This window comes from Pseudaminobacter soli (ex Li et al. 2025), from assembly GCF_029892515.1.
Lineage (GTDB): Bacteria > Pseudomonadota > Alphaproteobacteria > Rhizobiales > Rhizobiaceae > Pseudaminobacter > Pseudaminobacter soli_A.
This window is the reverse complement of the sequence record NZ_JARXVF010000001.1, coordinates 1976847-2088178: the sequence shown is the minus strand read 5'-3', so window position 1 is coordinate 2088178 and position 111332 is coordinate 1976847. Positions and strand designations below refer to the sequence as shown.

Annotated in this window: 113 protein-coding genes and 1 tRNA gene (2 of these 114 cut by a window edge); 69 read left to right on the top strand and 45 right to left on the bottom strand. The window is 63.9% G+C overall.

What is annotated here, in order from left to right:
- Together M2281_RS09985 and M2281_RS09980 are read right to left on the bottom strand one after the other, a co-directional pair.
- Window positions 1–598 carry the 5' portion of an ABC transporter permease gene (locus tag M2281_RS09985; protein WP_280820903.1) on the bottom strand. It extends 1952 nt beyond the left edge of the window, so the window shows 598 of its 2550 coding nt (coding positions 1–598); the start codon lies at window positions 596–598; its stop codon lies beyond the left edge, outside the window.
- 11 nt (window positions 599–609) lie between these two features.
- Window positions 610–1308 carry an ABC transporter ATP-binding protein gene (locus M2281_RS09980; RefSeq protein WP_280820902.1) on the bottom strand — a complete coding sequence of 233 codons (699 nt, stop codon included), beginning with the start codon at window positions 1306–1308 and terminating at the stop codon, window positions 610–612.
- Between the two features lie 61 nt (window positions 1309–1369).
- Between M2281_RS09980 and M2281_RS09975 the strand changes: the two genes are divergently transcribed.
- On the top strand, window positions 1370–2011 hold the full coding sequence (locus M2281_RS09975) for an arylesterase (RefSeq protein WP_280820901.1): 642 nt from the start codon (window positions 1370–1372) through the stop codon (window positions 2009–2011).
- A 115-nt stretch (window positions 2012–2126) separates the two neighbouring features.
- Window positions 2127–2723, top strand: a complete 597-nt coding sequence (gene thpR / locus M2281_RS09970; RefSeq protein WP_280820900.1) for an RNA 2',3'-cyclic phosphodiesterase — start codon at window positions 2127–2129, stop codon at window positions 2721–2723.
- On the opposite strand, the gene M2281_RS09965 is transcribed toward thpR, so the two are convergent.
- Complete coding sequence (locus M2281_RS09965; RefSeq protein ID WP_280820899.1) at window positions 2627–3145, bottom strand: low molecular weight protein-tyrosine-phosphatase; 519 nt, start codon at window positions 3143–3145, stop codon at window positions 2627–2629. The two genes, thpR and M2281_RS09965, sit on opposite strands and share 97 nt — an antisense overlap.
- A gap of 52 nt (window positions 3146–3197) precedes the next feature.
- Here M2281_RS09965 and M2281_RS09960 point away from each other — a divergent pair, with 52 nt between their 5' ends.
- From M2281_RS09960 to M2281_RS09940, 5 genes are all read left to right on the top strand, one after another.
- On the top strand, window positions 3198–3494 hold the full coding sequence (locus tag M2281_RS09960) for a 4a-hydroxytetrahydrobiopterin dehydratase (protein ID WP_280820898.1): 297 nt from the start codon (window positions 3198–3200) through the stop codon (window positions 3492–3494).
- Between the two features lie 55 nt (window positions 3495–3549).
- Window positions 3550–3903 (top strand): YkvA family protein, encoded by a 354-nt coding sequence (locus M2281_RS09955; protein ID WP_280820897.1) that lies wholly within the window; start codon window positions 3550–3552, stop codon window positions 3901–3903.
- A gap of 298 nt (window positions 3904–4201) precedes the next feature.
- A complete protein-coding gene (locus M2281_RS09950) occupies window positions 4202–4705 on the top strand; it encodes an invasion associated locus B family protein (protein WP_280820896.1) in 504 nt (167 codons plus the stop codon).
- Window positions 4706–4977: 272 nt separating this feature from the next.
- Window positions 4978–6210, top strand: a complete 1233-nt coding sequence (gene rlmN / locus M2281_RS09945; RefSeq protein ID WP_280820895.1) for a 23S rRNA (adenine(2503)-C(2))-methyltransferase RlmN — start codon at window positions 4978–4980, stop codon at window positions 6208–6210.
- Window positions 6207–6698: a hypothetical protein gene (locus M2281_RS09940; RefSeq protein ID WP_280820894.1), complete on the top strand. Its 492-nt coding sequence runs from the start codon at window positions 6207–6209 to the stop codon at window positions 6696–6698. The genes rlmN and M2281_RS09940 overlap by 4 nt, the downstream gene beginning before the upstream one ends.
- A 3-nt stretch (window positions 6699–6701) precedes the next feature.
- On the opposite strand, the gene M2281_RS09935 is transcribed toward M2281_RS09940, so the two are convergent.
- Window positions 6702–7343 (bottom strand): LysE family translocator, encoded by a 642-nt coding sequence (locus tag M2281_RS09935; RefSeq protein WP_280820893.1) that lies wholly within the window; start codon window positions 7341–7343, stop codon window positions 6702–6704.
- 168 nt (window positions 7344–7511) lie between these two features.
- Here M2281_RS09935 and M2281_RS09930 point away from each other — a divergent pair, with 168 nt between their 5' ends.
- Window positions 7512–8732: an argininosuccinate synthase gene (locus tag M2281_RS09930; RefSeq protein WP_280820892.1), complete on the top strand. Its 1221-nt coding sequence runs from the start codon at window positions 7512–7514 to the stop codon at window positions 8730–8732.
- 101 nt (window positions 8733–8833) lie between these two features.
- Here the strand turns inward: M2281_RS09930 and M2281_RS09925 are convergent, their stop codons facing one another.
- Complete coding sequence (locus M2281_RS09925; protein ID WP_280820891.1) at window positions 8834–9652, bottom strand: lytic murein transglycosylase; 819 nt, start codon at window positions 9650–9652, stop codon at window positions 8834–8836.
- A 1060-nt stretch (window positions 9653–10712) separates the two neighbouring features.
- On the opposite strand from M2281_RS09925, the gene M2281_RS09920 reads away from it, so the two are divergent.
- On the top strand, window positions 10713–11384 hold the full coding sequence (locus M2281_RS09920) for a TetR/AcrR family transcriptional regulator (RefSeq protein WP_280820890.1): 672 nt from the start codon (window positions 10713–10715) through the stop codon (window positions 11382–11384).
- A 280-nt stretch (window positions 11385–11664) separates the two neighbouring features.
- Entirely contained in the window at window positions 11665–11916 is a 252-nt protein-coding gene (locus M2281_RS09915; protein ID WP_280820889.1) for a hypothetical protein, read from the top strand.
- 94 nt (window positions 11917–12010) lie between these two features.
- On the opposite strand, the gene M2281_RS09910 is transcribed toward M2281_RS09915, so the two are convergent.
- On the bottom strand, window positions 12011–14512 hold the full coding sequence (locus tag M2281_RS09910) for a putative bifunctional diguanylate cyclase/phosphodiesterase (protein WP_280820888.1): 2502 nt from the start codon (window positions 14510–14512) through the stop codon (window positions 12011–12013).
- Between the two features lie 353 nt (window positions 14513–14865).
- On the opposite strand from M2281_RS09910, the gene M2281_RS09905 reads away from it, so the two are divergent.
- Entirely contained in the window at window positions 14866–15774 is a 909-nt protein-coding gene (locus M2281_RS09905; protein WP_280820887.1) for a bestrophin family protein, read from the top strand.
- Here M2281_RS09905 and M2281_RS09900 read toward each other — a convergent pair.
- Genes M2281_RS09900 through M2281_RS09890 form a run of 3 tightly spaced genes read right to left on the bottom strand, consistent with a single transcriptional unit; the run spans window position 15765 to window position 18063 of the window.
- Window positions 15765–16979 carry a cyanate transporter gene (locus M2281_RS09900; RefSeq protein ID WP_280820886.1) on the bottom strand — a complete coding sequence of 405 codons (1215 nt, stop codon included), beginning with the start codon at window positions 16977–16979 and terminating at the stop codon, window positions 15765–15767. The genes M2281_RS09905 and M2281_RS09900 overlap by 10 nt on opposite strands.
- A 5-nt stretch (window positions 16980–16984) precedes the next feature.
- On the bottom strand, window positions 16985–17458 hold the full coding sequence (locus M2281_RS09895; RefSeq protein ID WP_280820885.1) for a nucleoside deaminase: 474 nt from the start codon (window positions 17456–17458) through the stop codon (window positions 16985–16987).
- Window positions 17459–17469: 11 nt separating this feature from the next.
- Complete coding sequence (locus M2281_RS09890; RefSeq protein ID WP_280820884.1) at window positions 17470–18063, bottom strand: ankyrin repeat domain-containing protein; 594 nt, start codon at window positions 18061–18063, stop codon at window positions 17470–17472.
- A 268-nt stretch (window positions 18064–18331) separates the two neighbouring features.
- On the opposite strand from M2281_RS09890, the gene M2281_RS09885 reads away from it, so the two are divergent.
- Window positions 18332–19210 (top strand): LysR family transcriptional regulator, encoded by an 879-nt coding sequence (locus tag M2281_RS09885; RefSeq protein WP_280820883.1) that lies wholly within the window; start codon window positions 18332–18334, stop codon window positions 19208–19210.
- 85 nt (window positions 19211–19295) lie between these two features.
- Here the strand turns inward: M2281_RS09885 and M2281_RS09880 are convergent.
- Window positions 19296–19370 (bottom strand) — tRNA-Gly (locus tag M2281_RS09880).
- Between the two features lie 225 nt (window positions 19371–19595).
- Between M2281_RS09880 and M2281_RS09875 the strand changes: the two genes are divergently transcribed.
- The 4 genes from M2281_RS09875 to M2281_RS09860 all read left to right on the top strand — a co-directional run bounded on the left by M2281_RS09875 (window position 19596) and on the right by M2281_RS09860 (window position 22232).
- Window positions 19596–20093, top strand: a complete 498-nt coding sequence (locus M2281_RS09875; protein WP_280820882.1) for a prolyl-tRNA synthetase associated domain-containing protein — start codon at window positions 19596–19598, stop codon at window positions 20091–20093.
- Between the two features lie 90 nt (window positions 20094–20183).
- A complete protein-coding gene (gene trxA, locus M2281_RS09870) occupies window positions 20184–21155 on the top strand; it encodes a thioredoxin (protein ID WP_280820881.1) in 972 nt (323 codons plus the stop codon).
- 149 nt (window positions 21156–21304) lie between these two features.
- On the top strand, window positions 21305–21976 hold the full coding sequence (locus M2281_RS09865; RefSeq protein ID WP_280820880.1) for an LON peptidase substrate-binding domain-containing protein: 672 nt from the start codon (window positions 21305–21307) through the stop codon (window positions 21974–21976).
- A gap of 13 nt (window positions 21977–21989) precedes the next feature.
- Window positions 21990–22232: a Trm112 family protein gene (locus M2281_RS09860; RefSeq protein WP_280820879.1), complete on the top strand. Its 243-nt coding sequence runs from the start codon at window positions 21990–21992 to the stop codon at window positions 22230–22232.
- Between the two features lie 79 nt (window positions 22233–22311).
- Here the strand turns inward: M2281_RS09860 and M2281_RS09855 are convergent, their stop codons facing one another.
- From M2281_RS09855 to M2281_RS09845, 3 genes are read right to left on the bottom strand one after another with little or no spacing between them, the layout of a single operon-like run.
- Window positions 22312–25698, bottom strand: coding sequence for an error-prone DNA polymerase (locus M2281_RS09855; RefSeq protein ID WP_280820878.1), 3387 nt, complete (start codon window positions 25696–25698; stop codon window positions 22312–22314).
- A complete protein-coding gene (locus M2281_RS09850) occupies window positions 25695–27173 on the bottom strand; it encodes a DNA polymerase Y family protein (RefSeq protein ID WP_280821172.1) in 1479 nt (492 codons plus the stop codon). The genes M2281_RS09855 and M2281_RS09850 overlap by 4 nt, the downstream gene beginning before the upstream one ends.
- Window positions 27085–28086, bottom strand: a complete 1002-nt coding sequence (locus tag M2281_RS09845; RefSeq protein ID WP_280820877.1) for an ImuA family protein — start codon at window positions 28084–28086, stop codon at window positions 27085–27087. Before M2281_RS09845 ends, M2281_RS09850 begins: the two co-directional genes overlap by 89 nt.
- A 211-nt stretch (window positions 28087–28297) precedes the next feature.
- On the opposite strand from M2281_RS09845, the gene M2281_RS09840 reads away from it, so the two are divergent.
- Window positions 28298–28726 carry a metallopeptidase family protein gene (locus tag M2281_RS09840; RefSeq protein WP_280820876.1) on the top strand — a complete coding sequence of 143 codons (429 nt, stop codon included), beginning with the start codon at window positions 28298–28300 and terminating at the stop codon, window positions 28724–28726.
- A gap of 61 nt (window positions 28727–28787) precedes the next feature.
- Here M2281_RS09840 and M2281_RS09835 read toward each other — a convergent pair whose 3' ends face one another.
- A complete protein-coding gene (locus M2281_RS09835; protein ID WP_280820875.1) occupies window positions 28788–28994 on the bottom strand; it encodes a DUF1737 domain-containing protein in 207 nt (68 codons plus the stop codon).
- A 113-nt stretch (window positions 28995–29107) separates the two neighbouring features.
- The gene (locus M2281_RS09830; protein WP_280821171.1) at window positions 29108–29989 is read right to left on the bottom strand and encodes an HpcH/HpaI aldolase/citrate lyase family protein; all 882 of its coding nucleotides are present in this window, start codon (window positions 29987–29989) and stop codon (window positions 29108–29110) included.
- Window positions 29990–30086: 97 nt separating this feature from the next.
- On the opposite strand from M2281_RS09830, the gene M2281_RS09825 reads away from it, so the two are divergent.
- On the top strand, window positions 30087–31256 hold the full coding sequence (locus M2281_RS09825) for an NAD(P)/FAD-dependent oxidoreductase (protein WP_280820874.1): 1170 nt from the start codon (window positions 30087–30089) through the stop codon (window positions 31254–31256).
- Here M2281_RS09825 and M2281_RS09820 read toward each other — a convergent pair.
- On the bottom strand, window positions 31243–31989 hold the full coding sequence (locus tag M2281_RS09820) for a DUF72 domain-containing protein (protein WP_280820873.1): 747 nt from the start codon (window positions 31987–31989) through the stop codon (window positions 31243–31245). The genes M2281_RS09825 and M2281_RS09820 overlap by 14 nt on opposite strands.
- Before the next feature lie 142 nt (window positions 31990–32131).
- Between M2281_RS09820 and leuD the strand changes: the two genes are divergently transcribed.
- The 3 genes from leuD (at window position 32132) to M2281_RS09805 (ending at window position 34183) form a co-directional block, all read left to right on the top strand.
- Window positions 32132–32737, top strand: a complete 606-nt coding sequence (gene leuD / locus M2281_RS09815; RefSeq protein ID WP_280820872.1) for a 3-isopropylmalate dehydratase small subunit — start codon at window positions 32132–32134, stop codon at window positions 32735–32737.
- A gap of 224 nt (window positions 32738–32961) precedes the next feature.
- Window positions 32962–33786 carry a hypothetical protein gene (locus M2281_RS09810; protein WP_280820871.1) on the top strand — a complete coding sequence of 275 codons (825 nt, stop codon included), beginning with the start codon at window positions 32962–32964 and terminating at the stop codon, window positions 33784–33786.
- A 16-nt stretch (window positions 33787–33802) separates the two neighbouring features.
- Complete coding sequence (locus tag M2281_RS09805; RefSeq protein WP_280820870.1) at window positions 33803–34183, top strand: RidA family protein; 381 nt, start codon at window positions 33803–33805, stop codon at window positions 34181–34183.
- A gap of 108 nt (window positions 34184–34291) precedes the next feature.
- On the opposite strand, the gene M2281_RS09800 is transcribed toward M2281_RS09805, so the two are convergent.
- Genes M2281_RS09800 through M2281_RS09790 form a run of 3 tightly spaced genes read right to left on the bottom strand, consistent with a single transcriptional unit; the run spans window position 34292 to window position 36247 of the window.
- On the bottom strand, window positions 34292–35149 hold the full coding sequence (locus tag M2281_RS09800) for a sigma-70 family RNA polymerase sigma factor (protein ID WP_280820869.1): 858 nt from the start codon (window positions 35147–35149) through the stop codon (window positions 34292–34294).
- Complete coding sequence (locus M2281_RS09795; protein WP_280820868.1) at window positions 35146–35931, bottom strand: SDR family oxidoreductase; 786 nt, start codon at window positions 35929–35931, stop codon at window positions 35146–35148. The genes M2281_RS09800 and M2281_RS09795 overlap by 4 nt, the downstream gene beginning before the upstream one ends.
- A 10-nt stretch (window positions 35932–35941) precedes the next feature.
- Window positions 35942–36247, bottom strand: coding sequence for a putative quinol monooxygenase (locus tag M2281_RS09790; protein ID WP_280820867.1), 306 nt, complete (start codon window positions 36245–36247; stop codon window positions 35942–35944).
- 308 nt (window positions 36248–36555) lie between these two features.
- Here M2281_RS09790 and leuB point away from each other — a divergent pair, with 308 nt between their 5' ends.
- From leuB to M2281_RS09755, 7 genes are all read left to right on the top strand, one after another.
- Window positions 36556–37668: a 3-isopropylmalate dehydrogenase gene (gene leuB, locus M2281_RS09785; protein ID WP_280820866.1), complete on the top strand. Its 1113-nt coding sequence runs from the start codon at window positions 36556–36558 to the stop codon at window positions 37666–37668.
- Window position 37669: 1 nt separating this feature from the next.
- Complete coding sequence (locus tag M2281_RS09780; RefSeq protein ID WP_280820865.1) at window positions 37670–38164, top strand: GNAT family N-acetyltransferase; 495 nt, start codon at window positions 37670–37672, stop codon at window positions 38162–38164.
- Between the two features lie 323 nt (window positions 38165–38487).
- On the top strand, window positions 38488–39522 hold the full coding sequence (locus M2281_RS09775; RefSeq protein WP_280820864.1) for an aspartate-semialdehyde dehydrogenase: 1035 nt from the start codon (window positions 38488–38490) through the stop codon (window positions 39520–39522).
- Between the two features lie 399 nt (window positions 39523–39921).
- A complete protein-coding gene (ffh, locus tag M2281_RS09770) occupies window positions 39922–41502 on the top strand; it encodes a signal recognition particle protein (protein ID WP_280820863.1) in 1581 nt (526 codons plus the stop codon).
- A gap of 8 nt (window positions 41503–41510) precedes the next feature.
- Window positions 41511–41852, top strand: coding sequence for a chorismate mutase (locus M2281_RS09765; RefSeq protein ID WP_280820862.1), 342 nt, complete (start codon window positions 41511–41513; stop codon window positions 41850–41852).
- Window positions 41853–41878: 26 nt separating this feature from the next.
- On the top strand, window positions 41879–42259 hold the full coding sequence (gene rpsP / locus M2281_RS09760; RefSeq protein WP_280820861.1) for a 30S ribosomal protein S16: 381 nt from the start codon (window positions 41879–41881) through the stop codon (window positions 42257–42259).
- A gap of 138 nt (window positions 42260–42397) precedes the next feature.
- Window positions 42398–44020, top strand: a complete 1623-nt coding sequence (locus M2281_RS09755; RefSeq protein ID WP_280820860.1) for an ABC-F family ATP-binding cassette domain-containing protein — start codon at window positions 42398–42400, stop codon at window positions 44018–44020.
- A 59-nt stretch (window positions 44021–44079) separates the two neighbouring features.
- On the opposite strand, the gene M2281_RS09750 is transcribed toward M2281_RS09755, so the two are convergent.
- From M2281_RS09750 to M2281_RS09735, 4 genes are read right to left on the bottom strand one after another with little or no spacing between them, the layout of a single operon-like run.
- Window positions 44080–44925, bottom strand: coding sequence for a metal ABC transporter permease (locus M2281_RS09750; protein ID WP_280820859.1), 846 nt, complete (start codon window positions 44923–44925; stop codon window positions 44080–44082).
- Window positions 44922–45779 carry a metal ABC transporter permease gene (locus tag M2281_RS09745; RefSeq protein ID WP_425537689.1) on the bottom strand — a complete coding sequence of 286 codons (858 nt, stop codon included), beginning with the start codon at window positions 45777–45779 and terminating at the stop codon, window positions 44922–44924. The genes M2281_RS09750 and M2281_RS09745 overlap by 4 nt, the downstream gene beginning before the upstream one ends.
- Window positions 45779–46678: a manganese/iron ABC transporter ATP-binding protein gene (locus M2281_RS09740; protein WP_280820857.1), complete on the bottom strand. Its 900-nt coding sequence runs from the start codon at window positions 46676–46678 to the stop codon at window positions 45779–45781. The genes M2281_RS09745 and M2281_RS09740 overlap by 1 nt, the downstream gene beginning before the upstream one ends.
- Window positions 46675–47583, bottom strand: a complete 909-nt coding sequence (locus M2281_RS09735; protein ID WP_280820856.1) for a metal ABC transporter substrate-binding protein — start codon at window positions 47581–47583, stop codon at window positions 46675–46677. Before M2281_RS09735 ends, M2281_RS09740 begins: the two co-directional genes overlap by 4 nt.
- 253 nt (window positions 47584–47836) lie before the next feature.
- On the opposite strand from M2281_RS09735, the gene irrA reads away from it, so the two are divergent.
- Window positions 47837–48316, top strand: coding sequence for an iron response transcriptional regulator IrrA (irrA, locus tag M2281_RS09730; RefSeq protein ID WP_280820855.1), 480 nt, complete (start codon window positions 47837–47839; stop codon window positions 48314–48316).
- Between the two features lie 23 nt (window positions 48317–48339).
- Here the strand turns inward: irrA and M2281_RS09725 are convergent, their stop codons facing one another.
- Window positions 48340–48579 carry a DUF3329 domain-containing protein gene (locus tag M2281_RS09725; RefSeq protein ID WP_280820854.1) on the bottom strand — a complete coding sequence of 80 codons (240 nt, stop codon included), beginning with the start codon at window positions 48577–48579 and terminating at the stop codon, window positions 48340–48342.
- A 188-nt stretch (window positions 48580–48767) separates the two neighbouring features.
- Between M2281_RS09725 and guaD the strand changes: the two genes are divergently transcribed.
- Complete coding sequence (gene guaD / locus M2281_RS09720) at window positions 48768–50129, top strand: guanine deaminase (RefSeq protein ID WP_280820853.1); 1362 nt, start codon at window positions 48768–48770, stop codon at window positions 50127–50129.
- Window positions 50130–50150: 21 nt separating this feature from the next.
- Here the strand turns inward: guaD and M2281_RS09715 are convergent, their stop codons facing one another.
- Complete coding sequence (locus M2281_RS09715; RefSeq protein ID WP_280820852.1) at window positions 50151–51047, bottom strand: DMT family transporter; 897 nt, start codon at window positions 51045–51047, stop codon at window positions 50151–50153.
- A gap of 103 nt (window positions 51048–51150) precedes the next feature.
- Here M2281_RS09715 and M2281_RS09710 point away from each other — a divergent pair, with 103 nt between their 5' ends.
- The 7 genes from M2281_RS09710 (at window position 51151) to holA (ending at window position 58413) form a co-directional block, all read left to right on the top strand.
- Window positions 51151–52056 carry a LysR family transcriptional regulator gene (locus tag M2281_RS09710; protein WP_280821170.1) on the top strand — a complete coding sequence of 302 codons (906 nt, stop codon included), beginning with the start codon at window positions 51151–51153 and terminating at the stop codon, window positions 52054–52056.
- Between the two features lie 217 nt (window positions 52057–52273).
- Entirely contained in the window at window positions 52274–53884 is a 1611-nt protein-coding gene (locus M2281_RS09705; RefSeq protein ID WP_280820851.1) for an ABC transporter substrate-binding protein, read from the top strand.
- 41 nt (window positions 53885–53925) lie between these two features.
- The gene (locus tag M2281_RS09700; RefSeq protein WP_280820850.1) at window positions 53926–54912 is read left to right on the top strand and encodes an ABC transporter permease; all 987 of its coding nucleotides are present in this window, start codon (window positions 53926–53928) and stop codon (window positions 54910–54912) included.
- Window positions 54909–55739, top strand: coding sequence for an ABC transporter permease (locus M2281_RS09695; RefSeq protein WP_280820849.1), 831 nt, complete (start codon window positions 54909–54911; stop codon window positions 55737–55739). The genes M2281_RS09700 and M2281_RS09695 overlap by 4 nt, the downstream gene beginning before the upstream one ends.
- Entirely contained in the window at window positions 55736–56527 is a 792-nt protein-coding gene (locus tag M2281_RS09690) for an ABC transporter ATP-binding protein (protein WP_280820848.1), read from the top strand. Before M2281_RS09695 ends, M2281_RS09690 begins: the two co-directional genes overlap by 4 nt.
- Window positions 56524–57303: an ATP-binding cassette domain-containing protein gene (locus M2281_RS09685; protein ID WP_280820847.1), complete on the top strand. Its 780-nt coding sequence runs from the start codon at window positions 56524–56526 to the stop codon at window positions 57301–57303. Before M2281_RS09690 ends, M2281_RS09685 begins: the two co-directional genes overlap by 4 nt.
- A gap of 60 nt (window positions 57304–57363) precedes the next feature.
- Complete coding sequence (gene holA / locus M2281_RS09680; protein ID WP_280820846.1) at window positions 57364–58413, top strand: DNA polymerase III subunit delta; 1050 nt, start codon at window positions 57364–57366, stop codon at window positions 58411–58413.
- Between the two features lie 154 nt (window positions 58414–58567).
- On the opposite strand, the gene M2281_RS09675 is transcribed toward holA, so the two are convergent.
- The 5 genes from M2281_RS09675 to mnmE form a co-directional block, all read right to left on the bottom strand.
- Window positions 58568–59443: a ParB/RepB/Spo0J family partition protein gene (locus M2281_RS09675; protein WP_280820845.1), complete on the bottom strand. Its 876-nt coding sequence runs from the start codon at window positions 59441–59443 to the stop codon at window positions 58568–58570.
- Between the two features lie 29 nt (window positions 59444–59472).
- Window positions 59473–60270, bottom strand: coding sequence for a ParA family protein (locus M2281_RS09670; RefSeq protein ID WP_280820844.1), 798 nt, complete (start codon window positions 60268–60270; stop codon window positions 59473–59475).
- Between the two features lie 40 nt (window positions 60271–60310).
- The gene (gene rsmG / locus M2281_RS09665; RefSeq protein WP_280820843.1) at window positions 60311–60943 is read right to left on the bottom strand and encodes a 16S rRNA (guanine(527)-N(7))-methyltransferase RsmG; all 633 of its coding nucleotides are present in this window, start codon (window positions 60941–60943) and stop codon (window positions 60311–60313) included.
- Entirely contained in the window at window positions 60940–62817 is a 1878-nt protein-coding gene (gene mnmG / locus M2281_RS09660) for a tRNA uridine-5-carboxymethylaminomethyl(34) synthesis enzyme MnmG (RefSeq protein WP_280820842.1), read from the bottom strand. Before mnmG ends, rsmG begins: the two co-directional genes overlap by 4 nt.
- Window positions 62818–62997: 180 nt before the next feature.
- The gene (mnmE, locus tag M2281_RS09655) at window positions 62998–64323 is read right to left on the bottom strand and encodes a tRNA uridine-5-carboxymethylaminomethyl(34) synthesis GTPase MnmE (RefSeq protein ID WP_280820841.1); all 1326 of its coding nucleotides are present in this window, start codon (window positions 64321–64323) and stop codon (window positions 62998–63000) included.
- 61 nt (window positions 64324–64384) lie between these two features.
- Between mnmE and M2281_RS09650 the strand changes: the two genes are divergently transcribed.
- Complete coding sequence (locus M2281_RS09650) at window positions 64385–66403, top strand: thioredoxin domain-containing protein (protein WP_280820840.1); 2019 nt, start codon at window positions 64385–64387, stop codon at window positions 66401–66403.
- A gap of 48 nt (window positions 66404–66451) precedes the next feature.
- Here M2281_RS09650 and rho read toward each other — a convergent pair whose 3' ends face one another.
- The 3 genes from rho to hemE form a co-directional block, all read right to left on the bottom strand.
- Window positions 66452–67717 (bottom strand): transcription termination factor Rho, encoded by a 1266-nt coding sequence (gene rho / locus M2281_RS09645; protein WP_280820839.1) that lies wholly within the window; start codon window positions 67715–67717, stop codon window positions 66452–66454.
- Between the two features lie 199 nt (window positions 67718–67916).
- Complete coding sequence (hemJ, locus tag M2281_RS09640) at window positions 67917–68459, bottom strand: protoporphyrinogen oxidase HemJ (protein WP_280820838.1); 543 nt, start codon at window positions 68457–68459, stop codon at window positions 67917–67919.
- The gene (gene hemE / locus M2281_RS09635) at window positions 68456–69490 is read right to left on the bottom strand and encodes a uroporphyrinogen decarboxylase (protein WP_280820837.1); all 1035 of its coding nucleotides are present in this window, start codon (window positions 69488–69490) and stop codon (window positions 68456–68458) included. Before hemE ends, hemJ begins: the two co-directional genes overlap by 4 nt.
- 400 nt (window positions 69491–69890) lie before the next feature.
- Between hemE and M2281_RS09630 the strand changes: the two genes are divergently transcribed.
- The 5 genes from M2281_RS09630 to dnaQ all read left to right on the top strand — a co-directional run bounded on the left by M2281_RS09630 (window position 69891) and on the right by dnaQ (window position 73768).
- Window positions 69891–70712 (top strand): pyruvate, water dikinase regulatory protein, encoded by an 822-nt coding sequence (locus M2281_RS09630; RefSeq protein WP_280820836.1) that lies wholly within the window; start codon window positions 69891–69893, stop codon window positions 70710–70712.
- 128 nt (window positions 70713–70840) lie between these two features.
- Window positions 70841–71437, top strand: a complete 597-nt coding sequence (locus M2281_RS09625; protein ID WP_280820835.1) for a Maf-like protein — start codon at window positions 70841–70843, stop codon at window positions 71435–71437.
- A complete protein-coding gene (locus M2281_RS09620) occupies window positions 71430–72272 on the top strand; it encodes a shikimate dehydrogenase (protein WP_280820834.1) in 843 nt (280 codons plus the stop codon). Before M2281_RS09625 ends, M2281_RS09620 begins: the two co-directional genes overlap by 8 nt.
- Window positions 72269–72859 carry a dephospho-CoA kinase gene (gene coaE, locus M2281_RS09615; RefSeq protein ID WP_280820833.1) on the top strand — a complete coding sequence of 197 codons (591 nt, stop codon included), beginning with the start codon at window positions 72269–72271 and terminating at the stop codon, window positions 72857–72859. Before M2281_RS09620 ends, coaE begins: the two co-directional genes overlap by 4 nt.
- A 162-nt stretch (window positions 72860–73021) precedes the next feature.
- Window positions 73022–73768, top strand: coding sequence for a DNA polymerase III subunit epsilon (dnaQ, locus tag M2281_RS09610; protein WP_280820832.1), 747 nt, complete (start codon window positions 73022–73024; stop codon window positions 73766–73768).
- A gap of 101 nt (window positions 73769–73869) precedes the next feature.
- Here the strand turns inward: dnaQ and secB are convergent, their stop codons facing one another.
- Together secB and M2281_RS09600 are read right to left on the bottom strand one after the other, a co-directional pair.
- A complete protein-coding gene (secB, locus tag M2281_RS09605; protein ID WP_280820831.1) occupies window positions 73870–74370 on the bottom strand; it encodes a protein-export chaperone SecB in 501 nt (166 codons plus the stop codon).
- Window positions 74371–74484: 114 nt separating this feature from the next.
- The gene (locus M2281_RS09600) at window positions 74485–74982 is read right to left on the bottom strand and encodes an FxsA family protein (protein ID WP_280820830.1); all 498 of its coding nucleotides are present in this window, start codon (window positions 74980–74982) and stop codon (window positions 74485–74487) included.
- A gap of 197 nt (window positions 74983–75179) precedes the next feature.
- Between M2281_RS09600 and M2281_RS09595 the strand changes: the two genes are divergently transcribed.
- From M2281_RS09595 to M2281_RS09580, 4 genes are read left to right on the top strand one after another with little or no spacing between them, the layout of a single operon-like run.
- Entirely contained in the window at window positions 75180–75881 is a 702-nt protein-coding gene (locus M2281_RS09595; protein ID WP_280820829.1) for a Tim44/TimA family putative adaptor protein, read from the top strand.
- Between the two features lie 21 nt (window positions 75882–75902).
- Window positions 75903–77000 carry a murein transglycosylase A gene (mltA, locus tag M2281_RS09590; protein WP_280821169.1) on the top strand — a complete coding sequence of 366 codons (1098 nt, stop codon included), beginning with the start codon at window positions 75903–75905 and terminating at the stop codon, window positions 76998–77000.
- Window positions 76997–77539 (top strand): Smr/MutS family protein, encoded by a 543-nt coding sequence (locus M2281_RS09585; RefSeq protein WP_280820828.1) that lies wholly within the window; start codon window positions 76997–76999, stop codon window positions 77537–77539. Before mltA ends, M2281_RS09585 begins: the two co-directional genes overlap by 4 nt.
- Window positions 77536–77904, top strand: coding sequence for a helix-turn-helix domain-containing protein (locus M2281_RS09580; RefSeq protein WP_280820827.1), 369 nt, complete (start codon window positions 77536–77538; stop codon window positions 77902–77904). Before M2281_RS09585 ends, M2281_RS09580 begins: the two co-directional genes overlap by 4 nt.
- A 20-nt stretch (window positions 77905–77924) precedes the next feature.
- On the opposite strand, the gene M2281_RS09575 is transcribed toward M2281_RS09580, so the two are convergent.
- The 5 genes from M2281_RS09575 to hslV all read right to left on the bottom strand — a co-directional run bounded on the left by M2281_RS09575 (window position 77925) and on the right by hslV (window position 81975).
- Window positions 77925–78884, bottom strand: coding sequence for a DUF1402 family protein (locus tag M2281_RS09575; RefSeq protein WP_280820826.1), 960 nt, complete (start codon window positions 78882–78884; stop codon window positions 77925–77927).
- 117 nt (window positions 78885–79001) lie between these two features.
- On the bottom strand, window positions 79002–80312 hold the full coding sequence (gene hslU, locus M2281_RS09570; protein ID WP_280820825.1) for an ATP-dependent protease ATPase subunit HslU: 1311 nt from the start codon (window positions 80310–80312) through the stop codon (window positions 79002–79004).
- A 4-nt stretch (window positions 80313–80316) separates the two neighbouring features.
- Complete coding sequence (locus M2281_RS09565; protein WP_280820824.1) at window positions 80317–80919, bottom strand: DUF2585 domain-containing protein; 603 nt, start codon at window positions 80917–80919, stop codon at window positions 80317–80319.
- A complete protein-coding gene (locus M2281_RS09560; protein ID WP_280820822.1) occupies window positions 80916–81425 on the bottom strand; it encodes a GNAT family N-acetyltransferase in 510 nt (169 codons plus the stop codon). The genes M2281_RS09565 and M2281_RS09560 overlap by 4 nt, the downstream gene beginning before the upstream one ends.
- A 1-nt stretch (window position 81426) precedes the next feature.
- Entirely contained in the window at window positions 81427–81975 is a 549-nt protein-coding gene (hslV, locus tag M2281_RS09555; RefSeq protein ID WP_280820821.1) for an ATP-dependent protease subunit HslV, read from the bottom strand.
- A gap of 194 nt (window positions 81976–82169) precedes the next feature.
- Here hslV and hisB point away from each other — a divergent pair, with 194 nt between their 5' ends.
- The 9 genes from hisB to M2281_RS09510 all read left to right on the top strand — a co-directional run bounded on the left by hisB (window position 82170) and on the right by M2281_RS09510 (window position 88508).
- Window positions 82170–82769, top strand: coding sequence for an imidazoleglycerol-phosphate dehydratase HisB (gene hisB, locus M2281_RS09550; protein ID WP_425537688.1), 600 nt, complete (start codon window positions 82170–82172; stop codon window positions 82767–82769).
- 5 nt (window positions 82770–82774) lie between these two features.
- The gene (locus tag M2281_RS09545; protein WP_280820819.1) at window positions 82775–83266 is read left to right on the top strand and encodes a DUF2628 domain-containing protein; all 492 of its coding nucleotides are present in this window, start codon (window positions 82775–82777) and stop codon (window positions 83264–83266) included.
- Window positions 83267–83268: 2 nt separating this feature from the next.
- Window positions 83269–83919 carry an imidazole glycerol phosphate synthase subunit HisH gene (gene hisH / locus M2281_RS09540; protein WP_280820818.1) on the top strand — a complete coding sequence of 217 codons (651 nt, stop codon included), beginning with the start codon at window positions 83269–83271 and terminating at the stop codon, window positions 83917–83919.
- Window positions 83916–84206, top strand: a complete 291-nt coding sequence (locus tag M2281_RS09535) for a DUF1330 domain-containing protein (protein ID WP_280820817.1) — start codon at window positions 83916–83918, stop codon at window positions 84204–84206. Before hisH ends, M2281_RS09535 begins: the two co-directional genes overlap by 4 nt.
- Before the next feature lie 4 nt (window positions 84207–84210).
- On the top strand, window positions 84211–84975 hold the full coding sequence (gene hisA, locus M2281_RS09530; RefSeq protein WP_280820816.1) for a 1-(5-phosphoribosyl)-5-[(5-phosphoribosylamino)methylideneamino]imidazole-4-carboxamide isomerase: 765 nt from the start codon (window positions 84211–84213) through the stop codon (window positions 84973–84975).
- Window positions 84976–85078: 103 nt separating this feature from the next.
- Entirely contained in the window at window positions 85079–85864 is a 786-nt protein-coding gene (hisF, locus tag M2281_RS09525) for an imidazole glycerol phosphate synthase subunit HisF (protein WP_280820815.1), read from the top strand.
- Window positions 85865–85893: 29 nt separating this feature from the next.
- Window positions 85894–86217, top strand: coding sequence for a phosphoribosyl-ATP diphosphatase (locus M2281_RS09520; protein WP_280820814.1), 324 nt, complete (start codon window positions 85894–85896; stop codon window positions 86215–86217).
- Between the two features lie 16 nt (window positions 86218–86233).
- On the top strand, window positions 86234–87193 hold the full coding sequence (gene coaA, locus M2281_RS09515; protein ID WP_280820813.1) for a type I pantothenate kinase: 960 nt from the start codon (window positions 86234–86236) through the stop codon (window positions 87191–87193).
- 241 nt (window positions 87194–87434) lie between these two features.
- The gene (locus M2281_RS09510) at window positions 87435–88508 is read left to right on the top strand and encodes a glycosyltransferase family 87 protein (protein WP_280820812.1); all 1074 of its coding nucleotides are present in this window, start codon (window positions 87435–87437) and stop codon (window positions 88506–88508) included.
- On the opposite strand, the gene M2281_RS09505 is transcribed toward M2281_RS09510, so the two are convergent.
- The 3 genes from M2281_RS09505 to M2281_RS09495 all read right to left on the bottom strand — a co-directional run bounded on the left by M2281_RS09505 (window position 88471) and on the right by M2281_RS09495 (window position 91377).
- Complete coding sequence (locus tag M2281_RS09505) at window positions 88471–89088, bottom strand: alpha-ketoglutarate-dependent dioxygenase AlkB family protein (protein ID WP_280820811.1); 618 nt, start codon at window positions 89086–89088, stop codon at window positions 88471–88473. The two genes, M2281_RS09510 and M2281_RS09505, sit on opposite strands and share 38 nt — an antisense overlap.
- Before the next feature lie 159 nt (window positions 89089–89247).
- Window positions 89248–89685 carry an alternative ribosome rescue aminoacyl-tRNA hydrolase ArfB gene (gene arfB / locus M2281_RS09500; RefSeq protein ID WP_280820810.1) on the bottom strand — a complete coding sequence of 146 codons (438 nt, stop codon included), beginning with the start codon at window positions 89683–89685 and terminating at the stop codon, window positions 89248–89250.
- Between the two features lie 81 nt (window positions 89686–89766).
- Window positions 89767–91377: a phosphoenolpyruvate carboxykinase gene (locus M2281_RS09495; protein ID WP_280820809.1), complete on the bottom strand. Its 1611-nt coding sequence runs from the start codon at window positions 91375–91377 to the stop codon at window positions 89767–89769.
- 369 nt (window positions 91378–91746) lie between these two features.
- Here M2281_RS09495 and M2281_RS09490 point away from each other — a divergent pair, with 369 nt between their 5' ends.
- The 13 genes from M2281_RS09490 to M2281_RS09430 all read left to right on the top strand — a co-directional run bounded on the left by M2281_RS09490 (window position 91747) and on the right by M2281_RS09430 (window position 109643).
- Complete coding sequence (locus M2281_RS09490) at window positions 91747–92448, top strand: response regulator transcription factor (protein ID WP_280820808.1); 702 nt, start codon at window positions 91747–91749, stop codon at window positions 92446–92448.
- Between the two features lie 69 nt (window positions 92449–92517).
- Window positions 92518–94302 (top strand): sensor histidine kinase, encoded by a 1785-nt coding sequence (locus tag M2281_RS09485; protein WP_280820807.1) that lies wholly within the window; start codon window positions 92518–92520, stop codon window positions 94300–94302.
- 5 nt (window positions 94303–94307) lie between these two features.
- A complete protein-coding gene (locus M2281_RS09480) occupies window positions 94308–94763 on the top strand; it encodes an HPr kinase/phosphorylase (RefSeq protein WP_280820806.1) in 456 nt (151 codons plus the stop codon).
- A gap of 160 nt (window positions 94764–94923) precedes the next feature.
- The gene (locus tag M2281_RS09475; protein WP_280820805.1) at window positions 94924–95325 is read left to right on the top strand and encodes a PTS sugar transporter subunit IIA; all 402 of its coding nucleotides are present in this window, start codon (window positions 94924–94926) and stop codon (window positions 95323–95325) included.
- Window positions 95322–95615, top strand: a complete 294-nt coding sequence (locus M2281_RS09470) for an HPr family phosphocarrier protein (protein WP_280820804.1) — start codon at window positions 95322–95324, stop codon at window positions 95613–95615. The genes M2281_RS09475 and M2281_RS09470 overlap by 4 nt, the downstream gene beginning before the upstream one ends.
- Before the next feature lie 139 nt (window positions 95616–95754).
- Window positions 95755–97155: an adenosylhomocysteinase gene (gene ahcY, locus M2281_RS09465; protein ID WP_280820803.1), complete on the top strand. Its 1401-nt coding sequence runs from the start codon at window positions 95755–95757 to the stop codon at window positions 97153–97155.
- A 205-nt stretch (window positions 97156–97360) separates the two neighbouring features.
- Window positions 97361–99925 carry a sensor histidine kinase gene (locus tag M2281_RS09460; RefSeq protein ID WP_280820802.1) on the top strand — a complete coding sequence of 855 codons (2565 nt, stop codon included), beginning with the start codon at window positions 97361–97363 and terminating at the stop codon, window positions 99923–99925.
- Between the two features lie 8 nt (window positions 99926–99933).
- Window positions 99934–101445, top strand: a complete 1512-nt coding sequence (gene tsaE, locus M2281_RS09455) for a tRNA (adenosine(37)-N6)-threonylcarbamoyltransferase complex ATPase subunit type 1 TsaE (RefSeq protein ID WP_280820800.1) — start codon at window positions 99934–99936, stop codon at window positions 101443–101445.
- A gap of 8 nt (window positions 101446–101453) precedes the next feature.
- A complete protein-coding gene (locus M2281_RS09450) occupies window positions 101454–102176 on the top strand; it encodes a nucleotidyltransferase family protein (protein WP_280820799.1) in 723 nt (240 codons plus the stop codon).
- Window positions 102173–105304 (top strand): double-strand break repair protein AddB, encoded by a 3132-nt coding sequence (gene addB / locus M2281_RS09445; RefSeq protein ID WP_280820798.1) that lies wholly within the window; start codon window positions 102173–102175, stop codon window positions 105302–105304. The genes M2281_RS09450 and addB overlap by 4 nt, the downstream gene beginning before the upstream one ends.
- Window positions 105301–108831, top strand: coding sequence for a double-strand break repair helicase AddA (gene addA, locus M2281_RS09440; protein WP_280820797.1), 3531 nt, complete (start codon window positions 105301–105303; stop codon window positions 108829–108831). Before addB ends, addA begins: the two co-directional genes overlap by 4 nt.
- Window positions 108832–108906: 75 nt before the next feature.
- Window positions 108907–109227 carry a thioredoxin gene (trxA, locus tag M2281_RS09435; protein ID WP_280820796.1) on the top strand — a complete coding sequence of 107 codons (321 nt, stop codon included), beginning with the start codon at window positions 108907–108909 and terminating at the stop codon, window positions 109225–109227.
- 134 nt (window positions 109228–109361) lie between these two features.
- The gene (locus tag M2281_RS09430) at window positions 109362–109643 is read left to right on the top strand and encodes a cupin domain-containing protein (protein ID WP_280820795.1); all 282 of its coding nucleotides are present in this window, start codon (window positions 109362–109364) and stop codon (window positions 109641–109643) included.
- 147 nt (window positions 109644–109790) lie between these two features.
- On the opposite strand, the gene M2281_RS09425 is transcribed toward M2281_RS09430, so the two are convergent.
- The gene (locus M2281_RS09425) at window positions 109791–111122 is read right to left on the bottom strand and encodes a bifunctional folylpolyglutamate synthase/dihydrofolate synthase (RefSeq protein WP_280821167.1); all 1332 of its coding nucleotides are present in this window, start codon (window positions 111120–111122) and stop codon (window positions 109791–109793) included.
- A 65-nt stretch (window positions 111123–111187) separates the two neighbouring features.
- A protein-coding gene (gene accD, locus M2281_RS09420) for an acetyl-CoA carboxylase, carboxyltransferase subunit beta (RefSeq protein WP_280820794.1) crosses the window boundary here: on the bottom strand, window positions 111188–111332 show its end. 773 nt of this gene lie beyond the right edge of the window; 145 of the gene's 918 nt are visible here — the last part of the coding sequence; the start codon falls outside the window, past its right edge; its stop codon occupies window positions 111188–111190.

The following is a 111332-nucleotide window of genomic DNA, read 5'->3' as shown; positions in this document are numbered from 1 at the left end:
GACCGGCATTGGACACCATGAGGCGCGGCGCAAACCCAAAGCCCTCAGAAATGGCATCCGGCTCGGTGACGATCTTTGCCCGCAACTCGAAGGTGGCTTTGCCCAACTTGACCCGATCGCCAATCTTCAACCCAAGGCGTTCGAACAGCAGGTCGGCCGCAGCCGCTCCAAAAACGCCGGCCTTTTCGCCGAACAACTCCTCGCGCGGCAATGCCGGCTCCGTCACAAGCCCGCCGAACAGCGGGTAGGCGGCGTCAACCGCCTTGACCTCGGCCAGCGACTGGTCGGAACCGTCCTCAAGCCGCACCATCGAGCGCATGTTCGAGCTTTCGGACAGCGTTCCAAGGCTTTTCAGAAAGGCAAGTTCATCGGGGTTTGCTTCGCGCTGGTTGAGCTGGAAGCGCACATCGCCTCCGAGCAGAACCTGGCCCTGATTGGCGACGCCGGTGGTGATCGAACGCGCCACGGAATTGACGCCGCCGATGGCCGCTACGCCGAGCGTGATGCAGGTGAGGAAGATCAGGAAGCCGCGCAAGCCTCCGCGCATTTCGCGCAGCGAGAAGCGGACGGCGAGCTTGAGCGTCTGGGAAAAGGGCATGAGCGGCCGCCTCACGCCGAAACGGCAGCAAGCGACGGCTCGGTCTCGATCCGGCCAGAGCGCATCGCAACCTGGCGCGTGCAGCGGGCGGCAAGTGCCGGATCATGCGTGACCAGAACGAGCGTCATGTCGCGCTCCTTCGCCTTGGCGAAGAGCAGGTCGGCAATCTGCCGCCCCGTGGCCTGGTCGAGATTGCCCGTCGGCTCGTCGGCGATCAGGATGCGCGGCTCCGGCGCCAGCGCGCGGGCGATCGCCACGCGCTGCTGCTCGCCGCCCGACAATTCGCCCGGATAGTGCGTCACCCGGTCGGCGAGACCGACGGCGGCAAGCTCGCGCTCGGCAACCTTGAAGGCGTCGCGGTGGCCAGCGAGTTCGAGCGGCACCGCGACATTTTCCAGCGCGGTCATGTTGGGAATGAGGTGGAAGGATTGGAAGACGATGCCGACATTGCGGCCGCGAAACGCCGCGATCTGGTCTTCGGTCTTGCCGTTCAGCAGTTCGCCGGCAATCCGCACCGTTCCAGCATCGACCCCTTCGAGCCCCGCCAGAACCATCAGCAGGGTCGATTTTCCCGAGCCGGACGGCCCGACGATGCCGGTCGCCTCACCCGCCGTCACCGAAAGGCTGACCCCCTTCAGCACATGTACGGCGGAAGCGCCGTGGCCCAGCGTCAGGGATACATCCTTCAGGTCGATGACGGCTTCTGTCACGGCGTTGCGGTCCTATATGAGAGGGAATAGGCAGAATTTTTCGTCATATGGGTTTTGCGTCATGGCATTCAAACATTTGATTTCAGCGCTTTTTGCCGCATTTTTCTCGCTTTTTATGCTTGCCCCGGCAAATGCCGATCCCTTTCGCATCGTCGGTTTCGGCGACAGCCTGATGGCGGGGTTCGGCCTCGATGCAGGCCAGAGCTTCCCTGAAAAGCTTGAGGCTGCGCTACGCAAGAATGGTCACGATGTCGTGATCTCGAATGCGGGCGTGTCTGGCGATACCACGAGCGGTGGCCTGGCGCGCCTCGACTGGTCGGTCCCCGACGGCACGCAGCTGGTGATCCTCGAACTCGGCGCCAACGACATGCTGCGCGGCGTGTCGCCGGAGATCGCGGAGAAGAACCTCGACGCCATGATCGCCAAGCTGAAAGCGCGCAACATTCCTGTGCTGATTGCAGGCATGCTTGCCGCACCCAATCTCGGCGACGGCTACGCCAAGGCCTTCGACGCAATCTATCCGACGCTGGCCAAGAAGTACGATGCGCCGCTCTATCCGTTCTTCCTCGATGGCGTGGCGGCCGACAAGACCGCGCTGCTGGACGACGGTATGCACCCCAATGCCACCGGCGTGGACCGCATGGTCGAGCGCATGCTGCCGCTTGTTGAGAAGACGATCGCCGCCAAGCAGAACAATTCCTAGTGAGAGTCTGAAAATCGTCATTAACGCATGTTGAGTGGAAAGGGCGAATTACGGCTTGCCCCTGCGGGTGATCGGTGATTCGCTAGGACCAAGAATTCGATTCGGGGAGGCAGCGATGCCACGATTGTTCACCGCCCTCGAAATTCCACGCGACGCAGCGCTTTCTCTTTCATTGCTGCGCGGAGGTCTCCCGGGAGCTCGTTGGATCGATGTCGAAAACTATCACCTGACCCTGCGCTTCATCGGTGACATCGAAAACCACCTTGCCGACGAGATAGCCGGCGCGCTCGACCGCGTGCGGCGCCCGGCCTTCCATCTCGAACTCTCCGGCGTCGGCGCCTTCGGCTCCAAGAAGCCGCATGCGGTGTGGGCCGGTGTCGCGCCATCGCCCGACCTGCTGGCACTCCAGGCCGAGATCGAGCGCATCTGCCAGCGCCTTGGCGTTCCGGCCGATCCGCGCAAATTCTCGCCGCATGTCACGCTGGCGCGGCTGCGCAATCCCAGTCCGCACGATGTGGCAAAGTACCTGTCGGCGCATGGCGGCTTCTCGGCCGTGCCGTTCAAGGTCGGCCGCTTCGTGCTGATGTCCTCGCGCGACTCCGTCGGCGGCGGCCCCTACGTCATCGAGGAGGCCTGGCCGCTCTCGGGCACCTCTGCGCGCTCGAACAATTTGTCCGCCAGCGCTTCGGACGCGTTGCGGACCATACGATAGACATCGGCGAATCCCTCGGGCCCGCCATAATAGGGGTCGGGGACATCCGCACGCCTTCCGGTGGCGTATTCCAGGAATAGGTGGATCTTTTGCCGCGCCTCCGCTGGCGCGATGCGAAGCAGATCGTCGACATTGGAGCGATCCATGCCGAGGATGAGATCGAAGCGGTCAAAGTCCTCGGCCACCACCTTGCGCGCCCGCTGGCCCGAAATATCCATGCCGTGATGCGCAGCAATGGCGATCGAGCGCGGATCGGGCGAGGAGCCTGCGTGCCATCCGCCGGTGCCGGCTGAATCGAGCAGGACGGCGCTTTCCACTCCTCGCTCGGTGCAGACTGCCCGGAACACGCCCTCCGCCAGCGGCGAACGGCAGATATTGCCGAGGCAGACGAAGAGAACGGACGTTTCGGGCTTTGCGGGCATGATCGGGACGCTATGATCGAGACAACCCAAGCCCGATAGCACGGATGCGCGCATGACGAGACAGAAACTTGACCCGGCCGCGGTCGCAGAGGCGCTCGCCGCGCTCGACGGCTGGACGCTCGACCGCAACGGCACCGCGATTTCGAAGAAGTTCGTCTTCAGCGATTTCAGCGAAGCCTTCGCCTTCATGACGCGCACGGCGATGGCCGCCGAAACGCTGGACCATCACCCGGAATGGTCGAATGTCTTCAAGACGGTCGACGTGACGCTGACCACCCACGCCACGGGCGGCCTCAGCCGCCTCGACTTCGAGCTTGCCGGCCGGATGGACGGCTTCGCCCGTCCCTGAAATCTTGCGCCCGGCCCTCGATCTTCCCACATGTCGCCGCGACAGGAGAGACCAAATGGCCAAGGCCGGAGATTTCGAAAGCCATGATTTTGCGCGCGACGAAAAGAAGGTGCGCGACAAATTCTGGCGCACCGCAAAGCGTGCGGCGAGCCACATTCCCTTCATGGAGGAAGTGGTCGCCGGCTATTATTGCGCCATGGACAAGCAGACGCCGCTGAAGGCGAAAGGCATATTGCTGGCCGCACTCGCCTATTTCGTCATGCCCTTCGATGCCATTCCGGACGTCTTCCTCGGCATCGGCTTCACCGACGACATCGCGGTGCTGGCGGCCGCTCTGGCCGCCGTCCGCGGTAACATTACGCCGGCTCATCGGGAAGCCGCCAGGGAAGCGTTGGCCGGCCTTCAATGAGTGCTGCCGCAGGGTCGGCAAAGATCGCCCCGTCCGCGCCGCTACGTTAGTTGGCACGGACATTGCAAGCTTGTGCAAACAGTCAAATTCTTGCCGTTTTCCTGCCGTTCAACCTCATCAGGGACGGTGCTTTCCCCTATTTCAGGGGTCTGCGAATAGCGGCGATACCATGGCGAAAATGAACCTCTTTCAGATCCATTCACGCTTTGGTAACCCAGATTAAATCAAAATGAACCAACCGGGCAGCGCGAATCTGCCCGCTCCCCGCATACTGCAAGGAACAGGGAACCTAAAAACAATGCGCCCATTCATTGCTCTCGCTTCGAGCCTGTTTCTGGTTTCCAGCGCCGCCCCCTCGCTCGCCCAGTCGGCCACCAAGATCGGCCAGCACAATGCATGGGGCACCTATAGCTATCAGGCCAATACCGGCAAGGTTTGCTACGTTCTGACGGTTCCGACCGACAAGCAGCCGGCAACGCTCGACCACGGCGACATCTTCTTCTTCGTCAGCCAGCGTCCCGGGCAGTCGGTTTCGTATGAGCCGCAGTTCATCGCCTCCTACGACCTGCAGGCAAACTCGAAGGTAACGGTCACCGTCGGCGACAAGAGCTTCGCCATGTTCACGCGCGGCAAGTCGGCCTGGGTGGAAAACGCCGCCGAGGAGCCGCTGCTGATCGCGGCCATGAAGACCGGCGCCGACATGAAGATTTCGGCCAAGTCCGGCCGCGGCAACCCGACCAGCTACACCTTCTCGCTGAAGGGTATTTCGGCGGCGCTCCAGTCGATCGCGGCCTGCAAGTAATCGCAAGCTTTCCGGGTTCTTCGAAGGCCGGATCAGCCGATCCGGCCTTTTTCGTTTCAGGCAGGCTGCGCGGCGACCTCGTGACATTGTCGTGGTTGCCGGTCATTTCGAGGGTGACAATCGGCGCCGAAGTACCGCAAAACGCTTGCGCACTTGGAATGGCATTCCGACAACACCATCTCACAGACCGTGACGCGGGCGCCAAGTCGTGATATGTGCGCCTTTCGGACCGCTTGAAGGCGGCTGCCCAAAACTCCAGAAATTCCGATACCATGGCCTTTTCGCTCGATCTCACTGCCGACAGCACACGCAACGCATTGCGCCCCAGCACCGCGCCGGAGAAGCCCTCGCTGATCGGCCTGACGCGCGCTGAAATGGCCGAAGCACTTGTCGCCACCGGCGTCGTGCCGGAAAGACAGGCCAAGATGCGCGTGCAGCAGCTCTGGCACTGGCTCTATGTGCGCGGCGTGTCCGACTTCGCGCATATGTTCAACATCTCCAAGGATTTGCGCGCCGCTCTCGCTGAGCACTTTGCGATTTCGCGGCCTGAAATCGTCGAGGAGCAGATTTCCAACGACGGCACGCGCAAGTGGCTGTTCCGCTTCCCGCCGCGCGGTGCCGGTCGTCCGGTGGAGATCGAGACCGTCTACATTCCCGAGGAAGGCCGGGGCACGCTGTGCATCTCGTCCCAGGTCGGCTGCACGCTGACCTGCTCCTTCTGCCACACCGGCACGCAGAAGCTGGTGCGCAACCTCACCGCCGAGGAAATCCTCGCCCAGCTTCTTTCCGCGCGTGACCGCCTGGGCGACTTCCCCGACCGCGACACGCCGGCCGGCGCCATCGTGCCGAGCGAAGGGCGCAAGGTGTCCAACATCGTCATGATGGGCATGGGCGAGCCGCTCTACAATTTCGATGCCGTCAAGAAGGCGCTGCTGATCGCCTCCGACGGCGACGGTCTTGCACTGTCGAAGCGCCGCATCACGCTCTCCACCTCCGGCGTCGTGCCGGAGATCTATCGTACCGGCGAGGAAATCGGCGTCATGCTGGCGATCTCGCTGCACGCCACCAATGACGACCTGCGCGACCTGCTCGTGCCGATCAACAAGAAGTTCCCGCTCAAGGAACTGATGAAGGCCTGCCGGGAATATCCGGGCCTGTCCAATGCGCGCCGCATCACCTTCGAATATGTGATGCTGAAGGACGTCAACGACAGTCTCGAAGACGCCAAGGCTCTGGTTCAGCTGCTGAAGGGCATTCCCGCCAAGATCAACCTGATCCCGTTCAACCCGTGGCCGGGCTCGAACTACCAGTGCTCGGACTGGGAGCAGATCGAAAAATTCGCCGACTACATCAATGCGGCCGGCTACGCCTCGCCGATCCGCACCCCGCGCGGCCGCGACATTCTGGCCGCCTGCGGCCAGCTGAAGTCGGAGTCTGAGCGCCTGAAGAAGTCCGAGCGCCTGGCGCTCGAGGCCATGATGATCGCGGGGCACGGCGAAGCGTGAGCAAGGTGCTGGCCCTCATCTTCCGGCTGGCGATCATCCTTCTGGGCTATATCGGCGCGTCGCTTGCCGCGAGCGCCTTCATCAACGTCCTGGCGCTCGGCGCTCTGGGGGCCGAGCCGAGCGATCCGGTCGCCACCGCTTCGCTGGTCTTCACCATTCCCTTCACGGCGCTGTTCGTCGCCTATTACGCGTTCTTCCCGGCCATAGTGGCGATCTTCATCACCGAATTTCTCGGCAAGCGCGACTGGCTCACCCATGCGCTGAGCGGCGGCGCCGCAGCCCTTGTGGTGGTCGGGGCGCTGCTCGCAAACGGCAATTTCTGGCTGGGCCGCTTCGAAGCAAACGACTTCGAGGCCTACTGGCCGCCATTCGAGGAGCCGCGCACGTCTCTGCTGCTCCTTGGCGCCGGGCTGATCGGCGGCATCGTCTACTGGCTGATCGCCGGCCGCTCAGCCGGGAACTGGCAGCAGGACGTACAGCTGCCGTAGGTGTTAGCGCGCCTGCGCCGTGATGATCCTCAGCGCGAAGGCGGAAAAGACGCCGGCGAACAGATAGTCGACAATGCGCGTCACGCGCGGGCTCTTCTTGAGCAGGGCCGCGAATTTGTCGGCTGCGATCACCATGGGCGCAGTGAGCGGCAGCGACAGCGGGATGAACAGCATGCCCAGGAAGAACAGCTTGCCCGGCGCGTGCGGATCATTCGCCGAGACGAACTGCGGCAGGAAAGTCATGAAAAACAGGATGATCTTCGGGTTGAGCAGGTTGATGCCCAGGCCAGTCGCCCAGTTCTGGAACAGCGTGCGCGGCGCGCGCTTGACCGTCTCGGGCGAGAAGGCGGAGCCGTTGCGGATCGCGTTCCAGGCCAGCCACACCAGATAGCCGGCACCGCCGACCTTGAGCGCCATGAAGGCCTGCGGCGAGGCTACGATCAGCGCCGACAGGCCGAGCGCCACCAGCGAGGTGTGGATGACGATGCCGGTGAAGGCGCCGAACATGCAGGCAAAGCCGGCGACGCGTCCCTCCGCAAGCGCGCGCCCGACAAACAGCGTCATGTCCGGTCCGGGCGTAATTGCGATGATAAAGGTGGCGACTGCGAATTGCAGGACGACGGCGACTTCCGGGACGAAGGACATTTTCTTGCAGGCTCGGCTGAGGATAGCGCAAAATAGTTGAAAGCCTCCGGCCGTACCAGCACTAAAGCAGGCGCGGACAAGCTTGCCCGCATCGCGGTTCCTGCATAAAAGTGCCGCCGGAAGCGCGGTGCCGCAAGGGCGGCACAGGCAAAGGGAACCGGATCGACTATGTCCAAGTGGAAAGACGTGAAAAAGGTCGTGCTCGCCTATTCCGGCGGTCTCGACACCTCCATCATCCTGAAGTGGCTGCAGACTGAGCTGGGCGCGGAGGTCGTGACCTTCACCGCCGACCTCGGCCAGGGCGAGGAGCTCGAGCCGGCTCGCAAGAAGGCCGAGATGCTCGGCATCAAGGAGATCTTCATCGAGGACGTGCGCGAGGAATTCGTGCGCGATTTCGTCTTCCCGATGTTCCGCGCCAACGCGGTCTATGAAGGCGTCTACCTGCTCGGCACCTCGATCGCACGTCCGCTGATCTCCAAGCATCTCATCGAGATCGCGAAGAAGACCGGCGCCGACGCCATCGCCCATGGCGCCACCGGCAAGGGCAACGACCAGGTACGCTTCGAGCTTTCGGCCTATGCGCTGAACCCCGACATCAAGATCATCGCGCCGTGGCGCGACTGGTCGTTCAAGAGCCGCACGCATCTGCTCGAATTCGCCGAACAGCACCAGATTCCGGTGGCCAAGGACAAGAAGGGCGAGGCGCCGTTCTCCGTCGACGCCAACCTGCTGCACTCCTCCTCCGAGGGCAAGGTGCTGGAAGACCCGGCACAGGAAGCGCCGGAATATGTGCACATGCGCACCATTTCGCCCGAGGCAGCCCCCGACAAGGCGACCATCATCAAGATCGGCTTTGAAAAGGGCGACGCCGTGTCGATCAATGGCGAGCGTCTTTCGCCTGCGACGCTGCTCGCCAAGCTCAACGAGTACGGCCGCGACAATGGCATCGGCCGCCTCGACCTGGTGGAAAACCGCTTCGTCGGCATGAAGAGCCGCGGCGTCTACGAAACGCCGGGCGGCACGATCCTGCTGGCCGCGCACCGCGCCATCGAGTCGATCACGCTCGACCGCGGCGCAGCCCACCTCAAGGACGAGCTGATGCCGCGCTATGCCGAGCTCATCTACTACGGCTTCTGGTTCTCGCCGGAGCGCGAGATGCTGCAGGCGGCGATCGACCTCAGCCAGAAGAACGTCGAGGGCGAAGTGACGCTTAAGCTCTACAAGGGCAATGTCATGGTCATCGGCCGCGAGAGCGCAAAGTCGCTCTACTCGGACAAGCTGGTCACCTTCGAGGACGACCAGGGCGCCTACGACCAGAAGGACGCCGCAGGCTTCATCAAGCTCAACGCGCTGCGCCTGCGCACGCTGGCGGCCCGCGACCGCCGCTAAATTTCACAAGCGGCCCAAAGAAAAACCCGGCGGAAACGCCGGGTTTTTTGTTGCCCACCGAATGCATGCCCGGGGGCATGCATGGCGGAAAAATCGTTCGATCAGTGCGCGATCTGGGTGGCGAAGCGCGACAGCGCCTGCTGGTAGATCGTGGCGCGGTTCCATTCGTTCCAGATGCGGTAGTTGGGCTCGCCGGGGCCGTAGCCGCCGCCGGCCTGCCAGCCGTGGCCCTTGAGGAAGTTCGCCGTCGAAGCGAGCACGTCACCCGTGGAGTGGATCAGGTCGCGGCGGCCGTCGCCGTCGAAGTCGACCGCATATTGCAGGTACTTGGACGGCAGGAACTGGGTCTGGCCGAGTTCGCCGAAGCCGGCGCCCTTCATCTGGCTGGCCGAAATGTAGCCCTTCTGGGCAATCTCGAGTGCCGAGTCGAGCTCGTTGGTGAAATAGGCCGAACGGCGGCAGTCATAGGCCAGCGTCGCCAGCGGCTGGAACACGCTCTTGTTGCCGGAATTGGCACCGAAGCCGGTTTCCATGCCCCAGATAGCCAGCAGGACCTCGGGCTGCACGCCATAGCGCTGCTCGATCTTGGAGAACATGCCGGCATTGGCCTTCCAGAGCGACTTGGCGCGCTTGACGTAGGAGGCAGGCGCGCGGCGCGCCATGAACTCATCCAGAGTGCCCTTGAAGGCGCCGTGCTGGTTGCGGTCGATGTGGATCACGCCCGTGTCGTACTTGACCCCGGCCAGCGGCGAGGTGTCGATGCCGCGCGCCTTGGCTTCCGCCTTGTAGCTTTCCACCCACCTCGCGAAACCGCTGGCATCGTTGCCGCACTGTGGCGCCGCATAGGCGCTGCCGGCGGTCAGACCGAGCATGGCGAGAGCGGCGGCCGCAAAAATGTTTCCTTTGGCAATAAGTGCCATGCTTTTCTCCTCGTTACCTAAATCATAACGCCAATCGCCAGCGGGACGCTTGGCTTATCATGGTTAAGATGTAGTTTACGTTCATCTATTCGGTGTGTGGGGGCCAAATTCCCTACGATCAAGGGCATAATGTGGCAAGTCAGGTTTTTACCTGCTGCGATCGACCAAAGGGCGGTTTGCCTCCTTCATGAGACGAGGGTAGGGCGCCGGCGCGTTTTATCCCGCCCTCGTGGTTCGAGGCTCCGTTCCGCTTCGCTGCACTGCGCACCTCACCATGAGGGCTTCTGTCTGCGCCCACCTCTTGAGTTGAGCGTATCGCCGCGCCAACCTTCCTCATCCTGAGGTGCTCGCCCGCAGGGCGAGCCTCGAAGGACGCACCTATTCGGTGCCACGCCCGGTTTTCACCGTCTGGCCATTTCAAAGAACCTGGGAAGACGGGCGGTCGGGAAACGCGCTCATCTAGTAATTTATCTGCGGTCTCCACGACCGCCCGTTCGATGAGCTTGCCCCGCTCAGTCGCCTCCACATTCGCGCCGCCAGCCGCCGCAAAGGCCCGGACTTGGGGGTTCATCACCCAGCAGCGCCACCGTTAGCGCCACCAGCCCGGACATCGTCGCCCTCCACGCTCATCCGGTTCATGACCCGTGTTCCCGCTGAGGCCGATGCCACGGATTATGCGGGAGGCGGGAAAGTGGGGGAGAAAATGGGCTGCGGTTTTCTCTCGGGGCGAATGATTCCAATTGGTTAGTGCCGAAATTGTGGTGAATTCATCCACAACGGGTTGCGCTTGCGTGCGGCTGTCCGCGTCGCGGCGGCAGTTTTGGTCAACCGGCATGGATCCTCGGGTCCTGCGCACTTCGCTGCGCTCGTGCTCCGGCCCGAGGATGACGAAGTGGGGCGGGCCGACACACCGAGGATGACGAAGGTGGAGCGGTCGGGGGCCTGCTTCGGCTCTGCATTGCGAGCCCGGACTGTCTCCGTCGACGGCCGGTCGACGAATGCCTGGTGCACCCGGCACGTTCTTGCTGGCTCATCGCACGGCATATAGGATGCCGCGACCATGACACAGCCCACCACCGCCCAAAGCCGCCGGGAGCGCCACAAGGCCGAGTTGCGCGCCGAACTTCTTCGCGCGGCCCATGAGCTCATCAAGGAAGAGGGCTATGAGGGCCTGACGATCCGCAATCTCGCCAAGCGGGTCGGCTATGCGCCGATGTCGGTCTATTCCTATTTCGCCGACAAGCACGCCATTCTCCTGGCGCTGGCGGAAGACGCCTTCGCGACGCTGGCGTGGCGCATGGAGCAGGATGTGCCGGCCGAGCCGCTGGCTGCGCTGCGCAAGATCATGGACGAATATGCCATCTTCGCGCTGGAGAACCCCAACGAATACCGCACCGTCTTCATGACCTTCATGACCCGCGACCCCGCGGAGTTCTGTGAGCGGAGCGTGACCGGGATCGAGGAACTCGAGGGCAGGAACCCGGCCCTGCGCGTCCTGCTGAAGCGCGTGCAGGCCTGCATCGACGCCGGCATCTTCAAGGGCGATGCCCATGCCATCTCCACCCTTTTGTGGAGCTGCAGTCACGGCGCCATTTCCCTGCAGATCACCCGTCCCTTCTACCCGTTCGGCGAGCCCGGGAAATTTCTCAAGACAGCGATGGAAGTGACGCTGGCCGGACTGAGGGCGCAACAACAGGTCGAGGCTCTGGTGGCTCCAGAAGAGCGCCGCTAGAGTTTTTTTTCAGGTAGTTCTCCAGGGCGAAACGGCTTTTCCTCGAACGACCATCGCGCTCTAAGCCTTTGTTTTAGAAGCCACGCACGAGGCTTCGGCCCGCCCTGCGTTTCGGTCGGCGGGCACGGCGCGTAAGCCGACGCACTTCCTCGCAAAGCCCTTCCCGTTCAACGAATCGTGAGAAACGACGCTTCCGTACGCGTACGAACTTTACTTGCACCAGCGCGATCATATTCGTATATGTACGTGGTAATATACACGTACGGAATGGAGAATGATCATGAGAAAGACCCTCATCGGCCTCGCTGCCCTTCTGGCCCTGTCGGGAAGCGCCCTTGCCGGCGATTTTGACAACTCGCTGCACCATCCGAAGTCGGCCACAGCTCCGCAGCTGGATTATTCCTCGACTGCGTCGGTCAAGACAAATGCCCCTGAAAAGCAGCGCACGCAGGCGCCGGCGCCGGTTTCCTCGCGCCACACCTATGGCGACAGCGCCAATGGCGTCGTGCTGCCGATGGGCAACGCCCGCTAAGAACTCCTCCCAGGACTAGCTCAGGCAAAAAGGGCGGCGGAGTTTTTGCTCCGCCGCCCATTTTCGTTTCCAAGGATTTTTTGGGTCACCCTACTCAGGCGACCTGGCTCGGGGGCTCGAAAAAGGCATCGATGATGTCGCTGACCTTGGCGCTTGCGACCGGAGGGCTGAACAGAAAGCCCTGCAGCTCGCCGCAATTTTCCTGCCGCAGCGCATTGAGCTGCTCCATCGTCTCGACGCCTTCGGCCGTCGTGTCGATGCCCAGGCTGGTGCCGAGGCCGATGATGGCGCGAACGATGGCGAGCGATTCGGGGCTGCCGCCGATCTCTCGGATGAAGGATCGGTCGATCTTTAGCCGGCTGAATGGGAAGCGGCGCAGGTAGCTCATGCTCGAATAGCCGGTGCCGAAATCGTCGAGCGCAATGCGCGCGCCGAGGTCGCGGATGCGGCGCAGGATCGCGAGATTTGCCTCGGAGTCGGCGAGCAGAACCGATTCGGTGACCTCGATTTCCAGCCGCGTCGGCGTCAGCCGCGAGCGGGCCAGCGCCTCGCCGATATTGGCGACCAGATCGCCGCGGCGGAACTGTACCGGCGAGACATTGACGGCCACGACCAGCCGCTCCGGCCAGCTTGCCGCCTGCCGGCAGGCTTCCGCGACCACCCAGCGGCCGAGCTCGTGGATCATGCCGGTTTCCTCGGCAAGCGGTATGAAGGCGGCGGGCGAAATCATGCCGCGCTTGGGGCTGTTCCAGCGCAGCAGCGCCTCGAAGCCGCGCAACTGGCCGGACTGGACGCCGAAGATCGGCTGGAAATGCAGCTCGAACTCCTTTTCGATGTCGGCGCCGCGCAGCTCCATTTCCAGGGCACGCCGTTCGCGCACCTGGCTGTCCATTTCGGGCTCGAAGAAGCGGAGCTGGCCCTTGCTGCTGTTCTTGGCGCGATAGAGCGCGAGGTCCGCGCATTTGAGCAGGTTTTCGGTGCCGGACGCATCATTGGGCGACAGTGCGGCGCCCACGCTTGCCGTGACCGAAACCTCGACGCCGTCGATGTTGCGGATCTTGGCGATGTCGCCGATCAGCCGCGAGGCGAGGCGGTCGATCACCGGACGCGACGCGGCGCCGGGCAGCAGCACGGCAAACTCGTCGCCGCCGAGACGAGCGACGATATCGGAGCGGCGCAGGATTTTCTGCAGGCGCGTGGTGACCTCGATCAGCAGCGCATCGCCAGCCGCGTGGCCGAGCGTGTCGTTGACGACCTTGAAGTCGTCGAGGTCTATGAGCAGCACCGCGAACGGATTGCCCTGGCCCGCCGCCCGCTCGAGCTCCCGCGTGAACAGGGTGCGGTTGGCGACGCCCGTCAGCGGGTCGTGCAGGGCGAGATAGGTGACATGTTCCTCGGCGCGCTTGCGCTCGGTCACGTCGACGATGGTCGAGAGCGTGGCGGGTGCGTCGTCGACCACGATGTCGCGCGTATATTCGACGACGTCGAGCACCCGGCCGTCGGCCGCCACATGGCGGCAGCTCGCTTCGCCCGAGGGCTGCCGCGTGACTTCCGCATCCATGCGCAGCCCAGCGAGGCCGCGGGCGAAGAAGGCCTCGCGGTCGAAGCCGTAGAGGCGCAGCGCAGCCTCGTTGACGTTGAGGAAATTCTCGCCGCTGGCGTCGCGCACATACATCGGCACCGGGTTCTCGTCGAACAGCGACCGGAACAGCGTCTCGCGCGCCTTCAGCTCGCCGATGTCGGTGAGCGTGACGGCCAGGATGTCGTCGGCGACCGCGACGCCCACCTGCAGCGACACGCGCCGGTCGTCGATGCCGTATTCGAGCTCGAAGGTCGTGGTGCGCCGGCTCTGCGCGGCCTCGCGGAAATGCGCCAGCGACAGGCCGGGCCGGGCCAGCGCCTCGGACAGGAGCGTGAACTGCAGCTGTTCGGCGCGCGAGCCCAGATGCTGGGCGGCAGCGTCGTTGATGCTGAGGATTGAGAAATCGCGGACGGCGCCGTTTCGCTCGATGGCGCTGAGCGCGATGATGCCCTCATGCGTGGCGTTGATGAGCAGGCGCGCCAGGTTGAGCTGGCTGCGGCGCGGCCGCAGGAAGAGCAGGAAGTAGTCGCCCGCCCAGCGGCAGGCGAGCGGCAGCGCCACCGTCTCGACGGTGGAGACCATGCCGTCGACCAGCGCCCGGCTCAGCACCATGGCAGGGCTGGCGGCCTCGCTGCCGGCCTCCAGCGCCTCGCTTATGGCGATAGCATGCACGGCGGGCAGGGAGGTCGTGGTGCGGCCGATGCAGGTCGTGCCGACGATCGTCTCGAAGCGAGGCCCGGCGCGCAGAATGGTGGGCTGGCCGCCCTCCAGGCGTCGCACCACGGCCAGCTCGTCGGCGAAGCGGCCGATGCTGCCGAGCGCGATTTCCTCGTATTGAGGCAGGCCCCCGGCTGCGGGGCGCATCGACTGCCAGCGGCGGAGGATGAGCCTGACGTCGTCGAATTCGGTTTCTATCCGGAAGGGGTCCCGTTCGTTGCCATCGCCTTCGGGCACGAGGCTGGCGCTTTCAGGTGCGCGGTCGTCGACATGTAGCAGCCGCGGTCTCATCGGCATGGGAACTCCAGGATCTGTCATTTCCGAACCGACCTGGCACAGGAGCAGGATCGCCGTCGCAATGATGCGCCGGACAACTGCCGCTGTCGAAGATCGGATGGATTTGCATACCGGGCGCGGCCGGTCCAGAAGCGCGGCATCATGCCTCCGCGCCGGATCCTGCGCGGGCTGTCCGAAGGTATCCTAGGAAGGGCTACTTACCATTCGATTAAGCGCGATGTCACACTTGCGTCATAGTGCGAAATACAAGACCCATGACGACGCGCGCCGTCGCAGATCGTGCTGTTCCGCGACGTCAGGATCGCCATGATGCGATTGCAGGCCCGAGGCCGTGAGAGGGGGAGTCAAAACAAATGATCGTTCGTCCGCGCCCGGGGCTCCTAAAACTGTTCTTCGTCATGCGCGGCTCGATCGTGCCGCGCATCATGCCGCAGATCATCGGTTTCGGCATCTATGCCGGCGTGGTGGTCGGCGTGGTCAAGGCGCTAGGGCTCGATTTCGGCAATTACGGTCTGGCGCCCTTCGGCCTGCTGGGCGTGACGCTGTCGCTCTATCTCGGCTTCCGCAACAACGCCGCCTATGACCGCTGGTGGGAGGCGCGCAAGCTTTGGGGGCAGCTGGTCTATGACATGCGCAACCTGTCGCGCGCGGCGCTGGCACTGGTGCCGGCCGATAGCGGCCAGGCCCGGCCGCTTCTGATGGAGGCGCTGGCCTTCTGCCATCTGCTGCGCGGCCAGCTGCGCAATGTCGACGCGACGGCCGAGGCAAGAACCTTCATCGGCGCCGAGGCCGACGCGCTTGCCGGCGTCACCAACAAGCCTGATACCATGGTGCGGCGCATGGGCCGGCGTATCGGCGCGCTAAAAACCTCGGGCGCGATCGAGGCGATGGACTATCGCATCCTCGACGAGCGGCTCGCCTCGCTTGCCGCGTTGGAGGCAGGCTGCGAGCGCATCGCCGGCACGCCGCTGCCCTTCGCCTATACGCTTTTGCTGCAGCGCTCGGCCTATATCTTCTGCCTGCTCTTGCCCTTCGGCCTCGCATTCTCGGCCGGCTGGGCAACGCCGCTGTTCACGGCGCTGATCGCCTATTCCTTCTTCGGCCTCGACGCGCTGTCGGAAGAGCTGGAAGACCCGTTCGGCACGCAGGCCAACGACCTGGCGCTCGACGCGCTCTGCCGCGTCTGCGAGATTTCGGTCTTCGAGGCGCTTGGCGAGGCCGCCCCGAAGATGACCGCGCCGGAACGTTTTTACTATTCGTAAGCAAGCTGGCGGCCAGCCGCCGGTATGTTCATGGCACGCGCATAGCCATGCGGCGCAAAGCGCAGCGCCAGCACCGCGACCAGCAAGGCGCAGCCGAGATGCATGAGCCATCCCGCAGCAAAGCTGCCGGTCAGGCCCTGCAGAACCGCAACGATCCAGGGCGGAATGGCGGCAATGAGAAAGCCGCCGCCCTGCATCAGCGCCGACAGCGCGCCGGCATTGGCAGCGTCCTCGATATGGTCGAGCGCCACCACCATGGATAGGGCAAAGCAGCCGCCCAGGCCTGCCCCGACAAGGGCCGCCGATACGGCTGGCGCGGCCTCGGGCCAAAGCGCAAGGCTTGCGAAGCCGGCCACCTGCATGGAGAGCGTGAGCCAGATCCAGGGGCGGCGATCCTTCGACCGCGCGGCAAGCACGGGAATGGACAGCGCCGCGATCGCCTGGCAGGTGGCCATGGTTGCCAGGAGGCTGCCGCTCGCGGAGGTCGACCAGCCGAGCGTCTGATAGTAGGGCGCAAGCCAGGCGATGACGGATGAATAGCCGCCATTGACCAGGCCGAAGCAGGCCATCAGTAGCCAGGTGCGCGGCCGGCTGAGAAGCACGGCTAGGGGCAAAGCTCCCGCCGGCTGAGACCTGTTCCGCGGCAGCGCAAATGCTGCGAGCACGGCGGCGAGGATCGCCGGCACCGCGAGCCAGGCAAGGCCCATATGCCAGTTTCCGGCCGCGTTGGCGACGATGGGCGAGAGCTGCGCCCCGAGCGCCCCGCCGCCCATGAGCATCGACGAATAGAGCCCCATGACGACCGCCACGCGCCCTGGAAAATGTTCCTTGATGATGCCCGGGAAGACGGCCTGCACGATGGCGACGCCCAGCCCGCACAGGGCGGCCGTTCCGATCAAGGCGACGCCGTTCGACGTGAACAGTCGCAGGGCGCAGCCCAGCGCAAGGACGACGAGCGCCCCGATGACGGCCCGTCGCGCGCCGACAAAGCGCTGCAACAGCGGGCCGGCAAAGGCGCAGATCCCCATCAGCAGCATCGGCACCATGGTGAAGAGCGACATGCTCTGGTAGTCGAGCCCGGTCGCCTCTTTGATGCTCGCGGCAAGCGGGCCGATGGCGGCGAGAAACGGTCTCAAATTGAGGCCGACCATCGCCACGACCGCGAGAAGCAGCAGACGGGAAGGGGTGACACGTTCAGTCCGCATGCCGCCTATGCCCGCTTGGCCTGTCTCTTCTGCCACTCGTCATAGAGATCGGGGCCGGGTTCCGGGCGGACCGGCACATAGCTGATCTTCATCGACTGTTCGGAAAAGGGTTTTGCCAGATCGGCATAGATGGCCGCCGTCGAAAGGCCGTAGGGCGCGCCATCGTCGTTGGAATAGGCGTAATATACTTCGCCGACGCCGGCGAGGCGCATCGCGGCCATGCACATGGGGCAGGGGTGGCCGCTGGCATAGACGGCAGCGCCTTCCAGATTCGGCGAGCCGAGTTTTTGGCTTGCCGCCCGAACCGCCATCATCTCTGCGTGCGCGGTGGGATCGTTGGTGCCGACGATCTCGTTGACGCCCGTTGCGACGACCTCGCCATTCCTGACGAGGACCGCTCCGAAGGGCCGGCCACCGCTTTCGAGATTGGTGCGCGCAAGCTCGATCGCCTGGCACAGATAGCGTTCGGTATTGCTCATTGTCGCCTCCTTCAGTGCGCTCCGGCCGCAACCAGGATCTGCTCGATCCTGGAATAGCCGCGGCTGCGGGCATGCTGGAGCGGCCTGACGCCCTCGCGGTCGGCAAGGTTCACATCCGCCTTTGCATCCACCAGCAGCTGGACGATCTGCTGATGCCTTTCCCCGCCATCGCTCAGGATGATCGCCTCCAGAAGGGCGGTCCAGCCAAGCTTGTTGACGTGATCGACATTCACGCCGGCCTCGATCAGCGTGCGGACGGTTTCGACATGGCCGCGCTCGGAGGCGGGGATGAGGGCGATGCCGCCGTAGCGGTTAGTGCTCTTGAGGTCGGCGCCGTGCTCGAGCGTCAGCTTGAGGATTTCGAGATGGCCACGCGCGCCGGCATAAAGATAGGGGCTGTCGATGATGTTGTCCTTGGCGTTGACGTCGGCGCCCGCTTCGATTAGCGCCCGGGCGGCATCGATCCTGTTGCCGTGGGTGGCAACCAGAAGCGCGGTGCGGCCTTCGGCGTCGCGCGCATCGAGTGCCACGCCTTCGGAGAGAAGCTGCTTGATGGTTGCTACGTCATCTTTGGCGGCCGCAGCATGTAGTCGGGTGTCAGTCATGTCTTGTCCAGATGCAACGATGGGCGACAACGCCAGTGTGAATATCAGGAACGCGAGGATCGCCGTAGGTCTCAGCATTTTTGGGTCCGCAAATCACTCGGCACGGCGTAGCGCCTGCTGATTCGGCTCGCCCTCGACCTTGCATGTCGGCCCGGGCCTAGGCGGCCGGCTTTCATTCCGAAGCATCCGGAGAATAGGCGCGATCGCCTTCATCTGGAAATTAAATGTTCTGATAAATATCAGTGCGAATGTGAATGATGCGCCGTCGATGTCAGCTTATAATGACGCCATGCTCGATCCACGCCTTCTGCGCTCTTTCGTGGCCATTGCCGACACCGGAAGCTTCACCCAGGCCGCCGAACGGCTCAACATGACGCAATCGACCATCAGCCAGCAGCTGGGCCGGCTGGAGGAAGCGGTTGGCCGCGAGCTCATCGACCGCGCCGCGCGGCCGGTTCAGGCCACGGCTTCGGGCGAGCGGCTGCTGGGCTACGCCCGCCGGATCCTGAGCCTGCAGCACGAAGCGGAGACCATGCTTGCCGACCCGGCCGGCACGGCATCCATCCGCATCGGCGTTCCGGAAGATATCGTCAGCGGCGCGATGGCAAAGGTCTTTGCCGGCTTTTCGAAGCGGCACCGGGAAATCCGGCTGGATGTCGTGGCGGGGCTGAGTCGCGATCTGACGAAGCGGTACCGCGCCGGCGAGTTCGATATCGTCATCGTCAAGGAACCTGCCGCGAGCTCCGACTTTCGCGCGACATTCCCCGAAGCAATGGGCTGGTTCGAGAGCGCCGACCGGATCGAGGATTGGCCCGACCCCATGCCGCTGGTCGCCTTCCCGCCGGGCGGGCTTTATCGCGACGCGATGTTCGAGCGCATAGAGCGCGAACGCCGCCGCTGGTATATCGCCTTCTCCGGCAGCAGCCTGCACAACGTGTTGGTCGCCGTCGAAGCGGGGCTTGGGCTGTCGCTTCTGCCCATAGGCACGACGGCCGGCCGCCGTGTCCGGCAATACGCGCCCTTCAGCACGGAGCCTTCGATGGTGGTGTCGATCTATTCCTGGGAGAACAGCGGGCCGGTGGCAGCCCTGGTCGAGGACATGAGCGCCGTGCTGGCCGAAAGATGCTTTGACCCAAACCAAGGGTGATCACAGCTTGCCGATTCGACCGCTGGAAAAGCAAAAGGCCGCCCGAAGGCGGCCTTTTTGTTTGCTTAGTTTCCCGAAGGAAAACTGGAGCGGGTGAAGCGATTCGAACGCTCGACCCCAACCTTGGCAAGGTTGTGCTCTACCCCTGAGCTACACCCGCTCGCCGGTCTGTCTCGACCGAAGCGACGCCTATATGGCCGAAGCGGGGGAGGATTGCAACAGGGAAAATTGCGGTTTTTGAAACTTATATGAACCGGCCCGGCAAACCCTTTATGGACGCTGGGTCAGCTTCCGCACAATTACAAATGCGGCTGGGGGATTGTCTCGCGCGCCGCCTTGGCCAATAACCGGCCGATACCGAAAACCAGCCCGGAAACGCCGATTCATGCCCAAATCACCCGACGAACTTTTCGCTTTTCTCGATTCGCTGGGAATCACCGTGACGACGAAAACGCACCCGCCGCTGTTCACGGTTGCCGATTCGCAAGGCCTGCGTGGCGAGATCACTGGCGGCCACACCAAGAATCTGTTCCTCAAGGACAAGAAGGACAATTTCTTCCTGGTGACGGTGGACGAGGAGGCCGAGGTCGACCTCAAGCAGATCCACCACCTGATCGGGGCATCGAGCCGCGTCTCCTTCGGCAAGCCGGAGGCGCTGATGGAGCTTCTGGGCGTGGTGCCCGGATCGGTGACCGTGTTCGGCCTCATCAACGATACAGAAAAGCGCGTGAAGCTGGTGCTCGACGCCCCGCTGATGGAAAACGAGATCGTCAATGCGCATCCGCTGAGCAATGAGGCGACGACTTCGATCGCCAGCGGCGATCTCCTGACGTTCGTGAAGGCGACTGGACACGAGCCGCTCGTCTTGAAAGTCTCGGCATGATCGCCACATGGATGACGAAACTGGGCTTGGCCGGTAGTCCCGGCAGCAAATAGGTTGGAACGCGCCGCTGCGGCGGCCGGAAGGGCAGTTATGAGCAACAATTCATTCGGCGGTGCCGGCAACTCCTATACGACCAATGTGACCTATGGCGGGGCGCAGCCGCAGGGCGAAGGCGCAGCCGCCGGCGCGGACGCATCCGTCATCAAGGATACGACCACGGCGAGCTTTGCGGCCGACGTTCTGCAGGAATCGCGACACCAGCCTGTTCTGGTCGACTTCTGGGCGCCATGGTGCGGCCCTTGCAAGCAGCTGGCACCGGCGCTGGAAAAGGCGGTCCAGGCGTCCAACGGCAAGGTCAAGCTGGTCAAGATGAACATCGACGATCACCCCGCGGTGGCCGGCCAGCTCGGCATCCAGTCCATCCCTGCCGTCATCGCCTTCAAGGACGGCCAGCCGGTGGACGGTTTCATGGGCGCCGTTCCTGAAAGCCAGATCCGCGAATTCATCGACCGCGTCGGCGGCAAGGGCGGTGGCCCGCGCATCGAGGAAGCGCTTGCCGCTGCAGCAGAAGCGCGCGCGGCCGGCGATGCCCAGACCGCGGCCGGCATTTTCGACGCGGTGCTGCAGCAGGCGCCCGACAATCTCGACGCCCTGGGCGGCCTGGCCGAAGTGCTTTTCGAGGCGGGCGACACCGCCGGCGCCGAAGAAGTGCTGGCGCGTGCGCCGGCCGACAAGGCCGACGCGCCGGCATTGGCCGGGGTGCGCGCCAAGCTCGCCCTCGCCGCCCAGGCCGCCTCGCTCGGCAATCCGGCGGAGCTAGAGGCACGGCTGGCTGCCAACCCGAACGACCATCAGGCCCGCTACGATCTTGCCATGATCCAGAGTGCGCTTGGCAATCACGCAGAGGCCGCCGACAATCTCTTGGCGATCGTGAAAGCGGATCGCAGCTGGAACGACGACGGCGCTCGTGCCAAGCTGTTGCAGCTGTTCGAGGCCTGGGGCATGACTGACGAGGTGACGCTGGCGAGCCGGCGCAAGCTGTCGTCGCTGCTGTTTTCCTGATCGCCCGACGGCGGCGAAGAGCGCCGGTCGCCCTTGCAGTGGTCGACCGACGCTCCAGATGACTAGGCAATGTCCGGGGGCGCCCGGCAGCGGGAAACGGAATGTTTCAAGCTGATCGGGGCGCTTCAGGGCAGAGCGGGGAGGAGAAATTGCAGGCGGGAAACGCGTATTACCGTTTCGGCAAGGACATCCCGGCGACGATACCAGTGTTTCCACTGGTCGGCGCGCTTCTGCTGCCGGGTGGGCGCATGCCGCTCAACATTTTCGAGCCGCGCTACATACAGATGGTCGACGAGACGATCGGCGGCTCACGGCTGATCGGCGTCGTCCAGCCCGCGCTCGACGGCTCGCTGCGCGAGGACGGCGAGCCCGAACTTTCGGGTATCGGCTGCATCGGGCGCATAACCTCCTTTGCCGAGACCGGCGACGGCCGCTACCTGATTTCGCTGCAAGGCGTCTGCCGGTTCCGCATCGCGCAGGAACTGACGGTGAAATCGCCCTATCGCCAGTGCCGCATCATGCCCTTCGCGACGGACCTTTCCGACGACCCGACCGGCGAGGACGTCAACCGGCTGGCGCTTCTGAAGGCGTTTCGTGCTTATCTCGAGGCCAACGAGCTGCAGGCCGACTGGGACAGCGTCAGCCGCGCCGACAACGCCATGTTGGTCAATGCGCTGTCGATGATGGCGCCCTATGGGGCGGCCGAGAAGCAGGCGCTGCTGGAGGCGCCGGACCTGAAAACCCGCGCCGACACGCTGATCGCCATCACCGAAATGGTGCTGGCGCGCGAAAACGACGATTTCGGCTCCGGCCTGCAATGAGGGACGAGCGGCGATGAGACAGGAAAAGCCCGCGCCCGCCGTGGACGTCAAGATGCTGGAGCTCCTGGTCTGCCCGCTGACCAAGGGAACGCTGGTGTGGGACGAGGCGCGGCAGGAGCTGGTGTCGCGGTTGGCAAAGCTCGCCTATCCGGTTCGCGACGGCATTCCCGTCATGCTGCCGTCCGAAGCGCGCACGCTCGACCCGACCGACGAACCCCGGCGGTCCACCGGGCTGCAGGCGGGCGGGCGCCGCTGACAAGCGCCCGCTGCGGCATCGACCCTGCCGAACCCGACGATTCCGGCGCTTCTTTCCCGCGATGGCGCCTGCCAGCGCCCTACTGAAAATTGCGCCCCTTGGGCATGACTTCATGCGTCTCGCGGGAGAGGGCCTCGTAATCGCGCGCGGCAATTGGCGAGGCGTTCGGGGGCTGCCTTCCCGGAAGCTGGGAATTGGGGCGCACGGCCGCAATTTGCGCTTCCTCGGAAAGCGCGGCCAGCCAGCCCGACAGGTCCTCAATCTTGTCGGCGACGATGTGGATCACTCCGGATTCCGACTGCAGCTTACCGCTGACGCGGATGAAGCGCGCGCCCATGATGACGGGGCGGAAATGGTCGAACACCCTTGACCAGACGATGACGTTAGCAATGGCCTTCTCGTCCTCGAGGGTCAGGAAGATGGCCTTGCCATTGCCCGGCCGCTGGCGCACCAGCACAAGGCCGGCGACCGAGACACGCCTGCCATCCGGAACATTCGGCAGCAACCAGTTCGGCGTGATGCCGGCGCGGTCGAGTTTTTGGCGCAGGAAGGAAACGGGGTGCGCCTTCAGCGACAGCCCGAGCGAGCGATAGTCATGCACGACGTGCTCGCCCAGCGGCATCCGCGGCAGTTCGGTCTCGGGCTCCATATCCCGCAGGCGGATTTCAGGGCGGTCGAACAGCGGCAGGCGCTCGACCGCCCTGCTGCCCAGCGCGCGCACCGCCCATAGCGCCTCGCGCCGGTCGAGCCCCAGCGAGCGGAAGGAATCGGCCCCGGCCAGCCGTTCCAGCGCGTCGACGCGCAGGCCCGAGCGCAGCCACACGTCGCGCACTGAATCATAGCCCGCCCCACGCGCGGCGACGAAGGCGCGCATATCGTCTTCGCTCAAGCCCTTGATCTGGCGGAAGCCGAGCCGCACCGCGCGCGCCGACTTGATCACGCCGCGCATCTCGGCATGCCGCGCAAGGACCCGCTTGGGATCGAAGGGGGCGTCTTCAAGCGTGCAGTCCCAATCCGAGGCGTTGATGTCGATGGGCCTAACCTCGACGCCATGGTCCTGCGCATCGCGCACCAGCTGGGCGGGCCGGTAAAACCCCATGGGCTGAGAATTCAGGATCGCGGCGCAGAAAACGTCCGGATAGAAGGTCTTGAACCAGCAGGAGGCATAGACCAGCAGGGCAAAGGAGGCGGCATGGCTTTCGGGAAAGCCATATTCGCCAAAGCCTTCGATCTGCTTGAAACAGCGCTCGGCGAAATCCTTCGGATAGCCCCTCTCGACCATGCCCTTGATCATGCGGTCGCGATAATTGCCGATCGTGCCGTTGCGCCGGAACGTGGCCATGGCCCGGCGCAGCTGGTCGGCCTCGCCCGGCGTGAAGCCGCCGGCTTCGATGGCAATGGCCATGGCCTGTTCCTGGAACAGCGGCACGCCCAGCGTGCGCTTCAGGATTTTTTCCAGTTCGGGCTTGTAATATTCCACCTTTTCCTTGCCCATGCGCCGGCGCAGGTAAGGATGCACCATGTCGCCCTGGATCGGGCCAGGGCGCACGATCGCCACCTCGATGACGAGATCGTAGAATTCCCTTGGCCTTAGCCGCGGCAGCATCGACATCTGGGCGCGCGACTCGATCTGGAAGACGCCGAGCGTGTCGGCCCGGCAGATCATGTCGTAGACGGGTTTTTCCTCCGCCGGGATCGTCGCCAGCGTCAGCCGCCGGCCATAGGGGTCGCGCACGCGATAATGATCTTCCAGAAGGTCGAGGGCGCGCTTCAGGCAGGACAACATGCCGAGCGCGAGGATGTCGACTTTCAGGATGCTGACGGCATCGAGGTCGTCCTTGTCCCATTCGACCATCTTGCGCTCGTCCATCGCCGTTTTCATGATCGGCACGATCTCGTCGAGCCGGTCCCGGGTGATGACGAAGCCGCCGACATGCTGCGACAGGTGGCGCGGAAAGCCGAGGATCTCGTTGGCGCGGGCGATCACGTGTTTTGCGGCCGGGTCCGACTTGTCGAGACCGCCGGCATTGGCCTCCTTCTCGCCCAGTTCGCTGGACGACCAGCCCCAGATCGAGCCCGACAGCGCGCCGCGCACATCGTCCGACAGCCCCATCGCCTTGGCGACCTCGCGCAGGGCGGAACGCCCCCGGTAGCTCACCACCGCGGCGGCCAGCGCGGTGCGCTTCTGGCTGTATTTCTCGTAGATATAGGCGATGATCTTCTCGCGCTTTTCGTGCTCGAAATCCACGTCGATATCAGGCGGCTCGTCGCGCTCGGTGGAGACGAAGCGCTCGAAGAGGACTTGCACCTTCATGCGCTCGGGATCGACCTCGGTGATGCCGAGGCAATAGCAGATCACCGAATTGGCGGCCGAGCCGCGTCCCTGGCAGAGCACGTTGCACTCTTCCGAACGGGCAAAGCGGACGATGTCGTTCACGGTGAGGAAGTAGCGGGCATATTTCTTCTCGGCGACGATAGCGAGTTCGTGCCGGATCAGGCCCTGCACCTTTTCGGGAACGCCTTCCGGATAGCGGTTTGCGGCGCCTACCCAGGTCAGCCTTTCCAGTTCGTCCTGAGGGTCGACGCCTTCTTCCGTCGTTTCCTCGGGATAGTTGTGCTTCAATTCGTCCAGCGAGAACTCAAGGCTTTCGGCAAAGCGCAGCGTCTCGGCCAGCGCCTGCGGATAGGCACGGAAAAGCCGCGCCATCTCGACAGGATGCTTCATGTGGCGTTCGGCATTGGCGGCAAGCTCGAACCCTGCCTCGGCGACGGACTTGTTCAGCCGGATCGCGGTGAGCACGTCCTGCAGCGGGCGCTGGTCGGCGGCATGGTAGAGCACGTCGTTGGTCGCCATCAGCGGCACGCCCGCCGCATCGGCCATCGCGGCGGCCTGCGCGATGCGAAAACGGTCGTCGCCGAGATAGGCGGGCGCGACGCCAAGGCGCAGGTTTCTGCCGAAACGATCCTTCAGCTGGCGGACGAGGGCAAGCTGGTCCGCGCCCGCTGCCTCCGAAAGGTCCGGCAGCACGGCAAGCGACATGAGATCGCCCCATTCGAGAAGGTCTTCGCGCCTCAGAAGCGTGGCGCCCTTTTCGGTTTCGGGCCGCAAATTGGCCTCGGTGAGCATGCGGCACAGATGCCCCCAGCCCTCGCGGGTTTGCGGGTAGGCGAGCACATCGGGCGTGCCGTCGCCGAACACCAGCCGGCAGCCGGGATGGTAGGCAAGCCGCACGGGCTTGGCATCGTCCGAAAACCTGATGCACTTCGATTGGGTCCAGGCGCGCACGACGCCGGCCACCGTGTTGCGGTCGGCAAGGCCCATGCCGGCATGGCCCAGCAGGCAAGCGGCCACCACCAGTTCCTGCGGCTGGGAGGCGCCGCGCAGGAAGGAAAAATTCGACTGCACGCCGAACTCGACATAGGCCGGCGAGGCAATGGGCGCGAAGGGGAACGGTTCCTGCTTCATGCGAACAGCCCTTGCATGAACCAGCGCGGAGAGGGCTTGCCTTCGCCGTAAAAACCCTCGCGGAACAGCCAGTAGCGGCGTCCGGTGCGGTCCTCGATGCGGAAATAATCGCGCGTGGGGCTCTCGGCGGGTTCCAGCCACCACTCCGCGGCGATGCGCTCGGGACCTTCGGCGCGCACCACATCGTAAAGCACGCGGCGCCAGCGGAAGCGGGCCGGCGGGCCTTCCGGGATCTCGGCCGCCATGACCTCGATCTGCTCGGGATGGGCGAGCAGGCGGATGGGGCGCTCCTGTGCCTCCGGAGGGGCCGGTATGGCACGCAGCGCCGTGGCGCCCGCCACCATCGCAAAAGGTGTTCTCGCCACCGCCCGTTCCGGCAGATGGCTTTCGACGGTGGCCGGCCGGTGCACCGCCTCCGCACCGAGGCGGGCCGAGATGCGGTCGACGAACAAGGCAAGGTCCTCCTCGCCCTGCAGGACATCGCCGGCAAGGTCGGTCTGGGCCATGGCGAAGGGGGCGGCAGTCAGCACCGAAAGCCGCACCAGATCGAAGCCGTAGCCGGCCTCGAGCGCGCCATCGAGCGCGGTCAGCCGCTCGTGAAACAGGCGCGCCACCTGCTCGGCCGCGCGCAGCGGCCGCGAGGTGCCCACGCTGACGCGGCTGACCATGCCGTCGACCCGGAACAGCAGGAGTTGCAGGGCGCGCGCGCCCTCGCCGCGCCGTTCCAGATCGGCCCTCAGGCTCGTGGCCAGCAGCAGCACCAGCCTTTCGATGTCTTCCATGAGCGCAACCGGCTCGGCCAGATGCCGCTCCACTGAAAGGGCAGCGACCGGCAGGCGCGGCGAGATCGCTTCCTCGGTGCGGCCGAGCGCCTGGTCGATGCGTGCCAGGAGGGCGGCGCCGAAACGACGCGCCAGCGGCGCGCGGGGGCTGCGCAATATGGCGCCGGCATTGCGCAGCCCGACGCTTTCAAGACCTGCGACCGTGGCCGGCTCCAGCCGAAGTGCTGCCAGCGGCAGCGGCTCGAGCATTTTTTCCTCGGCTCCCGGCTCGACGATGTCGGGGCTGCGGAACCGCGCCGCCGCCCAGGCCGCCCCCGGCGTCGAGGCCAGCCCCGCCCGCACATCGAACCCCTGGTGGAAGAAACGCGCCAGCAGATCGTCGAGCAGGGCCTTTTCGCCGCCGAACAGATGGGCGCAGCCGGTGATGTCGAGGAACAGGCCGTCGGCTCCGTCCAGCGCCACCAGCGGCGTGTAGCGGTCGCACCAGTCGGCCAGCCCCTCCAGCAGGCGGCGGTCGGCGGCCGAATCCGCCTCGACGGCCTCGATCCCCGGATGCATCGCGCGCGCATCGGCGATGCCCATGCCGGGTTTCAGCCGCAGCCGCTCAGCCTGTTCGTCGAGGGCTGCGATGCGCTGGGCGTTCTTGTCGCGATGGCTGATGACCAGCGGCGGGCGCGGCGCCTGCGGCTGCAAACGCCACGACCGTCCCAGCCGCTGGCGCAGGATGCGCTCGGTGCCGAGATAGGGAAACCACAGCGCCAGTATCCGCTGGCCCGAGGGCCTGCTGGTGTCTTTCGGCGAATGAGCGTTCATCGGCGTTCCATTCCAGTGTGAACTGTCCGGGCAGGGCAAGGCGGCTTTTGTCGATGCTGACGGCAAAGCCCGGCGGGCCGATCGATCCTGCCAGCGGACCGGCAAGGGTGTGGCGGGGGGCGGCGGTCGCCGGCGTAACGACGAGCCGCACCGGCGCGGCCGTAGGCTCCGCCTGCCCGGCCTGCCGCAGCAGGAAGACCGGCCGGCCCGCGCCGAGCGCGCGCCGGTGCAGCCGGCGCGTGGCGGTGAGGTCGAGCTTTTGCGGATTGCCGCGGATTTCGAGGATGACGGCCGAAAACCCTTTCAGCTCAGCGGCCTCCTCGGCGATCCACAGCGCATCCAGAAGTTTTGGCGCCTCGGCGATCAGCAATTCGTCCGGCTCGATGCCGAAGCGGCTGCACAGGCCCGGCGCATAGGGCATGCCGGCCTCACGGAAGATCTCGGTGGTGCCGATCCAGAGCAGGGGGACCCTTCGCGTCGTCCGCGCCAGCAAAAGCCCGGCCATCGCGAGCGCAAAACCGCTTGCCGCTCCGGCGTCGCGCGTCTCGGCGCCATGGATCTCGGTCAGCGCGGCCAGCGGCAGCCCGCCGCCAAGGGCGGCGTCAAAACTTGCCGCACCTGTTGCAAGGCTGCGGGCCGCATCCACGGTCCCGTTTCGCCGCAGCACGACGGCGCCCTCTTCCGGACGCGCCTTGGCCGGCGCAGCCAAGCGTTCCGGCAGCGTACCCTCGATGCGTGCGATTTTCTGGCGCAAGGCAAAAACAGTCGCCTGCGCCACGGCGGACGTCGCCATGACGGTGTGCTTTCCGGTATTTGTTCCTGTTATGTTCCTATAGATTCCAGAGCGGCCCCGCAGAGTCAAGCAACTCATAGGAGAATTTATTCCTCTCCCGAATTGTTGATCGGACCGCCCAGAAGCGCCCGTTGGGCCATTTTCCGGGTGCCGGCGCAAAAAGCTCGAAAGGCAGCCGCCAAAAGGCTATATGCGGGCAAAAGGAAACAGAATGGCCCGTATCTACAAAAGCCGCTCATGGCACGAACAGCTTTCGCCGTCGCTGGAAGAGCTGGAATTCCTGGCAATCGAAGCCTATGCCCATTTGCCGGAAGAGTTTCGCAAGCTGACCGGCGAGGTCATCATCCAGGTGGCGGAATTTCCCACCGAAGAGATCATGGACGACCTGTCGCTGGAAACGCCCTTCGACCTGCTCGGCCTGTTCGAGGGGCGCGGCATTGCCGAGCGCTGGAATCCGCAGACCGGCGACGGCCCCAACCGGGTCACGCTCTACCGCCGTGCCATTCTCGACTACTGGTCAGAGAACGAGGAAACGCTGGGCGACATCGTCACCCATGTGCTGATCCACGAGATCGGCCACCATTTCGGCCTCAGCGACGACGAGATGGAACGCATCGAGGAATCGGCGGACCATTCCTGAAGACGCCGGCGCACGGCCTCGACCGTGCGCGGAGAGTTGCGGGCTGGAACGCCCGCTGGCCTCAGTAGTCGCCGAGCTTCATGCCGGGATCGTATTCGACGCCATCGACATCCTTCACCACCGCCTGACCGCATTTCATCGTCTTGGTTTCGACGTCGTAGGAATAGGTCGGCGAGCCGAACAGGTGCCAGCCCTTGTTCAGAGCCGCCGTCACCTTGTGGCAGAAGCTCGCATCGTCCGGGCCGGTCAGGAAGCGGTAGAGTTTCATGTCGTCATTCCCCGTCGTGGCACGTTTGCCTTGAACGTAGTTGCGGCTAAGGGCGCGGAAAGCCTTCGGCCATAATATTCTGTTTTCGAACCACTATTCGACGCCTTTTCCGGTCACTTGGCAATCATCGCCGCCTTGGCAAGCAGCCTTTCGGCCTGCGCCCGGTGCAAAAGCTCCACCATGCGGCCGTCGAGGCCGATGGCTCCCTTGCCGGCGTTTTCGGGCAACGCGAAAGCGGCCACGATCCGCTCCGCCTCGGCGAGCGCCGCGGGCGAGGGCGAAAAAGCTGCCTCGGCCGGACCGATCTGGGCGGGATGGATCAGCGTCTTGCCGTCGAACCCCATGGCGAGGGCCTGGCCGCAGTCGGCAGCCAAGGCTTCGAGGTCGCGAAAATCATTGCTGACGCCATCGAGGATGTCCAACCCTCCAGCGCGTGCGGCCAGCACCATCTGCATCAGCCAGGGCATCAGATAGCGCCGGTCGGGCGTGGCGAGCACACCGGTCATGGCCACCAGATCGTTGGTGCCGGCAACGAGGCAGGAAAGGCGCGACGCCGCATTGCGGCCGAGCTCGGCAATCGCGCCAATGTTAAGCACGGCCCGCGGCGTCTCGATCATCGCCCACAGCAGAAGGTTTTCGGGCGCGTCGCTGTCATCCAGCATGTCGGCGGCGTCCAGCACGTCGCGCGGCGTCTCCACCTTGGGCAGCAATATGCCGTCGGGCGCACAGGCGACCGCAGCGGCAAGATCGTCCGCCCCCCATTCGCTGGAGAGCGCGTTGATGCGCACCACCATCTCGCGAACACCGGCCGGGGGGGGCGCAAAAATGCCCGCCAGTTTTTCACGCGCGACACCTTTCTCGGAGGGCGCGACCGAATCTTCGAGGTCGATCACCACCGCATCGCAGGAAAGCGACGCAAGCTTTGCCAGCGCCTTGTCGTTGGAGGCGGGCACATAAAGCACCGAGCGGCGCAGATGGATGGGCGGCTGGATCATGCGGTCTTTCTTGCCTTTCAACCCTGTCTCTTGCAATACGTCACCCGAAAAGGCTGATAGGAAGCTCGGCCTGCAACCAGATATCGGGAAGAGACATATGGCGCGTTACGACGTCATCATCATCGGCGGGGCAATCGTCGGCAGCTCGATCGCCTATTACCTGCGCGAGGAAGGCTTTTCGGGTTCCATCGCGCTGATCGAGCGCGACCCGCAGTTCACCCATTCGTCCACGACGCTGTCCTTAGCCTCGATCCGCCAGCAGTTCTCGATCCCCGAAAACATTCGCCTGTCGCAGTTCACGCTTGGCCTGTTCCGGCGTCTGGAACAGGAATTCGGCGCCGGCGCCGACATCGGCTTCCGCGAGGGCGGCTATCTGATCCTCGCCGGCGAGAACGGCCAGTCGATCCTCGAGCAGAACCACGCCGCGCAGATGGCCGAGGGCGCCGACATTGTGCTGGAAGACGCCGATGCCCTGCAGAAGCGCTTCAGCTGGATTTCCACCGAGGGCATCACGGCCGGCGCCTATGGCCGCTCGGGCGAGGGCTGGTTCGACGCGCATGCCATGCTGATGCTGTTCCGCAAGGCGCTGCGTGAGAAGAATGTCGACTTCATCGCCCATGCGGTGGCGGGCATCGAGCGCGAGGGCAATCGCGTCTCCGCCGTGACGCTTGAGAACGGCGAGCGCCTGGAAGCCGGCATCGTGTTCAACGCCGCCGGCCCCTCGGCCGGCAAGGTCGCTGCCATGGCCGGACTGGCGCTGCCGGTGGAGCCGCGCAAACGCAACGTCTTCGTCTTCGAGGCGCGCGACAAATTCGCCGACATGCCGCTGATGGTCGATCCCAGCGGCATCTATGTCCGCCCCGAAGGCAGCGTCTACCTCGCCGGCGGCGCGGAGGAAGAGGCGGGCGAAGGCCCGGCCGATCCGAAGGATTTCGATCCCGACTGGTCGCTGTTCGAGGACAAGATCTGGCCGGTGCTGGCCACCCGCGTGCCCGCCTTCGAGGCGATCAAGGCAACGCGCGCCTGGGCCGGGCACTATGACTACAACACGCTCGACCAGAACGCGGTGATCGGGCCGCATCCGGAGGTCGAGAACTTCATCTTCGCCAACGGCTTCTCCGGCCACGGCCTGCAGCAGGCGCCGGCGGTGGGCAAGTCGCTGGCCGAATTGTTGGTCCATGGCGGCTATCGCACCATCGACTGCTCGGCCTTCGGCTATGCCCGCATCGCCGGGAACCGCCCGTTCCGCGAGCTCAATGTGATCTGATCGCCGACATGGCCGTGGCAAGGTCCAGCGCATTTCCCAGCGCGTGACCTTGCGCGGTGTTGTCGAAGATGCACCACACCTCGCGGCCCGCGCGCGTGGCCTCGTCCACCTGCCGCTCGATGGCGCCGAGGCTTTCGGGCACATAGTCCGAATGATAGACGCGCGGCGAGCCGTGCAGCTGGAAATAGGCAAGGCCTTGCCAGCCCGCCGGCATGTCGGCAGCGGCAAAATGCGCCGGATCGGCCGCCACCCGCGCCACCCGGTACCGCGCCAGAAGCGCTTCGGCCTCTGGCTCGAACCAGCTCGCATGGCGCGGCTCCAACGCAATTCCCGCATCGCTCTCAGCCCGCAGCTCGGCAAGGAAGACCTCCGCGGTCGGCGCGTCGAAGGCAAGGCTCGGCGGCAGCTGCACCAGAAGCACGCCGAGCTTTTTGCCGAGGCCGTTCGCATGCGCCAGGAACTCACCGATGAGCGCGGAGCAATCCGCCAGACGTTGGTCGTGGGTGATGGTGTTCGGCAGCTTTACCGAAAAGCGGAATTCGGCCGGCACGCTGTCCGCCCAGCGCTCATAGGTCTCGCGCCTGTGCGGGCGATAGAAACTTGAATCGATCTCCACGGCGTTGAGGCCACAAGCATAGCGCGCGAGCTGTGTTCCCGTGCCCGGCAGCCGCTGCGCATGCGCCGCAGCGATATTCCAGCCGGCGGTTCCGATGAAACAGTGTTGCTCCGCCATCTGGTCCGATGTGGCGGAGAGGCCCGCGAAATCAAGACCCCGCCCGCGCTGCCTGCCGGAACATGTCCCCCTTTGATTCGCCGCATGCTTTGTGTAAAGCAGGGGGCGAAACATTCCCCGGAACCGGATCGGGACAGATATCATGGAAAAGTTCACCAAGCTCACCGGCGTCGCCGCCCCCCTGCCGATCGTCAATATCGACACCGATATGATCATCCCCAAGGATTATCTGAAGACGATCAAGCGCACCGGGCTCGGCAAGGGCCTTTTCGCCGAAATGCGCTTCAACGAGGACGGCTCCGAAAACCCCGATTTCGTGCTCAACAAGCCCGCCTATCGCCACGCGCAGATCCTCGTCGCGGGCGACAATTTCGGCTGCGGCTCGAGCCGTGAGCACGCGCCCTGGGCGCTGCTCGACTTCGGCGTGCGCTGCGTGATCTCGACCAGCTTCGCCGACATCTTCTACAACAACTGCTTCAAGAACGGCATCTTGCCGATCACGGTCAGCCAAGAAGACCTCGACAAGCTGATGGACGACGCCTCGCGCGGCGCCAACGCCACGATCTCGGTCGATCTCGAGGCCAAGGAAATCCACGGTCCCGATGGCGGCACGGTCAAGTTCGACCTCGACGACTTCAAGCGTCACTGCCTGCTGAACGGCCTCGACGACATCGGCCTGACGATGGAAAAGGCTCCGGCGATCGCCAGCTTCGAGCAGAAATACGCCGAGACCCGCCCCTGGGCATAAGGCCCGGCTGGGTTTCGCGAGCCGCTTCGCGCGGTTCTCGCTTTTGGAAAGGGCCGCTTTTAGCGGCCCTTTTTCTTGTTCTGCCCCTGAATGGCGGCGCGCCACGCGAACGACCTCGCCTCAAGGGCTGACAGCGCCCGCGGGGCTGTGGCATGGTTTGGGCATATTCGCCGCCGGAAGCCCTGATTTCCGGCCGTTTTGAAACTCCCTGATTCGGAGTTGCCATGAGCCGGACCGCTTTCTCCCTCGCCGCCGCCTTGCTTATTGCCGCTGGCACGTCGGCCTTCGCCCAGGACGAAAAACCGACCGTCATTCCCTTTGCCGGCGGCAAGCTGACCATCAAGCAGACAAAAGAGCAGGAAAAGGTTCTCGCCTTCAACGGCAAGGAGCTCGCGCACAATTATGTCGTGCTCTACGACCGCACGATCGAGCTGCAGGGCACCAAGGTGGCGCTTTTTTCGGTCGGCAATGGAGGCAATGCCTGCGGGCCGTCGACGGTGATCGTCTGGAAGCCAGCGGGCGGCGAACTGAAGACCGAGACGGTCGGCAAGGAGTGCGGCTCGCCGCCAGCCGCCGTCACCCAGGACGGCCTCTTCTTCGTGCCCTATCTGCGCCCGGGCGAAACGGCCGAGCTGCAGAGCTGGACGCCAGACGAGGGCCTGCGCGTTTCCGGCGAGCTCGCTTACGTGCCGCAGCCGGGCACCAGCTGGGCCGACCTCGATCCGGCCAAGGCCACGCACCCTTACGACCTCTTCGCCAACAGCGATTTCTACGAAGCGGCCAAGAAGGTGCTGGGCGACAAGCTCGCCGATGTGGCGCTGGCGCTTTCGGTATCGGGCGGGCTGGACAGGACCGCCAACGGGATCTTTTACGGCAGCGGCTGCATTCCCCACTCCTGCGGCGAGGGCAACGGCTTCGTCGCCTTCGACCCGGAGGCAAAAGCGGTCTATTTTGCCCAGCAGACTGAAACGTCGCCGGACGCCTGGCCGCCGCTCGACACATGGCCAGCCGAGATCCGCACGGCGATGACCAGATCCTTTAACCAGTAGGTCGGGAGCCCTTTCCATGCGCAAATTGATTTCGACCGGATCGCCCTTCGAGAAAACCGCCGGCTATTCGCGCGCGGTCGTGCAGGGCGATTGGTGTTTCGTCTCCGGAACGACCGGCTACGACTACGCCACCATGACCATGCCCCAGAGCATAGAGGACCAGACCCGCAACTGCCTGGCCACCATCGCCAAGGCGCTGGAGGAGGGCGGCTTCTCGCTCGCCGACGTGGTGCGCGCGCACTACTACATCACCGACCAGCGTTGTGCCGATATCGTGTTCCCGGTCCTCGGCGAGTTTTTTGGCGAGATCCGGCCTGCAGCGACCATGATCGTCTGCCAGCTCATCAAGCCGGACATGAAGATCGAGATTGAGGTGACCGCGCTCAGGCGGGGGTGATGTTGAGCCTTAGATGGGGCGACGTTTACGCCACAGCCCTCTTAGCCCCGCCCCAACCGAAATAGAACTCGCGCAGGCGCGAGCACGACGCCTGCGCGAGCCGGCATTTCAACCCAGCCGTGCCCAATCGGCTGTTTCGATCGCATAAGGGGCAAACAGGAAATCGCGGATCGCCGCGATCCTGTCGTTCTGCCAGTCGATCAGAACGAAATGCGCGGGTTTTTCCATCGGACCGGCAGCGTCGAATACGAGCATTGCCGGCCGCCCCTCGACGGCGCCAAAGGCGAAGGTCCATTTCGTCTCCTCGGCGTAGCGGGTGAAGTAGCGACCGATGCTCTGGCGGCCTTCGAGCTTGAGCCTGTTCACGAGATCGAGCTTTACGTCATCGGCCAGCATGGCGCGGATCGCATCGAAGTCGCCGCCCTGAAACAGCCTGACGTAAACGGCCATCTTCTGCCTGTCCGCATCCGACAACAGAGGAAGCCGAGTGTCTTCCGGCTGCCGCGCCAGTTGCCGCAGCGCAGCGCGCCCGCGCTGGAGCGCCGATTTGGCTGCCGCAGGCGAGCAGTCGGCGATCGTCGCAACCTCTTCGACCGAATGACCGAGCACATCCTTGAGGATCACGGCGCAGCGTTGCAACTCGGGCAGTTGCAGGAACGTGTGAAACCCGACCACGACAATATCGGCTTCCGGTAGCGGCGCATCCTCGATGTCTTCGGCAAGCGGGACGACCGTGTTCCGCGATCTGTGACGCAGGAAATCGAGGCACGTATTGTGTGCGATACGCAGGAGCCACGATTCGAGATTGTCCACCTGCGTGCCTTCCGCCTGTGCACGCAGGGCCTTGATCAGCGTATCCTGTAGCACGTCTTCCCCGTCCACGGTCGAACCCGTCATGCGCGCGCAATAGCGATGCAGTCGCGGCCTGAGCGTGCGCAGACGTTCTTCGAATTCCTCAGCTTTCATGTATCAAGCCCCACAGGCGCGCCTCCAACCGTCAGCCCGTAGGCCACCCCCGAACGATAGCGCGGATCGGAAAGAATGTCCGCGACCTGCTCGCCGAGATGAGAAGGCGTAAGCGGCGGGCCATAGCGCTGCTGCAGATAGGCTTCGGGCGTAACGCCCTTGAGGTCGGCATAGGCCGACGCGACGTTCAGCCCCAGCTGCGTTCCGGCCATCAGCTGCGTGGGTGCCAGCACCTGGAAGTGGATTCCCAGCCCGCGCCTTTCCGAAACGGCGTTGGCGTTGTGGGCCATGAACCAGAGCATGTATTTGGCTCCGACATAGCCACCGGACAGGTAAAGGCTCTGGTTGGGAATATGCGCGGCGCTGAGCACCATCGCCGCGCCGCTCGACATGACCAGAACCCGCGAGCCTGTCGCCATCGGCGCGCGGAAAGCGGCCTGAATCCCGGCAAGCCCTGCTTTTGCATCGACATTCCAGTTGGTCGAAAAGTCCTCGAAATCCAGTTCGTCTATCTGCCCCATGGCGAGCGGCGCGCCCGCGTTGAGGATCAGGACGTCTGGCTGGGTTTCGCGAACCGAGGCGTCCATGAAGGCGGCGTCGGTGGCGTCGCCAGCCAGCACCCTCGCTCCCAGTCGCGCGACCTCGGCCAGCCGCGCCGCGCCTCGGGCGATCACGGTGACGTCGGCACCACGACCGAGCGCTGCTTCGGCAATGGCCCGGCCGAGCCCGGCGCTGCCGCCGGTGATGAGGACGCGACGTCCTTGAAGATCCATCCTGGTCATAGCGCGCCCCTCACTTGCTCTCGCCGAACACTGTCTCGCCCAGAACCGAGTCGAAGCTCGCCAGGTCGAGAATCTGCGGGAAATAGGCTTTCATGCGCGGGTCATTCCGCATCGCTTCGACAGCGGCTGGCGTGTCCCACTCGGAATAAATGATGACGTTCGCGCCGTCCTTGGCGGCGACGAGCCGGCTTGCCCGCCAGCCGTCAAGCGTGCTGACGACCGTTTCGATGTTGCGTTTCAAAAGCGTGATCAGCGCTTCTTGCTTGCTCGGGTCGACCTTGAGCAGGTTGATCAGAATGACAGGTTCGGTGGCCATCAGTGTCTCCTTTCTGGACGGACACACCAAAGACGAACCGAGCGACAGGAACGGATCGCGGGGCGAAGATTTTTTTTGAGCGACGGATTTGCGAAAGCGAGCCGAAATAAGCCGAGAGCGGCTATGTCAGATGAAGTCGGGGGATCGGCGGCGCGATGGCGCAGCGGGCGGGTCGCCACCTCCGCTTTCAGCGCCGGCAAGCCGCACGAAAAAACTTCCCTTGCTGCACCAAGCCATTCAGTCTTGCGTGTCACGCCCATGGCGTTTAGCAAGGCCGCGGTTCACGGCTTTCCGAAAGGTTTTCTCAGATGGCAACGCGCAAGCTCCTCCTCCTGCCGGGCGACGGCATTGGCCCCGAGGCGATGAACGAAGTCCGCAAGCTCATTGCGGCCATGAATGAAAAATTCGGCAGCGGTTTCGAGACCGAAGAAGGCCTGGTCGGCGGCTCGGCCTATGACGCACACGGCCAGTCGATCTCCGATGCCGACATGGAAAAGGCCATGGCAGCCGACGCGGTCCTGTTCGGCGCCGTCGGCGGTCCGAAGTGGGCCGACGTGCCTTACGAGGTTCGCCCCGAGGCCGGCCTGCTGCGCCTGCGCAAGGACATGCAGCTGTTCGCCAACCTGCGTCCGGCGATCTGCTATCCGGCGCTCGCTTCGTCCTCCTCGCTCAAGCCCGAGGTGGTCGAAGCCCTCGACATCCTCATCCTGCGCGAGCTAACCGGCGGCGTCTACTTCGGCGAGCCCAAGGAGATCATCGATCTCGGCAACGGCCAGAAGCGCGGCATCGACACCCAGGTCTACGACACCTACGAGATCGAGCGCATCACCGGTGTGGCCTTCGAGCTGGCGCGTACGCGCGGCAACAAGGTCACCTCGATGGAAAAGCACAATGTCATGAAGTCGGGCGTGCTGTGGAAGGAAGTGGTCACCCAGACCCACAAGGCCAAGTATGCCGACGTCCAGCTCGAGCACATGCTGGCCGACGCCGGCGGCATGCAGCTCGTGCGCTGGCCCAAGCAGTTCGACGTCATCCTCACCGACAACCTGTTCGGCGACATGCTGTCGGACGTTGCCGCCATGCTCACCGGCTCGCTCGGCATGCTGCCTTCGGCCTCGCTGGGCGCGCCAGATGCCACGACCGGCAAGCGCAAGGCGCTCTATGAGCCGGTGCACGGCTCGGCGCCGGACATCGCCGGCAAGGGCATTGCCAACCCGATCGCCATGATCGCGTCGTTTGCCATGTGCCTGCGCTATTCCTTCAACATGGTTGCCGAGGCCGACCGCCTCGAAGCAGCCATCGCCGCAGTGTTGGACGACGGCCTGCGCACCAAGGACATCATGTCCGAGGGCAGGACCGAGGTCAGCACCACCCAGATGGGCGACGCCATCGTCGCAAAATTCCTGGCGCTGGCGGCGTAATATGAGCGTCGAGGTTCGCTGGGCAACTTCTGATGATGCCCCGGACCTCGCGGCCATTCTCGGCGAGATGGCCGTTCACTACAGACAGCCGGAGCTTCCCTTCGAGGAGGCTCTGGCAAAAGCGCGGGGCTGGCTGGCAAGCGAAAGCCCCGCTTATCCGCATTTCGCTCTGGCCTATTCCGGCCGAGAAATCGCCGGCCTTGCCTCTGTCGCGATCGCGCATCCGGGCGTCGATCTCGAAAGGCTGATGATCCTGAAGGACCTGTTCGTCCGCGATGGCGCCCGCAACAGCGGGGCAGGGCAGGCCATGATCCGCTTTCTGGCCCGGCATTGCCTAACCGAAGGCATCGGCCGCATAGACCTCACCACGGAAAACTGGAACGAGGGCGCGCTGCGCTTCTACGATCGGCTCGGCGCCGAGCGGCACGACCAGAAAATCTTCTTGCGCTTCAACGGCGATGCGCTTGCAGCGCTTGCCGGCAAGGAAGAGGGATGACGGTCCTTCATTGCCCTTCGCGCTCGATTGACTATTTACGCAAAGTGCGTAAAAGCAGCGGCGAACAGGGAACCCTCCGATGCGCGGCCATTTTTCGGCTCATCTCGCATTCGATTTTCCCGGCCATGATGTGAACCATCGTGCCGGGCGCGGAAACGCATCCCTGCTTTCGACCAAAACTACGGCCAAAAAAACGACCACTACGGTCTGATTTCCCTTGGCCTGCTCACCCTCTCCCGGGTCTGGCCCGGGGGTGAAGAGCCCGCAACGGCCGGCGGGCTTTCTCCAAGAAGCGAGCGGAGAGGGACAGGAGTAATCTCAAGATGGGTTTCAAGGTTGCGATCGTCGGCGCCACGGGCAATGTGGGCCGGGAAATGCTCAATATCCTCGAGGAACGCGGCTTTCCGGCCGATGAGGTGGTGCCGCTGGCCTCCCGCCGCAGCCAGGGCACCGAAGTGTCCTATGGCGACAAGACGCTGAAGGTGAGGGCGCTAGACACCTATGACTTCTCCGACACCGACATCTGCCTGATGTCGGCAGGCGGCAACATCTCCAAGGAGTGGTCGCCCAAGATCGGCAAGCAGGGCTGCGTCGTCATCGACAACTCTTCGGCCTGGCGCTACGACGCCGAGGTGCCGCTGATCGTGCCGGAAGTGAACCCGGATGCAATCGCGGGCTTCCCCAAGAAGAACATCATCGCCAATCCGAACTGCTCGACCGCCCAGCTCGTCGTGGCGCTGAAGCCGCTGCACGACAAGGCCAAGATCAAGCGCGTCGTCGTCTCCACCTACCAGTCGGTCTCCGGCGCCGGCAAGGAAGGCATGGATGAGCTCTTCACCCAGACCCGCGCCGTCTTCGTCGCCGATCCGGTCGAGGCCAAGAAGTTCACCAAGCGCATTGCCTTCAACGTCATCCCGCACATCGACGTGTTCATGGAAGACGGCTACACGAAGGAAGAGTGGAAGATGATGGCCGAGACCAAGAAGATGCTCGACCCCAAGATCAAGCTGACGGCCACCGCCGTGCGCGTGCCGGTGTTCATCGGCCACTCGGAAGCCGTCAACATCGAGTTCGAAAGCCCGATCACACCGGACGAGGCGCGCGATATCCTGCGCGAGGCGCCGGGCTGCCTGGTCATCGACAAGCATGAGAACGGCGGCTACGCCACCCCGATCGAGGCTGCCGGCGAGGACGCGACGTACATCTCGCGCATCCGCGAGGACGCGACTGTCGAGAACGGCCTTGCCATGTGGATCGTCTCCGACAACCTGCGCAAGGGCGCTGCGCTGAACGCCGTGCAGATCGCCGAGCTTCTGGTCGGCCGCGGCCTGATCTCGCCGAAGAAGCAGGCGGCCTGATCGCTTATCCTGTCCCGCGGCGCGCCCTGAACCAGCGCGCTGCACGCTTCGAAACCGGCGTTTTTTTGAAGCATGATCTTGTCCAAAAAGTCTGCAACTTTTCGGGATCATGCTCTCAAGCGCCGGTTTTCTTGCCTTCAAGGGCCGCAAATCCGCGGTTTGCCTTGACTCCGTCCTCGTTTTCCTGTCTACACGCCGGCAATTCCGCGACGAGTAGACCACTCCGAGCAGCCGACCGGGACCCCTTAGGGGTATAGTACGATCCCGGAGGCCAACACCCGGCAGCGCGATGCGCCCCCGGGTGCCATTCGGCTTTGGGCATTTGCTCGAGTGCTTGGCTCTTGGGCGCGGAACCATTACCTCTGGCGGGGAAACCAGTCAGAGACAGAAGGAAGAACGATGTTCGATTCGCTGCAAGAGCGACTTGGCTCCATTCTCAACGGCCTCACCGGCCGTGGCGCGCTGTCGGAAGCCGATGTTTCGGCTGCCCTGCGCGAGGTGCGCCGTGCCCTCATCGAGGCCGACGTGGCGCTGGAGGTCGTGCGTTCCTTCGTTGACCGCGTGCGCGAAAAGGCCGTCGGCGCGACCGTTCTGAAGTCGATCAAGCCCGGCCAGATGGTCGTCAAGATCGTCCATGACGAGCTGGTCGACATGCTGGGCGCCGAGGGCGTCGCCATCGATCTCAACGCGCCCGCGCCGGTCGTCGTCATGATGGTCGGCCTGCAGGGCTCGGGCAAGACCACTTCCACCGCCAAGATCGCGAAGCGCCTCACCGAGCGCCAGGGCAAGAAAGTGCTCATGGCCTCGCTCGACACGCGCCGCCCGGCTGCGCAGGAGCAGCTGCGCCAGCTCGGCGAGCAGACCAAGGTCGCCACGCTCCCAATCATCGCCGGCCAGACGCCGGTCGACATCGCCAAGCGCGCCGTGCAGGCGGCCAAGCTCGGCGGCCATGACGTCGTGATCCTCGACACCGCCGGCCGTACGCATATCGACGAGCCGCTGATGGTCGAGATGGCCGACATCAAGAAGGCCTCGAACCCGCACGAAATTCTCCTCGTCGCTGACAGCCTCACCGGTCAGGACGCCGTCAACCTCGCCAAGAATTTTGACGAACGCGTCGGCATCACCGGCCTGGTGCTCACCCGCATGGACGGCGACGGCCGCGGCGGCGCGGCCCTTTCCATGCGCGCCGTCACCGGCAAGCCGATCAAGCTCATCGGCACCGGCGAAAAGATGGACGGGCTGGAGGAATTCCATCCCAAGCGCATCGCCGACCGCATCCTCGGCATGGGCGACATCGTCTCGCTGGTCGAGAAGGCCGCCGAAACCATCGACGCGGAAAAGGCCGCGGCGATGGCCAGGAAGATGCAGTCGGGCAAGTTCGACCTGAACGACCTCGCCGACCAGCTTGGCCAGATGCAGAAGATGGGCGGCATGGGCGGCATCATGGGCATGATGCCGGGCATGGGCAAGATGAAGGACCAGATGGCTGCGGCCGGTCTGGACGACAAGATGTTCGGCCGCCAGCTCGCCATCATCTCGTCGATGACCAAGGCCGAGCGCGCCAATCCCGACATCCTCAAGCACAGCCGCAAGAAGCGCATCGCCGCCGGCTCCGGCTCCGATGCGGCCGAGATCAACAAGCTGCTGAAAATGCACCGCCAGATGGCTGACATGATGAAGGCCATGGGCGGCAAGGGCAAAGGCGGCGGTCTCATGCGCGGCATGATGGGCGGCCTGGCCTCCAAGATGGGCCTTGGCGGCATGATGCCCGGGGGCGGCATGCCTGACCTTTCCAAGATGGACCCCAAGCAGCTCGAAGCGCTGAAGAAGCAGGCGGAAGCCGCCGGCCTCGGCAAGGGCCTGCCGGGCGGTCTGCCCGGTCTTGGCAATGGCGGCGGGCTTCCCGGCCTGCCCGGCGGCATGAAGCTGCCCGGCCTTGGCGGTGGCGGCCTTCCGGGCCTGGGCAAGAAGAAGTGAGTGCAGCGATGAACGACGCCGACGTCAAGAACCTGCTCACCCAATATCGCGCCTCGATCGACAATATCGATGCCGCACTGGTCCACATGCTGGCCGAGCGCTTCCGCTGCACTCAGGCTGTGGGCGTGCTGAAGGCTACGCATGGCCTGCCGCCGGCTGACCCGGCGCGCGAGCAGAACCAGATTGCACGGCTGCGCCGTCTCGCCGACGAAGCGCAGCTCGACCCCGATTTCGCGGAAAAGTTCCTGAACTTCATCATCCGCGAAGTGATCCGCCATCACGAGGCAATCGCTGCCTCTAACGGCACCGAGAATTCCGCCGCATCGAGCGGCGGCCAACAGACCAGCTGAACAGAACGAACCCTAGGAGAACCAAAATGTCGTTGAAGATCCGTCTGGCCCGCGCCGGCTCCAAGAAGCGCCCCTACTACCACATCGTCATCGCCGACGTGCGCAGCCCGCGCGACGGCCGTTTCATCGAGACGATCGGCGCCTGGAACCCGATGCTGCCCAAGGACGGCGAGCGCGTGAAGCTCGACGCCGACCGCGCCAAGCATTGGCTGAGCCACGGCGCCCAGCCGACCGACCGCGTTGCCCGCTTCCTCGATGAGGCCGGCCTCACCAAGCGCGAAGCCCGCAGCAACCCGACCAAGGGCGAGCCGGGCAAGAAGGCGCAGGAACGCGCCGCCGCGATCAAGGCCGCGCAGGAAGCCGCCGCCGCCGCTCTGGCCGCCGCTCAGGAAACCTCGGCCGAGTAATTTTTCGGCTTCGGCTGGAAATGCAGACGGCGGGTTTCGGCCCGCCGTTTTCATTTCCGGCATCATCCGGTTCCGGCGCTCGTCGCCGGTTTCGGCGCGTGCCAATAAGCCCACCGCAACTTCACAGCGTCTGAAATCATGATTCGCATCGAAAATGTCAGCAAGCAGAACAGCCACAGGCTGCTGTTCATCGAGGCCTCCGCGACCCTGCAGAAGCAGGAGAAGATCGGGCTGGTCGGTCCAAACGGCGCAGGCAAGACGACGCTGTTTCGCATGATCAACGGTGAGGATCTGCCCGACGAGGGTCAGGTTTCGACCGAACGCGGCATCACCATCGGCTATTTCAACCAGGATGTCGGCGAAATGGCCGGCCGCAGCGCGGTTGCCGAGGTGATGGAGGGCGCCGGCCCGGTGAGCGAGGTGGCCGCCGAGCTGCGCGAACTGGAAGAGGCGATGGTCGATCCCGATCGCGCCGACGAGATGGACACCATCATCGAGCGCTACGGCGAAGTGCAGGCGCGATACGAGGAGCTGGACGGCTATTCGCTCGACGGCCGCGCCCGCGAGGTGCTGGACGGCCTCGGCTTCAGCCAGGAGATGATGGACGGAGATGTCGGCGCGCTCTCGGGCGGCTGGAAGATGCGCGTCGCGCTTGCCCGCATTCTCTTGATGCGCCCCGACGTCATGCTGCTCGACGAACCGTCGAACCATCTCGACATCGAAAGCCTGATCTGGCTCGAGGCGTTCCTCAAGGGCTATGACGGCGCGCTTTTGATGACCTCGCACGACCGCGCCTTCATGAACCGCATCGTCAACAAGATCATCGAGATCGACGGCGGCTCGCTCACTAGCTATTCCGGCGACTACGAGTTCTACGAGCAGCAGCGCCTGCTCGCCGACAAGCAGCAGCAGGCCCAGTTCGAGCGCCAGCAGGCCATGCTTGCCAAGGAGATCAAGTTCATCGAGCGCTTCAAGGCGCGCGCCTCGCATGCCTCGCAGGTGCAGAGCCGCGTGAAGAAGCTCGAGAAGATCGACCGCGTCGAGCCGCCCAAGCGTCGCCAGACGGTGGCCTTCGAATTCCAGCCGGCGCCGCGCTCGGGCGAAGACGTGGTCACGATCAAGAACGTGCACAAGCGCTACGGCAGCAAGGTCATCTATGAAGGCCTCGACTTCCAGATCCGCCGCAAGGAGCGCTGGTGCATCATGGGCGTCAACGGTGCGGGCAAGTCGACGCTGCTCAAGCTCGTCGCCGGCTCCTCGGAACCGGATCAGGGCACGGTGGCGCGCGGGCCTAGCGTCAAGATGGGCTATTTCGCCCAGCACGCCATGGACCTGCTCGACGGCGATCTGACCGTGTTCGAACAGCTGGAGCATTCGTTCCCGCAGGCCGGTCAGGCGCCGCTGCGCGCGCTTGCCGGCTGCTTCGGCTTCTCGGGCGACGAGATCGAGAAGAAGTGCCGGGTGCTTTCGGGCGGCGAGAAGGCGCGCCTGGTCATGGCGATCATGCTGTTCGATCCGCCCAACCTTTTGGTGCTGGACGAGCCGACCAACCACCTGGACATCGCCACCAAGGAAATGCTGATCGCAGCGCTTGCTCAATATGAGGGCACGATGCTGTTCGTTTCGCACGACCGCCATTTCCTCGCCGCGCTCTCCAATCGCGTGCTGGAACTGACGCCCGACGGCATCCACACCTATGGCGGCGGCTACGTGGAATATGTCGAGCGCACCGGCCAGGAAGCGCCCGGCCTGAGGAACTGAACGACTTCTTCCACACGGCAAAAACTATGCGGGGACGGCAATGCCGTCCCCGATCCGTTTCAGGTCGCCTCGCGCACTTCGACCCGTGCCGCCTTGCGCGTCGCATGAACGAAGGCGGCGATGAAGACGACTGTCAGCAGCACCACAATGGTCGGCGCAGGAGCGCTGTCGATGAAGAACGACAGATAGACGCCAAAGAAGGACGCCAGCACCGCGACGACCACGGAAAGGATCAGCATTCCGCTGAACGTCCTGGTCAGCAGGAAGGCGATCGCACCCGGCGCGATCAGCATGGCGATGGCAAGAATGATGCCGACCGCCTTGAGTGCCCCGACGATGGTGAGCGACAGGATCGCCAACAGGCCATAGTGCAGCAGCCGCACCGGCAGACCGATTGCCCGTGCCTGCGCCGGATCGAAGGCGTGCAGCAACAGGTCGCGCCACTTGAGGAGCAGGATGCCGACCACCAGCGCCGCGATGACGCCGGTCTCGACTATATCGCCCCAGCTCACGCCCAGCATGTCGCCGAACAGGATGTGATCGAGATGCACGTCCGTCGCGATCTTGACGTAGAGCACCATGCCGAGGCCAAACATGCCGGAAAACACCACGCCCATGACGGTGTCCTGCTTGATGCGGCTGTTTTCCTTGAGAAAGCCCGTGGCGAGCGCGCAGGCCATGCCCGCGGCGAAGGCGCCGAGCGCCAGCGGCAGGTTGACGATGTAGGCCAGCACCACACCCGGCAGGATCGCATGGCTGATCGCGTCTCCCATCAGCGACCAGCCCTTGAGAACGAGGAAGCAGGACAGGAGTGCGGCGGGCACGGCCACCAGCACCGAGATGATCAGCGCATTGACCATGAACCCGAACTGGAAGGGCGCGAGCAGCGTATCGATGTAGCTCATAGGCCGGCCTCCAGAGCTTGCGCCGCACGCCGCCTAGCGGCGAGCATGCCGTGCTTGGGCGCGAGGAAGAAGACGACCAGGAAGATTGCCGTCTGCAGCACCACGATGACCCCGCCGGTCGCGCCGTCGAGGAAGTAGCTGACATAGGCGCCCACGAAGCTGGTGACGGCGCCGATGACCACGGCAATGGCAAGCAGGCGTGGGAAGCGGTCGGTCAGCAGATAGGCAGTGGCGCCGGGCGTCACCACCATGCAGATGACCAGGAACGCGCCGACCGTCTGCAGAGCCGCGACCGTGGAGGCGGAGAGCAGCGTGAGGAACATGATCTTGAGCAGCGGCGGATTGAGGCCGATCGAGCGCGCGTGGCTCTCGTCGAAGAAGGTGACCATGAGGTCCTTCCATTTAACCAGCAGGATGGCCAGCGACACGAAGCCGATTATGGCAAGCTGGAGCGTGTCCTCCGGCGTGATCGCGAGGATGTTGCCCAGCACGATGGTCTGGATGTTCACCGAGGTGGGCGACAGCGAGACCATGAACAGGCCAAGCCCGAAGAAGGATGAGAAGATCAGGCCTATGATGGCGTCTTCCTTGAGCTTGGTGCGCTGGTTGAGGAAGAGCATCGCCGCAGCGGCAAGGCCGCCGGAGAAGAAGGCGCCGATGGAGAAGGGCAGGCCCAGCATGTAGGCGACGGCCACGCCCGGCACGATTGCGTGCGAAAGCGCGTCGCCGATCAGCGACCAGCCCTTCAGCATCAGATAGGCCGACAGGAAGGCGCAGACGCCTCCGACCAGCGCCGACACCCACATGGCGTTCACCATGTAGCTATAGCCGAACGGCTCGAGCAGGACGGACATCACCCCTGGCCTCCGTTGCGGCCGGCCGCCTGCGCAACCGCCGCCGGCCTGTCGCTGCGCAGAACCAGCGGGCGCTCGTCGTCGGTGATGACGCCGACGGATTGGGACCTGTCCGCCTCGTTCAGCACGAAATGGCGCAGCACGCCGCCAAACGTCCGCTCGAGATTGGCCTGGGTGAAGACCTCCTCGGTCAGGCCATGGGCAAGCACGGTGCGGTTCAGGAGCACGGTGCGGTCGCAAAATTCCGGCACTGAGCCGAGATTGTGGGTGGAGACGAGCATCACCCGGCCCTCATCGCGCAGCGAGCGCAACAGCTTGATGATCGCGTCCTCGGTCTTGACGTCGACGCCGGTGAAGGGCTCGTCGAGCAGTATGACGCGCCCGTCCTGCGCCAGCGCGCGGGCGAGAAAGACGCGCTTCTTCTGCCCGCCCGACAACTCGCCGATCTGGCGCTTGCGGATGTCGCTCATGTTGACGCGGGCAAGCGCGGCCGACACCGCCTCATGATCGGCGCGGCGAGGGATGCGCATCATGCCCATATGGCCGTAGCGGCCCATCATCACCACGTCCTCGACCAGAACCGGGAAATTCCAGTCAACGTCCTCGCTCTGTGGCACATAGGCGACGAGGTTCTGCTTCAGCGCCCGATCTACCGGCTGGCCGAGGATGGAGATCTCGCCCTGCGCCAGCCGGACGAAGCCCATGATCGCCTTGAACAGCGTCGACTTGCCCGAGCCGTTGACGCCGACCAGCGCGGCGATGGTGCCGGTGGGGATCGCGAAGCTGGCGTCGCGCAACGCCGTGTGGCCGTTGCGATAGGTGACCGTCGCGTTCCTTACCGCGAGGCCTTGCCCCGCATCTTTCGATGCGGGGGCGGAGGTGTCTACATGCATGTTCATTCCGCCAGACCCTTGGCGATGGTGCCGGAGGTGACGCGCAGAAGGTCGATATAGGTTGGCACCGGGCCATCCGCTTCGGTGAGCGAATCGACATAGAGCACGCCGCCATAGTTCGCGCCGGTCTCGCGCGCCACCTGCCTGGCGGGCTTGTCGGAGATGGTGCTTTCCGAGAAGACGACGGTGATGCCGTTCTTCCTGACGGCGTCGATCACCTTGCGCACCTGCTGCGGGGTGCCCTGCTGGTCGGCGTTGATCGGCCAGAGATAGAGTTCCTTCAGCCCGAAATCGCGAGCCAGATAGCTGAAGGCACCTTCGCTCGAAACCAACCAGCGCTTGGCCTCGGGAATAGCGGAAAGCTCGGCCCGGATCGGATCGATAGCCGCGTTGATCCTGGCCTTGTAGGCTTCGGCATTGGCCTTGTAGGTCTCGGCATTGGCCGGGTCATACTTCACGAAGGCATCGCGGATATTGTCGACATAGATCAGGGCGGCCGACGGCGACATCCAGGCGTGCGGGTTGGGCTTGCCGGTATAGGGGCCTTCCGCAATGCCCATCGGCTCGACGCCTTCAGAGACGACCGCACCCGGAACGTCCTTCAGATTCTGGAAGAACTTTTCGAACCAGAGCTCGAGGTTGAGGCCGTTGCGCAGAATGAGCTGCGCGCCCTGCGCCTTCTGGATGTCGCCGGGAGTGGGTTGGTAGTTGTGGATCTCGGCGCCGGGCTTGGTGATCGATTCAACGATTGCGGCATCTCCGGCCACGTTCTCAGCCATGTCGGCAATGACGGTGAAGGTCGTTACCGCCTTGAATTTCTCCTGAGCCGTTGCCGGCGCGGCCATGAGTACGGCGGCAAGGGCGCTTCCAACCATGCCGGCGAGAACCGAGCGCCTGAGCTTGTCGAACATATCTTCTCCTTCTTGCGATTGCTTCTCAACTGCGTCTGTAGGGGACTCGGTTGTGGATTGCAATTGCAATTCGTTTGCAAAAAGACTTGACGGTTTCGCCGGCGCCCATATCCTCGGCTGCGAATTGTTCGCGGCAACGAGGACCAAAATCCGATGAAACGAGGTGCGGCTAGCTCCGGCGCTATGCTTTCCGGCCAGGGCGGCTCTGAAGGCCGCCGGACAACAATCGCCCGTCGCTCCGTCGGGTGATCCAATGCTTCTCGTTCCCGAAGAAACCCGAAAACGCCTGCTCGCCGAGCGGGCCTTGCCTCCCGAGTCCGAGGTCGAGGAAAAACTGAAGGAGGCCGGACTGCGCCCCACCCGGCAGCGCGTCGCGATCGGCCGGCTGCTGTTCGGCGCCGCGCATCGCCATGTGACGGCGGATGACCTGCTTCAGGAAGCGAACTTAGCCGGCGAGACGCTGTCGCTCGCGACCATCTACAACACGCTCGGCCATTTCAGCGAGGCGGGGCTGATTCGCCGGATCAGCGTGGACGATGAGCGGGCCCATTTCGATACGGACACCGGCAACCATCATCATTTCTACATGGAGGCGGAAGGGCGAGTGGTCGACGTCCCGCCCGGCGGCATCTCGGTGGACCGATTGCCCGCCCCGCCGAAAGGCTACGAAATCACGAGGGTCGACGTCGTCGTTCGGCTGAGGCAAGTGAAACCTGATCCGCTTGCCGGGTAGGCCGCGACCAACGATTCCGTTTGTTACTCCTCCTTGCCGGGCCCCGCCGGCGGCGAATACGCCAGGAAGAATTGCCACACCGCATAGCCGGCAAAGCAGAGCGCGATGACGCCCCAGCTGGATGCCCCATTGACGAATTCGAGGGCCGCCCACGCAAGGCAGACGACCACCACCGCGATACGCCGCCACAGCGGCCGGAAGAAGGGATGTTCGGAATCCTTGGTCAAATCGGGCCAGCCTCGATGCAGGGATGCGGTCTTCAACCGACACTTTCGACGGTTTCTCCAGCGCGATCAAGCATCGGGGATGCCTTGCGTCTCGATCGTGTAGCCGGCGTTTCGCGCGGTCAGCCTTGGACAGTTCGATCATCGGCTGGATACGGTCTTGTTGGCCGTGATGTCTGAGATAATGATGAACCTTGGAATGCGCCTTTCACCGGAGGTCTACTGAAGTGCGAAACAGAGTGATTTGCGGAACCGCGTTTCACACGCCGGCACGCGGCAAGCTCGAAATTCTGGAAGGCGTTTTGATCTCGGTCGATGGGGACGGGCGCATCGCCGAAATCCTCAGCCCCAAAAGCCCGGACTTTGCCGAGGCAAAGGCGCGCGCGGAGGCGGAGGGCAGGCTTCTCCAACTGCCGGCAAACCAGGTGCTTCTGCCCGGGCTGGTGGACCTTCACATCCATGCGCCGCAATGGCCGCAGCTCGGGAAGGCGCTGGACGTTCCGCTCGAGGTCTGGCTGCAGAAACACACTTTTCCGCTCGAGGCCCGCTATTCCGACCTCGCCTTCGCCCGCGAGATATACGCCGATCTGGTCGCCGGGCTTCTGGCGAACGGCACCACCACGGCGGTGTATTTTGCCACCATCCACATGGAGGCCTCGCTCGCACTTGCCGAGACGTGCCTCGAAAAGGGCCAGCGGGCCTTCGTCGGCAAGGTCGCCATGGACGACCCCGACCAGTGCCCGGACTTCTACCGCGACAGCGATGCAGCCACGGCCGTCGACGAGATGCGGCGCTTCATCGACGCCGTCAGGGAGCTTTCATCGACGGACGACCCGCTCGTGCGACCGGTCATTACACCGCGCTTCATTCCCAGCTGCACCGATGAGCTTTTGCAGGGGCTGGGCAAGCTTGCCGCGGAGACGGGTTGCCTCATCCAGACCCATTGTTCGGAGAGCGACTGGGAAAAGGACTTTGTCGGGTCCCGCTTCGGCAAGACCGACACCGAGGTGCTCGCCGATTTCGGCCTTTTGAGAGAGCACACGATCCTTGCTCACTCCAACTTCGTCACCGACGGCGATTTGGACCTGATCCGCGAACGCGGAGCGGCGGTTGCGCATTGCCCGCTGTCCAACATCTATTTCGCCAATGCGGTTTTCCCGCTGCGCGCGGCGCTCGACCGCAATGTCCGCGTCGGCCTCGGCACCGATATTTCCGGCGGCCACAGCCCATCGATCCTCGACGGGTGCCGGCATGCGTTGATGGCCGCGCGGGCGCGGCAGGGCGGCGTGGACCCAGCGCTGGCGCCCGCCGAGCGCGGCATCGTGCATTCGCAAATCACGGTGGCCGAGGCGTTCTGGCTGGCCACTGCCGGCGGAGGGGAGGCGCTGGGACTGAAGGTCGGCAGGTTCGAGCAGGGCTATCAGTTCGACGCCTTGCTGATCGACCAGGACGCTTCGGGCTCCAACATCCGGACGTGGCCGGAGCTGGACACCCCGGAAGACGTCTTCCAGAAGATCGTGCTGAACGCCATGCGCACCAATATCAAGCGCATATGGGTCGGCGGCGACTATGTCGGCCGATCGGATTGACCGGCCGACGGACGAAGGTGCTTACCGCCGGAATAGGTTGACGATGATCACGCCGCCCAGCGCCAGCACCCCGCCGACGAGGCCGAGCAGCCCCGGCACCTCGCCGAGCCACACAAAGCCGATGAGGGTGGCGACGGGCGGCACGCAGTAGAGGAAATTCGAGGCGCGCGAGGCCGGCAGGCGCGACAGCGCCACGGCCCAGCTGGCATAGGCGATCAGGCTCGGCACGATGCCGAGATAGATGGCAGCACCCAAAGCCTGCGTGTCCGCAGTCGACGCCTGGGCAAAAGCGCTCGGCAGGGCCGGCGCAAGGCAGAGGGCGCCGATCACCATGTTCCAGGCGGAGACGGTGAGGGGCCTGTGCTGGGCAAAGAGCGGCTTCTGAACGACCGTATTGATGGTGGTGCAGAGCGCCCCGCCAAGGATGAAGAGGGCGCCCTGGTTGAGCTCGAACCCCTGGCCTTCCCCTATGGCGATGATGCCCACGCCGGCAAAGGACAGGAAAGTGCCGACCCAGGCCGCGCCGGAAAAACGCTCGCCGAGCGTGACCGTCGCCAGAATGGCGGTGAGGATCGGGCTGATATTGATGATGAAACTGGCGGCGCCCGCCGAGACGGTCTGCTCGCCGATGTTGAGAAGCACGGTGTAGAGCGCAACGAAGAGCACACCCCCGCAGACGAAACGCCAGGCCTCTTTCAGGCGCGGCAAAGGCGGGCGGGTGACGAGCAGGAAGATCGCGGCCGGCACCGCAGCGATGCCGAAGCGCATGGCGCCCAACTCCAGCGGACCGAAAGCGGCGAGCCCCGCGCGAATGGCCGGGAAGGCGGAAGCCCAGGAAAGAACGGTGATCGCCACCGCCGCGGCGGTGACTGTGCCGGCGGAACGGCTGCTCGGTGAAACTGCTGTGTTGATGCTCATGATACGGCCTCATCTGACTGCCGCATAAAAAGCGCCACGCGAGCTGATTGACAATCGAATAAATCGGCGCTCTGCTGTGAACATGGATCACAGCTTGAACGCGATGCTGCCGCTCGAAACACTGCGCGCTTTCGAAGCCGCGGCGCGCACGGGCAGCTTTTCCGCCGCTGCCGACAAGCTGAACCTCACCCACGGCGCCATCAGTCGGCAGATCGCCAAGCTGGAAAACTGGCTCGGCTCACGCCTGTTCGAGCGCGGCGCGCGCGGCGTTTCGCTGACGCCGGAGGGCCAGCGGCTCTTTCTCCGCACATCCGAAGCCTTCGCACTGATCGCAGACACCACCGAGCGCTGGAGCGAGCCGCGCGGCGCCGCCGTGGTGCGGCTGACCTCCATTCCATCCATCGCGAGCCTCTGGCTGATGCCGCGGCTGTCGGTGCTGGAACAGGGCTCGACCCCGCTCCGCATCGTCCTCGACGTGGACAGCCATCAGGTCGACCTTGCCGAGGAAGGCATGGACCTGTCCGTGCGCTGCGGACGAGGGCGCATCCCTGGCCGCATCTCGCTGCAGCTTTTCGAGGAATGGTGCTTTCCCATCGCCTCGCCGAAACTGGCGAAGGACATCGGACAAGGCGCGCCGGAGCGGCTGCTTCAATATCCGCTGGTCCACGATTCCGACGCCTCGGGCTGGCGCGCATGGTTCGCTGCCCAGGGCATCGACTACCGGCCGCGCCCGCAGGACCGGCGCTTCGAAGACTACAACCTGGTGCTCGACGCAGCGGCCTATGGGCTGGGCATCGCCCTGGCGCGGCCGCCTCTGACGGTGAACCAGCTCGCGAGCGGCCGGATCGTCCGCGTCGACCAGGGCGAGGCATTGAATCCGGTGGCCTACTGGCTCGATCGCCCAGCCGGCAGCCCACGACCAGCGGCGGCGGAGCTGGCGCGGCGCATCGCCCGCGACGCTGGCGTGGAGGCCGGTGCGGTGGAAGTCTTTTTGCAAGAAACTGCCTGAAGTCGCTTTCGACGAACGAACCTGCTCCGCCAAGGAGCCTGCCCGAAACGGAAATTCTCATCCACCGATGGATCGCGGCAATTCCGTCGCTGGCTTAATGCCCTGCCATATCGATAATCACGATATTCGATTAGTCTCGCCGACAGTTTCGGTCATCAGCAAGTCGAATGCCGACCCTGGAGAGAGGGGGCGGACGTCAAACGCAATGGAGCACGCGATGTCAGATTTCAGGATTTCCCGGCGCGGCGTTCTGGCCGGTTCGGCCTTTTTGCTGGCCTCAACAGCCCTGCCGAGCACGCTTTGGGCGCAGACGCTGACCAAGGGCGGACGGCTGATCGTGGCGGCGGACTCGGAACCGCGCAACCTCAATCCGGCCATCGTCGCCTCCAACGGCGTGTTCTTCGTCGCCAGCAAAGTGGTCGAGCCGCTGGCCGAAGCCTCTTTCGACGGCAAGGATGGGCTCGAGCCGCGCCTTGCCTTGAGCTGGGAAGGCTCGGACGATGGCCTGACCGTTACCTTCAAGCTGCGCGAGAACGTGACCTGGCACGACGGCAAGCCATTCACCTCGGCCGACGTCGCCTTCTCGGCGCTGCAGGTGTGGAAGCCGCTGCAGAATCTCGGCCGCGTCGTGTTCAAGGATCTTGAGGCGGTCGACACGCCCGACGAGCACACCGCCGTGTTCCGCTTCTCCAAACCCACGCCCTTCCAGCTTATTCGCAACGCGCTGCCGGCGCTCACCAGCGTTGTCGCCAAGCACATCTATGAAGGCAGCGACATCGCCGAAAACCCGGCCAATACCGCGCTCATCGGCACCGGGCCGTACAAATTCGCCGAACACAAGGCCGGCGAATATTACCGGCTGGAGCGCAATGACAAATACTGGGGCGAGAACCAGCCCAATCTGGATGAGATCATCTATCGCGTGTTGCCCGACCGTGCGGCCGCAGCCAGCGCGCTGGAGGCGGAGGAAATCCACCTTGCCGCCTTCTCGGCCGTGCCGCTGGCCGACTTGGCTCGCATCTCCAAGGTGCCGGGCATCGAGGTGGTGACCAAGGGCTATGAGGGCCTCACCTACCAGCTGGTGGTCGAGATCAACCACCGCCGCAAGGAGCTGGCCGATCTCAAGGTGCGCCAGGCCATCGCGCATGCCATCGACAAGGACTTCGTCGTCAAGACGGTCTTCCTCGGCTATGCCGCGCCTGCGACCGGGCCGGTGCCGCAGAACGACAAGCAGTTTTATACCAAGGACGTGCCGGCCTACGCCTTCGACACGGCCAAGGCCAATGCGCTGCTCGATGAGGCCGGCTACAAGCGGGGCGCCGACGGCACCCGCTTCAAGCTGAAGCTGCTGCCCGCGCCCTACTTCAACGAGACAAAACAGTTCGGCGACTATCTGCGCCAGGCGCTCGCTGCCATCGGCATCGACGCCCAGATCGTCAACAACGATGCGGCGGCCCACCAGAAGGCGGTCTACACCGACCACGACTTCGACTTGGCGGTCGCGCCGCCGGTGTTCCGCGGCGACCCGGCCATCTCCACGACCATCCTGGTGCAGAGCGGCATTCCGGACGGCGTGCCCTTCTCCAACCAGGGCGGCTACAAGAACGCCGAAATCGACGCGCTGATCGAGAAGGCCTCCGAGACCATTGACGCCGAGGCTCGCACCGGGCTCTACCACGAATTCCAGAAGAAGGTGGTCGAGGACCTGCCGCTCATCAACGTGGCCGAATGGAGCTTCATCACGGTCGCTCGCGACACGGTGAAGAACGTCTCCAACAATCCACGCTGGGCGGTGTCGAACTGGGCGGACACCTATCTCGAAACATGACATCATCGGGCAATTCGTTTCCCGAGGATATGTGACGAGACGTGAGACGCGCCTTGCTCCTCCTGCGCCGGCGGCTGATCGGCGCCATTCCGGTGCTGCTGATCGTCGTCATCGGCACCTTCCTGCTGCTTGAAGCGGCACCCGGCGACGCGGTCGACGCCTATGTCGGCATGACCGGCGGCGACGCCGGCCTGATTGCTGAACTGCGCCAGACATGGGGGCTCGACCAGCCGGCGCTGGCGCGGCTCGTGGCCTATTTCTGGTCGCTGGCGCATCTCGATCTCGGCTACTCAGTCACCTTCTCGCGACCGATCCGCGACGTGATCCTGGAGCGGCTGCCCAACACGCTGCTTCTGATGGGCAGTGCCACAGCACTTTCCTTCGGCGTCGGCTCGTTGCTTGGCATCGTCGCCGGCGCGCGGCCGGGCAGCTTTCGCGACCGTTTTTTGTCCGTCGGCTCGCTGGCGCTTTACGCCGTGCCGGGCTTCTGGCTGGGACTGGTTCTAACGGTTCTTTTCTCAGTACAGCTGCGCTGGTTTCCCTCCAGCGGCATCGAGACCATCGCCTCGGGCAAGACCGGACTTTCGCGCGCGCTCGACATAGCTCAGCATCTCGTGCTGCCGGTTAGCGCGCTCGGCATCATCTACCTGGCTCTCTATCTGCGCGTCATGCGCGCCGGCATGGCCGAGGTCTGGCGCATGGATTTTGTGCTCGCCGCCCGTGCCAAGGGCATTTCCCGCCGCCGCATCGTCTGGCGCCATGTGGCGCGCAATGCGCTGCTGCCGCTCGTCACCATGCTCGGCCTGCAGTCGGCTGCTATGCTCGGCGGCAGCGTGGTCATCGAAAGCGTGTTTTCCATTCCCGGTCTCGGCCGGCTGGCGCAGGAGGCGGTCGGCTCGCGCGACACGCCGCTGCTGCTCGGCATCATCCTGGTCAGCGCCGTGCTGGTCATCCTCATCAATCTCGTGGTCGACATGTTCTATGCGGTGCTCGATCCGCGCGTCGGCGCAAGCGAGGAGGGCGGATGAGCTTTGCACACCGTTTCCTGCGCACGCCCGAGGCAGTGGCCGGCGCGCTGATCCTCGCGGCACTGGTGGCGATGGCGCTTGCCGCACCGCTGCTGTTCCCGCGCGACCCATTGTCGATTGCCGGCCCCGCGCTGCTGCCGCCCTTCCAGGACTGGTCGCTGCCGCTCGGCACGGACCGGCTCGGTCGTGACGTGCTGGCCGAACTCTTTCACGGCGCGCGTACCTCGATTGCGGTGGGCCTGGCAGCGGCGGCGACCTCCATCGCGATCGGCGCGACCGTCGGCACTCTGGCCGGCTTTGCCGGCGGCCTGACCGACGAGGTGCTGATGCGCATCACCGACGCTTTTCAGACCGTGCCGGGCTTTTTGCTGGCGCTGGCCTTCGTCAGCGTCGTCGGGCCCTCGCTGGCCGTGGTGGTAGTCGCCATCGCGCTCAGCGCCTGGACCGGGCCGGCGCGCCTTGCTCGCGCCGAGGTGCTGTCCATCCGCGAGCGCGACTATGTCGCGAGCGCCCGCGTGATCGGCATGCATCCGCTTGAAATCGCCTTCCGCGAGGTGCTGCCCAACGCGCTGCCGCCGGTGCTGGCGCTGTCCTCCATCATCGTCGCCGCCGCCATCCTCGTCGAAGCCGCGCTCTCCTTCCTCGGCCTTGGCGACCCCAACCGCGTGACCTGGGGCGGCATGATCGCCGAAGGCCGCGCCGTGCTGCGCTCCGCCCCCTTCCTGTCGATCATTCCCGGCATCGCGCTGGGGCTCACCGTGCTCGGCGTCTATCTCGCCGGCGAAGGGTTTGTCGAAGCCTCCGCCGCAAGGAAGCGCCAGGCATGAGCATTCGTCTTGCGGTCGAAAAGCTCGGCGTCAGCTATCGCGATGGTCGCGAGACCGAGGTGCTGAAGGATGTCTCCTTCGATCTCCGCGCCGGCGAACGGCTGGCCATCATCGGTGAAAGCGGCTCGGGAAAGAGCACGCTGGCGCTGGCCATTGCCGGCCTGCTGCCGGCGGGATCGCGCGTCGACGGCAACATCCGCTGGCCCGAACTCGGGCGTCAGCCGGCCAATGGCCGCGATATCGGTTTCGTCTTCCAGGACCCGTCCTCCAGCCTCAACCCGGTGCTGACGATAGGTGAGCAGATAGCCGAAGTGGCGCGAGCCCATCTCGGCATGAGTTGGCGAGAGGCTTATGCCTACGCCGAAATGCTGCTCGGCCGCGTGCGCCTGCACGATCCGTCGTCGGCGCTGAAAGCTTTTCCGCATCAGCTCTCCGGCGGACAGCGCCAGCGCGTGGCGATTGCGGAGGCGATTGCGGCAAGGCCGGGCCTGCTGATCGCCGACGAGGCGACCAGTGCCCTCGACACCATCGTGCAGGCCGAGATTGTGCGGCTGATCGAGGAACTGGTGGCCGAGGACGGCATGTCGCTCATGTTCATCAGCCACGACATCGCGCTGGCCAGCCAGATCGCCGACCGCATCGCGGTGTTCCGGCACGGTCGTCTGATCGAGATCGGGGAGGTGGTTCAGATCGTCGAAGCACCGCGCGAGGCCTACACGAAAAGCCTGCTTGCCGTGCATATGGGACTCGACACGCCGTCGCTGCTGGCGCCGGAGGCTGTTGCATGAGCGCACCGCTTCTCGTCGCTTCCAACCTCCAAAAGCGTTTCGACAGCCGTGGCCGCACTGTTGCCGCGCTGGACGATGTCAACTTCGAGGTTGCACCTGGCGAGACGCTGGCTCTGGTCGGCCCCTCGGGCAGCGGCAAGACCACCGCCGCGCGCGCTCTGATGCGGCTGACTGAACTTGACGGCGGCGACATCCACTTCGACGGCGAGGATCTTTTGGGGCTCAAGGGTGCGCGGCTGCGGGCCGTGCGCGCGCGGCTGCAGATGGTGTTCCAGGATCCGCGTGCCGCCTTCAACCCGCGCGCGACCGTGGCGCGCGTGCTGGACGACCCGCTGCGCATCCACGGCATCGCGCCGCGTGGAGAGCGGCCGGAAGCAATCGCGCAGCTTCTCCAGCGTGTCGGCCTGTCGCCCGATCTTGCCTCCCGCGCGATCCACGAGATTTCCGGCGGGCAGCGCCAGCGCGTGGCGATCGCCCGCGCCATCGCCACGCGCCCACGCCTGATCGTGCTGGACGAGGCGGTGTCTGCGCTCGACGTTTCCGTGCGCGGGCAAATCCTCGAACTGCTGCTCGACCTGCAGCGTTCGGAAAACATCCCCTATCTGTTCATTTCGCATGATCTCGGCGTGGTGCGGGCAATCGCCCATCGCGTCGCCATCATGGACAAGGGCCGGATCGTCGAAACGGGGAGGGCGGCCGAGGTGATCGCCAACCCGCAGTCCGACACGGGACAGGCACTGGTGGCGGCGGCGCCAAAGCTCAGGCACCGCGCCTGACAAAGCGGCTCTCGAACCTTTGCGTTTTGTGCCAGCGCGCGGCCGTGCTAACCGAATCCCATGGCACAGAAGAAAGCGCACGAAGTCGACAATTGGCTGGCGCGGCCCGATCCCAGGGCCGTCATCGTCCTGATCTACGGGCCGGACCGTGGCCTTGTGGCCGAGCGGGGCCGCGCTTTTGCCGAAAAGAGCGGACTGCCGCTGGACGATCCCTTCACCGTGGTGCGCCTGGAAGGCTCGGAGGTGGAGAAGGAGAGCGGCCGCCTGCTCGATGAGGCGCATACCGTGCCGATGTTTTCTTCGCGCCGCCTGCTTTGGGTGCGCAACGCCGCCGGCCAGAAAGGATTGGCCGACGACATAAAGGTGCTTTCCAAGGAGCCGCCGCGCGACGCCATTGTGCTGATCGAAGCGGGCGACCTAAAGAAGGGCGCTGCACTTCGCACGGTGGTCGAAGGCTGCGATTGGGGCATGGCGCTGCCCTGCTATGCCGACGAGGCACGCAGCATCGATCAGGTGATCGATGAGGAAATGCAGAAGGCGGGCGTGTCGCTGACGATGGAAGCACGGCAGGCCCTGAGAAAAAACCTCGGCGGCGACCGGCTCGCCTCGCGAGGCGAGATCCAGAAGCTCACGCTCTATGCCATGGGCAAGAGCCAGATCGATCTCGAAGACGTAAAGGCGATGATCGGCGACGTGTCCGGCATCTCCTTCGACGACGCGATCGACGCCGTGCTTGAGGGCAAGATCGAGGCCTTCGACACCGTTTTCACCCGCCATACGCAGACCGGCGCTCAGGCATTCCTGATGCTGGCAGCGGCGATGCGGCAGTTCCAGTCGATCCAGCTTATGCGTGGGGCAATGGAAAACGGCGGCACCCGAAACGCTGCGTCAGTCGTGGCAGCCGCCCGCCCGCCCGTGTTTTTCTCCCGCCGCAAGATCGTTGAAGGTGCGGTCGAGCGCTGGACCGGCCCAGCCTTGGCCAGAGCGCTGGCGCGATTGCAAGACGCGGTGTTACAGACGCGCCGCCGGCCCGATCTCGCCTCGGCAATCGCCCGGCAGGCACTGCTCGGCATTGCGGTGGAAAGCGCCAGGCTGCGTCAGCGACGCTGACCAATCCGGAGCGGGTTCTGCCGGGGCATTTAGCTTCGTAAACCTGCCAACTCCCAATCCAACTACCCAAAAACAAATCAGGCGGACGATTGCTCGCCCGCCTAATCAAGATTCATATGAATCAATGAGTTAGATGGATAACAAAACCTAAATGTCAGGCTTTGAGCCGCCGGCACAGGTCGTCGAGCTGCTCGAGCGTCTTGTAAGCGACGCGAAGCTCACCGCCCTTGGCCTTGTGCGCAATGGCGACCCGCATGCCGGTGACATCGGAAAGCAGTTTTTCCAGCGCCAGCGTGTCGGCATCCTTCTCCACGGGCGCAGAAACCTTGGCCTCCTGCACCACCTCCGGCGGAAGCTGCGCCAGCATCTCGGCCTGGCGCACGGAAAGACCCTCTTCCACAATGCGCTTGGCGAGCCCGACCGGATCTGCCGCGGTGACCAGCGCGCGAGCATGGCCCGCCGACAACTGCCCTTCGACCAGCATGTCGCGGATCACGTCCGGCAACTTCAAGAGCCGCAGCGTGTTGGCGACGTGACTGCGGCTCTTGCCGATCACCTGGCCGAGATCCGCCTGCGTATAGTTGTGGTCGTCGATCAGCTGCTGGTAGCCCAGCGCTTCTTCGACCGGGTTGAGGTCGGTGCGCTGGACGTTTTCGATGATCGCCAGTTCGAGCGCCGTGCGGTCGTTGACGTCGCGGACGATGACCGGAATCTCGGCAAGTCCCGCCCGTTGAGCCGCCCGCCAGCGACGTTCACCGGCGATGATCTCGTAGCGGCCGGTCTGTCCTGGGGTAGGGCGAACCACGACCGGCTGAACGACGCCGTGCTCGCGAATGGACTGCGCCAGATCCGTCAGTTCCGCGTCGCCGAAGTGCCGACGCGGGTTCTTCGGATTGGGCGCAACGAACTCGATCGGCACATGCCCGTCCGAGGAAACGACCGGCTGAGCCGCAGCCGCTGGCTTGTCGATTTCGCCGATCAGCGCGGCCAGGCCGCGTCCGAGCCGCTTCTTGGAAATATCTTCGTTCATATCCCGTCCAGACTGTTTCGCAACCGAATCTATGCCGCCTTGAGCTTGCGTTCCTGCCGAATGACTTCGGAGGCAAGCTGCAGATAGGCCTGGCTGCCAGAGCATTTGAGATCGTAGAGGATGGCCGGCTTGCCGTGCGACGGCGCCTCCGAGACGCGCACATTGCGCGGAATGATGGTGTCGTAGACCTTTTCGCCCATATGGGCCCGCACGTCCTCGACCACCTGGTTGGCGAGATTGTTGCGGCCATCATACATGGTCATGACGATGCCCTGGATGACCAGGTCCGGATTGATCGAGCCACGCACCTGCTCGACCGTCTCCAGCAGCTGGCTGAGACCTTCCAGCGCGAAGAATTCGCACTGCAGCGGCACCAGAACCGAATCTGCGGCTGCCATCGAATTCAGCGTCAGCAGATTGAGGGAAGGGGGGCAGTCGATCAGCACATAGGAGTATTTACCGACGCGCTCGGAAGAAGCACGCACGGCATTGCGCAGGCGCAGCACACGATCGGGCGCGCCGGCGATCTCCATTTCGACGCCGAGAAGATCCAGCGTCGACGGAACGATCGACAGGCCGGGCACTGAGGTGGCCACGGCCGCGTCTTCGAGCGTCATGTCGCCGGTCAGCACGTCGTAGGACGAAACCGCGCGATCGCGCCGGTCTATGCCGAGCCCGGTGCTGGCGTTGCCCTGCGGATCGAGGTCCACGATGAGGACCTGCTCGCCAATCGCGGCGAGCGCGGTAGCCAGGTTGATTGCGGTGGTGGTCTTGCCGACACCACCCTTCTGATTAGCCACGGTGATGATACGAGGCCTGGTCATCATGATCATGCTTCTGTTGTTATCCTGTTCAACGGAACGCAATTTACACTCGACGCAGATTGGAAAATTCCAGAACTATGCTCTGCGGATCGATCAAGCTCTTATGTTCTACCAGTTCGAACGACCACAGTTTAGAGCTTTCTTCGACCTCGGTCCGGTAATCCCGTCCTTTGTGGAACAGGGCCTTCGCGCCAGAGGTCAGCCACGGTGCCGAGAGCTGCAAAAGCAGGGGCAGGGGCGCCAGAGCACGCGCCGTGACCACGTCGACATCGCGAATCACTTGGTAAGTGTCCTCGATTCGCTTGGCATGAATATGGGCGGGAAGCCGGAATTCGCCGCAAACCATCTGCAGGAACGACGTTTTTTTCCGATTGCTTTCGACCAGATCGATGCTCGCGCCGTCGCGCTCCATGAGCAGAAAGCCGAGAATGAGCCCCGGGAAACCGCCGCCTGAACCGAGATCGACCCAGCGCTTGGCCCCGGGTTCGAGGCGCGCCAGCTGCGCGCTGTCAAGAATATGCCGGCGCCAGATATCGTTCAGGGTCGAGGGCGCTGACAGATTGATGCGCGCGGCCCACTTGGCGAACAGGCTTTCAAAGGCTTGGAGCCGCTCAAAGGTTTCACGTGAAACAGGGCCGGCCAGCGCGCAAAGTTCTTCAAATGCGTCTGTGGTCACGCGGCACCCATGCGCTGCAGTGCGGATTCCGCATGGCGAACATGCGCAACGATGATGGCCAGAGCCGCCGGCGTCATGCCGTCAATGCGCTGGGCGTCTGCCACGGAGCGCGGCCGCCTGTCACGCAGCTTCTGCTTCAGCTCGTTGGAAAGACCCGGAACCGAATCGAAGCTTAGATCCTGTGGTATCAGCCGCTCTTCCTCACGCCTGATCTGCACGGCGTCTGCCTTCTGACGATCGAGATAGACCGCGTAGCTGGCCTCGATTTCGAGCGCCTCGGCTGTCCGTTCATCCAACTCGTTGAACTGCGGCCAGATGGTAGCCAGTTGGTCGAGGCTGACATCCGGGTAGGAGAGGAGGTCGTAGGCCGAGCGGCGCACGCCATCCATGTTCACGTTGAGGCCATGCTTGCGCGCTTCGGTCGGCGTCACGCCGATCGACTTTGCCATCTGGCGGGCCTGGTCAAGACGGTCGGAGATGGCGCGGTAGCGCGCCACACGCTCAACGCCGGCAATGCCGAGTTCAATTGCCTTCGGCGTCAGGCGTTCGTCAGCGTTGTCCGCACGTAGCGACAGGCGGAATTCGGCGCGAGAGGTGAACATGCGGTACGGCTCGGTGATCCCCCGGCTGGTGAGATCGTCCACCATCACGCCGATATAGGCATCGGTTCGAGAGAACACGACGCCGTCCCCACCGCTGGCTTTTCTCGCGGCATTCAATCCAGCGAGCAGACCCTGCGCGGCGGCTTCCTCGTAGCCCGTCGTGCCGTTGATTTGGCCGGCGAGGAACAGGCCTCTGACCCGACGAGTTTCAAGCGTCTGGTCGAGTTCGCGTGGATCGACATGGTCATATTCAATGGCATAGCCTGGCTGCTGCATCGTCGCGCGCTCCAGCCCGGGTATGGTCTTCAGCAATTCAAGCTGTACATCCTCGGGCAAGGAGGTCGAAATGCCGTTGGGATAGACCGTATGGTCGTCGAGTCCCTCGGGCTCCAGAAATATCTGGTGGCCTTCGCGATCGCCGAACTTGACGATCTTGTCCTCGATCGAAGGGCAATAGCGCGGCCCGATGCCTTCGATCGAGCCGGAATACATTGCCGAGCGTCCGAGATTCAGCCGGATCACCTCATGGCTGGCCGGCGTCGTCCGGGTAATGCCGCAATCGATCTGCGGATTGGCGATCCTGTCCGTCATCAAAGAGAAGGGGGCGGGTTGCTCGTCGGCTGCTTGGCTTTCGAGGCTGGCCCAATCGATGGTGCGGCCATCGAGCCGTGGCGGCGTGCCAGTCTTGAGGCGGCCAAGCTTAAAGCCGGCACGCGCCATCGAGGCCGACAGGGCGACGGACGCCTGCTCGTTCATTCGACCCGCCGGGAATTTGCGCTCGCCGATATGGATAAGACCGCGCAGGAAGGTGCCGGTGGTCAGCACCACAGCTCCGCAGCGGAGGCGGCGGCCGTCGGCCAGAACAACGGCGGCGACACGGCCGTCCTCGACCTCAAGGTCAAAGACCTCGCCCTCAATCACGTCGAGGCCAGCTTGCGCGGCAATCGCTTCCTGCATGGCGAGGCGGTAGAGCTTGCGGTCGGCCTGGGTACGCGGGCCACGCACGGCCGGGCCCTTCTTGCGATTGAGCAATCGGAACTGGATGCCACCGGCATCGGCGATACGCCCCATGAGGCCGTCAAGCGCGTCGATCTCGCGCACCAGATGGCCCTTGCCCAAGCCGCCGATCGCGGGGTTGCAGGACATCACGCCGATGGTGTCGGCTCGTAGCGTCACAAGGGCCGTACGTGCACCCGCACGCGCCGCCGCACTGGCGGCTTCACAGCCAGCGTGCCCGCCACCGACAACGATGACATCGTAGTTGCCGTTCATAGACTTGCTCCGGAGTTCGGCCATTCCATGTTGCCGTTCGCCTTCGAAGTCAAGCCGACAATGCGCAATATTGTTTCACGTGAAACAGGGGAGGCGGATGTGCCTGTGTTTCACGTGAGTCATTTCATGTGGAGAGTGTGTTTCACGTGAATCGCCATACGGGCGAATGTTTCACGTGAGTCATTTTCCTATACAGAACTGCGAGAAAATGACGTCCAGAAGATCCTCCGGATCGACGGCACCGGAGATGCGGCCGAGGCGATCCGAGGCAAGCCTCAGGTTCTCGGAACGAAGTTCGAGCTGATCGTCGGGGAGGCTAAGGCTGCTCTCCAGAAACTCCGTGGTCTTGCTCAGCAGGCTGATATGCCTTTGTCGCGACGGCAATATATCGCCGATGTCTCCGACTGCAGCAGCAGCCCGACCGGTGACAAGCTCGAGCAAGGCATCAATGCCTTCGCCGGTCGCCGTGGATATCAGGGCGTCGTAGGAGCTGGTCTGCCGCTGCGGCCCCTCATCGAGCAGGTCAATCTTTGTTCCGATACGAAGCGTATCTGCTTTCACATCGTCCGAGATCGACTGAGGGGAGGAGGTATCTTTCAAGTATAGGACGAGGTCCGCCTCGCGTGCCCGATCGAGCGCCCGTCCAATGCCGATCGCTTCCACTTTGCCCGGCGCTTCGCGAATGCCGGCGGTGTCTGTCAGGCGAACTTTGACGCCATCGAGATCCAGAACGACTTCAACCAGATCGCGGGTGGTGCCCGGCTCGTCGGTGACGATCGCCACTTCGCGCCGCGCGAGCGCGTTCAACAGGCTCGACTTGCCGGCATTGGGCGCGCCGAGGATCACGACGTCAAAACCATCGCGGATAATTTCGGCGCGATGGAAGCCGCGCACGTGAGTGCGGATTTCGTCTATCATCTTGCGGACATCCGTCCAGACCGTTGCCGAAACCGAGCCCGGTATGTCGGCCTCGTCGGCGAAATCCATTTCGGCCTCGATCATTGCCCGGGCATGTATCAGGCGACGGCGCCAGTCCAGATAGAGCTCGCTTTGCCGGCCTTCGCCATTTAACACCGCAAAGCGGCGCTGCGCTTCGGTCTCAGCGGTGACGAGATCGGCAAGCGATTCCGCTTCCAGAAGATCGACCTTGCCATTGAGAAAGGCGCGCCGCGTAAACTCCCCGGGCTCCGCCAAGCGCAGACCATCCAAAGAGATGATTGCTTCAGTAACAGCCTGCACGACCGCGCGGCCGCCATGCACATGCAGTTCCGCCGAGTCCTCGCCGGTGAAGCTGGCAGGGCCTGGGAAGAACAAGGCAATGCCAGTGTCGAGCAGGGCGCCGTCGCGTGAATGGAACTGGCTGTAACTTGCGTGACGAGGAGCCGGAACCTTGCTCGCGATCGTTTCGAGTACGAATCGTGTTTGCGGGCCTGAAATGCGAATGATGGCGATGCCCGATGGCAGGCGGCCGCTGGACAGCGCAATGATCGAATCCTGGAATATCATTTGCCCGCCATCCTCATGCGCTCTAAGCTTTCTTGTCTCTATGTTCATGGGTTGTGAGATCGTGACGCTGCCAGCTGCAAACCTGCTTTCCGACGAGACCAGTCCCTATCTGCGGCAGCACAGCCACAATCCCGTGCACTGGCGCGCCTGGTCGCCGGAATCCCTGGCCGAAGCCGAAAAGACCCAGAAGCCGATCCTGCTTTCGGTCGGCTATGCCGCCTGCCACTGGTGCCATGTCATGGCCCATGAAAGCTTCGAAAGCGAAGACATTGCCGCCGTCATGAACCGTCTGTTCGTGAATATCAAGGTCGATCGGGAAGAACGGCCGGACATCGACCAGATCTATATGGCGGCGCTGACGGCTATGGGAGAGCAGGGCGGTTGGCCGCTTACCATGTTCCTCACGCCCGACGCGAAGCCGTTCTGGGGCGGAACCTATTTTCCGAAGGAGCCGCGCTATGGGCGCCCTGGCTTCGTGCAGGTGCTGGAAGCGGTCAACAAGGCCTGGCAGGAGAAGCGCGAAAGCCTGGCCAACAGTGCCAACCAGCTTCAGGCGCACGTCTCGGCACGCCTGGCAACAACCCAGCCACCCGCACAGCTCAGCGGAACTCAGCTGAAGAGCCTTGCCGAGGGCGTCTACGGCATGATCGATCAAGAAGCCGGGGGTTTGCGCGGAGCACCCAAATTTCCCAATGCGCCTTTCATGCAAACGCTTTGGCTCAACTGGCTCGCCAACGGAGTTGAACCGCATCGCGACGCGGTCATCAACAGCCTCCAGCATATGCTGCGCGGCGGCATCTACGACCATGTCGGCGGCGGCCTTGCCCGCTATTCGACGGATGCGGAGTGGCTGGTGCCGCATTTCGAAAAAATGCTTTACGACAACGCCCAGCTGCTCCGGCTAGCCAATTGGGCCTATGCGGCAACCGGAAATGAATTGTTCCGGATACGAATCGAAGAGACTATCGCCTGGTTGCTGCGCGAAATGCGCGTCGAAGGCGGCGGTTTTGCCTCGAGCCTCGACGCCGACAGCGAAGGCGAGGAGGGGCTTTTTTACATCTGGGACAAGGATGAGATCGAGGCTGCGCTGAGGGGCGACGCCCCGGCTTTCTTTGAAGCCTTCGAGCTGGCGGCGCCGGACAATTGGGAAGGCAAGCCGATCATCCGCCAGACACCCACTCAAGGTCGCTACGAGTTGGCACATGTGGGCGAGACGGCGCGCCTGAAACAGCGCCTGCTTGACGTTCGTGAGCAGCGTGTTCGTCCCGGCCGAGATGACAAGGTTTTGGCCGACTGGAATGGTTTGCTGATTACGGCGCTGGCTGAATGCGGCCGCACCTTTGGCCGCTCTGAGTGGCTTGCAGCGGCCGAACAGGCATTCAATTTCGTTGTCGCCCATGCGGATGGGTCCGCTCGCCTGCCGCATTCCATTCTCGGCAACCGCGCGCTCTTTCCTGCACTTTCCAGCGACTATGCGGCCATGACCAATGCCGCGGTCGCACTGTTCGAGGCTACCGGAAATGCTGCCTATCTGGAGCAGGGACAAAAATTCCTTGCAGCACTGGATCGCTGGTATTCCGATGCAGATGGTACCGGCTACTTCCTGACGGCATCGGACAGTGCCGATGTCCCGATCCGCATCCGCGGCGATGTCGACGAGGCCATTCCATCGGCGACCAGCCAGATCATCGAAGCGATGGTACGGTTGGCCAGCGTCACCGGATCTATCGAGCTTCAGGAGAAAGCCTGGAAGGTGGCCGAGCATGCGGCTGGCCGCGCCACCCGGCAACAATACGGCCAGGCCGGCATCGTCAACGCCTGCGCGCTTGTGCTGGAGCCCATGAAGCTCGTCATGGTGGACGACAAGAGCGCTCCGCAATTCATTCCGGTGGCGAATCGATGCCCGGATCCAAGGCGAGTCGACATTTTCGTTCCGCTTGGCGCCGATGGTGAGCTGCCAAGCCTGCCCGGCGACGTCCTGCCATCAACGACAAAGGCCGGTGCATATCTCTGCACCGGCCTGAGTTGTCTGCCGACGATAACCGATCCCGCCGAGTTGGAGCGCGCACTGCGCCGCTGAGATGCAGGCGGCAGTCGCGGCCTGCCGCCAACCCAGCCGTGGCACCGGTCAGGTGTTCATCGAATCGAAGAAATCCGAATTGGTCTTGGTCTGCTTGAGCTTGTCGATAAGGAACTCAATCGCGTCGGTCGTTCCCATCGGGGCAAGGATGCGGCGCAGGACGAAGATCTTCTGCAGATCCTGGCGCTGCACCAGCAGGTCTTCCTTACGCGTGCCGGATTTGAGGATGTCCATGGCCGGGAAGATGCGCTTGTCGGCCACCTTGCGGTCAAGCACGATTTCCGAGTTGCCGGTGCCCTTGAACTCTTCGAAGATCACTTCGTCCATGCGGCTGCCGGTGTCGATCAGCGCAGTGGCGATGATGGTGAGTGAGCCGCCTTCCTCGATGTTGCGCGCCGCGCCGAAGAAGCGCTTCGGGCGCTGCAGGGCGTTGGCGTCGACACCGCCGGTCAGCACCTTGCCGGATGACGGCACAACGGTGTTGTAGGCACGGCCGAGGCGGGTGATCGAGTCGAGCAGGATGACCACGTCGCGGCCATGTTCGACCAGGCGTTTTGCTTTCTCGATGACCATTTCAGCAACCTGCACGTGGCGAGTCGCGGGCTCGTCGAAAGTAGAGGACACGACCTCGCCCTTCACCGAACGCTGCATGTCGGTCACTTCTTCCGGACGCTCGTCAATCAGAAGGACGATCAGATAGCATTCGGGATGGTTGGTGGTGATCGAATGAGCGATGTTCTGCAAGAGCACCGTCTTGCCGGTGCGTGGCGGCGCCACGATCAGACCGCGCTGGCCCTTGCCGAGCGGCGCCACCAAATCGATCACGCGCGGCGATATATCCTTGGTTGTCGGATTGTCGACTTCCATCTTCAGCCGCTCATTCGGATAGAGCGGCGTCAGATTGTCGAAATGGATCTTGTGCCGGATTTTTTCCGGATCATCGAAATTGATGCTGTTGACCTTCAGAAGCGCGAAATAGCGCTCGCCTTCCTTCGGGCTGCGGATCGGGCCTTCCACCGTGTCACCGGTTTTCAGCGAGAAACGGCGGATCTGCGAGGGCGAGATGTAGATGTCGTCCGGACCCGGCAGGTAGTTGGCGTTGGCCGAGCGGAGGAAGCCGAAGCCGTCCTGCAACACTTCGACGACGCCGTCGCCGATGATCTCGACGTCTTGCGCCGCCAGCTTCTTCAGGATCGCAAACATCAGCTCCTGCTTGCGCATGACGCTTGCATTCTCGACCTCCAGCGATTCGGCGAACGCTACGAGATCGGTCGGCTTCTTGTTCTTGAACTCCTGGAGCTTCATTTCCTGCATGGACGGACTCTGAATGGGGATTTGGAAAAAAATCGACGAATGCGATGGGATCGCCGTGCGCGGCCGGTACGTCTGAAGAAGGCGGCGCGGGCGTGAAGGAAGAACTGTCTTTTATCCGCCCCGGCGGCAAAGGGCAAGGTGCCTTTTTTGCCTTGCCGATTCAGATCGGTTCATTGCCAGATGGAAGCGATTTAAGGCGTCAGAACGGTTTTACAACCACCAGAATGACGATGAGGATCATAAGAACGGTGGGGATCTCGTTTACCATCCGCCAGTGACGGGCCGGCTTGGTGTTGCGGTCTTCCGCAAACCGGCGGACCGAGGCGGAAAGATAGCCGTGCACGCCTGACATCAGCACCACCAGCCCGATCTTGGCGTGAAGCCAGCCGCCCTGGAAAGCAAATCCCTTCCAGGCCAGCCACAGGCCGAAAACCCAGGTGAGCATCATTGCCGGATTGATGATGGCGCGCAGAAGACGGCGCTCCATCACCTTGAAGGTTTCCGACTGCACCGAGCCCTTCTCGGCATCGCAATGATAGACGAACAGCCGCGGCAGATAGAGCATGCCGGCCATCCAGGAGATCACCGCGATCACATGGATCGCCTTGACCCAGAGATAGAGATTGTCGGGCGCGAACCAGAACAGAAGCGCCGCCAGTACAATGAGGATGACGATGGCGATCGCAGCGCGCTGCATGGCCTTGGCGCCGCTCGCCTGTGGCGTTTTGTTAATCGCGCTCATTTGCCCGAATAGCTCCTGACCTGGCGGATCATCGCCTCGACATGCTCGATCGGAGCCTCCGGCGTGATGCCGTGGCCGAGATTGAAGATCAGCGGCCCGTGGCCGAGCGCGTCCAGAATGGCGGCAACGCCTTCGCTCAGTGCCCGCCCGCCAGCCACGAGCCGCAGCGGATCGAGATTGCCCTGAACGGCACCGCCGGCCTGCAACTCGCGCGCCTGGGCGAGCGGCACGGTCCAGTCGAGGCCAAGCCCGTTTACGCCAGTTGCAGCCCGATAGTGTTGGTAGCGGCTGCCAGCACCCTTCGGAAAGCCGATGATCGGCACGTCGGGATAAACCGCACGAACCTTGCGCACGATCTCGGCCACCGGCTTCACGCAGCAAGCCTGGAAAGTGGTTTCGTCGAGCACGCCGGCCCAGGAGTCGAAGATCTGCAGCACATCCGCACCGGCTTCGACCTGGCGGATGAGATATTGCGCCGAATAGTCGGCGAGCACCGAGAGCAGGCGCTCCATGGCCTGTGGGTCGCGATAGGTGAACAGCCGGGCCGGCGCCTGGTCGGGCGTGCCGTGGCCGGCAATCATATAGGTCGCCAGCGTCCAGGGCGCGCCGCAGAAGCCGATCAGCGTCGTCTCGGCCGGCAGCTCGGCGCGCAGTCGTTTTACCGTCTCGTAGACCGGCGCAAGGTGCTGGTGGAAATTCGAACCGTCGAGCCTGGCGATGTCGCCGGCGCTCATTGGCGTCATCAGCGGACCACGGCCCTCCTCGAAGCGAAGGTCGCGGCCGAGCGCATGCGGCACAACCAGAATGTCGGAGAAGAGGATCGAGGCGTCAAAGCCGAAGCGCCGGATCGGCTGCAGCGTCACTTCGACGGCAAAATCGGGATTGTAGCAAAGGTCGAGGAAACTTCCGGCCGTCTTCCGCGTTTCCCTGTACTCGGGAAGATAGCGGCCTGCCTGGCGCATCATCCAGAGCGGGGGAGGGGAGATGGTTTCGCCCTTCAGGACATCCAGCATGGCGCGTCTTGCGGTCATGGAGCGTCGTCCTCCCCAGTTCGTCCTGAAAATATAATTTCTTAGAGAAGAGTCTTCTGATTCTTAGACTCTGTTGGAATCGAGAATTCTCACTTATCCACGCAGGCCCACTGCTCGCCAGAAAGCATATTGTCGCGCTTCTTCCTGTGTGAATTGGAGAAGTCTGGGGATTATCCGAATTGGCCGTGCAATTACAAGGGCTTGCGAAAGCCCCCGATTTGAGACTGGAAGATGACCGTGGAAAGGCAGTCCGCCTTATCCCCACTTTCATCCCCGGTCGGATTCCGGAACTGACAGCGAGGCGAATTGTGGACAAGTCGCCATCTGATACAGTCGTGGACATCCGTCGGGTGGAAAAGCCGCCCTTATCCACATTTGACCACAGACCCCGGGCCAGCTTGTGAACAAACCCCAGAGCTTCTTCCACCTTCACCTGATTTCGGACGCCACGGGCGAAACGCTGCTTGCGGCGGGACGGGCGGCATCCGCGCAATACAAGGATGCGCGCGCCATCGAGCACATCTACCCGCTGATCCGCACCGAAAAGCAGCTGATGAAGGTGTTCGAGGACATCGAAGAGGAGCCCGGCATCGTGCTCTACACGGTGGTGGACCAGAACCTTGCGCGCATGATCGACAGCCGCTGCGCCATGCTGGGCCTGCCATATGTTTCGGTGCTGGAGCCGGTGCTTTCGGTGTTCCAGTCCTATCTCGGCACGCCGGCCGGTCGCCGCGTCGGCGCCCAGCACGTGCTCGACGCCGAATATTTCCGGCGCATCGACGCGCTGAACTTCACCATGGAGCACGACGACGGCCAGCTGCCGCACGACATCGAAGATGCCGACATCGTGCTGATCGGTATTTCGCGCACGTCAAAGACGCCGACGAGCATCTATCTCGCCAATCGTGGCATCAAAACCGCCAACATCCCCATCGTGCTCGGCGTGCCGCTGCCGGAAAGCCTTAGCTATGCGAAAAAGCCGCTGATCGTCGGCCTGATCGCCACGGCCGAGCGTATCTCGCAGGTGCGCCAGAACAGGCTTTTGGGCACTACCGTGGGTTTTGACGCGCAGAATTACATCGACCGCGCGACGATCACCGAGGAACTCGCCTATGCTCGGCAGATCTGCACGCGCCACAGCTGGCCGATGATCGACGTCAGCCGCCGCTCCATTGAGGAAACCGCGGCGGCCATCGTTGCCCTGCGGAACAAGACGCGATAACGCATCGTTTGGATATCCGGGAACCGGCTTGCGCGGATAACGCGCGGGCAGAGCGTTCCGGATAGGCCGGGCTTGCGTGTTGTCGCGGGACAGGCGCGGGTTTCGGAAAAGCAGCCGAGGGTCGCGCGATGGAAAAGATCATACTGGCGTCGGGAAGCCCGTTTCGCAAAGCGTTGCTGGCCAATGCAGGGGTGCCGTTCACAGCCGTGCCGGCAGATGTGGACGAGCGCGCGGTCGAGGCGCCGCTGGAGGGCACGGGCACGACGCCGGAAGAGGTGGCGCTGATCCTCGCCGAAGCCAAAGCGCTGAATGTCAGCGAAAGATACCCCGGCGCGCTGGTCATCGGCTGCGACCAGACGCTGTCGCTTGATGACAGGATTTTTCACAAGCCGCGCGACAAGGAAGATGCGCGCCGCCATCTGCTCGACCTGTCGGGCAAGACCCATCAGCTCAACAGCGCAGTCGTGCTGGTGCGCGACGGGGAGGTGCTTTGGAGCGACGTGCCGATTGCCCGGCTGACCATGCGCAAGCTCGATCCGGGTTTTGTTGGCCGTCATCTGGCCGCCGTCGGCGACAAGGCGCTCGATAGCGTCGGCGCCTATCAGATCGAAGGGCAGGGCATCCAGCTGTTCGAGAAGATCGACGGCGATTACTTTACCATTGTCGGGCTGCCGCTTCTGCCGCTGCTCAAGGAATTGCGCAAACTCGGGGCCATAGATGGCTGAAACAGGTAAGAAGGCATTCGTCTGCGGTCATCCGATCGCTCATTCGCGGTCGCCAAAGATTCATGGCTTCTGGCTGAAGCAGTACGGCGTCGAAGGCAGCTACACCGCCATCGACGTGGCGCCCGATGCCTTTAGCGGGTTCCTAAAAGACATCGCCGTCGATGGTTTTGCCGGCGGCAATGTCACCATTCCCCATAAGGAGTCGGCTTTCCGCCTGGTCGAAAAGCGCGATGCGGCAGCCGAGGCCATCGGTGCCGTGAACACGCTGTGGTTCGAGAACGGAACGCTGTGCGGCGGCAACACCGACGCCTATGGCTTTGCAGCCAATCTGGATGAGCAAGCACCCGACTGGGACAAGGCCGATACCGCGCTGGTGCTGGGCGCAGGGGGTGCTGCCCGCGCCATCATCCATGCGCTGAAGGAGCGCGGTTTCAAGCAGATCCGCATCGTCAACCGCACGGTGGAGCGAGCCGAAGCGCTCGCTGACCAGTTCGGCAAGGGTGTTTCGGCCCATCCGCTGGCAGCAAGCGGCGAGTTCCTGCCCGAAACGGGTCTGCTCATCAACACCACCTCGCTCGGGATGCACGGCAATATGGAGATTCCGGTGGACCCCTCGGCCCTGCCGGACGACGCCACCGTCACTGACATCGTCTATGTGCCGCTCGAAACGCCGCTGCTTGCCGCAGCCCGGGCGCGCGGGCTGAAGACCGTCGACGGGCTCGGCATGCTGCTGCACCAGGCGGTGCCTGGCTTCGAGCGCTGGTTCGGCGTCAAGCCGACGGTAACGCGCGAACTTCGCGACATGATCGTTGCCGATCTGGGGCCCTCTGCATGATCGTCCTGGGGCTTACCGGCTCGATCGGCATGGGCAAGTCGACCGCGGCGAAGATGTTCGCCGAGGCAGGCGTTCCCGTGCACGATTCCGACGAGGCGGTTCACCGGCTCTATGCGGGCGAAGCAGCGGCGCTGGTGGAGGCGGCCTTTCCGGGAACGGTGCGCGACGGGGTGGTCGATCGCGCGGTGCTCGCCGGCCAGGTGCTTGGCAAGCCCGAGGCGCTGAAGAAGCTCGAAGGGATCATCCATCCGCTGGTGCGGGCGGATGCCGATGCCTTCCTGGCGCGCCATCGCGCCGCCGGCGCGCCATTGGCCGTGCTGGACATACCGCTCCTGTTTGAAACCGGCGGGCGCGACCGCGTCGACAAGGTGGTGGTGGTGAGCGCCCCGGCCGACATTCAGCGCGAGCGCGTGCTGTCCCGGCCCGGCATGACCGAGGAGAAATTCGCCAGCATCCTGTCTCGCCAGGTCCCGGATGCCGAAAAGCGCAGCCGCGCCGATTTCGTCATCGACACCGGGGGCGAACTTAGCGAAACGCGGCGCGCGTTGCATGAAGTCGTGGCGGCCCTTGCCGGGGAAAAGCTCTAACCTGCTGCCAAATGCCCCTTGCGGTGCGACGGCTGCGGGTATCATCATAATCGACAGAGTTCCCACATTCGGGGACAGCTTTCGGAAAAATGTCGCGAAAGCCAAAAATGCGGCGGCGTTGTGCGCTTTATCCCGCACATGCCGTAGGCAAGGAGTGATTCGTTGCGCGAAATCATTTTCGATACGGAAACGACAGGCCTCGACGCCAAAGAAGACCGAATCATCGAAATCGGTGCGGTGGAGCTGGTCAATCGTTTCCCGACGGGCAACACCTTTCACGTCTTCATCAATCCGCAGGGCCGGCAGGTGCATCCCGAAGCACTGGCCGTGCACGGCATCAGCAATGAGCGACTGGCCAACGAGCCGACATTCCCCGAGATCGTCGATCGGTTCCTGGATTTCTTCGACGGGGCCAAGATGATCGCCCACAACGCCAATTTCGATATGGGCTTCATCAATGCCGAGCTGGCGCGGCTCGGCCAGCCGGCGCTGGATCCCGATCGCGTGGTGGATTCTCTGGCGCTTGCCCGGCGCAAGCACCCGATGGGGCCGAACTCGCTCGACGCACTGTGCCGCCGCTACGGCATCAACAACAGCCACCGAACCTTCCACGGCGCGCTTCTCGACTCCCAGCTGCTGGCCGAAGTCTATATCGAGCTGATCGGCGGCAGGCAGGCCGCACTTATCCTCGATGCAGGCAATGAGCGTGGCGCTGTCGAGGCAAGCGGCGGCGTGCAGGTGGAGATCGCAATCGCTCCGCGGCCCGAGCCTCTGCCGTCGCGCATTAGCGAAGCCGAACGTGTCGCGCATGCCAAGCTGGTTGCGGGGCTGGGCGAAAAGGCCATTTGGGCCAAGATCCTGGCCAGCCAGTCGGGCGAAGCCGATACCGCCGAACAGCTCCAGGCCTGAGGCGCCAGCGAATAGTTACGAACTTTCCGAGCTCACGCTCCACAAACGAAAAAACCCGGCACTAGGCCGGGTTTTTTGTAACTTGTGATCGCGGTCGAAGCTTAGCTGACCTGAACCTTGGCCGCGGCCTGGTCTTCGGCGATCTTCTGCTGGAACATCTGCGCGAAATCGATCGGGTCGAGCATCAGCGGCGGGAAGCCGCCATTGCGGGTGGCGTCGGCGATGATCTGGCGCGCGAAGGGGAACAGCAGGCGCGGGCACTCGATGAAGAGCAGCGGCAGCATGTGCTCCTGCGGGAAGCCTTCGATCTTGAAGACGCCACCATAGACCAGCTCGACGTTGAACAGAACGTCCTTGTCGAAGGCAGCCTTGGCCGACAGCGTCAGGTTGACGTCGAATTCCGTGTCCGAGAGCGGATTGGCGTTGACGTTGACATTGATGTTGATGCCGGGGGCCTTGTCGCGGCCGCGCAGCGAGTTCGGCGCGCCGGGGCTTTCGAACGACAGGTCCTTCACATACTGCGCAAGCACGCTGAGCGACGGCTGGGCGCCAGCGGCGTTGCCGTTACCGTTGCCCACCGGCTGGTTCTCGTTGTTGGCCATGAGCCATATTCCTCTTAGGTTCAGCCGCCCGGCGGCCTGACGTGGAAATCGTGCGTTGGCTAGCATGGCCTTGAAATCAAGACAAGGTTTTGCCGCGTTTGGCCGGATTTCCTCTCATTCGTCGCCGATCTGCTTCCAGGGCGAATGCGGGTTTTGCGAGCTTGGGCGCCTCGAATAGTCCTCTTCGTTGAGGTCGATGGTCTTGCCGCGACCCTGCTTGCGCGAAAAGCCGCCCATGCCGCGATAATCGACGGTGAAATCGACGCGGCGGCGCAGGAAATTCCAGCCGAGGTCGCGTACCGCCGGCAGGAACAGCAGGATGCCGATGATGTCGGTGAAGAAACCAGGCAGCAGGAGCAGGATGCCGGCCAGCAGCACCATCACGCCGTGGGCGAGCTCGCGGCTGGGGTCGCGCCCGGCTGCAACCTCGTTGCGGATGCGGGTCATCACGCCAAACCCTTGATGTTTCAGCAGCATACCGCCGGCAATACTCGTTGCGACCGCCAGCGCCAGCGTCGGAAAGACCCCGATCTGCCGCCCGACGATTATGAACCCAGCGATCTCGATCAGAGGGAGCAACAGGATGAAGAAGGGAATGGACGAAGCGCGCACGAACCCGCCTAAGTTAGGTTTCATCAAAATGCCCAGCATGGATGCTGGCACATCGTACGTTAGATAGGTATGCAGGCCTTTGATTTGAATGATGGCTGCATGCGTTCTATATGCATGAATTGAGGCGCGGAATGCGACGGAACGGGGAAGACTCCGGGTCGACGTAGCCGAAGTTTAAGGATTGGATGGCGAGAGATATGGAATTCTTCGACTTCGGCACATTGTTCTTTCTTATCGCGGCCGTGGTGATCTTTTTCCAGCTGCGCAACGTGCTTGGTCGGCGCACGGGCAACGAACGCCCGCCTTTCGATCCCTATACGGCCGGCCGGACCCAGAACAAGGATGCGGCGACCGCAAAGTCCGACAACGTCGTTTCGCTGCCGCGCAAGCGCGCCGACAATGACGAGGCCTATGCGGCCATCGACACTTTCGCCCAGCCCGACACCGAGCTGAACAAGGGCCTCCGCGCGATCAAGGACGCCGATCCGAGCTTCGACCCCAAGGGTTTTGTCGAAGGCGCGAAGATGGCCTACGAGATGATCGTCATGGCCTATGCCGACGGCGACCGCAAAACGCTCAAGAACCTGCTTTCGCGCGAGGTCTATGACGGCTTCGTCGCGGCGATCTCCGAGCGCGAGGCCCGTTCGGAAAAGATCCAGTCCTCCTTCGTCGGCATCGACAAGGCCGACATCGTCTCGGCCGAGATGAAGAACAGCGAGGCGCATATCACGCTGCGCATCGTCAGCGAGCTTATTTCGGCCACGCGCGACAAGTCCGGCGAGGTGATCGACGGCGACCCCGAGACTGTGGCCGAGGTCAAGGACGTGTGGACCTTTGCCCGTGACGCGCGCTCGCGCGACCCCAACTGGAAGCTCGTCGCGACCGAAGAAGAAGAATGATTGTCGGGCGGGGGCCGGCCGGTGGCGCTATCGCCTGTTTTCCGCATCGTCTCCTTTGACGACCTGCCCGGCTGGCGCCTGGACGATCAGTCCGGCGCCTATGCCGCTTTCCGCCGCTCGGCTTTCCATGTGCTGAACAAGCCTTACCGCACCGGTTCGCTGGGCGTTGAATTTTCCGCCTTTGCCGATGCCTATGCCGAAGCCCGCGCTTGCGAACAGCAGGATGCGCGGGCGTTTTTCGAACGGCATTTTGTGCCTGCGCTAATTGCGCCCGAAGATGGAGCAAAAGGCTTTGTCACCGGCTTTTACGAGCCGGAAGTCGAAGCCTCGCCTGTCCGCACAGACAAATTCACCGAGCCGCTTCTGGAGCGGCCAGCCGATCTGGTTGATGTGGACGACAGCAACCGTCCGGCTGGGATGGATCCCTATCTCGCATTCGTGCGCTCCACGCCGGAAGGCTTGGTCGAATATTTCGACCGGCCGGCAATCGAGCAGGGGGCGCTGGCGGGGCTGGGGCTGGAAATCGCCTGGCTGGCGGACCCGGTCGACGCCTTTTTCGTCCATGTCCAGGGTGCGGCACGGCTCAACATGACGGACGGCTCATTGCGGCGGGTGACTTATGCCGCAAAATCCGGCCAGCGTTTCACCGGCCCAGGCGGAGTGCTCGTGGAACTGGACGAAATCCCGCTGGAAAAAGTCACCATGCAGTCGATCCGCGCATGGTTCAAAGCCAATCCGAGCCGGGTGAACGAAATTCTCTGGCGCAACCGCTCCTACATCTTCTTCCGCGAAGCGCCCGTCGAGCGGCCGGAACTGGGACCCATCGCGGCGGCCAAAGTGCCGCTCACACCCGGGCGCTCGGTCGCGGTCGATCGGCTGCTGCACACATTCGGCACGCCCTTTTTCATCGACGCGCCGACGCTGACGGCCTTTGACGACGCGCCTTTCCGCCGCCTGATGATTGCGCAGGACACCGGCTCGGCAATCGTCGGATCGGCGCGCGGCGATCTGTTCGCCGGATCGGGGTTCGCTGCGGGCGAAGTAGCCGGCGTGGTGCGCAATCGTGCCGACTTCTTCGCACTCATCCCCCGCGCCCTTGCAAATGGAGCTGCCTCGTGAGCGGTCGGTCGCAAAAGCCGCTCAGCGAGGAGGACCGTATCCTCTGGAGCCTGGTTGCGCGCTCTGCCAGGCCGCTGAAGGGGCGTGCGGCGGTGGAACTGCCGCCCGAGCCGCCCATGACCATGGAACAAGCCATGGCGGAGAAAATCGTCGCCGCACCGCCGACACCGGCCAAGGCCAAGCCACGCCAGACGGTCACACAGTCCTTCGATGCGCCGACACATGACAAGCTTGCCAAGGGGCGCCTGCCGATCGAAGGCCGAGTCGACCTCCATGGCATGACGCAGGAGGAAGCCTATTCGCTGCTCTTGTCCTTCCTCAACCGCGCCTATGCCGGCGGGGTGCGCTATGTGCTGGTGATCACCGGCAAGGGCTCGTCCTCGGGCGGGGAAGGGGTGTTGCGGCGTGCCGTGCCTGCCTGGTTGGCCACGCCGCCGTTCCGCATTCTCGTCAGCAGTCACGACCATGCCGCGCGCAATCATGGCGGCGCCGGCGCGCTCTATATCCGGCTGCGGCGCCACCCGGTGCAGCGGCCATGACCCCGCTCGGCGAAAAGCTGCGGCAGCTGCGGCGCGAACGCGGCGTCAGCCAGAAGGAGATGGCGGCCGCCATCGGCGTCAGCCCGGCCTATCTTTCGGCTCTTGAGCATGGCCGGCGCGGCGCGCCGACCTGGCCGCTGCTGCAGAAGATCATCGGCTACTTCAACGTCATCTGGGACGATGCCGAGGAGCTTCAGCTCCTGGCGGAAACCTCGCATCCGCGCGTGGTGATCGACACTTCCGGCCTGTCGCCGGCGGCTACGGCGCTGGCGAACCAGCTTGCCGGCTGCATCGGCCGGCTGGACGAGGATGAGATCAAGGACCTGATCGGGCAGCTGGAGGAGGCGCGCAAGCGCCGGCGCTGACAATTGGCGCCAGAGGTTAGCTAGAACAGCGCCTTTAGGTCAGACAGCTTTTCGTTGACCAGCCAGCCATAGTAATTTTCCTCGGGCAGCTTTTGCTCCTGGCCCTCGAAGTGGCGGCGCTCGTTTTCGGCCTTCAGCGCGCGGGCGCGAACCTCAGGGTTGCCGACATTGTAGAGCGTGGCAGTAACGCCCGGATTTTTCGAAATGTCGAAGCCGGCGACGTCGCGATAGACGTCCATGGAGGTTTTCACCGTCGCCGCCACATAGGGTATCGTCAGGTCCGGGTCCATGATTGTCTCATAGACCTGGTTGGGCTGGCTGGCATCGAGCTTCGGCAAGCCGGAGATGCGGTGCACCATGTCGCTCACCTCCAGCGCGGTCAGCGGGTTGAGCTGACCTATACCGAAAGTCTGGCCGGCATAGAGCGGCTGGAAGAAGGTGGCGCTGAAGCGATCGTCGGGGAAGCTGGTGCCGCCCACGGTCTTGCCGCGGAACTGGCGGTTCCACACAGCCTCGCGGCACGACCACAGATCAAAGCTGTCGGTCTTGTCAGCGCAGCCCGAGAATTGCGGCCGCTTGATGAAGTCTTGGACGTTCTCGCCGCCGTAGCTGAAGCTCAGCCCGCTGCTGAGATAGGAAGCGGCCTTGATGTAATAGGTCTGCAGCCGGTCATAGGCGTCGACATTGTAGGTGTGCTCGCCGACGATGGCGCCCACGATGTGCATAGGGTCGATGTGATAGGCGGCGGCGGTCTCGACGATCTTGGCGCGCAGCTTGGTGTCGTTCTTCAAAAGCGCATAGACCTTGCGGTACTTGGCGTCGAACGTGGTGTTGCTGGCCTTGGTGCGCCGGGATGAAGCGCCGGGAATTGCAGGCTGTTCCGCATTGCGGTTACCCGGCGGCACCAGCGTCGTCGCGCCGGCCGGCTGGAGCCAGCCTGCAAGGGTAAGGACCAATGTCGAAAGAATGAACTTTTTCATGCGCTGCCGCACCCGGGGGAAAGTCATAGGGGCCGGCAAACTAAAAAATGCGCCCGCTGGAGTCGAGTGCATTTGTGTCACGCCCGCCGGCATTACCGGCGGGCGTGGTAGATGGCATTAGAGGATGAAGCGCGACAGGTCGGTGTTGCGCGACAGATCGCCCACATGCTTCTGGACATAGTCGGCGTCGATCGTGACCGTGGTGCCGAAGCGATCGGGCGCGTCGTAGGAGATCTCGTCGAGCACCCGCTCCATCACCGTCTGCAGCCGACGCGCGCCGATATTCTCGACGCTGTCATTGAGCTCGACGGCGATGCCGGCCAGCGCGTCGATCGCGTCGTCGGTGAATTCGAGCTTCACGCCCTCGGTCTCCATCAGCGAGATATACTGCTTGATAAGGCTCGCTTCCGTCTCGGTCAGGATGCGACGGAAGTCTTCCTTGTCCAGCGCGCGCAGCTCGACGCGGATCGGCAGGCGGCCCTGCAGCTCCGGCAACAGGTCGGACGGCTTGGCGACATGGAAGGCGCCCGAGGCGATGAACAGGATATGGTCGGTCTTCACCGGCCCATACTTGGTCGCCACCGTCGTGCCCTCCACCAGCGGCAACAGGTCGCGCTGCACGCCCTCGCGGGAGACGCCTGCGCCGACACCGCCATCGCGTGCCGCGATCTTGTCGATCTCGTCGAGGAAGACGATGCCGTCGTCCTGCGTCGAGGCCAGCGCACGCTGCACTACTTCGTCCTGGTCGAGCAGCTTGTCGGATTCGTCGGCGATCAGCAGCGCGTAGGAGTCCTTTACGGTCGTCTTGCGCGTCTTGGTGCGGTTGGCGCCCATCGCCTTGGACAGCATGTCGCCGATGTTCATCACGCCGATATTGGCGCCGGGCATGCCGGGGATCTCGAAGCCGCCGACCGGGCCGCCGGTATCGGCAACCTCGACCTCGATCTCCTTGTCATCCAGCTCGCCGTCGCGCAGCTTCTTGCGGAAGGAGTCGCGGGTGGCCGGGCTGGCGGTCTTGCCCACCAGCGCCTCCAGAACGCGCTCCTCGGCGTTGAGATGCGCGCGCGCCTTGACGTCTTCGCGCATCTTCTCGCGCACCAGCCCGATCGCCGCCTCGACCAGATCGCGGATGATTTGCTCGACGTCGCGGCCGACATAGCCGACCTCGGTGAACTTGGTGGCTTCGACCTTCACGAAGGGCGCGCTGGCGAGCTTGGCGAGGCGCCGCGAGATCTCCGTCTTGCCGACGCCGGTTGGGCCGATCATCAAAATGTTCTTCGGCATCACCTCTTCGCGCATCTGGCCTTCAAGCTGCTGCCGGCGCCAGCGGTTGCGCAGGGCAATCGCCACGGCGCGCTTGGCCTCCTTCTGGCCGATGATGTAGCGGTCGAGTTCCGAAACGATTTCGCGTGGGGAAAAGGTACTCATGATCTCAAGATAACCCGTTTTGCCACTGCTTGATGAACTCGAACGGATGCAGCAGCATAATCACGTTGAGCGTTAGATTGTCCCGGATGATGTAGCCCACGCCAATTTCGAAAATCACGGCGAGGCTTACGATGATCCATATAGGTAGCCTTGAAGCCATCACAAACCCCAGCACCATCGCCAGCGTGTCGGACACGGAATTGACGATGCTGTCGCCGTAATAGTCGAGCGAGATCGTCCCTTCGCGATAGCGGTTGATGATGAAGTCGCTGTTTTCCAGCACTTCCCAGGCGCCTTCGATGAACATGGCCAGCGTCAGCCTGAGCCAGATCGAGCGCCCCGGCAGCACCAGCCAGGCCAGGAGATAGAACAGGAAGCCGTGGATGATGTGCGAGAAGGTGTACCAGTCGGCGATGTGCTGGGAGTTCTCCGAGCTGTTGACGACGCCGTGCCAGAGTTTCACGTAGCCGCATTCGCAGATCGGCGTGCGCCCCATCAGGTAAAGGATCAGGGCCTGCGTGGCGATCAGCCCTGCAGCGATGGCCAGGCCGACCGGCCACGAAATCTGCCGGTTTCCGGTGTCGTCGTCGGCCTTCGTGGCACTCACTCTTCGTCCTCCCCCTCATCATTGTCGATCGCCATCAGAAGAACCTCGCCGTGCTCGGTCTGCCTGCGGCCGATCGGCTGAAAGCCGACCTTTTCATAGACGTGGATTGCGACCGCATTGGCCGGATCCGGATCGATGATGACGCGCGGCGCGCCTTCCTCGAAAAGCATCTCCACGAACTCGGCGATCAGCTGCGTGCCGTGGCCCTTGCCGACCGGTTCCGGCTCGCCGATGAACTGGTCGATGCCGAGCGTGCCGGTGGGCTGGTCCTGATAGGGATTTTCGTCCTCCAGATGCGGATCGTAGCTCTGTATGTAGCCGATCGGGCGTCCGTCGAGCTCCATGATGAAGGGCTCGACGGAAATGCTGTCGATGTTCTCGCCGATCCCCTTCAGCTCGGTTTTCTTGTCGCCCCACCACGCCGCCACATGCGGCTCACCCAGCCAGCGGGCGAGCAGAGGCATATCCTTGCCCGTGAGCGGGCGGAACCCGTAGGCATGGGCCATGTCACGCGGTTTCCAGCGTTTCGATGACGAAGTTGTGGTTGGTGTAGACGCAGATGTCGGCGGCGATTTCCATCGCCTTGCGGGCGATCTCCTCGGCGTCCTTGTCGGTGTCGATCAGCGCGCGGGCCGCGGCCAGCGCATAGTTGCCGCCCGAGCCGATGGCCATCACGCCGTGTTCGGGTTCCAGCACGTCGCCATTGCCGGTCAGGGCCAGGGACACGTTCTTGTCGGCCACCAGCATCATGGCTTCCAGCCGGCGCAGATAGCGGTCGGTGCGCCAGTCCTTGGCGAGCTCGACGCAGGCGCGCGTCAGTTGGTCCGGATATTGTTCGAGCTTGGTCTCGAGGCGTTCGAGCAGGGTGAAGGCGTCGGCGGTAGCGCCGGCAAAACCCGCGATCACATTGCCCTTGCCGAGGCGGCGGACCTTGCGGGCATTGCCCTTCATGATGGTCTGGCCGAGGCTGACCTGGCCGTCGCCGGCGATCACGACCTTGCCGCCCTTGCGCACCGTCACAATTGTTGTGGCGTGCATCGTCAAATCGTTGGACATATTTAGCTCCGATTTCGCGCTATCCCTTTGAGGCAATTGGCGCGGTACGAGGAATATTGGCACCATATGTATGTCCGGTCGGAGCGATTGCAAAGGGCGTGCAACGGACCTGTCACAGGTGTCTCGCGCAACTGGAAATCGCCCGCCCATGCTGTTAGAAGGCTCGCGTTTAATACAGTGCAAGGATCAGCTCGATGAGCGCTCGCGCCGCCGAAGTCAGCCGCAAGACCAAGGAAACCGAGATCGCCGTTTCCATCGATATCGATGGTGCCGGCCGGTCTGATATATCTACCGGCGTCGGCTTCTTCGATCATATGCTCGACCAGCTGTCGCGCCATTCGCTGATCGACATAAAGGTGCGTGCCAAGGGCGATCTGCACATCGACGACCACCACACCGTCGAGGATACCGGCATCGCGCTCGGCCAGGCGCTGGCCAAGGCGCTGGGCGACCGGCGCGGCATCATGCGCTACAGCTCGATCGACCTTGCCATGGACGAGACGTTGACGCGCGCCGCCCTCGACGTGTCCGGCCGGCCGTTCCTGGTCTGGAATGTGAGCTTCTCGGCGCCCAAGATCGGCACTTTCGACACCGAGCTGGTGCGCGAGTTCTTCCAGGCCTTCGCGCAGAACGCCGGCATCACGCTGCATGTGACAAACCATTACGGCGCCAACAACCACCACATCGCAGAGACCTGCTTCAAGGCAGTGGCGCGCGCCCTGCGCATGGCGCTCGAAACCGATCCGCGCCAACCCGACGCGGTCCCCTCAACCAAGGGTTCGCTGAAAGGCTGACGCCGATGGCCATCTATGTCGTGATGGAGCCGCCGCTTGGAAGCGCCAAGGCTGCGTCCGAGCACGCGGTTCTGGTGCGAGACGGCTTTTCTTTGCTCGCGTTCCTTGTGCCGCTGCTCTGGCTGTTGTGGCACCGGCTGTGGATCGAAGCCGCGCTTGCATTTGCCGTCGCGCTGGCATTGGCCGCGCTTGCAGAAGTTGCCGGCTATGAGGTGACCGCCTCGCTGCTGTCGATCCTGGTCTCGATCTATGTCGGCCTCGAAGGATCGGCACTGCGTCTTGCGGCGCTGCGTCGGCGCGGCTGGAGCGAGTGGGGCGTTGTCGAAGGCCGCAATATGGGCGAGGCGGAAATCCGTTATCTGACCGAAGCCGAACCTGCGGAGGCGGAGAAAGTGACCCCGCCCTTTGCGGACATGCCGCGCCAGCAGCCGCCCGCAACACCGGCCAGGCAGCAAGGCCCGGCGCTCGGTCTGTTTCACTATCCAGGGAAGGCCTGAACATGCGCGTTGCCATCATCGACTACGGCTCTGGCAATCTGCGCTCGGCCACCAAGGCATTCGAACGCGCCTCGCGTGAAAGCGGGATCAATGCCGAGATCGAACTGACCGCCGATGCCGAGCGGGTCCGCACCGCTGACCGCATCGTGCTGCCGGGCGTCGGCGCCTATGCCGACTGCCGCGCGGGGCTCGATGCCGTGCCGGGCATGGTCGAGGCCATCGAGGAGGTCGCCGTCAAGAATGGCAGGCCGTTCCTTGGCATTTGCGTCGGCATGCAGCTTATGTCCGAGCGCGGTCTGGAGAAGACGATCACGCACGGACTCGGTTGGATTGCCGGCGACGTCAAGGAAATGCAGCCGGCCGACCCGGCGCTGAAGATCCCCCAAATCGGGTGGAACACGATTCACGTGAAACATTCACACCCGCTGTTCGATGGAATCCACACGGGCGAGGGCGGTCTGCACGCCTATTTCGTGCATTCCTACCATCTCGCCGCGAGGAACCCGGAGCATGTGCTGGCCGAGGCCGACTATGGCGGCCCGATCACAGCGGCCGTGGCCAAGGACAATGTCGCCGGCACCCAGTTCCATCCCGAAAAGAGCCAGGCGCTCGGCCTTGCTCTCATCGCCAATTTCCTCAGGTGGAAGCCATGACCAGGAAGGGTTATTGGATCGCGATGGTCGATATCCGCGACCCGGAGGTCTATCCGCGCTATGTCGCGGCCAATGCGGTGGCCTTCGAGAAATATGGGGCACGTTTTCTCGCGCGCGGCGGCCGGCATGAAGACCCGGAAGGTCCGACCGGCCAGCGCCACGTCATCATCGAATTCGACAGCTACGAGCAGGCGCTCGCCTGCTACAATTCGCCCGAATATCAGGAAGCGCTGAAGCACCGGCTTGCCGCCTCGACCGCGCATTTTTCAATCGTCGAAGGGGTTTAGCCTCATGATTCTTTTTCCGGCCATCGACCTCAAGGACGGCCAGTGCGTGCGCCTGAAGCTGGGCGACATGGAGCAGGCGACCGTCTACAACACCGATCCCGCCGCCCAGGCGCGCGCCTTTGAGGAGCAGGGTTTCGAGTGGCTGCATGTGGTCGATCTCAACGGCGCCTTTGCCGGCGAGAGCGTCAATGGCGCGGCGGTCGAGGCGATCCTGAAGGCAACGAAGAACCCGGTGCAACTCGGTGGCGGCATCCGCACGCTCGCCCATATCGAAAGCTGGCTGGAGAAGGGGCTCGCCCGCGTCATCCTCGGCACGGTCGCCGTACGCGATCCCGAGCTGGTGAAGGAAGCCTGCCGGCTCTTCCCCGGCAAGGTCGCCGTCGGCATCGACGCCAAGGGCGGCAAGGTTGCCGTCGAGGGCTGGGCGGAAGCGTCGAGCCTCAGCGTGATCGAGCTTGCGAAGAAATTCGAGGGCGCGGGCGTCGCGGCGATCATCTACACCGACATCGACCGCGACGGCGTACTGGCCGGGATCAACTGGAATTCCACCATCGATCTGGCCGAGGCCGTGTCCATCCCGGTTATCGCTTCGGGTGGCCTCGCCTCCATCGCCGACATCGTGCGCATGACCATGCCCGATGCGCAGAAACTCGAGGGCGCCATTTCCGGTCGCGCGCTCTATGACGGCCGCATCGATCCCGCCGAGGCACTGGCCATTTTGCGCGGCGAACTCAAGCCCGAACCCGCATTGTTCGAGGAACGTCCATGACCCTCAAAGCCCGCGTCATTCTGTGCCTGGACGTAAAGGACGGCCCGCGTCGCCCGCAGCCGCGTAGCGGCGAGGACGCGCAAATCAATAAGGAGGCCGTCCTTTGACTCTCAAAGCCCGCGTAATTCCCTGCCTCGACGTAAAGGACGGCCGCGTCGTCAAGGGCGTCAATTTTGTTGACTTGATCGACGCCGGCGATCCGGTCGAGGCGGCGAGGGCCTATGACGCCGCCGGCGCCGACGAGCTTTGCTTCCTCGACATCACTGCGTCATCGGACAATCGCGAGACCATTTTCGACGTCATCGCACGCACGGCCGAACAGTGCTTCATGCCGCTGACCGTGGGCGGCGGCGTGCGCCAGGTGTCCGACATTCGCAAGCTGCTTCTGGCTGGCGCCGACAAGGTGTCGATCAACACGGCGGCGGTGAAGAATCCGGATTTCGTCGCCGAAGCCGCCGACAAGTTCGGCAACCAGTGCATCGTGGTGGCCATCGACGCGAAGAAAGTGTCAGCACAGGGGGAGGCGGACCGCTGGGAGATTTTTACCCATGGCGGCCGTGAAAAAACCGGCATCGATGCGATCGAATTCGCCCAAAAGGTCGTTGATCTCGGTGCCGGCGAAATCCTGCTTACCTCGATGGACCGCGACGGCACCAAGGCCGGCTACGACATTACCCTGACCCGCGCGATTGCGGATGCGGTACGCGCGCCGGTCATCGCCTCGGGTGGTGTCGGCACGCTGGATCATCTGGTCGAAGGCATTCGCGACGGCCATGCCAGCGCGGTTCTGGCGGCCTCGATTTTCCATTTCGGCACCTACACCATTGCGCAGGCCAAGGCCTACATGGCAAAAGCAGGTCTGCCGATGCGGCTCGACAGCGCCGCCTGATTTTTGATGCCTAAACGCGAAGAACGCGAATGACCGGGTTTTCCCTCAACGATCTCGAACGCATCGTTGCCGAGCGGGCCCGCTCCGGCGATGCCGATTCCTGGACTGCGAAGCTCTATGCGCGCGGCATGAATAAGGCGGCTCAAAAACTCGGCGAGGAGGCGGTGGAAACTGTCATCGCCGCGGTGAAGGGCGACACCAGTGAGCTCGTTTCCGAAAGTGCCGATCTTCTCTATCATTGGATGGTCGTGCTGACGATCGCGGGCGTGCCCTTGTCGGACGTGCTGGAGGAGCTCGAACGGCGGACGGCCCAATCCGGCATTGCCGAAAAGGCATCACGCAGCAAAGGCTGACCGTGGAGGGTAGGCGATGGATCAACTCGCTCCGACCATGAAATATTCCCCCTACCGGTTTTTTACGGCGGAGCGATGGGCGGAATTTCGGGCCGACACGCCCCTGACGCTGAGCGAAGACGAAGTCCGGCGGCTGAGCTCACTCTACGATCCGATCGACCTCGACGAGGTGAGCCGCATCTACCTGTCGCTGTCGCGGCTCTTGTCGGCCCATGTCGAGGCGAGCCAGCTTCTCTACCGCCAGCGCAAGAATTTTTTCGGCTCCGATGAGGTTGCCAAGACTCCTTACATCATCGGCATGGCGGGTTCCGTGGCCGTGGGCAAGTCGACCACCGCCCGCGTTCTGAAGGAGCTTCTGGCGCGCTGGCCGTCGAGCCCCAAGGTCGATCTCGTCACCACCGACGGCTTTCTGCTCCCCAACGAGGTGCTGCGGCGCGAGAACCTGATGGAGCGCAAGGGCTTTCCCGACAGCTACGATGTAGGTGCGCTCCTACGGTTTCTCTCGGCGATCAAGTCGGGCGAGCCCAATGTGCGTGCGCCGCTCTACTCGCACCTGACCTATGACGTAATGCCGGGCGAATATATCACCGTCGACCGGCCTGATATCCTCATCTTTGAGGGGCTCAATGTGCTCCAGCCGCGCGACTTGCCGAAGGATGGCAAGTTCGTGCCGTTCCTGTCTGATTTCTTTGATTTTTCGATCTATATCGACGCCGAGGAAGAGCTCATCCACGCCTGGTATATCAAGCGCTTCATGCGGTTGAGGGAGACGGCCTTCCGCAACCCGGAATCCTTCTTCCACCGTTACTCGCAGTTGTCGGAAGATGCCGCCAACGCCATCGCTGAAGGGCTGTGGAGCAACATCAACCTGAAGAATTTGCGCGAGAACATCCTGCCCACCCGCCCGCGCGCCGACCTGATCCTGCGCAAGGGGCCAGATCACCGCGTCGTGGAAGTGGCGCTGAGGAAGCTCTGAGCAGGTCAACTGCCGCTCTTTTCGCTTCCTTAAAGAATTTCAATAAGTATCGGCATGCCTTGGAGTTGTTGTACCATTGCATGACCTGCGCGGAATAGATCCACTCTATCGACTTGTAGCGCTTTCTGCGATCGCATTGATATGCAAGCATGCGATCGTCGTTATTTGGGCTTTTCTGTCGCCTGAAACCCCGGCCTGGTTTGCAGACAAGGATTTTGCGAACTACTGGATGGCGGGAAAATTGACCCTCAGCGGTCAGGTGATGGATCTCTTCGGCCCTCAACCCGTCTATTTCCAGCATCTCCAGGCCGCTTTCGGAAACAGCTTTCCCTGGCACAACTGGAGCTATCCGCCACACTATCTGCTGCTCGTATGGCCGCTCGGCTTCTTTGGCTATGAGGCCGCCATGATGCTGTTTCTTGGCTCGACCGCTGCCCTGTTCGTATGGGCGCTTCGCGAATTCGTAGGGCGCGGTAACGTCATGACATGGGTGGCGGTGGGTCCCTTTGTCGCCCATAATTTCTGGGTCGCCCAGAACGGCTTCCTGTCTGCCGGCCTGGCGCTTGGCGCGCTGGCGCTGCGCGAGAGGAGACCTGTGTTGGCGGGAGTCCTGCTTGGCGTCCTCACGATCAAGCCGCAGCTTGGTTTGTTGTTCCCGTTCCTCCTACTGGCGGAGCGACGCTGGTCGATGATCGCCAGCGCTGGCACGACAGCCGTGGCGCTGGTCGGGCTCTCGGCTGCCATTTTCGGGATCGATGCGTGGAAAGGCTATGTGAATGAGGTCTTGCCCTACCAGGCGTTTGTCATGCGGGAACTGGAAGACACCTTCACGGCGATGCTGCCGTCAGTCTATGGAACGTCGCGGAATTCAGGGGTCGAAACGGATTTGGCGCTCCTTTTCCATCTGGTGGTAGCGGTCCCCGTAGCTGCTGTCACGATCTGGGCCTTCTTTAGCGCCAAGCAGGCGCAGGATCGCGCCAACCTGCTCCTCATTGGCTTGTTCCTGATCACGCCTTATGCCCTCACATACGATCTGGGCCTGTTTGCAGCCCCGCTCGCGCTTCTGGCCGTCGACAACAGGCAGGGCTCGGCGACTTCCAGCAGGGAGACGACGCTCTTGGCGGTCGCAATGCTTCTGCCGACTATCATGATGCCGCTCGGCTACTTCAATGTGCCGATCGCTTCGGTCGTTATTTTGGGTGTTTTCCTCCTCGCACTGCGTCGCGCCGGTCTGCGGATTTGGAGACCCGGCACATCAGTCGAGCGCGGTCCGGCCTTCACAGAGGTTCCGTCACCCGCCGCAGCGTCAGATTGATCCGGCCGCCATTCTTCAGAAGCGTCGAGGTTGCCGGATAGATGCGGTCGACGCCGTGATAGCTCAGCCGGCCTTCGCCGCCGAGGATAACCAGGTCGCCGCTTTCGAGGCGAAACGAGACGGTGGGCGCGGCGCGTGTCGTGCCGCCGACGCGGAACAGGCAGGCATCGCCGAGCGAGACCGAGACCACAGGCGCGCCAAGCTCGGCCTCGTCGCGGTCCTGGTGCAGGCCCATCTTGGCGGTCTCTGTGTAAAAATTGACGAGGCAAGCCTCCGGCGGCGCTGGATAGCCCGACACCTCATCCCAGATGCCCAGCAGGGATTTGGGGATCGGCGGCCAGGGGAGGCCAGTCTCCGGGTGGGTGGGCTGGTAGCGATAGCCGCGCTCGCGGTCCGTAACCCAGCCGAGCGAGCCGCAATTGGTCATGCCCACGCTCATCTCCTTGCCGGTGCCGGGCATGGTCGGCACGTAGAGCGGAGCGGCCTGCACCACGGCGCGGATGTCTTCCACCAACGCCTCCTGCGCGGGGCGGTCGAGATAGCCTGGAAGGTGTTTTACGCCTGGCGGCAGGACGAACATGGTCTTTCCGATCCGGTTCCTGAAGATGATAGGTCGCGGTTCGGCGCAGTGAAGCGAAATCGGCTGGCTTCGCGCCGCTGGCAATCAATCGAAAGTCGGCATGGCAGGAAGGCCCTGCGGTTGTCACCCGAAACCGATGAGGCGTGAGATGCTTCCGAACTAGTCGCTGTCGACCCTGCCGCGCAGCTTTTTCACCGTGGAGCGTCCGGCCTTCGTCTTCAACCGGCGCTCCACCGCGCCCTTGGACGGCTTCGTCTTCTTGCGCGGCGGGGGTGGAGGCTCTGCCGCCTTGGCCACCAGCGCTGTCAGCCTGGCGCGGGCATCGGCGCGGTTTTGCTCCTGCGTGCGGAAGCGGCCGGCCTCGATGACGATCACGCCGTCCTTGGTCGCCTTCTGCCCGGCGAATTTTATGGTGCGCTCGCGCACGCGCTCGGGCAGGCCGGGCGCGTTTGCCGCGTCGAAGCGCAGTTGCACCGCCGTCGCCACCTTGTTGACGTTCTGGCCGCCCGGGCCGGAGGAGCGGATAAAGCTCTCCTCGATGTCGTCGGGATGGATGACGACGCCATTGGCAATAATGATCTTTTCGTCTGCGTTCATGGGCTAGTGATGCCGCGTGGCGGCGAAAAAGAAAAGGCCCGGCGTTTGCCGGGCCTTTTCGCGTCCGTCCCTGCCAGAATTTTATTCGGCGGCGTCCTGTATGCGCGGAGCCGCGCCCAGCACGGTTGCATCGACGTGGGATTCGAACTTTGCGAAACTGTCGATGAACATGCCGACGAGCTTGCGCGCCTGGCGGTCATAGGCTTCGCGGTCGGCCCAGGTCGAGCGCGGATCGAGGATCGAGGTGTCGACGCCCGGCACGGCTACCGGTACGGCAAAGCCGAAATTCGGGTCGGTGCGGAACTCGACGCTGTTGAGCGAGCCGTCCAGAGCTGCCGAAAGCAAAGCGCGCGTGGCCTTGATCGGCATGCGCTTGCCGATGCCATAGGCGCCGCCGGTCCAGCCGGTGTTGACCAGCCAGCAGTCGACGCCGTGCTCGGCGATCAGCTCGCGCAGCAGGTTGCCGTATTCCGACGGATGCCGCGGCATGAAGGGCGCGCCGAAGCAGGTCGAGAAGGTCGCTTCCGGTTCGGTCACGCCGCGCTCGGTGCCGGCAACCTTGGCCGTGTAGCCCGACAGGAAGTGGTACATGGCCTGCGCCGGCGTCAGCTTGGCGATCGGCGGCATCACGCCGAAGGCGTCTGCCGTCAGCATGATGATGTTCTTGGGATGAGAGGCGCGGCCGGTGGCGCTGGCATTGGGAATATAATGCAGCGGGTAGGCGCAACGGGTGTTTTCGGTGCGCGAGCCGTCGTCGAAATCCGGCACGCGGTTGTCGTCGAGGATGACGTTCTCCAGCACGGTGCCGAAGCGCCGCGTCGTGGCGAAGATCTCCGGTTCGGCTTCAGCCGAAAGCCGGATCGTCTTGGCGTAGCAGCCGCCCTCGAAGTTGAAGATGCCGTCCGGGCCCCAGCCATGCTCGTCGTCGCCGATCAGCGTGCGCTTGGGGTCGGCCGAGAGCGTGGTCTTGCCGGTGCCGGAGAGGCCGAAGAAGATCGCGGCGTCGCCGTCGGGGCCTTCATTGGCCGAGCAGTGCATCGGCATCACGCCCTTGGCCGGCAGGATGTAGTTGAGCGCGGTGAAGACGGACTTCTTCATCTCGCCGGCATATTTCGTGCCGCCGATCAGCACGATCTTGCGCTCCAGGTCGACGGCGATCAGCGTTTCGCTGCGGCCGCCGTGACGGGCCGTGTCGGCGCGGAAGGAGGGCAGGTCGATGATCGTCATCTCGGGAACGAAGCCGGCCAGCTCGGCCTCTTCGGGACGGATGAGCAGATTGCGGATGAACAGCGAATGCCAGGCATATTCGGTGACGACGCGCGTCGGCAGGCTAAGCGAACGGTCGGCGCCGCCGATCAGGTCCTGAACGAAGAGATCCTTTTCAGCCGCATGGGCCAGGAAGTCGGCGTGCAGGGCATCGAATTGCGCCCGCGTCATCGCATTGTTATTGTCCCACCAGACCTGGGCTTCGGTGTTCTCGTCACGGACGACGAACTTGTCCTTGGGCGAACGGCCGGTGTACTGGCCGGTATCGGCGACCAGCGCGCCATGCGCGGTCAGCCTGGCCTCGCCGCGACGAATTGCCTCTTCGTAGAGGTCCGCTGCGCCGAGGTTGTAGTGGACCTTGCCTGAGGTTTTTAGGCCGCTCTTGTCGAGCCCAAGGGTCGGATTTCGTTTGCCGATTTCACTCATTCGGCGGTTCCTCCAATATGCATTGTCGCCAGTGCCCGGACAGATCGCCGAACGTCACATGTCCCAATTATGTAGGACGAAGCCGCTCAGAACCAGAAAAGAATAGCGATTTCAAATCATTAATCGATTTAAAGATTTTGAATATTTTTTAAATCGTTTAAAACTGTTTATGAAGGCCAAGCCTTGCGTAGCAAGCAGGCAATTACCTATCTTGGGCATGGGTGCGACTGAAGCGCCGGGCTGAACCGAAAAGTGCAGGCGCCCTGTGACAAGGGCCGGTTTCTATGCCACATTTTGTACCCAATTTGTCCTGCAATACCCCTTTCCGCCACAGGATAGGGACACAAGCCCATGAGGGAGCCGCTTGATATGGCAACAATCGCGCTTGTCGACGACGACCGCAATATTCTGACTTCAGTGTCGATAGCACTGGAATCCGAAGGCTATCGCGTCGAAACATACACCGATGGTGCCTCGGCGCTCGAGGGACTGTCGGCGCGTCCGCCGAATCTGGCGATCCTCGACATCAAGATGCCGCGCATGGATGGCATGGAACTGCTGCGCCGCCTGCGCCAGAAGACCGATCTGCCAGTTATCTTCCTCACCTCGAAGGATGACGAGATCGACGAGCTGTTCGGCCTCAAGATGGGCGCCGACGATTTCATCCGCAAACCCTTCTCGCAGCGTCTGCTGGTCGAGCGCGTCAAGGCGGTGCTGCGTCGGGCAAGCGCCCGCGACGCCGCCGCCAAGGCGCCCAGCCAGCAGTCCCGCTCGCTCGAACGCGGCCAGCTGGTGATGGACCAGGAGCGCCACACCTGCACCTGGAAGGGCGAGCCGGTCACGCTCACCGTCACCGAATTCCTCATCCTGCATGCCCTTGCCCAGCGCCCCGGCGTCGTGAAAAGTCGTGATGCGCTGATGGATTCGGCCTATGATGAGCAAGTTTATGTTGACGACCGCACCATCGACAGCCACATCAAGCGCCTGCGCAAGAAGTTCAAGGCAGTCGACGACGATTTCGAGATGATCGAAACCCTGTATGGCGTCGGCTACCGCTTCCGAGAGGCGTAACCACTAGCGAGTGAGCCGGAGCCGGCCGATGCCCTCGGCGATATTGGGGCTCCAGGGATTTGTGCCTGAATGGCCATGGAGATTGATCTGAAGAAACCGTTGGAGGCCTCGCGCAGATTGCGTGCGCCGGTTCCCGCGTTTCTGTCGAAGATCACCGTGCGGCTCAGGCGCTTCCTGGGCCACCACGTCTTTTCGAGCCTCACCCGCCGCATCCTGTTCCTCAACCTCGCCGGACTTGCGGTTCTGGTTGCGGGCATCCTCTATCTCAACACCTTCCGCGACGGGCTGATCGACGCCCGCGTCGAAAGCCTGATGACGCAGGGCGAGATCATCGCCGGCGCGATCGCGGGCTCGGCCACGGTCGAGACCGATTCCATCAGCATCGACCCCGAAAAGCTGCTCGAGCTACAGGCCGGCGAGAGCCTCGGCCCCGGCTCCGACCAGCTCGACAGCCTCGATTTCCCGATCAATCCCGAGCGCGTCGCCCCCGTGCTGCGGCGGCTGATCTCGCCGACCCGCACCCGCGCGCGCATCTACGACCGCGACGCGAACCTGCTTCTGGACTCCCGCCATCTATATTCGCGCGGCCAGATCCTCCGCTACGACCTGCCGCCGGTGGCCGAGGAAGATCCGAGCACGATTGAGAAGATCGAGAAGTACGTCTTCGACCTGTTCCGTGGAAACGAGCTGCCGGTCTACAAGGAACAGCCCGGCGGTAACGGCGCCGCATTCCCGGAAGTCATGAGCGGGCTGACGGGCAGCCCCTCCACGGTGGTTCGCATCAGCGAGCAGGGCGAGCAAATCGTTTCGGTCGCCGTTCCCATCCAGCGTTTTCGCGCCGTTCTCGGCGTGCTGATGCTGTCGACCGAGGGGGGCGACATCGACAAGATCGTCGCTGCCGAGCGCAAGGCCATCCTGCGCGTCTTCGGTATTGCAGCACTCGTCATGGCGATCCTGTCCATGCTGCTCGCCTCGACCATCGCCAATCCGCTGCGCCGGCTTTCGGCGGCGGCGGTGCGGGTGCGCCGCAGCATCAAGAACCGCGAGGAAATTCCGGACTTTTCCGATCGCCAGGACGAGATCGGCAACCTCTCGGTCGCTGTACGCGACATGACCAACTCGCTCTATTCGCGCATCGAGGCCATCGAGAGCTTCGCCGCCGACGTGTCGCACGAGCTGAAGAACCCGCTGACCTCGCTGCGCAGCGCCGTGGAAACCCTGCCGCTGGCCAAGACCGAGGCATCGCGCAACCGCCTGATGGAAATCATCCAGCACGATGTGAGGCGTCTCGACCGCCTGATCACCGACATTTCCGATGCCTCGCGTCTCGATGCCGAGCTCGTGCGCGAGGATTCCACCAAGGTCGACCTGAAGAAGCTGATCGGCGATCTCGTCGCCGTGTCGCAGGACGTCGGCCGCCACAAGCGCAAGGTCGAGATCGAGTTCAAGGTCGAAAAGCTGCCGCACGGCGCGAAGGGGTATTTCACCTCGGGCCACGATCTGCGCGTCGGCCAGGTCGTCACCAACCTGATCGAGAATGCGCGCTCCTTCGTGCCCGAGCATACCGGCCGTATCACCATCACGCTGGAACGGGCCGGCAAATTCAACATCGTCACCGTCGAAGACAACGGCCCGGGCATCCGCGCCGACAATATCGACCGCATTTTCGAGCGCTTCTACACCGACCGCCCGTCGAGCGAGGCCTTCGGCCAGAACTCGGGCCTGGGCCTGTCCATCAGCCGCCAGATCGTCGAGGCGCATGGCGGTACTCTGACGGCCGAGAACATCGCGGGCGTCAAGCCCGGCGACATCAAGGGCGCGCGTTTCGTCATAACCCTGCCGGCTGAGAACTGACCACCGTGGCTGCGCCGAACCTGCATGGCACGGCGCTGGTGATCGGCGATCGCGGCCTTCTGATCCTCGGCCCTTCCGGTTCGGGCAAGAGCACGCTGGCGCTGGCACTGCTGTCGTGCTTTGGCGGCGAGGGCCGCCTTGCGCGGCTGGTTTCCGATGATCAGGTGCTGGTTTCTGTGAGGGATGGCCGCCTGCTGTGCCGGGCGCCCGCCACGATAAGCGGGCTTGCGGAAGTGCATGGCGTGGGACCAAGCAAGTTGGCCTTCGAGCCCGCGGCCGTCATCGACCTCGCCGTGCGGTGCCTGCCCAAGCACGAAGTGGAACGCCTTCCCGACGAAGCCTTCGAGACCATCGCTGGCTGCCGGCTTCCGCTTCTGGCGGTGCGCGAGCGCGAGGTGGAACCGGCTCTCGCCGCCATCGCCGCCCGGCTTTCTTTGGCGCCTTTCGGTCAAGGCGGGTAGAGAATAGGTCACACTGTGCGGCAAAATGGCCTTGGCCAAAGCGTTTTAGGGCTTGTAAACGCCACCCGCGTCGACAAGATAGCGCTCCTCTGCCCGGGAAGAAGGGCAGGCGGGCGCGGGGATGCGCTCGTGAACAGGCCATGACGGGAGCCAACGAATAATGATCGGACTCGTGCTCGTTACGCACGGTCGGCTGGCCGCGGAGTTCCGCAACGCCGTAGAGCACGTGGTCGGACCTCAGGATTATTTCGAGACCATCGCCATCGGTCCGGACGACGACATGGAGCAGCGCCGCCGCGATATCGTCGAGGCGGTGGCCAGGACCGATACCGGAAGCGGCGTCGTGGTGCTCACCGACATGTTCGGCGGCACGCCCTCCAATCTTGCGATTTCGGTGATGGAAGCCGGCCGTGTCGAGGTAATCGCCGGCATGAACCTGCCTATGCTGATCAAGCTGAGCAGCGTGCGCAAGAGCGACGACATGAGCCTGGCCCTTGACGAAGCCCAGGCTGCTGGTCGCAAATACATCAATGTCGCCAGCCAGCTTCTGAGCAGTAAATGAGCGATCTCTCTGCAGACGGCGCGGTCACCCGCGAACTTCGCATCATCAACCAGCGCGGCTTGCACGCGCGAGCCTCCGCCAAATTCGTCCAGGTGGCGGGCGGCTATCAGGCTTCCGTCGTGGTCGAGAAGGACGGCATGAAGGCCGGCGGCACCTCGATCATGGGGCTGATGATGCTGGCGGCCAGCCCCGGCTGCAGCATCCACGTCACGGCCAATGGCCCGGACGCCAGGGAAGTCGTCGACGCCCTTGAGGAACTGGTCGCCGACCGCTTCGGCGAAGAGATGTGACAGTCCTCTCCGAGGACATGCACGAATAAAGATTTCTTTATATCCCATTGTCGTTCGGCCGGCGATCTGCTAGTCAGCCGGCATGATGGCGCATGCTCGCGTGGGGTGCGTCCATAAACCCGCACACCGGAGCACAGCCATGTCTGGTAACAAGGACTACGTCGTCGCCGATCTTTCGCTTGCCGGCTGGGGCCGCAAGGAAATCGAAATCGCCGAAACCGAAATGCCCGGCCTGATGGCCTGCCGCGAGGAATTCGGCGAAAAGCAGCCGCTGAAGGGCGCGCGCATCACCGGCTCGCTGCACATGACCATCCAGACTGCGGTGCTGATCGAGACGCTGAAGGCACTCGGCGCCGAGTTGCGCTGGGCTTCCTGCAACATCTTCTCCACCCAGGACCACGCCGCTGCGGCCATCGCCGAGGCCGGCATCCCGGTCTTCGCGGTCAAGGGCGAGAGCCTCGAGGAATACTGGCAGTACACCGACAAGATCTTCCAGTGGGCCGATGGCGGCATCTCCAACATGATCCTCGATGATGGCGGCGACGCCACCATGTACATCCTGCTCGGCGCGCGCGCCGAAGCCGGTGAGGACGTTCTGTCCAAGCCGGGCAGCGAAGAGGAAGAGATCCTGTTCGCGCAGATCAAGAAGCGCATGGCCGAGACCCCGGGCTTCTTCACCAAGCAGCGCGAGGCGATCCGCGGCGTGACCGAGGAAACTACCACCGGCGTCAACCGCCTCTATCAGCTGCAGAAGAAGGGCCTGCTTCCCTTCCCGGCGATCAACGTCAACGACAGCGTCACCAAGTCGAAGTTCGACAACAAGTATGGCTGCAAGGAATCGCTGGTCGACGGCATCCGCCGAGGCACCGACGTCATGATGGCCGGCAAGGTCGCCGTCGTCTGCGGTTATGGCGACGTCGGCAAGGGCTCTGCCGCCTCGCTCAAGGGCGCGGGCGCTCGCGTCAAGGTCACCGAGGTCGACCCGATCTGCGCGCTGCAGGCAGCCATGGACGGCTTCGAGGTTGTTACGCTCGAGGACGCGGCGCCGACCGCCGACATCGTCATCACCACCACCGGCAACAAGGACGTCGTCACCCTCGACCATATGCGGGCGATGAAGGACATGGTCATCGTCGGCAACATCGGCCACTTCGACAACGAGATCCAGGTCGCGGCACTTCGTAATCTGAAGTGGACCAACGTCAAGCCGCAGGTGGATATGATCACCTTCCCGGGTGGCAAGCGCATGATCCTGCTGTCGGAAGGCCGTCTGCTCAATCTGGGCAACGCCACCGGCCATCCGAGCTTCGTGATGTCGGCTTCCTTCACCAACCAGGTGCTGGCCCAGATCGAGCTCTACACCAAGGGCGGCAAGTACAAGAACGAGGTCTATGTTCTGCCCAAGCACCTCGACGAGAAGGTCGCCCGCCTGCATCTCGAGAAGCTCGGCGCCAAGCTGACCGAGCTTTCGGACGAGCAGGCCTCCTATATCGGCGTGACGCCGCAGGGCCCGTTCAAGGCTGAGCACTACAGATACTGATTTGAATTAACCAATATACTAAATGTTGAGGCCGGGCGATTGACTCTTCGCCCGGCTTTCTTTTTGCCGCCGCAGCTTCTTCACGACGATTCGACCAGGGGTTATTGTTTCCGTGATTCGCGACGTTTCGTGCTCCGGGGGCGGGACGCGAGGGGCTGACATCGAGGCGGTCTTGCATTCAGGCGGCGGCGGAGAGGAACAAGACATGCCGGGCGATAACCCGCTGCAGGCGGGAAAGGCCGTTTCCGGCGGCCACAGGGATTCGAACGAGAAATTGCCCGGGGCGAAGGCCTGGCGGATGGGCTTTTCTGCGCGTTCGCTGAAGCTGGTTCTGCTGGCTGCGACATCTCTGGGCGGCGTTAGCCTTGCCGGTCTTGCGCGGGCCGAAGAGGCCGCCATCGCTGCTTCCGCCGGCCTGCCGGTTGGCGCGGTCGATGTCATGCAACTGGCCGTTTTCCTCGGCGTGATGGGCGCGGCCCTGCTTTCGGCCGTGGCGCTGATCCGCGAGCGTGGCCGGATTGCCGCCGAGAACATCGACCTGCGCACCCGCATTGGCGACCTCAACGCCTCGCTGCAGCGCTCCGACGCTCTGCTCAACCTGCGCGACCAGCGCATCGTCGTCTGGGCCGACAGGCAGAAACCCGAATTGATTGGCGCGCTGCCGGCCGAGACCGCCGCTCCAGAAGACCGTGCTGCATTCCTGGCCTTCGGTCGCTGGCTGACGCCGCGCTCGGCAGCTGCGCTCGACCGCGCCGTGGCCGGATTGCGCGAAAAGGGCGCCCAGTTCGATCTCGTCGTGGAGACGCACACCTCCGCGCCGCTGGAAGTGCAGGGCCGCAAGACGCCTTCGCACACGCTGGTGCGCTTCATCTCCCTGTCCGACACGCAGCGCGAACGGGCGCGCCTGAAGCTCGATAACCAGCGGCTGGCCGCCGATTACGACAACGTGGTCGGTCTCGTTGACGCGCTGAAGATGCCGTTCTGGCTGCGCAGTTCCGATGGCCGGCTGCGCTGGGTGAACCGTGCTTATGCCGAGGCTGTCGAGGCAGCGACGCCCGAAGCGGTCCTGCGCGACGGCAAGGAATTCCTGGGCACCCCGGCGCGCGAGACGATTGCGCAGCATCATGCAGCCCACCCCGTCTTCGAACAGACGCTGTCGACCGTGATCGGCGGCGACCGCCGCATGTTCGCGGTGACCGATTTCGCCAGCGCCGAGGGCGCGGCCGGCATCGCCGTCGACATGAGCAGCGTCGAGGCCATCCACGCGGAATATGAGCGTGCGGTACGCAGCCACGCCGATACGCTCGACCAGCTGACGACGGCGGTAGCCATCTTCGACGAGCAGCAGAAGCTGCGCTTCTTCAACCAGGCGTTCCAGAAGCTGTGGGACCTCGACGTCGGCTTCCTCGACAGCGCGCCAGACAATGCCCTGCTGCTCGACCGCCTGCGCAGCGAGAGCAAGCTCGCCGAGCAACCGGAATGGCGGCGCTGGAAGGAAAACCTGCTTGCCGCCTATCGCGCGGTCGAGTCGCAGGAGCATTGGTGGCATCTGCCCGATGGCCGCACCCTGCGCGTCATCGCCAATCCGCAGCCCAAGGGCGGCGTCACCTGGGTGTTCGAGAATCTGACCGAGCGGATCAATCTCGAAAGCCGCTACAATGCCGCCGTGCGCGTGCAGGGCGAAACGCTCGACAACCTCACCGAGGGCGTTGCCGTGTTCGGCCCTGACGGGCGTATCCGCCTGTCCAATCCGGCCTTTGTCAGCCTTTGGGGGCTGTCGCCGGAGCTGGTGCGCACCAATGCCCACATCTCGGCGATCCGGGCCCAATGCGATACGCTGGCGAAGGAAAGCCCCTGGGCGCATTTCGTTGCTGCCGTCACCGGCTTCGACGAGGAGCGCCGCGACGGTCGCGGCCAGACCGAGCTGAACAACGGCACCGTGCTGCGCTACGCCGTCATCCACCTGCCGAACGGGCAGGTGATGATCACCTTTGTGGACGTCACCGACAGCGTCAACGTTGCGCGCGCCTTCAAGGACAAGAACGAAGCACTCGAGCGCGCCGACCAGCTCAAGAACGATTTCGTCCAGCACGTGTCCTACGAGCTGCGCTCGCCGCTCACCAACATCATCGGCTTCACCGAGCTTTTGGCGCTGCCCACCACCGGACCGCTGTCGCCGCGCCAGCGCGAATATCTGGAGCATATAGGCTCGTCGTCGTCGGTGCTTTTGACCATCGTGAACGACATTCTCGATCTTGCCACCGTGGATGCTGGTATTATGGAGCTGGAGGTCGCCGAGGTGCGCATCGACCAGACCATAGCTGCCGCTGCCGAGCTGGTCTCCGACCGGCTCGAGGAGCATGGCATCCGCCTTTCGGTCGATTCCAGCCAGGCGCCGCAGAGTTTTCATGGCGACGAGATCCGTGTCCGCCAGATCCTCTACAACCTGCTGAGCAACGCGGCCAACTATGCGCCTGAGGCGAGCGCCATCCTGCTCACCTGCCGTCAGACGGCCCAGGGCGTGGAATTCGCCGTGCATGACGACGGCCCCGGCATGCCGCCGGAAATCCTCGACACCGTCTTCCGCCGCTTCGAGCAGCGCGCCAATGGCGGCCGGCGGCGCGGCGCGGGCCTCGGCCTGTCGGTGGTGAAGAGCTTTGTGGAGCTGCATGGCGGCTCGGTGCGTATCGAAACCGGCACGGATCGCGGCACCACCGTGATCTGCCTGTTTCCCAACACCCCGACCGGCGTTCGCCAGGCGGCGGAGTAGCGGTCTCGATGGCCGAAGCAGTTTTTGAGCGTTTCTTGCCCGATGAGCGGGCAACGCTTCGTCTGGGCGAGGACCTGGCGCTGGCCCTGCGTCGCGGCGACGTGCTGGCTCTGCATGGCGATCTCGGCACCGGCAAAACCACGCTGGCGCGCAGCCTGATCCGCGCGCTCGCCGGCGATCCCGAACTCGAAGTGCCGAGCCCGACCTTTACCCTCGTGCAGGTCTATGAGGGTCGCCTGCCGATCCAGCATTTCGACCTTTACCGCCTGTCGTCCGAGGAAGAGCTCGACGAGCTCGGCTTCGACGACGCGCTGGAGCAGGGCGCGGCCCTTGTCGAATGGCCGGAAAAGGCCGGCGACCGGATGCCGAAAACCGCCATCCGCGTCGAGCTAACCGAGGAGGGCGCCGGGCGCCGTGTTCGGATCATCTCGCCGGATGCGGCGGCGGGAACACGCATTGCGCGTTCCTTCGCCATCCGCGATTTTCTTGAACGTTCCGGCTGGGGCGAGGCCTCGCGCGCGCATCTGACCGGCGACGCCTCGGCGCGCTCCTACGAGATCGTGACGCTCGAAGGCCAGGCGCCCCGCGTTCTCATGAACTCGCCCGAGCTGGTGCTGGGCCCGCCCGTGCGCGACGGCAAGGCCTATGCCGAAATCGCCCACACCGCGCGCACCGTCGCCGCCTTTGTCGCGCTTGATCGCGCGCTGCATGAGGGCGGCGTCTGCGTGCCGGAGATCTATTCCCAGGACCTCGAAAACGGCTTTCTGCTGATCGAGGATCTCGGCTCGGAAGGTTTTTTGGACGACGGTAAGCCCTTGGTGGAGCGCTATGTCGCCGCTGCCGGGCTGCTCGCCATACTGCACGGCAAGTCATGGCCGGACCACATCGAGGTTGCGCCCGGCGTCGTGCACACCGTGCCGCCTTTCGACCGCGACGCCATGCTGATCGAGGTCGAGTTGCTGCTCGACTGGTATGTGCCGGCGGCGACCGGTAAGCCGGCCGATGCCGGATTGCGTGACGAATTCCGCCGCCTCTGGAACGCCCTGATCGACCGGCTTGAGCGCGCCGAAAGAAGCCTCGTGCAACGCGATTTCCACTCGCCCAATATCATCTGGCGGGCAGAGCGCAGCGGTTTCGACCGGCTGGGCGTCATCGATTTCCAGGACGCGCTGATCGGGCCTTCGGCCTATGACGTCGCCTCGCTCGCCATGGATGCGCGCGTGACCGTGCCGGAACAGATCGAGGCAGCCACGACAAAAGCCTATGTCGCGGCCCGGCAGGCCGCCGGCGGCTTTGATGCTGAAGCTTTTGCCGAGGCCTATGCCATCATGGCCGCGCAACGGAATTCGAAGATCCTCGGCATCTTCGTTCGGCTCGACCGCCGCGACGGCAAGCCGGACTATCTAAAACATCTGCCGCGCATCCGCGACTATCTGCGCCGGGCGTTCACTCATCCTGTTCTTGCCGAATTGCGCGATTTCTATCAGGTTCACGGCTTCACCGAGGACGTAGAGCTTTGACGAGACGCATGCCCGAAACCGCCATGGTCCTTGCCGCTGGGCTCGGCAAGCGCATGCGGCCGATCACCGATACGATCCCGAAGCCCCTGGTGCGGGTGGCCGGCAAGACGCTGCTGGACTGGGGGCTAGACAGCCTGGCCGAGGCCGGCGTGGCGAAGGCGGTGGTCAACGTCCATTATTTCCCCGAGCAGATCGTCGCCCATGTGGCCGGGCGCCAAAGGCCGGCCGTGACAATCTCGGACGAAAGCGACGAGCTGCTCGATTCCGCCGGCGGTATCGTGAAAGCGTTGCCACAGCTTGGCGCCGAGCCCTTTCTCATCATCAACGCTGACACCTTCTGGATCGATCGCGACCAGCCCAATCTCGAGCGCCTAGCCCTTGCATGGGAGGCGTCGAGAATGGATATTCTGCTCATGCTTGCGGAACTTTCTTCGGCAACCGGCCATAGCGGCGGCACCGATTTCCTGATCGGCCCCGACGGCACGCTGAAGCGAGCGGCGGGGGACCCCACGGGCGTGGTCTATGCCGGTGCGGCGATCATCCACCCGCGCATATTTGACGGCGTCGAAGCCACGCCGCACTCGCTCAACCTCTATTTCGACCGCGCCATTGCCACGGGCCGGCTCCATGGCATGAAGATGGAAGGGCGCTGGATCACCGTCGGCACGCCCGATGCCATCGCGCCTGCGGAAGCGGCGGTCGCCGGCGCCATGGCGGCGCAGAACGCATGAGCGGACGCGCCGTCCCACGCCTGTTTTCCATTCCGCCCGGTGCCGCCTTCTTGCCGACGCTGGCTGAAAGCCTGCTCGACGGAAGCCTGATCCCCGATTTCCAATTCGACGGCGATCCGCTGGCGCTGGCCGACGTCACCATCTATGTGCCGACGCGCCGCGCCGCGCGCGAGCTGCGCAGCGTGTTCGTCGAGAAGGCGAAGGGCGGCTCGGCCATCCTGCCGACGATCCGGCCGCTTGGTGAATTCGATGAGGACGAGGCCCTTTTCGCGCCCGAAGGTGCGGGCGAGATCGACTTTGCGCCGCCGATCGCGGCGATCGACCGTCTGCTGCTGCTCGCCCCTTTGGTACGCAGCTGGAAGCGCCGGCTGCCGGCCCACGTCGCGAGCCTCTTTGAGGAAGAAATCGTCGTTCCTGCCTCGGCGGCCGATGCTGTGTGGCTGGCGCGCGATCTGGCCGGGCTGATGGACGAGATCGAGACCGAGGGCTCGGACTGGGCGCGGCTTCATGATCTGGTTTCCGGCGACCTCGCCAACTGGTGGCAGGTGACGCTCGATTTCCTCGAAATCGTCATGACCGCCTGGCCGAACCTTCTGGCCGAGCTCGACCGCTCCAACCCCGCTGCGCACCGCAATGCGCTGATCCGGCTAGAGGCGGAGCGCCTGCGCCAACGGCCGCCGCAGGGGCCGGTCATCGCCGCCGGCTCCACCGGCTCCATCCCCGCCACCGCGGAGCTTTTGTCGGCCATCGCGCGGCTGTCGCGCGGGGCCGTGGTGCTGCCCGGCCTCGATCGCGGCATGGACGAGCGTTCCTGGTCGATCATTTCGGCCGATATTCAGCCCGCTGCCGTTCTCGGCCATCCGCAATTCGGTCTCGCCAAGCTTCTGAAGAAGATCGGCATTTTGCGCGCTGACGTCGAGGAGATCGGTGCAGTCGCGCCGGCGTTGGCTTTGCGCGATGCGCTGGTCGCGCAGTCCTTGCTGCCGGCCGAAACCACCGACGCCTGGGCCGGCCAGAGGGCAGGGGTTTCCGAGACGGACGTTGAAAGCGCCTTTGCGGGGGTGACGCTGCTCGAAGCCGCAGGCGAGCGCGACGAGGCGGTGGCGATTGCGCTCGCCCTGCGCCAGGCGATTGCCGATTCCGGCCACAAGGCGGCCCTCGTCACCGGCGATCGCAACCTTGCGCGGCGCGTCTCTGTCGAGCTTCTGCGCTTCGGCATCCAGGCCAACGATTCCGGCGGCACGCCGCTGGCCAACACGCCGCCCGGCGCGCTGCTCCGCATCATGCTGCAGGCGGCGTTCCGGCCGGGCGATCCGGTCTCGGTTCTGTCGCTGCTAAAGCATCCGCTGCTGTCGCTCGGCATGGAGCGTCGTCAAGTTCGCCACGCCGCCGAAACCATCGAGCTTGTTGTGCTGCGCGGCGGCACCGGCCGGCCCGATGTCGCCCATCTCGGAACCCTGTTCGAGGAGCGCCTTGCAGGGCTGGCTGGCGAAGCGCGAAAACCGTTTTGGGAAACGCGCCTGACCGAAAGGCGGCTTACCGATGCCCGCGCCGTGCTCGCGCGTCTCGACGAAGCGCTGGCGCCGCTGGTCGCCTTCCGGGGCGAAGGCGAGGTGGAACTTTCGGCCATCGTCCGTGCCACCGTCACGGTGCTCGAAGCGCTTGGCCGGAGCGCCGATGGCAGCCTGACCGAACTCTATGGCGGCGAGGCGGGCGAGAAGCTGGCCGACCTGCTGCGCGGGCTGGTGGCAACCACCGCGCCCTTCTCATTCTCTGCCGAGGAATGGCCGGATGTGGCCGAAGCGCTGGTCGCGCCGGAGGTGGTGAAGCCCGCGCACGGCGGCGATGGCCGGGTCTCGATCTGGGGCGCGCTCGAAGCCCGCCTGCTGAGCGTCGACACGCTCATAGTCGGTGGGCTGAATGAGGGCGTGTGGCCGCGCAAGGCGCAGGCCGACCGCTTCATGTCGCGCCTCATGAAGACCGGCATCGAGCTTGAGCCGCCCGAACGGCGTATCGGCCAGTCGGCGCATGATTTCCAGATGGCGCTGGGCACGCCGCGGGTCATCCTGACCCGCTCGGCGCGGTCGGGCGATGCGCCGGCCGTGTCCTCGCGCTGGCTGCAGCGTATTTTGACCTTCGCCGGGGCAGACACTGCGACTGCCATGCGCGCTCGCGGCGAGGAGCTGCTCGGCTGGGCCCGCGCGCTGGATGCCGGCCCGCAGATCCCCTTCGCCGAACGCCCGCAGCCGAAACCGCCGGTAGACGCGCGGCCGCGCCATTTCTCCGTCACCGAGATTGAGACGCTGCGCCGCGACCCCTATGCGATCTATGCCAAGCGCATCCTCAAGCTGATGCCGCTGGAAGAGCTGGTACGCGATCCGGGTGCTGCCGAGCGCGGCACGCTGTTCCACGACATCATGCAGCGTTTTACGACCTCCGGCATCGATCCGAAGGCAGGCACTGCGCTCGATGTTCTGCTCGAGGCCGGCCGCGCTGCCTTCGACGAAGCCAATCTGCCGGAAGACGTGCGCGCCGTGTGGTGGCCGCGCTTCGAGAAGCTGGCCGAAAACATCATCGTTTGGGAGCGCAGCCGCGCCCTCGGCACCAAGGCCCGCCACCCGGAAGCGCGCGCCGAAAAGACGCCGGTCGGCGCTTCGGGCATAACGCTGTCCGGCTATGCCGACCGCGTCGACCTGCTTGCCGCCGGCATGGCCGATATCATCGACTACAAGACCGGCTCCTCGCCCTCCAAGGCGCAGGCGCACACGCTGCTTGCCCCGCAGCTCGCGCTGGAAGGCGCGCTTTTGAAGCGCGGCGCGTTCCACGACCTGGGGTCGCTGCAGCCGGCGGACCTCGCTTTCGTACGCTTCAAGCCCAATGGCGAGGTGTTCGAGGAATCCATCCTCGACTACAACCGCAAGCCGCGCCCGGCCGGCGATCTGGCCGAAGAAGCCTGGCAGCGGCTGGAGGAACTGCTGCTGCACTACAATCGCGCGCCGACTGGCTATCTGTCTCGCGCCTTGCCGTTCCGCGAAGGCGAGACCGATGGGGACTACGACCATCTGGCGCGCGTGCTGGAATGGTCGGCCGGCGGCGACAATGCGGGCGAATCCGGGGGCGAGGAATGAGGAAGATTTTCTCCGTTCCCACCGAAACCGTCGAGCGGCAGGCCAAGGCCGCCAACCCGCAAAACTCGGTCTGGGTGTCGGCCAATGCCGGCTCGGGCAAGACGCATGTGCTGTCGCAACGCGTCATCCGGCTTTTGCTCGAAGGCACGGACCCATCAAAAATCCTGTGCCTCACCTATACGCGCGCGGCCGCCGCAAACATGTCCAACCGCGTTTTCGGCAATCTGTCGAAATGGACCATGCTGGACGACGAGGCATTGCGCGCCGAGATCGAGAAGCTGGAGGGCAGGGCGCCAAACACTGAGAAGCTGCGCCGCGCGCGCCGGCTGTTTGCCGAGGCGCTGGAAACGCCGGGCGGCCTGAAGATCCAGACCATCCACGCCTTCTGCGAATCCGTGCTGCACCAGTTCCCGCTGGAGGCGAACATCGCCGCCCACTTCCAGATGCTCGACCCGCTGATGGAAGAGACGCTGTTTGCCACCGCCCGCCGCGAGATGGTGACGGGCGCGGTAGCCGCCGATCATCCCGAGCTTGCCGAAGCCTTTGCCATGGTGCTGGAGCGCGGCGGCGAGGCAGGGCTGGATGCGCTGCTTTCCGAGATTGTCGCCAAGCGCGACGGCTTGCGCGCCTTCATCGACGCGATCGGCCATGACCCGGCCTATCCGGCATTGTTCGAGGAATTCGGCTTTTCGCCGGACGACACGGCCGAAGGCATCGCGGATTCCATCTGGCCGCTGCCCGGTTTCCCCGGCAACGTCTTTACCGAGTTCGCGCTGGCCGCGGAGGCCGTCGACGCGCGCCGCGCGCTGGACAGCATCATTCCCGATGCGGCGCGCGCCTTCGAGGAGCGCGATCCGATCGCGCGGCTAAAACTACTTGCAAAAGCCTTTCTGAAGTCGGACGGCGATCCCTACGACCCGGTAAAAACCTTCAAGAAGGCGCTGCACGACCGCATGCCGGACCTGGCCGAGCGTTATTCGGCCGCCGCTGCCGCGATCATCGCCACGTCCGACCGGCTGGCGATGTTCCGCATGCTGGAAGGCACGCGTGCGGCGCTGACAATCGCCGACTGGCTGATTGGCCGCTACGAGCGGCTGAAGACCGGGCGCGGCTTCCTCGACTTCAACGACCTCATCACCCGAACCGTGCGCCTGCTTGCCCGGCAGGATGCCGGCCCCTGGGTGCAGTACAAGCTCGACAAGGGCATCGACCATATCCTGCTCGACGAGGCGCAGGACACCAGCCCCGACCAATGGGAGGTGGTGAAGCGCCTGGCCGAGGAGTTTTTCGCCGGCCACAGCGCGCGCGACAATGTCCACCGCACGGTCTTTGCCGTGGGCGATGAAAAGCAGTCGATCTATTCGTTCCAGGGTGCGGCGCCCGAATCCTTCGCCCGCACCGGCCATGAATTTTCGCAGCGCGTGCGCGCCGCCAACGGCAATTTCGAGCCGGTCAAGCTCACGCTGTCCTTCCGCTCCACCGACGACGTGCTGCACGCCGTCGACACGGTGTTTTCGAGCGAGGAGACGCGGCGCGGCATCACGCTCGATCCTGGCCCGGTGCAGCACAACGCCATCCGCGCCGGCGCGCCCGGCTATGTTGAGGTCTGGCCGTCGATCGGCGCCGATGTGGCCGAGGAGCCGGACGACTGGACGCAGGCCATCGACCATGCCCATGCCCCGGCGGTGCGCGTCGCCGAAAATGTCGCCGCCACCATCCAGAACTGGATCCGCTCAGGCGAGGTCATCGAGGGCAGCGGCAAGCTTCTGTCGGCCGGCGATGTCATCGTGCTGGTGCGCAAGCGCGACCGTTTTGTCCATGCGCTGGCTCGCAGCCTGAAGAACCGCGGCATCGCGGTGGCGGGCGCCGACCGCCTCAGCCTGCCGGGCCATATTGCGGTGAAGGATTTGATGGCGCTCGGCCGCTTCCTGATCCAGCCCGAGGACGATCTTTCCCTTGCCGCGATCCTCAAAAGCCCGATCTTCCGGCTGAGCGAGGAAACGCTGTTCGATCTGGCCTATGGGCGCCCCGCCGGCGTGTCGCTCTACACCTCGCTGCGCCGCAAGGCGGAGAATGCACCGGAACTGGCCGCGGTGACAAAGCGGCTGGAGGACTGGGCGACCGAAGCCGCTTACAAGCCGGTCTTCGAGTTCTACTCGGGTCTTTTGGGCCGCGATGGCGTGCGCAAGGAGATGATTTCGCGACTGGGGCAGGACGCGGGCGACATCCTCGACGAGTTTCTGTCATTCTGCCTTGCCGAGGAACGCACGGGGCTTCCGGGCCTCGAATCCTTCCTCGCGACGCTGGAAAGCGCCGGGCCTGAGATCAAGCGCGAGATGGACCAGACGCGCGACGAAGTGCGCATCATGACCGCGCACGCCTCCAAGGGGCTTGAGGCGCCGGTGGTGTTCCTGGTCGATGGCGGGGCCACGCCCTTCAGCGACCAGCACCTGCCGCGCCTGATGCCCTTCGAGGCCAAGGGCGAGGAGTTGCGCCGGACGAAGGGCTATCTCTGGCGCTCGGGCACCGACGTCAAAAACCTCTACTCGCAGGCGATGTCGGACACGCTGAAGGAGCGTGCCGACGACGAATATCGCCGCCTGCTCTATGTCGGCATGACGCGCGCCGAGGACCGGCTGATCGTCTGCGGCTACCATGGCAAACGCGCGCCGAACCCCACCACCTGGCATGCGCTGGTCAGCAAGGCGCTGATCGCGTCGGGCAAATGCGAGGAACGCGCCCATCCCGTCCAGCCGGACACACTCGTGCATCGCTTTCGCGTGACGCCACTCCCGGAGGTCCAGCTGATGGCTGAACCGCCGGTGGCCAAGAAGGAGAAACAGCTGGCGACCATCCCACTGGCGCTGTTGGAAAAGTTGCCCGCGGTCGAACTCCTGCCGCGGCCGCTCTCGCCGTCCGGCGCTACAGCGCTCATCGACGAGACGTCCGAGCCCGTAGTGTCCACGCGCTCGCCGGTGCTCGATCCGGAGGTAGAGCCGGGCTTTGCCGTCGCACGCGGCCTGGTGCTGCACAAGCTGTTGCAGATGCTGCCCGGCGTGGCCGAGGAAGACCGGCAGGCGGCGGCGGCGCTGCGCTATCTGGCCCGCGCAGGTGCTTCGTGGAAGGATGAGGAGCGGGAGACGCTGCTGACCTCCGTCGAAGCGATCCTGGCGTCGGAGGATTTCGCGCCGCTGTTCGCGACCGGTTCGCGCGCCGAAGTCGCGATCATGGGCAGCGTGACGGTCAAGGGCAAGGAGCGCACGGTTTCGGGCAAGATAGACCGGCTGGCGGTGACGGCCGACGAGGTGCTGATCGTCGACTACAAGACCAACCGGCCCGCGCCAGCCACATTCGCGCAGGTGCCGCTCGCCTATGTCACGCAGCTTGCGCTCTACCGCGCGCTGCTGAAATCGCTCTATCCGGGCCGGCGCGTGTCGGCCGCACTCCTGTTCACGGAGATTCCGGGGCTGATCCGGATTCCTGAGGCGGCAATGGATGATGCCCTTGCTCGACTCAGCGCGTCGTGACACAAACTCTGCTTGAACGCCTGCTCAACTGGCACCATATGTAGCGCGACTTCTTACTCCCGAAAGGATTTCATCATGGCCACGGTCAAGGTCGACAAGAGCAACTTCAAGGCTGACGTGCTGGACGCTGAAGGTCCGGTTGTGGTGGACTTCTGGGCTGAGTGGTGCGGTCCTTGCAAGATGATCGGCCCGTCGCTGGAAGAGATCTCGAACGAGCTCGCGGGCAAGGTGAAGATCACCAAGCTCAACATCGACGAGAATCCGGAGCTGGCCGCGCAGTATGGCGTGCGCTCCATTCCGACCCTCATGATCTTCAAGGGCGGCGAAGTGGCTGACATCAAGGTTGGCGCCGCGCCCAAGACCGCTCTTGCGAGCTGGATCGGCAACGCCGCCTGATCCTTCCGAGAGATGCCAAAAAGCCCGGCCAAGTGCCGGGCTTTTTCTTTGGCGCGTCGATTTTCCTGCCGCTGGCTCTCGTCCATGCGCTGGCTTCGCCTTCTTGTCGCGGGAAAGCGAAAAAGGAGAAAGCCATGTCCGAATCAGCCAAATCGACCGTCTTCATCGACAATGACCGCGTCGTCGTCACCGAATGGCGCTTTGCTCCGGGCGCCAGCACCGGCTGGCACCGCCACGGCCACGACTATGTCGTCGTGCCGCTGATGGACGGCAAGGTGAAGCTTCTGACCAAGGACGGCGAGCTACTCGCCGAGATGAAGAAGGGCGTGCCCTATTACCGCTCCGAAGGCGTCGAGCACGACGTCATCAACGCCAATGACGGCGAATATGCCTTTATCGAGATTGAGCTGAAGTAGTGGTGCCTCCTTCGAGGCTCCCCTTCGCAAGCTCAGGGTCGCACCTCAGGATGAGGGCGGCAGGCGCCACCCAAGGTCCCGGAGAACCTCGAACTACGAAAATGCCTATCTGATAACGCAGCGGATTATCGAGCGGGCCTGCCAGCCTCAGACCGGCGGCGTGCCGTTTTCGGCCAGAACCGCGCCGGCGAGATAGAGTGAGCCGCCGATCAGAATGCGCGGTGGCGGCTCGGAATGATCCCAGGTGTCGCGCAGCAGCATCAGCGCCTCCGCCACCGAACTGACCGGCTCCGCCGAAAGCCCGGCGTCGCTCGCCCGCACGGCGAGTTCGGCGTTGGGCACGCTGGCGTCGCTGAAGGCCACCGGCACGGTGTAGACATGCCGGGCAATGCCCTTGAAGGCACGGAAATAGCCGGTCTGGTCCTTGGTGTTGATCATGCCGCTGATCAAGAACAGCGGCCGCGCGAATTTCTCTTCCTGTTCGGTCAGAGCCTCGGCGATGACCATGCCCGCGCCGGGATTGTGGCCGCCGTCGAGCCAGATCTCGGTGCCGGCAGGCGCCAGCTCGGTCAGCTTGCCCTGCGGCAGGCGCTGCATGCGGCCCGGCCAGCTCACGGTCGTCATCGCGGTATTTGCCGCGTGCTCGTCAAGCTCGAAGCCTGCGGCGCGCACGCCGGCAATTGCGGCCGCAGCGTTGGCGTATTGATGGCGGCCGGGCAGGCGCGGCAGTGAAAGGTCCATCAGGCCATCCTGGTCCTGATAGATCAGGCGGCCATGCTCTTGCGTTGCGATGAAATCCTGGCCGTAGACGGCCAGCGGGGAGCCGAGCCGCTCGGCGGTCGAGACCAGCACTTCGCGTGCGGCGTCGCTTTCCTGCGCGCCCACGATCACCGGGCATCCGCGCTTGATGATGCCGGCCTTTTCGGCCGCGATCAGTTCGACCCGGTCGCCCAGATAGGCTTCGTGGTCTAGCGACACCGGCATGATCACCGAAACCGCCGGCTTCTCGATGACATTGGTGGCGTCGAAGCGCCCGCCGAGCCCCACCTCAATGATCGCAGCGTCGGCCGGGTGTTCCGAAAACAGCAGGAAGGTGACGGCAGTGAGGATCTCGAAGACCGTGATGGTCTCGCCGGCATTGGCGTCGGCCACGCGCCCGATGGCGTCAGCCAAAACGTCGTCGGCGACGAACTTGCCACCGCCTTCGGCCGCGAGCCGATAGCGCTCATGCCAGTTCACCAGATGCGGCGAGGTGTGCACATGCACCCGGTAGCCCGCCGCTTCCAGCAGCGCGCGCGAGAAGGCCGCGGCCGAGCCCTTGCCGTTGGTGCCGGCAATGTGGATCACCGGCGGCAGCTTGTCCTGGGGATTGCCGAGGCGTTCGAGCAGGCGCGATATGCGATCCAGCGAAAGGTCGAAACCTTTCGGGTGCAGCGTCATCAGATGCTCGATCTGGCGGTCGGCAAGAAGCGTGGACATGGACATCAAGGGCTCCTCCCCCGGAGCGAAAGTCACGGGACCGCGCTGGCGCAGTCCCGTCCAGGTCAGGCTTGCGGCCGCGCCTCGGTCGGCAGCGACACCAGCGGCATGGGCACAGCTTCGGCTTCATTCGCCGGCATCTTCAGCAGGATCTTGAGCAACTGGGCAACGGTCGCCTTCATCTTGAGGCGCGAGACGACCATGTCGACC

What these genes read in the sequence shown, in the direction of transcription:
- leuD (WP_280820872.1), top strand. Translation starts at nt 32,132, where the DNA reads ATGGAAAAGTTCACCAAGCTCACCGGCGTCGCCGCCCCCCTGCCGATC.
- M2281_RS09425 (WP_280821167.1), bottom strand. Translation starts at nt 111,122, where the DNA reads ATGTCCACGCTTCTTGCCGACCGCCAGATCGAGCATCTGATGACGCTG.
- M2281_RS09835 (WP_280820875.1), bottom strand. Translation starts at nt 28,994, where the DNA reads ATGAAACTCTACCGCTTCCTGACCGGCCCGGACGATGCGAGCTTCTGC.
- rho (WP_280820839.1), bottom strand. Translation starts at nt 67,717, where the DNA reads ATGCAGGAAATGAAGCTCCAGGAGTTCAAGAACAAGAAGCCGACCGAT.
- M2281_RS09625 (WP_280820835.1), top strand. Translation starts at nt 70,841, where the DNA reads ATGGAAAAGATCATACTGGCGTCGGGAAGCCCGTTTCGCAAAGCGTTG.
- ahcY (WP_280820803.1), top strand. Translation starts at nt 95,755, where the DNA reads ATGTCTGGTAACAAGGACTACGTCGTCGCCGATCTTTCGCTTGCCGGC.
- M2281_RS09495 (WP_280820809.1), bottom strand. Translation starts at nt 91,377, where the DNA reads ATGAGTGAAATCGGCAAACGAAATCCGACCCTTGGGCTCGACAAGAGC.
- M2281_RS09905 (WP_280820887.1), top strand. Translation starts at nt 14,866, where the DNA reads ATGATCGTTCGTCCGCGCCCGGGGCTCCTAAAACTGTTCTTCGTCATG.
- leuB (WP_280820866.1), top strand. Translation starts at nt 36,556, where the DNA reads ATGGCAACGCGCAAGCTCCTCCTCCTGCCGGGCGACGGCATTGGCCCC.
- trxA (WP_280820881.1), top strand. Translation starts at nt 20,184, where the DNA reads ATGAGCAACAATTCATTCGGCGGTGCCGGCAACTCCTATACGACCAAT.
- holA (WP_280820846.1), top strand. Translation starts at nt 57,364, where the DNA reads ATGGCACAGAAGAAAGCGCACGAAGTCGACAATTGGCTGGCGCGGCCC.
- M2281_RS09975 (WP_280820901.1), top strand. Translation starts at nt 1,370, where the DNA reads ATGGCATTCAAACATTTGATTTCAGCGCTTTTTGCCGCATTTTTCTCG.
- M2281_RS09800 (WP_280820869.1), bottom strand. Translation starts at nt 35,149, where the DNA reads ATGAAAGCTGAGGAATTCGAAGAACGTCTGCGCACGCTCAGGCCGCGA.
- M2281_RS09685 (WP_280820847.1), top strand. Translation starts at nt 56,524, where the DNA reads ATGAGCGCACCGCTTCTCGTCGCTTCCAACCTCCAAAAGCGTTTCGAC.
- rlmN (WP_280820895.1), top strand. Translation starts at nt 4,978, where the DNA reads ATGGCCTTTTCGCTCGATCTCACTGCCGACAGCACACGCAACGCATTG.
- M2281_RS09470 (WP_280820804.1), top strand. Translation starts at nt 95,322, where the DNA reads ATGAGCGATCTCTCTGCAGACGGCGCGGTCACCCGCGAACTTCGCATC.
- M2281_RS09830 (WP_280821171.1), bottom strand. Translation starts at nt 29,989, where the DNA reads ATGATCCAGCCGCCCATCCATCTGCGCCGCTCGGTGCTTTATGTGCCC.
- M2281_RS09890 (WP_280820884.1), bottom strand. Translation starts at nt 18,063, where the DNA reads ATGACTGACACCCGACTACATGCTGCGGCCGCCAAAGATGACGTAGCA.
- M2281_RS09460 (WP_280820802.1), top strand. Translation starts at nt 97,361, where the DNA reads ATGCCGGGCGATAACCCGCTGCAGGCGGGAAAGGCCGTTTCCGGCGGC.
- M2281_RS09690 (WP_280820848.1), top strand. Translation starts at nt 55,736, where the DNA reads ATGAGCATTCGTCTTGCGGTCGAAAAGCTCGGCGTCAGCTATCGCGAT.
- hslV (WP_280820821.1), bottom strand. Translation starts at nt 81,975, where the DNA reads ATGTCCAACGATTTGACGATGCACGCCACAACAATTGTGACGGTGCGC.
- M2281_RS09505 (WP_280820811.1), bottom strand. Translation starts at nt 89,088, where the DNA reads ATGTTCGTCCTGCCGCCAGGCGTAAAACACCTTCCAGGCTATCTCGAC.
- hisH (WP_280820818.1), top strand. Translation starts at nt 83,269, where the DNA reads ATGCGCGTTGCCATCATCGACTACGGCTCTGGCAATCTGCGCTCGGCC.
- M2281_RS09475 (WP_280820805.1), top strand. Translation starts at nt 94,924, where the DNA reads ATGATCGGACTCGTGCTCGTTACGCACGGTCGGCTGGCCGCGGAGTTC.
- M2281_RS09755 (WP_280820860.1), top strand. Translation starts at nt 42,398, where the DNA reads ATGATTCGCATCGAAAATGTCAGCAAGCAGAACAGCCACAGGCTGCTG.
- M2281_RS09900 (WP_280820886.1), bottom strand. Translation starts at nt 16,979, where the DNA reads ATGCGGACTGAACGTGTCACCCCTTCCCGTCTGCTGCTTCTCGCGGTC.
- M2281_RS09930 (WP_280820892.1), top strand. Translation starts at nt 7,512, where the DNA reads ATGTCCAAGTGGAAAGACGTGAAAAAGGTCGTGCTCGCCTATTCCGGC.
- M2281_RS09520 (WP_280820814.1), top strand. Translation starts at nt 85,894, where the DNA reads ATGACCGGGTTTTCCCTCAACGATCTCGAACGCATCGTTGCCGAGCGG.
- M2281_RS09560 (WP_280820822.1), bottom strand. Translation starts at nt 81,425, where the DNA reads ATGGCCCATGCCTACGGGTTCCGCCCGCTCACGGGCAAGGATATGCCT.
- M2281_RS09450 (WP_280820799.1), top strand. Translation starts at nt 101,454, where the DNA reads ATGCCCGAAACCGCCATGGTCCTTGCCGCTGGGCTCGGCAAGCGCATG.
- M2281_RS09490 (WP_280820808.1), top strand. Translation starts at nt 91,747, where the DNA reads ATGGCAACAATCGCGCTTGTCGACGACGACCGCAATATTCTGACTTCA.
- M2281_RS09925 (WP_280820891.1), bottom strand. Translation starts at nt 9,652, where the DNA reads ATGGCACTTATTGCCAAAGGAAACATTTTTGCGGCCGCCGCTCTCGCC.
- M2281_RS09765 (WP_280820862.1), top strand. Translation starts at nt 41,511, where the DNA reads ATGAACGACGCCGACGTCAAGAACCTGCTCACCCAATATCGCGCCTCG.
- M2281_RS09860 (WP_280820879.1), top strand. Translation starts at nt 21,990, where the DNA reads ATGAGACAGGAAAAGCCCGCGCCCGCCGTGGACGTCAAGATGCTGGAG.
- M2281_RS09845 (WP_280820877.1), bottom strand. Translation starts at nt 28,086, where the DNA reads ATGGCGACGTCCGCCGTGGCGCAGGCGACTGTTTTTGCCTTGCGCCAG.
- M2281_RS09620 (WP_280820834.1), top strand. Translation starts at nt 71,430, where the DNA reads ATGGCTGAAACAGGTAAGAAGGCATTCGTCTGCGGTCATCCGATCGCT.
- rpsP (WP_280820861.1), top strand. Translation starts at nt 41,879, where the DNA reads ATGTCGTTGAAGATCCGTCTGGCCCGCGCCGGCTCCAAGAAGCGCCCC.
- M2281_RS09485 (WP_280820807.1), top strand. Translation starts at nt 92,518, where the DNA reads ATGGCCATGGAGATTGATCTGAAGAAACCGTTGGAGGCCTCGCGCAGA.
- M2281_RS09965 (WP_280820899.1), bottom strand. Translation starts at nt 3,145, where the DNA reads ATGCCCGCAAAGCCCGAAACGTCCGTTCTCTTCGTCTGCCTCGGCAAT.
- M2281_RS09950 (WP_280820896.1), top strand. Translation starts at nt 4,202, where the DNA reads ATGCGCCCATTCATTGCTCTCGCTTCGAGCCTGTTTCTGGTTTCCAGC.
- M2281_RS09895 (WP_280820885.1), bottom strand. Translation starts at nt 17,458, where the DNA reads ATGAGCAATACCGAACGCTATCTGTGCCAGGCGATCGAGCTTGCGCGC.
- arfB (WP_280820810.1), bottom strand. Translation starts at nt 89,685, where the DNA reads ATGAACGCAGACGAAAAGATCATTATTGCCAATGGCGTCGTCATCCAT.
- M2281_RS09920 (WP_280820890.1), top strand. Translation starts at nt 10,713, where the DNA reads ATGACACAGCCCACCACCGCCCAAAGCCGCCGGGAGCGCCACAAGGCC.
- mnmE (WP_280820841.1), bottom strand. Translation starts at nt 64,323, where the DNA reads ATGATATTCCAGGATTCGATCATTGCGCTGTCCAGCGGCCGCCTGCCA.
- M2281_RS09695 (WP_280820849.1), top strand. Translation starts at nt 54,909, where the DNA reads ATGAGCTTTGCACACCGTTTCCTGCGCACGCCCGAGGCAGTGGCCGGC.
- irrA (WP_280820855.1), top strand. Translation starts at nt 47,837, where the DNA reads ATGCTTCTCGTTCCCGAAGAAACCCGAAAACGCCTGCTCGCCGAGCGG.
- M2281_RS09795 (WP_280820868.1), bottom strand. Translation starts at nt 35,931, where the DNA reads ATGACCAGGATGGATCTTCAAGGACGTCGCGTCCTCATCACCGGCGGC.
- M2281_RS09935 (WP_280820893.1), bottom strand. Translation starts at nt 7,343, where the DNA reads ATGTCCTTCGTCCCGGAAGTCGCCGTCGTCCTGCAATTCGCAGTCGCC.
- M2281_RS09885 (WP_280820883.1), top strand. Translation starts at nt 18,332, where the DNA reads ATGTCAGCTTATAATGACGCCATGCTCGATCCACGCCTTCTGCGCTCT.
- M2281_RS09580 (WP_280820827.1), top strand. Translation starts at nt 77,536, where the DNA reads ATGACCCCGCTCGGCGAAAAGCTGCGGCAGCTGCGGCGCGAACGCGGC.
- hisA (WP_280820816.1), top strand. Translation starts at nt 84,211, where the DNA reads ATGATTCTTTTTCCGGCCATCGACCTCAAGGACGGCCAGTGCGTGCGC.
- M2281_RS09825 (WP_280820874.1), top strand. Translation starts at nt 30,087, where the DNA reads ATGGCGCGTTACGACGTCATCATCATCGGCGGGGCAATCGTCGGCAGC.
- M2281_RS09775 (WP_280820864.1), top strand. Translation starts at nt 38,488, where the DNA reads ATGGGTTTCAAGGTTGCGATCGTCGGCGCCACGGGCAATGTGGGCCGG.
- M2281_RS09740 (WP_280820857.1), bottom strand. Translation starts at nt 46,678, where the DNA reads ATGAACATGCATGTAGACACCTCCGCCCCCGCATCGAAAGATGCGGGG.
- coaE (WP_280820833.1), top strand. Translation starts at nt 72,269, where the DNA reads ATGATCGTCCTGGGGCTTACCGGCTCGATCGGCATGGGCAAGTCGACC.
- M2281_RS09915 (WP_280820889.1), top strand. Translation starts at nt 11,665, where the DNA reads ATGAGAAAGACCCTCATCGGCCTCGCTGCCCTTCTGGCCCTGTCGGGA.
- hemE (WP_280820837.1), bottom strand. Translation starts at nt 69,490, where the DNA reads ATGACCGCAAGACGCGCCATGCTGGATGTCCTGAAGGGCGAAACCATC.
- hemJ (WP_280820838.1), bottom strand. Translation starts at nt 68,459, where the DNA reads ATGAGCGCGATTAACAAAACGCCACAGGCGAGCGGCGCCAAGGCCATG.
- M2281_RS09810 (WP_280820871.1), top strand. Translation starts at nt 32,962, where the DNA reads ATGAGCCGGACCGCTTTCTCCCTCGCCGCCGCCTTGCTTATTGCCGCT.
- M2281_RS09575 (WP_280820826.1), bottom strand. Translation starts at nt 78,884, where the DNA reads ATGAAAAAGTTCATTCTTTCGACATTGGTCCTTACCCTTGCAGGCTGG.
- M2281_RS09910 (WP_280820888.1), bottom strand. Translation starts at nt 14,512, where the DNA reads ATGCCGATGAGACCGCGGCTGCTACATGTCGACGACCGCGCACCTGAA.
- M2281_RS09840 (WP_280820876.1), top strand. Translation starts at nt 28,298, where the DNA reads ATGGCCCGTATCTACAAAAGCCGCTCATGGCACGAACAGCTTTCGCCG.
- M2281_RS09820 (WP_280820873.1), bottom strand. Translation starts at nt 31,989, where the DNA reads ATGGCGGAGCAACACTGTTTCATCGGAACCGCCGGCTGGAATATCGCT.
- hslU (WP_280820825.1), bottom strand. Translation starts at nt 80,312, where the DNA reads ATGAGTACCTTTTCCCCACGCGAAATCGTTTCGGAACTCGACCGCTAC.
- M2281_RS09715 (WP_280820852.1), bottom strand. Translation starts at nt 51,047, where the DNA reads ATGAGCATCAACACAGCAGTTTCACCGAGCAGCCGTTCCGCCGGCACA.
- thpR (WP_280820900.1), top strand. Translation starts at nt 2,127, where the DNA reads ATGCCACGATTGTTCACCGCCCTCGAAATTCCACGCGACGCAGCGCTT.
- secB (WP_280820831.1), bottom strand. Translation starts at nt 74,370, where the DNA reads ATGGCCAACAACGAGAACCAGCCGGTGGGCAACGGTAACGGCAACGCC.
- M2281_RS09535 (WP_280820817.1), top strand. Translation starts at nt 83,916, where the DNA reads ATGACCAGGAAGGGTTATTGGATCGCGATGGTCGATATCCGCGACCCG.
- M2281_RS09855 (WP_280820878.1), bottom strand. Translation starts at nt 25,698, where the DNA reads ATGAAGCAGGAACCGTTCCCCTTCGCGCCCATTGCCTCGCCGGCCTAT.
- M2281_RS09960 (WP_280820898.1), top strand. Translation starts at nt 3,198, where the DNA reads ATGACGAGACAGAAACTTGACCCGGCCGCGGTCGCAGAGGCGCTCGCC.
- M2281_RS09595 (WP_280820829.1), top strand. Translation starts at nt 75,180, where the DNA reads ATGGAATTCTTCGACTTCGGCACATTGTTCTTTCTTATCGCGGCCGTG.
- M2281_RS09790 (WP_280820867.1), bottom strand. Translation starts at nt 36,247, where the DNA reads ATGGCCACCGAACCTGTCATTCTGATCAACCTGCTCAAGGTCGACCCG.
- coaA (WP_280820813.1), top strand. Translation starts at nt 86,234, where the DNA reads ATGGATCAACTCGCTCCGACCATGAAATATTCCCCCTACCGGTTTTTT.
- ffh (WP_280820863.1), top strand. Translation starts at nt 39,922, where the DNA reads ATGTTCGATTCGCTGCAAGAGCGACTTGGCTCCATTCTCAACGGCCTC.
- tsaE (WP_280820800.1), top strand. Translation starts at nt 99,934, where the DNA reads ATGGCCGAAGCAGTTTTTGAGCGTTTCTTGCCCGATGAGCGGGCAACG.
- mnmG (WP_280820842.1), bottom strand. Translation starts at nt 62,817, where the DNA reads ATGAACGGCAACTACGATGTCATCGTTGTCGGTGGCGGGCACGCTGGC.
- M2281_RS09955 (WP_280820897.1), top strand. Translation starts at nt 3,550, where the DNA reads ATGGCCAAGGCCGGAGATTTCGAAAGCCATGATTTTGCGCGCGACGAA.
- M2281_RS09670 (WP_280820844.1), bottom strand. Translation starts at nt 60,270, where the DNA reads ATGATGACCAGGCCTCGTATCATCACCGTGGCTAATCAGAAGGGTGGT.
- M2281_RS09710 (WP_280821170.1), top strand. Translation starts at nt 51,151, where the DNA reads ATGCTGCCGCTCGAAACACTGCGCGCTTTCGAAGCCGCGGCGCGCACG.
- M2281_RS09735 (WP_280820856.1), bottom strand. Translation starts at nt 47,583, where the DNA reads ATGTTCGACAAGCTCAGGCGCTCGGTTCTCGCCGGCATGGTTGGAAGC.
- M2281_RS09545 (WP_280820819.1), top strand. Translation starts at nt 82,775, where the DNA reads ATGGCCATCTATGTCGTGATGGAGCCGCCGCTTGGAAGCGCCAAGGCT.
- M2281_RS09675 (WP_280820845.1), bottom strand. Translation starts at nt 59,443, where the DNA reads ATGAACGAAGATATTTCCAAGAAGCGGCTCGGACGCGGCCTGGCCGCG.
- M2281_RS09705 (WP_280820851.1), top strand. Translation starts at nt 52,274, where the DNA reads ATGTCAGATTTCAGGATTTCCCGGCGCGGCGTTCTGGCCGGTTCGGCC.
- M2281_RS09430 (WP_280820795.1), top strand. Translation starts at nt 109,362, where the DNA reads ATGTCCGAATCAGCCAAATCGACCGTCTTCATCGACAATGACCGCGTC.
- M2281_RS09805 (WP_280820870.1), top strand. Translation starts at nt 33,803, where the DNA reads ATGCGCAAATTGATTTCGACCGGATCGCCCTTCGAGAAAACCGCCGGC.
- M2281_RS09875 (WP_280820882.1), top strand. Translation starts at nt 19,596, where the DNA reads ATGCCCAAATCACCCGACGAACTTTTCGCTTTTCTCGATTCGCTGGGA.
- addA (WP_280820797.1), top strand. Translation starts at nt 105,301, where the DNA reads ATGAGGAAGATTTTCTCCGTTCCCACCGAAACCGTCGAGCGGCAGGCC.
- M2281_RS09750 (WP_280820859.1), bottom strand. Translation starts at nt 44,925, where the DNA reads ATGAGCTACATCGATACGCTGCTCGCGCCCTTCCAGTTCGGGTTCATG.
- hisB (WP_425537688.1), top strand. Translation starts at nt 82,170, where the DNA reads ATGAGCGCTCGCGCCGCCGAAGTCAGCCGCAAGACCAAGGAAACCGAG.
- M2281_RS09780 (WP_280820865.1), top strand. Translation starts at nt 37,670, where the DNA reads ATGAGCGTCGAGGTTCGCTGGGCAACTTCTGATGATGCCCCGGACCTC.
- M2281_RS09745 (WP_425537689.1), bottom strand. Translation starts at nt 45,779, where the DNA reads ATGTCCGTCCTGCTCGAGCCGTTCGGCTATAGCTACATGGTGAACGCC.
- trxA (WP_280820796.1), top strand. Translation starts at nt 108,907, where the DNA reads ATGGCCACGGTCAAGGTCGACAAGAGCAACTTCAAGGCTGACGTGCTG.
- addB (WP_280820798.1), top strand. Translation starts at nt 102,173, where the DNA reads ATGAGCGGACGCGCCGTCCCACGCCTGTTTTCCATTCCGCCCGGTGCC.